The sequence below is a fragment of the Kordiimonas lacus genome, from assembly GCF_001550055.1.
GTDB classification, from domain to species: Bacteria; Pseudomonadota; Alphaproteobacteria; order Sphingomonadales; family Kordiimonadaceae; genus Kordiimonas; species Kordiimonas lacus.
In genome coordinates this window covers 180,515-295,857 of the sequence record NZ_LRUA01000010.1, presented here as the reverse complement: position 1 = coordinate 295,857, position 115,343 = coordinate 180,515, and the positions used below count along the sequence as shown (strand labels likewise).

Below are 115,343 nucleotides of genomic sequence, written 5' to 3'. Positions count from 1 at the left end.
AGGGCAACGCGTTCATCGTGTCAGGCAATGACGGCACGGACACCCTGAAACATATCGACACGCTTGTGTTCGATAATTTCACCTTGCTGATTGACGGCACCAATAACGCACCACTGGTTGAAGACTCCTTCCTGGCGGTTTCCGAGGATGGTTCCGGCAGCGTCGATCTTCTTGCGGGCGCATGGGACTATGAAGGCGAAGCCATTTCGGTTGTCGGTGGGTCCGCGACATTCGAATTCGACGCGGCAGGGTCGTACGACTATCTCTCTGTGGGCGAAACCGAAGTCCTGGTGTTTGATTTCACGGCAACAGATGGCACCAACGAGGTGATGCGTTCGGTCACCGTAACCATTGAGGGCGTAAACGATGCGCCTGACGCCATGGATGACAGTGGCACGGTCAGTGAAGAAGGGCCGCCGATTATCGGGTATGCGCTCGATAATGACAGTGACGTGGACCAAAGCGACACATTGACGGTTACAACTGTTGCCGGCGGTGCAGTGGGGTCCACCATCACGCTTGCGTCTGGCGCTGTTGTCATGATGCACGCCAACGGGACATACAGCTATGATCCAGCCGGTTCATTTGATGATCTCGAAGATGGTGAAACCGCAGCGGACAGCTTTACCTATACGGTTTCTGACGGAAACGGTGGTGAAGATACGGCGACGGTGTCAATCACCATAACCGGTGTTGGCAATGACGAGTTCGAGCTTAGCCAGGCCCCGATAGATCTGGGGGCCGAGGAAATCGTCAATGTCGCCTATCTCTATTACGAAACCTTCTATGGCGATAATGGTGACAATGAAATCGCCTATGATGTCGACTATTATATCTATGGGACCCGGGCATATCTTTATGACGGTGACGATATCGTCCAGTTGCGGTCTTTTGCGGAGGGTACCGAGAATGGCAATCTCTATAATAACTGGCTGTATGGTGATGGCGGTGATGATGCGCTGGGGCTGCAGTCAGGTGGCGGTGCGAATGGTTGGGGTTACTATAACGGCCTGAGCGGCGGTGATGACGATGATTTGCTCGTGCTTCAGATCAATGGCGACTTTCAGGGATACGCCTACAATAGCTATTTCTATGGTGGCCAGGGCAATGATGAAGCCTATCTGCAGGTCAATGGTGACGGGTCCGGCTATGGTTGGGGCAACAGCTTCATCTACGACACGCGCTATTATGCAAATGACGGTGATGACAGTTTCCTGCTGCAGCAGAATGCTACGAACACCGGCGATGCCGGCATCTATAGCAGTTACCTTTATGGCGACGCCGGCAATGACAGCATAACGGTCGAACAGAATGGCGACGGCAACTACTATAGTTACGCCCTTTACCAACATCTGTTTGGCGGCACCGGTGATGACGACCTGACCATTGACGCCTCCGATGTCACCAACGCTGTCTACAATGCCCAGGTTTTCAATAACAGGCTCTATGGACAGGACGGTGACGATACCCTGACGATCTTAGGGTCTGATGAAACCGGCTCACAATATGGCGTACGCTTCAACTATATGTTCGGTGGCAATGGGAACGATTCCATCACCATTGTGACCGAAAGCTCAAGCTCGTACGCTAATCGACTGTATGGTGAAGCTGGCAATGACACGCTGCAGTCCGGCGCAGGCCGTGACTATATGTGGGGTGGGTTGGACGCAGACACTTTCGTTTTCGCTGATGGGTTCGCTGATGACTATGTGTTCGACTATCAGGACGGGACGGACAAGATTGATGTTTCCGGCATGAGTGGTGTGAACAGTTTTGATGACCTCAATATCATCGATGCAGGGTCGATTACCTATATCGACTTTGGTGGCGGCGATATCATTGCCCTTGTCAATGTGAACGCCGGCGATCTCGGTGCCGATGATTTCATCTTCTGACGGTAATGGTCGGGGGCCTGGATGTCGATTGCTCCAGCCCCCCGGCATCTGCCTGCCAGACCCGGATGGCCCCCTACATAGGGGGCTGGAAACAGGGTTAAAAAGAAGAAATTGGGGCGTGCGCAAAAAAATATCTTAAATAGGGCTACAAACTAAAGTTGATAGGTGTGCGCTCGACTGCAATACACAAGGATAAGATAAAAGCGCCAAAGTTGGGGATTTTTTTGCTGTCGGTGACGACAATCTTAAAGTTTTTCTTCAGAAATATGGTTAATAAAATACAACCAAAAGTATTCGAAATGTAAAACAGGCTAAAAATACAACCGAATTTCGGTATCACAACATGAAGAAACGCAATAATTCGTTAAAATTTTATTTAAATTTGAGATACAATGACGCGCTCGATAGTTCGGAGTTCCCAAATTTGCACGGCTGGGGGTAAATGCTGGGAAAGGACACGACAATGCCTAAGGGCGGTAATGGTGGCGTAGATAACGGCACCGATGACGATGATGTCATCGAAGCAACCGAAAACAAAATCAACGGCGGGGACGGCGATGATGTCATTGTGGGGACAGGCAATGCCGACCGCGTAAATGCCGGAGACGGCGATGATACAGTCACCGGTGGAGCAGGTGACGACACACTCTATGGGAATGATGGGTCGAATACGGCCGTCTTCTCAGGCGATGTGCGGGATTATACATTTGAAGATGGCAGGGGGAATGCCTTCATTGTGTCGGGGGACGATGGCACAGACACCCTGAAGCACTTCGACAGGCTTGTTTTCGACAATTTCACAATTGACCTGACCGGCAATAACGCGCCGCTGGTCGATGATCACGCCATGACGGTATCGGAAGATGGCGACGGCAGCCTCGACCTTCTGGCTGGTGCCTGGGACTATGAAGGCGACGAGATGACGGTTACCGGCGCATCCGCCGGCAGCCTTGATGGCAGCAGCCTGACATATGATGCAGCTGGCAGCTTTGACTATCTGGCCGTTGGCGAAACCGCCGAGGTTGTTGTGGACTATACCGTCAGTGACGGCACGGATTCTTCGGCAGGCTCGGTAACGGTCACGGTTGAAGGCGCCAACGACGGCCCTGTGGCCGCTGACGATGCGGGCTCTACTGACGAGAATACCGCGATCACAATGGATGTTCTGGCCAACGATACAGACGTGGACCTGAGCGACACCCACACGGTTGACAGTGTGTCTGTCAGCTCGGGTGGCGGCACGGCGTCTATTGTCGGCAATCAGGTCCAGTGGGACCCGGGCAGCGACTATGACTATCTGGCCGCGGGCGAAAGCGCGGTGGTTGAGCTTTCCTATTCCATGTCGGACAACAATGGCGGCACCAGCGATGCAACCGCCACCATTACGGTGAATGGTGTCAATGACGCGCCTGAGTTTGCAGGTGGCGATTCCGGGTCTGTCACGGCAGTAGCTGTGGAACCCGATGCCGGGGAGGCCGGACCACTGGTGTTCACGGTTGAGCAATATACCGGGTTCCAGTCCAACAATCTGGCAACGTTGCAGAATTATGCGGCCACGCATGCTGCCAACTATGTCGGTGAAACCGAAGTGATCGATTTCACCGATGATCCGGGCGGCTTCGCAGGCGAAATTCCTGGCAGCAACCCTTGGCCTGCTGCGGCAGCTACAGGATCATCCGGGACGGGCGGCATCAATGATGTCTTCTTCGCCCGGATCACCACCGACTTTAGCGTGTCAGAAGCCGACACTTATACCTTCCGGACCTTCAATGATGACGGCGTCTTCCTCATGGTTGACGGCCAGCTGATCATCAGTGACACGGGCTACCATCCGGAAGCACCGTTTGAAGGCAGCATTGCCCTCTCACCTGGCGACCATTCGCTTGAGCTGTTCTTCTTTGAGTATGGCGGCGAAGCATCGCTTGAACTGTCGGTCAGGGATTCATCAGGCAGTTATGAACTGCTGGGTGCTGCGGGCGGCCTTGCTGGCTCTGCCAACGCACTGCTGACGGATTCCGGTACGCTTGATTTCTCCGACGCTGATCTGTCGGACGGTCATTCCGTTTCAGTTGCCGACGGCGGCGCAGGCTATCTGGGCACCTTTGTGGCCACGATCTCCGACCCGTCGCAAGGCGATGGTTCGGGCCAGGTAAGCTGGGACTTCACGGTGGATAACGACGCCCTCGTAGCGCTTGGCGAAGGTGAGAGCCTGACCCAGACCTATGATGTGACGGTATCTGACGGCAATGGCGGCGAAGCGACCGAGACGGTAACCATCACCATGGTGGGCACCAACGAGGCGCCTGTGGTCAGCGGTGTCGGTACGACCGGTGAAGTCACGGAAGACAGCGGCGACGGCCAAGTCGCCACTGGTACCGTGGAAGCGACAGATGCTGACGCATCTGATGACCTGGACTGGAGCGGCGATGCGGTCGGGACCTATGGTACCCTCACTGTCGATGCCGACGGCAATTGGGAATACACGCTGGATAACAGCAACCCGGATGTCCAGGCTCTCGATGGGGATTCTGACCCACTGCAGGATGTGTTCACCCTGACCGTCAGTGACGGCATCAGTGATGCAACCGAAGAAGTCATGATCACGATCAACGGTACGGACGAACCGGAAATTCCGGAAATCTCGGAAGGCAACCTGGAGGCTGGCAGCAGTGCCATTGGCTCTGTAGCCCAGGCTGGCTGGTACAATTCCGCGGATCCGGATCACAGTGACTTCTGGTATGTGGCGCTTGAGGCCGGAACGGTTGTAACCATTCAGGTGGACCGTCTGGAATCTGCGCTTGATCCAGCGCTCTTCATCTTCCAGGGCGTGATCGATGATCCTCTTGCCACTTTCGGCACCAACATCGATTTCAATTCCGAGCCTGGTTATATCGGCTTCGCGGATGACGAAATCTGGCGGTCGGATGGTCCTTTCGGTGATCCGCTGTTTACCTTCACCGTTCAGGAAACCGGCATGTATACCTTCATCGTCACCAACTATCTCAGCGGTGGTGACCATGGCGGGGACTTCCAGTTCGACTATCAGATCAGCGTCGACGTTGACTGATACAGTACTGCTGAAGTCTGGAAACAGGTGGGGAGCGCGATTTCGCGCTCCTCATTTTTTTTGTCGGATGCTTTGAGGGTCGGCTAAAGGTAGGGGCTCAAAAGCCACAGCACGCGGCCCAGCGCGCGTTTGAAGGTAGACCGGTTCTTGAAATCGTCCCGCGTCATGGGGGTGGCGCGGCTCATGCGTTCCCGCACCCAGTCGGTCATGGTGCCGGCGAAGCGGGCATCATAGCATTCCACATTGAATTCGAAGTTCAGCTTCAGCGACCGGGCGTCCCAGTTCGACGATCCGAACAGCACCCAGTCGTCATCCACAATCATCAGTTTGGTATGGTCGAACGGTGGCTCAGACAGATACAGGTTGCAGCCAATCTGCACCAGTTGCCGCGCACCAGATAGCGACGATAGCGCAAACAGTGGCAGGTTGTTCTGGCTGGGCACCAGCATATCCACCTGCACCCCCCGAAGCGCCGCCTGCTTGAGCGCGGCAATCAACCCCGGTTCCGGCAGGAAATAGGGTGTTACCAGTTGCACCCGTTTGCGCGCGCTTGAAAGCGCGCTTTCCATGATCATGGCGGTCTTGTGGTAATATTCGTCTGGCCCGTCGGGGATGGACCGCGCCGTGATATTGGGCGCTTGCGGTTCAGCGGGCGGCATCCATACCGTGTCATCCAGGTCTTCCTTGGTGGAAAAAGCCCAGTCATCGGCGAAAGCTTCCATCATCTGGCTGACAATGGGGCCCTTCAGGCGGAAGTGGGTGTCGCGCACCCGCGGGCTGCCGTCAGTGCGTTCCAGATGATGCTTGCGAATGTTCATGCCGCCGGCGAAGCCCATGTTGCCGTCCACGATCAGGAGCTTCCGGTGGGTGCGCAGGTTGAAGAAGGCCAGCCGCCACGACAGCCGCGCCGGGTTGAACACCGCCACAGGCACCCCGCGCCGCCTGAGAAGGTTCGAGACCGGCTTCAGGCCATAAAGGTTGCCCACTGCATCCACCAGCACCCGCACCTGAACGCCGCGTTCGTGCGCCCGCGCCAGTGCGGCTACGAACCGCCTGCCAGCCTGGTCCGCCTGGAAGATATAGGTGGTCAGCGCGACGGTGCGTTTGGCGCCGTCGATGGCCTGGATCATGGCGTCATAGGCTTCGCGCCCGCCCGTCAGCGGCTCAATGCTGTTACCCAGCGTCAGCGGCAGGTTGGTAACACGGCCGCCAAGGCGCGCGTGGGCCTGCCACCGGTTGGCCGCGTCCGGCACGCCGTCAGTCAAGGCGGGGCCTTCAGGCTCGCGTGCGTGTTCGGGCCTCGGTGCCATGCCCCGGCGTTCCCGCACGCGCCGGGCCCGGCGCCTGATGCGGTTGATGCCGAACAGGATGTAGCTCAGCAGCCCCAGCATGGGGGCGATCCAGACCAGGCCGATCCAGGTGATGGCCGAGCGCACGTCATTCTTGGTGCGCAGAATATGGATGCTGGCAAGCAGCTGGGCCAGGAAAACAAAGCCCACTATCAGCCAGCCGTTAGGCCATATCAGTGCTTCCAGATTCATAAATCCCCATCCGAATGATCTTCTTATCACCATATAGGGGTTTGGCCCCGCCTGTGAAGGCCCAAAGATGATTTGGCAGACCGCCCTAGGCGCCTGAAATTACAGGCTGATTTCTTGCTTGAGCAGGGCGGGGAATGGCGCTAGCGTGCGCTCATGGCCTCACGTTCCACATTCGCGACCGCCCCGAAACCCTTGCGGGCAGACGATCTTGCCTGCTTCCGTGGCGGGCGGATGGTGTTTGAGCGTCTTTCCTTCACCCTTGATCCCGGCGAGCTTCTGTATCTCAGGGGCAAAAACGGCAGCGGCAAATCGACGCTCCTCAGGTTGATCGCGGGCTATCTGCGCATCCACGGTGGCACGCTGATGGTTGGCGATGACGCCTGGTGGCGCGGCGATGCGGCGCTCTCGGAAGCGTTGATTTACGCCGGCCACGACAATGCGCTGAAGCCGGTGCTGACGCTGCGGGAAAACGCTCGCGAGCTGACGCGCCTGATGACCGGGCACGCCGTGGGCGATGTGGCGCTGGCGGACGCCGCCGACGTGTTCGGCCTGACCGGGCTTCTGGACCAGCCGGTGCGATATTTTTCCAGCGGGCAGCGGCACCGGTCGAATCTGATGCGTTTCGCTTACCTGAAGCGCCCGCTGTGGCTGATGGATGAACCCACCGTGGGTTTGGACACTGAAAACCGCGAAGCGCTGGCGGGCCTGATGCGTGCCCACCTGGACGCGGGCGGCATGATCATTGCCGCGACCCACGACCCGATCGGGGTTGAGGGCGCGATGATTGACATGCGCGACTATCAGCCCAAAGTAAGCCTTGAGGAGGCATGGCTATGACCATGGCTCCTCAAAGCACACAGGATACCTCCCTTAGCGGTATTTTCTTTGGCATCGTTAAGCGCGATGTGCGCCTGGCCTGGTCGCAGGGCGGCACGGGCACCATGGCGCTCAGCTTCTTCCTGATTGCCGTCACCCTGTTCCCGTTTGGAGTGGGGCCGGAGCCGCAGATCCTGGCGCGCATCGCGCCGGGCGTCATCTGGGTGGTGGCTTTGCTTGCGTGCCTCATCAGCCTCGACCGGCTTTACCAGGCGGATTTTGAAGACGGCAGCCTGGATGATCTGGCGCTGTCGCCCTTGGGCCTCACCGGTGTGGCGGCGGCCAAGATTTTGGCGCACTGGGTATCGACTGTGCTGCCGCTTGTGGTCATCTCGCCAGTGCTTGGCATGCTGATGAACCTGCCGGACGGTGCCTATGGTACGCTCCTGATCTCGCTTCTTGTCGGCACGCCCGCGCTCAGCCTGATCGGCAGCATGGGCGCGGCGCTGACGGTATCGGTGCGCCGGGGCGGGGTTTTGCTCTCACTTCTGGTGCTGCCCCTTTATGTGCCGACGCTGATTTTCGCCGTGGGCGCGGTGGACGCGACCGCCGGACTGGTGGACCCAACCCAGCCGCTGGCGCTTCTGGGGGCAGCCAGTTTGCTGGCGCTCGTGATCGGCCCGTTTGTCAGCGCCCAGGCGCTTCGCTTGTCGCTTGAATAGTGCTGGGGTTGTCGCTTGAATAACAAGGCTGTGTGAGGCATCACGTCGCACTTGCCGCGCGCGCGGGATCACTATAGGTAAAGGCCATGCATAGATTCGCCAATCCAGCTCAGTTCAACCGCCTGGCAGACAGGATTCTGCCGTGGGCGAAACTTGTGCTGGCGGCATCGCTTGTCTATGGCATCTATCTGGCGTTCCTCGGCAGCCCACCGGACCAGTATCAGGGCGAAAGCGTGCGCATCATGTATGTGCATGTGCCGGCGGCCTGGATGGCCATGTTCTGCTATCTGGTGGTGGCAGGCGCAAGCTTCACCGAATTTGTCTGGCGCCACCCGCTGGCGATTTTGGCGGGCAAGGCCGCCGCGCCCATTGGCGCCACCTTCACGGCACTGGCGCTGATCACCGGCGCGCTGTGGGGAAAGCCAACCTGGGGCACCTACTGGCAGTGGGACGGTCGCATGACATCGGTGCTGGTACTGTTTTTCCTGTATCTGGGTTATATGGCCATCTGGCGCAGCATGGACGAGGAAGACAAGGCAGGCCGCGCGGCGTCCATTTTGGCGCTTGTGGGCGTCATCAACCTACCGATCATCAAATTCTCGGTCGAATGGTGGAACACGCTGCATCAGCCCGCCAGCGTGTTCCGGCTGGACGGGCCGACCATCAGCGCCGACATGCTCTGGCCGTTGTTTATGATGGCCATCGCCTTCAAGGCCTATTTTGTTCTCGTGTTTCTCTATAGGATGAAGCTTGAGATCAACCGCCGCAAGCTCAGTGTCTTGCGCATGAGCAGGGTGACCGGCTGATGACAGACCTTTTTGATATGGGCAGTGTTGGCCCCTTCGTCATTGGCGCCTATGGCGTCACTGCCGTGGCGCTTGTGGCGCTTGCGGTTCTCAGCCTGCGTGCGAACAAGGCGGCGGCGGCAGAGGTCGAGCGCATGCGCCCGAAGCGCCGCAGGAAACCTGACGAGGGAGACAGCTGATGGCGGGCCTTAAGACCAGAAAACGCCAGCGCCTTGTGGTGATGATTGTGGCTGTGGCCGTGCTTGCGCTTGCTGCCTTCCTGATCGTATTCGCCGGGCGCCAAACCGGCAGCTTCAACCTATTTCTGCAGCCCTCTGAGGTGTTCCAGCAGAAGGTGGCCGTGGGCCAGCGTTTCCGCCTGGGCGGCCTGGTGGAAACCGGCTCGGTCGCGCGCAAGGACGACGGCCTGACGTACGAGTTTCGCGTGACAGATTGCGCCGCAGACCTGCCGGTGAGCTATACCGGCATCATGCCCAGCCTGTTCCGTGAAGGTCAGGGTGTGGTCTCCGAAGGCGCGCTGAACGCCGATGGTGTCTTTGTGGCTGACACGGTTCTGGCCAAGCACGACGAAAATTACGCAGCACCCGGCACACTGCCGAAGAATGAAGAAGCCTGCGGCCACCCTGAAGCCCTGACGGCGGGGCAGGACGGCAGATGATCGCAGAGCTGGGCCATTTCGCCACTATTCTGGCGCTTGTGTTGGCGCTTCTTGGCGCTACGGTGCCGCATGTGGGCATCGCCCGCGGCGACAGCCGCCTGATGGCCGTGGCAGACAATGCGGCGATCGGCCAGTTCCTGATGGCGATCATTGCGTTCGGCGCCTTGATGTACAGCTATATCATCTCTGATTTTTCCGTGTATGCCGTGGCCGCCAACTCGCATTCGGCCAAGCCGATGCTCTATAAAATCGCGGGCGTGTGGGGCAACCATGAAGGCAGCCTCCTGCTGTGGATATTGATGCTCACGCTCTTTGCTGCCGCGCTGTCGCTGAAGGGCCGTAAGCTGCCGCAGCGCTTCCGCACGCGGGTGATCGCGGTGCAGAGCGCCCTTGTCGTCGGCTTCCTGCTGTTCATCCTTTTCACCAGCAACCCATTCGTCCGGCTTGACCCGGCGCCTTTTGAAGGCAACGGCCTGAACCCCCTGCTGCAGGACCCGGGCCTCGCCTTCCATCCGCCCATGCTGTACCTCGGGTATGTCGGCCTGTCCGTCGCCTTTTCCTTTGCCGTCGCGGCGCTGATCGAAGGCGAAGTGACGCCCCTGTGGGCGCGCTGGGTGCGGCCCTGGACCTTGGTGGCCTGGATGTTCCTGACCGCCGGCATCATCCTTGGCTCCTGGTGGGCCTATTATGAACTCGGTTGGGGCGGTTGGTGGTTCTGGGACCCGGCTGAAAACGCCAGCTTCATGCCATGGCTTGTGGCGACCGCGCTCCTGCATTCCGCCATTGTGGTGGAAAAACGTGATGCGCTCAAAAGCTGGACGATCCTTTTGTCGATCGTGGCTTTCTCTTTCAGCCTCCTGGGCACGTTCCTGGTGCGCTCAGGCGTGATCACCAGCGTGCATGCCTTCGCCAATGACCCGGCGCGGGGTGTCTTCATCCTGGGCTTCCTGGTGGTGGTGATCGGCGGGGCGCTGACGCTCTATGCCTGGCGTGCACCCAAACTGACGCCGGGTGGCTTGTTCGGGCTGGTGAGCCGCGAAAGCGCGCTTGTGCTCAACAACATCCTGCTGTCGACCTTCGCCGGTGTGGTGCTGGTGGGCACCCTGTATCCGCTTGTGCTGGAAGCCACGGGTTCCGGCCAGATCAGTGTCGGTGCGCCCTTCTTTGACTTCGGCGCGATTGTGTTGATGAGCCCCCTCATTGTGGCGCTGGGCTTCGGCCCCTTGCTGGCCTGGAAACGCGGGCGCCTGCCACGCGCGGCCACGACGCTGTTGCCGGCCCTTGTTGTGGCGCTGGTGGTGGGGCTGTTCACTTATTGGCAAACGGCAGGCGGCGTGGTGATGACCGCCTTTGGCCTGCTGCTGGCCACCTGGCTTCTGGCGTCTGTGGCGATGGAAATCGCGGAGCGTACCCAACTGTTCAAGAACCCGGCCGGTTTCCTGCGCCGGCTGCGCCACCTGCCGCGCGCCAGCTGGGGCATGAGCCTGGCGCATTCTGGCGTTGCGGTGCTTTTGTTTGGCATCACCATTTCTGAGGCCTGGACCGAAGAAAAACTGGTGATCATGCAGCGCGGCGATACGGCTGAGGTGGGCGACTATAGCGTCCGGTTTGATGGTGTGGCGCCGGTGACGGGCCCCAACTATACTGCCATTCAAGGCCATTTTTACGCCAGCCCGAAATCGGGCGGCGCGGACATCATGCTTGAGCCACAGGACCGGCTCTATACAGACCCGGTGATGAACACCACGGAAGCCGCCATCCATTCGATGCTGTCGGGTGACCTGTATGCCGTGATCGGCGAGGCCGCGGGCGGTGGCCGTTGGTCTGTCCGGCTATATTTCAAGCCGTTTGTTGTTGGCCTTTGGCTGGGCGCCGCGATGATGGTTCTGGGCGGCTTGCTGTCGCTCAGCGACCGGCGGCTCAGGGTCGGCGCACCCAAGGCGAAAAAATTGAGCGCGGAGGCCTGATCATGCAGCGGTTTGCTCCCCTTATCATCGTTCTCGCGCTGGCGGGCCTGTTCTTCATGATGATGACGCAGGAAGGCCGCAACCCGAATGAGATCAAGAGCGTGATGATCGGCAAACCGGCACCGGCTTTCTCCATTCCGGGGCTTGAGGCGGACGCACCGGGGCTCACGGACGCAGACCTCAGGACCGGCGAACCGGTGCTGGTGAATTTCTTTGCCAGCTGGTGTGTGCCGTGCCGCGCCGAACATGAAAGCCTGATGGCCCTGGCGCGCGAACACGGCGCAACCGTCATCGGCATCGCCTACAAGGACACGCCGGACCGGTCGCTCGCGTTTCTGGATGAGCTTGGCAACCCCTTTGCAAAAACCGGCGCAGACCTGGATGGCCGTGTGGCCATTGACTGGGGCGTGACTGGCGTGCCGGAAACCTTCCTGGTCGACGGCAGTGGTACCATTGTCTATCGCCATTGGGGCCCGATCGTGGGCGACGGGCTTGAAGCTCAGGTGCTGCCAGCCCTGGAGGCGCTGAAATGATGCGCGCACTCACTGCATTCCTGCTTACCATTGCCCTGACTGTCGCGGCGCTTGCGGTCGCGGTGGATGAAAAGCCGCTCGAAGACCCGGCCAAGGAAGCCATGGCGCGGGAGCTGATGAAAGAGCTGCGCTGCGTGGTATGCCAGAACCAGTCGATCGAGGATTCGAACGCCGATATCGCCCGCGACCTCAGGCAGATTGTGCGCGAACGCATCGCCATGGGCGACACGCCGGATAATGTGAAGGCCTATCTGGTGGACCGCTACGGCGATTATGTGCTGCTGGAGCCACCGTTGAAGCCGACCACCTATTTCCTGTGGGGCTCGCCGTTCATTTTCCTCGGTTTCGTGGTTTATATGGTGCTCCGGTCCCGCAAGAAACCCGTTGCGCCCGCACCCCTCAGCGCTGAAGAACAGGCGGAACTTGATACGATTCTCGGCAAGCGGGAGGACGACGCATGATCTGGCTTTTGCTTGCCCTGACAGCCCTTCTGGTGGCGCTTGTGTTGATCATCGGGCGCGGGCGCGGCCAGACGGTTGATCCGCTGGATCATTACCGCGCGCAGCTTGATGAGATCACGGAAGATGAGGCTCGCGGCGTCGTGGACGCGGAAAGCGCCCGCGCGGCCCGCCTTGAAGTGGAGCGCCGTATCCTCAAGGTGGCCAAACAGAAAACCAGCACCGGTACAGTTGCGGGCGACAAGCGCCTGCCGGTCCTGCTGGCGGCTATCACCCTTGTGGCTGCCTTCACGCTCTATGGCTTTATGGGGCGGCCTGACCTGCCCGCCAAGCCGGGGATGGTGGCAAGCGGCCTCGACCAGCTGGTGGAAGAAGGCGGGCCCACATTTGGCGAGGCCATCAGGTCCATCCAGAAGCACCTGAAGGACGAGCCACAGGACCAGAAAGCCTGGGAAATACTAGCCAAGACCTCGCGGTCGGTGCGTGATTTTTCAACCGCCGCCAATGCCTTCGGCCAGCTTGCCTTGCTGGACCCAACCAATGCCACCTGGCGCGCGCAACAGTTGGAAGCCATGATTGCCATGTCCGGGGGGCAGATTTCGCCCGCTACCCGCCTTGTGCTGGGCAAGCTGATCGAAGAGTTCCCGGATCATGCGGCCGGGCAATATTATCTGGGCATGGCCCGCTTGCAGGCGGGTGATGAGGCGGGTGCAAAGGCCACTTGGACGGCGCTGGCGGACAGGTCCGCCCCCGATGCGCCCTGGATGCCCATGCTCCGGCGACAGCTCTCAAGCCTGGGGGTTGCGCCGCCGAAGCTGACGGACGAGCAAATGGCGTCGGTTGAAAATATGACCGAAGACCAGCGCCAGGCCTTTATCGCCAGCATGATGGCGCGGCTTGAAGCCAAGCTCGAATCGGCGCCTGATGACGCGGAAGGCTGGATGATGCTGGCGCGCTCGCACCTGACGATGGGAGACCGGGAGGCCGCGATTGACGCTCTTGAGCGCGGTTTAAGCCATGTTTCGGGCGAAAAAGCCGCTGGCCTGCAGGGCTTTCTTGACAATTTGACGTCCAATCCCGATCTTTAAGACTCTGGTCAGAATTGCGCTCTATGATGCGCGACAGGAGCCTAGGCCCTTCATGGCTCCCAATGGATACCGGAACACTAATCGGCCCGAAGAATTCGTCTGCCAGATTCCAGCGCTAAAATAGCCTACTCGTGAGATTGAGGTCAAAAGACCATGGTCGACATTAACCCGAACGCCTCTGGGCTTCAGTCCCAGTTGCAGGCTCAGCTTCAGAATGGCCGTGGTGCACGGGCCGCGGCAAACAAACTCGACCTGACGCCCCGCCCGACGGACGTGATCGAGGAGCGCATCAAGGCGCGCCAGAGCGAAGGCAACAGGCAGGCGCCGGCGCAGCAATCTGAAAAATCGAACCGGAACGCAGATCTTTCTTCGACACAGGAACTCGAGGCAGCTCAGAGCCGCGTCAGCGACATTGGCACCAGCCAGCGCGAAGCGCCGATTGGCCGCTTGTCCACGCAGGCCAGCAGCCAGCGCGACGTGCCGCTGGGGCAGATCATCGATATCCGCGTATAGCGTTTTAGGGCTGGACAGCGCGCGTGACCGCCTTAGATTTCTAGTCATGGCGAACACACCAAAAGCACCCAAAAACTTCCACCATACCGTGCCTGAGGGCGACGAACGCGAGCGGCTTGTCTGCCGCGACTGCGGCTTCATCGCCTATGAGAACCCGCGCATTATTGCAGGGTCTGTAGTCGAGCATGACGGCAAGATCCTCTTGTGCAAGCGCGCCATCTTTCCCCAGAAAGGCAAATGGACCATCCCGGCCGGTTTCCTTGAGGTGGGTGAAAGCCCTGACGAAGGTGCTGCCCGCGAGGCCTATGAAGAAGCCATGGCGCATATCGAAATCCGTGATCTGTTGGCGGTTTATTCGGTGCGGCACATCAGCCAGGTGCATATGATGTACCGCGCCACGCTCAAATCGCCGGACTTCGCGCCCGGCATTGAAAGCCAGGAAGTGGGGCTGTTTGCGTGGGACGACATCCCGTGGGACGAACTGGCGTTCCCCAGTGTCCATTGGGTGCTGGGTCACTACCGCGAGGCCCAAGGCAAGTCCGGTTTCGCGCCCTTTACCAACCCTGTATGACGCCTGAGCTGGCCTTTTTGCGGCTACCGGCTTTATTCCCTGCCGCATAGGGTGTATGGGTGAAGGCCCGTAGTTTTCCCCCGTAGTTTTCCAAAGAATGGTGTTCTGCTCCCCATGATATCCCAACTGACCCGCCTCCGTCCTTCGCCCATACGCTGCATTGGCACCTACCACAAGACAGGGACCGTCTGGATGCGGAGAGTTTTCAAGGATGTTGCAGCAGCGATCGGCAGCGATTTTGGTGACCTGCGGGAGGCGGACGCAGCGGCAGTGCCGCAGAAAAACACCATATACCTAGAAGATCATACTCATTTTCCGGCGCCGTTCCTGAAGCGAAAGGTTCGGGGTATCCGTATTGTCCGCGACCCCCGCGACGTGGTGATCTCCGGCGCGCACTATCACGCGAGATCCTCCGAGGCCTGGCTTCACGAAGCCAAGCCTTTTTTTGACGGCAAGACCTACGCTGAAATGATCAATAGCTTCGAGACGATCACGGATCGCTACCGGTTCGAGATGGATAATGCGGCCGCGGACACCATCGCCGCCATGACGGATGCCAAGGGCGACAAGGCCCAGCAGCAGTTCCTGGAGCAGAATTTCCTGACGGTGAAATATGAAGATCTGGTGGAAGACACCGAGCTGACTGAGTTCAGCAAGGTGTGCCAACACCTCAAATTACCGGTCAGAAAGGCCAAGCCAGCGTTCCTCAAACATTCGCTTTTCGCCAACAAGAACGCCGTGGGCCACCACGGGCGCTCAGGCAGGAAGCAGCAGTGGAAAAGCGTGTTTGACCAGAAGCTGGGCCGCGCGTTTGCAGACAGGCACCAGCGCTCCCTCGAAATCCTGGGCTATGAAAAGGACGACAGCTGGGTTGAAAGCCTGAAGCCCTAGGACTTGGTCTCGTCTTCTTCCGGCATGTGTTTCATCAGCATGGGCATGTGCGCCAGGATGAAGATGAAGTTGATGCCCGTGTAGCCGAAGGTCTTGAAATTCACCCAGAATTCGTCGCTCTGCGTGCGCCAGATCAGCTCGTTCACCGCCGCCATCACCAGGAAGAAGATGGCATAGTTGCGCGACAGGACCCGCCACGCGGCATCCGGCAGGTGAAACGCCAGCTCCATGATGGACTTGATATAAAGCCGCCCGGTCGCCAACCCGAACAAAAGGATTGCCGCAAAGATGCCGTTGAGGATGGTCAGTTTCATCTTCACGAAAACGGCGCTCTGCAGGTAAAGCGTCAGCCCGCCCATCACCATGACCACCACAAAGGTGAATTTATGCATGGCGCTGACGTGGCCAAGTTTCACTTTTGAATAGAGGGCAGCAATGACGATGGCGACCATGAAGGGAATGGTTGCGGTGATCACCGCCTGTTCGCCTTCGCCAAAGCGGAAGGCGATGAAAAACACCAGGAGCGGGCCGAAATCCAGCATGAATTTGCGCCAGCCGGTCAGCTGTGGTTTGGCGTCCTGCTGGCCGTCAGTGCCGGTTTCTATTGTGGCTTTTTTGTCATCCATAGTGGTTTCGGTGCCTCATCGCGCATTTGTGATCACATTTGGCGCTTGCCCGGTCATCAAGTGGCTGGCTAGATAGCGCACCACCAAACGCAGGAAAGCAGGCTAGTTATGCTGCAGGTTTTGAAAGATCGCAACTTCCGTATCTTCTGGATCGGCGAATTTATCTCCGTGATCGGGGATCATATCAGCATGCTTGCCTTCCCCTGGCTGGTGCTGCAGCTGACGGGCAGCGAATTCATGATGGGCCTGGTGTTTGCGGCCCAGGGCCTGCCGCGCGCCATCCTGATGCTGATGGGCGGCGCGGTGGTGGACCGTACAAGCCCAAGGAAGGTGATGCTTTATACCAACGTCATCCGCATGGTGCTGATGGCGGTGCTCGCGTATCTTTTGTTCACCGGCGGCGTGACAATCGGGATCGTATTTGCCATTGCGCTGGCGTTCGGGGTTGCGGATGCCTTCTTCTATCCAGCAACCACATCGATTGTCCCCAGCCTGGTGAAGAAAGACCAGCTGAAGCAGGGCAATGCGCTGGTGCAGACCACCATGTGGCTGGGCGTGATCATCGGGCCACTGATCGCCGGTTTCGTGATCGCCGGCGAAGCCAGCCTGGGCACCCATTCCGCGGCGGCCCACACCATCGGGCTGGGGGATGACCAACAGGGGCTCGCACGTGCCTTCGCGCTCGACGGCCTGACCTTCTTCGCCTCCGCGCTCACGCTCCTGTTCGTGCGCACCCGCAGCCTTGAGAAGGAAGACGAGGGCGGCACCTCCATGCTTGAAGAGATCAAGGTGGCGGTCCGGTTTGTCTGGGCTGTGCCAGCGTTCCGCCTGGGGTTCCTCGGCATTGCCGCGCTTGAATTTTTCTTCCAGGCGCCGATTTTTGTCGGCCTGCCCGCGCTTGCCGACCTGCGGTTTGAGGAGGGTGCCTATATCTATGGCCTGCAGATCGCGGCGTATGGTTCGGGTGCCTTCCTGGGCGCATCGTCTGCCGGGATTTTCAAAGCCCCGAAGGACGAGAATATCATCCGCATCATGTTTTCGCTCTTTACCTTCTCGGGTGCGACCATCGCGCTGATTGTGCTTTATCCGCCCTACTGGTGGGGCATGGTGGTGTTTTTCATTGCCGGCTGCGGCGACAGCTGGGTGTGGGTGCATTTCACCACGCTGTTGCAGAAACGGACGCCGGAAAAACTGCTTGGGCGGGTCATGAGCCTCCTCATGTTCATGTCGGTCGGGCTGTTGCCGATTGCCGCCGTCATCATGGGCATGGCGTTTGAGATCAACCTCGAAGGCGCGCTTCTGGTGGCCTCGGGCGCCATCATGCTGGCCTGCGGCATTGGTGCCTTCCACCCCTATGCGACCCGCTTCAGCGTGCCCGCGGGGGTGAAGGAAGAGGTCACGGAGGCGTGACCAACCTGCTGTTCATCTGCAGCCGCAACCAGTGGCGCAGCCCCACGGCGGAAACTGTCTGGCGCAAACAGCCGGGCCTCAATGTCCGATCTGCCGGAACCAGCCCCAAGGCGCGGCGCACGGTGTCTGGTAAAGACATCGAATGGGCCGACGTGATCATGGTGATGGAGGGCAAACACAAAAGCCGGTTGAAGGCCGCCTTTCCGCATGCGGTGCAGCATAAAGCCTTGCACATCCTTGATATCCCGGACGACTATGGGTACATGGATGAGGAACTGGTCACCATCCTCAGGGAAAGCGTGGCGGCAATTTTAGGCTTGGAGTGACAATGCGCGGTTATTTCGGGATCGGGATCGACGGTCCGTCAAAAGAAGGCAATGTGGGCAACCTGGTGCGCACAGCCCATTCCTTCGGCGCGTCCTTCGCCTTTGCCGTCAACCCGATGAAAATCTCCCACACCGGCGAGCTGGTCACCGCCGATTTCGCCGACACCAGTAAAAGCACCACGCAGATCCCTTTCTTTAATTATGAGACGGCGGCTGACGTGCACGTGCCGCAGGGCTGCCAGCTTGTCGGCATCGAATTAACGGACGACGCTGTGGACCTGCCGAGTTTCCGCCATCCGGTGCAGGCGGTGTATGTGCTGGGGGGCGAGCGCACGAGCTTGTCGCGCGCCATGGCAGAGCGCTGTGATCACATGATCAAAATCCCGACAAAGTTCAGCCTTAACGTAGCGACTGCAGGTGCTATAGTCATGTACGACCGCTTGCGCCTGCTGGGTGGTTTTGCTGAAAGGCCGGTGATGCCGGGCGGTAAACCGATAGAGAAGCCAGCGCATGTACACGGCGGGCGCTTCAGCCGGATAGAACGACGGCTGAAAAACGAGAATAAATAAGCCAGGCGCCCATGAGATTGGGGCGTGTGACAATCGGGAAGAGACAAACAGGGACACTATGAGACAGCTTCAGGCATTCACACTCACGGCACTTCTTGTCATCAGCTTCACCGCCGCCGCGTTCGCGCAGGGCACGCCGCGCAAGCTTTCCAGCCATAATGACTGGGACGCCATGGTTGCGGGCTCGGGCTCGAACAAGGTCTGTTATGTCATCTCGGTGCCAAAGAAAACCTGGATCAGCCGCAAGGGTGCGATCCGCGGCGATATTTATATGACCGTCACCCACCGGCCCGCCTTCGGCGTGAAGGATGAGGTGAATGTGGTGGTGGGATACCCGATTCGCCAGGGCAGCGAAGCCCGCATCAATGTGGACGGCCAGAAGAATTACCAGTTCTTCACCGAAGGCAGCGGCGCCTGGGCCTATGACCCGAAGGATGACCGCAGCGTGGTTGCCGCCATGAAGGCCGGCATCAACCTGGAGGTTCGCGCCACCAGCCAGCGCGGCACCAACACCCGCGATACCTTCAGCCTCAGGGGCTTCACCGCGGCCTATAACGCCGCCTCCCGCGCCTGCCGGTAATCTGAAGTTTGGGTTGCCTTCCTCTCCCGCATCCGCTTTGCTGGCTGCGGGAGGGACAGTCATATGACAATCAGGCATCTTAAATCCGTGCTTTGTGCCGTTACGCTGCTGGCCTCAGCGCCTGTGGCGGCAGAAGGCGTGAAGCTGTGCCATATCGCCAACGCGGGCTTTCTGGTGGAAGGCGAAAATACCGCCGTTCTGTTTGATGCCGCGCGGGTAACAGATGAATACGACGGCGAGTATGGCCTGCCGTCCGCCGGTGTGATGCAGGCCCTCACAGCGGGTGACGGCGCGTTCGCCAACGTGAAGTTGGCCTTTGTCAGCCACAAGCATAATGACCATTTTGATGCGCAGGCCACGCTCGCGCACCTGCGCGCGGACGCGGATGTCACCTACCTGATGCCACCTGAGGCATTCGAAATGCTCAAGCAAGCGGGCCTGACGGAAGCCGAGGAAGCGCGCGCCATGGCCGTGCTGCCGCCGTGGGAAGGCGGGCCGCTCAGCTATGACCTTAAAGGCGTCAAGGTGAAGGCTTACCGGGTGGATCATGGTCCGAACCGGCCTCAGAACATCGGCTTTCATGTCACGGTCGACGGCGTCAGCTTCTTCCACACGGGCGATATCAATGCGTCGGGCGAAAGCCTTCGGAAAGCGGGGCTCGGCAACACGCCGGTGGATGTGATGCTGCTGGCTTTCTGGTATGGGCTCAATAACCCCCAGCAATCAAAAACCATCACGGACATGTGGCAGATTGGTACCGTGGTGCCCATGCATCTGGCGCCGGGCGAGCGCGGCTGGATGAACCAATATGGCGGACGTGACCAGTTTCTGGCCTGGATTCACGGCCAATGGCCCGGCAGTGTGCAGCTGACGGACGAGATGGCCTGCCACACGTTCGAGGCTAAATAGCTTGCAGTAAAATGGACAATATGGTCCCCTTCTTTCACTTAAGAGGGGGAATTCATGAAAAGGTTTTTGCTGTCAGCCATGCTGTTGATTGGCCTTGCCGCGCCGGTTCACGCCGCACCGGATTATATCGGCACCTATCATTCGACGCCGGAGGACGAAGCGGCAATCCGTGAGGTGATCGCGCGGTTTGACCGCGGTATCCGCGAAAAAGACGGCGAGCTCTTGAAGTCCACCTTCCTGCATGACGAGATACTCTTTATCTCGCCGCCCTATCAGGCGGTGATCGACGATGTGCGCGAAAGATACGACCCCGATTTCATGAAAGTGGGCCCGATGACGGAGGCGATGAATTTCGTCAATTTCATCACCACCACCGAAAGCACGGTCGCGGAAAACTTCTATAACATCGAGATCACGCAGGACCAGACATACGCGCTTGTCACCTTCGACTATGAATTCGTCGTCGACGACAAGGTGACCAACTATGGCCTTGAGGTCTGGCAGCTGTTCAAGGTTGATGGCCGATGGGGCATCGCCAGTGTCAACTGGTCTGTTACCATGCTGGAATAGCTACAAGGCAACCGTTTTGCCTTGCCAGTCGCCGCCATTGCGGCGGGCGATGACGAGGGCGTCCTCCGTGCCCTCGGCCTGCGCCACAAGCGCGCCGCCGGGCGCCCACACGCTGGACTTGCCCACGGGCGTATAGGGCCCGCTTTTGCTGGCATAGTTTGAAAAGGCCACCGGGATGCCGTGCTCGGTGGCGTAGCCCCTGAGCAAGGGTTCTTCGCGCGTCCAGGCATCGGCGTTAATCAGAGCCCCAACGGCATAGACATCCGCGCCCGCTGCCACCGTGCCCGCCGCGTGGCAGGGTTTGGTGAGGTCCGCACAGATGGCGGCGCCAACGCGCGCGCCCTTGTGCGGCGTGACGCTATAGTCGGTGCCACTTTGGAAATAGATCGCTTCACTGTCATGGACATGGATTTTGGCGTAGGCCGTGGGCGCATCACCGCCCAAAATCACAGCACCCAGATACGGCTTGCCGCCCTTGATATAATCGGGCGCCTTCAGCGGCATGCCAAGATAGGCCAGCATCCCCGCCTCGCGCGCGAGCGCCTGCAGGGGCATGAAGCGGATATCTTCGGCGCTGGTCTGCAGGCTTGCTGCCAGATCCATTTCATAGCCAGTGACGCTAAGCTCCGGGAACACCAGAACGTCCACGCCCTCCATCGCCGCCTGCTCCATCACCTGCCGGTGCAGGGCAAGGTTGGCACTGACGTCCCCCCGGATGCTGGTGATCTGTGCGGCTGCAAATGTGTTGGCCATGACGAATTCCCCTCAATCGTGCGCTTATCCTACGCGTCCGTGCCCGCTTTACAATCGACTTTTTCGGGCGTATAGCAAGGCCCACGGGCTCCAGCCGCCCGCCGCTCGCAGGCAGATGCCACGGTGAAGTGCTGGATTCAGTGACATGAATTTCCATACGGCCTTTCAAGCCGATGGCAATGCGGGCATCCATCCCTGAACTGAGAGGCCAGACAAAGGAAATTTCCGTGTCGAAAGAACTCTCATCCGGCAACCCCTATCTCGCTGGACCACTGGGCGCCGTTTTCATCAAAACCGCGCTTCCGATCATTTTTGTCATGGGCATGAACGGGGCGGTGACGCTCATCGATGCCTTGTTCCTGGGGCTTTATGTGGGCCCGAAGGCGCTAGCGGCCGTGACGCTCATGTTCCCCATCTTCATGCTGCTTGTGGCCTTGTCCACGCTGGTGTCATCCGGCATGGCCAGCCAGGTTGCCCGCTTCATGGGCGGGACCAATCATGAACAGGCGCAGGCGGCGTTTGTTGGCGCCCATGGGCTTGCCTGGTTCATTTGTGCGTTGCTGATATCGGGCTTTGCGCTCTTCGGCGCAGATATGGCGCTGCTGTTTGCGGGCGGGTCTGCCGGGCTTGGCGATATGGGGCATCTCTATATGCGTATCCTGATCTTCTGGTCGCCGCTCATGTTTTCGCTCGCGCTCAACTCCGATGCCATGCGCTGCGAGGGGCATCTGGGGCTGATGGCTGGCGTCAGCCTGATGGTGTCGCTGTTGAACATTGTGTTCAATTATCTGCTGATTGCGCGTCTTGAGATGGGTGTGGCCGGGTCGGCTTACGGCACCATTCTGGCGCAGTGCGTGGCGCTTGCCTGCGTGCTGGCATACCGGACATGGGGCACCACTCAGTTGCGGCTGACGGCCTTCGGGCGGCACGCCTTCACCGGCTTCTGGCGGCCGACGCTTGCACTGGGTTTGCCGCCCAGCCTGAGTTTCCTCGGTGTATCGCTGATCTCGGCGGCCATCCTGACGGCCTTGCAGATGGTCGACAGCCCCACCTATGCTGATACGGTCACAGCCTACGGCATCATCACCCGTGTCAGCACTTTTGTGTTCCTGCCGCTTCTGGGGCTGTCGCACGCCATGCAGGCCGTGGTGGGCAACAATTTTGGCGCCCAGCTGTGGCAGCGGTCGAACCGGGGGCTTGGGCTTGGCATCGCGTCCGCCTTTGCCTATTGCCTTCTGATGCAGGCGGGGCTGACCTTCTTTGCGGGCCCGATTGGTCGCCTGTTCGTGGCAGATGCCGCGGTGATTGGTGAGATTGAGCGCATCATGCCGGTGATGGTGGCGCTGCTTGCCATTGGCGGGCCGCTGATGATGCTGTCGTCCTACTTTCAGGCCATCGGCAAAGCGGCCCAGGCCGCGATCCTGGGTCTGGTGAAGCCCTATCTGTTTGCCATTCCGCTGGTGTTCCTGATGCCTATCGGCTTTGGCGAACCGGGTATCTGGCTGGCGGGGCCGGTGGCGGAACTGTGCCTTCTGGCGCTGACCGCCGCGACGTTGGTTCACACCAGCCAGTGGCAGGGCCTGCGCTGGGGCCTGTTCCGGCAAGCCTAAAGACGTGGCGGCGCCTTCAAACCGGGGGGCGCCGCCTTTACTTTACAATCCCGTGCGTCAGGCGTATAAGGCGCCCGAACAGATAACCCGCAGCCAGGTGGAACGCTTGGCTCGCCCGAAACGCCCTGGACCGGATAGTGATCCGCGAAAGGCAGGAGTTAACACGATGCAGATTACCCCGAACGGCCAAGAGCCGATCGTTTCCCCACGCATTCCAGCCGCTGAAGACAAGCTCAATATCCTCGGTCTCGACCGGGCTGAGCTTAAGGCCGCTATCGCTGAAATCGGCGTGCCTGAAAAGCAAGTGCGCATGCGCACCACACAGGTGTGGCACTGGCTCTATCACCGCGGCGTCAGCTCGTTTGAAGATATGACCAATATCTCCAAGGACGTGCGCGCGAAGCTGGCGGAACATTTCATCATCACGCGGCCCGAGATTGTCGAAGCGCAATATTCAAACGACGGTACGCGAAAATATCTGATCCGCTTTGCCGACGGCAACGAGGCCGAAGCCGTTTATATCCCCGAGGAAGACCGCGGCACGCTGTGTGTGTCCAGCCAGGTTGGCTGCACGCTCAACTGCAAATTCTGCCACACCGGCACGATGAAGCTGGTGCGCAACCTGACGGCGGGCGAGATTGTGGCCCAGATGATGATTGCGCGCGACGATTTGGGCGAGTGGGAAAACCCGACCGAAGGCCGCCGCGTGACCAACATCGTGATGATGGGCATGGGCGAACCGCTCTATAATTTTGATAACGTCAAGAAGGCGCTTGAGATCATCATGGACGAGGAGGGCATCCAGCTTTCCCGCCGCCGGATCACGCTGTCCACCTCCGGCGTGGTGCCGCACATGGAACGCTGCGGCAAGGAAATCGGCGTGAACCTGGCCGTCAGCCTGCACGCGGTTCGGAATGACGTGCGCAGTGATATCATGCCGATCAACAAGAAGTACGGCCTTGATGAAGTCCTCAAGGCTTGCGCCAATTACCCCGGCGCCCACAATGCCCGTCGTATCACGTTCGAGTATGCCATGCTGAAGGGCGTGAACGACAGTGACGAGGATGCACGCGAACTGGTGCGCCTGATCCGCAAATATAAGCTGCCGGCGAAAGTGAACCTGATCCCGTTCAACCCATGGCCGGGCACGGATTATGAGTGCTCTGACTGGGGCCAGATCCAGCGTTTCTCAGACATCGTTTATGAAGGCGGCATCTCTGCGCCGATCCGCACCCCGCGTGGGCGCGATATCATGGCGGCCTGCGGCCAGCTGAAGTCGGCATCAGAGAAGAAATCCAAGGCGCAGCTGGCGCGTGAGGCGGAAGCCGCCGCCGCCGCAACAGCTGCGGGCACCGAGCCGCACCACACCTCAACCGGCCTGACCTGACCGGCTGGACAGGGGGCTGCCGCGACCTGATGGCCCCCGAGGGCTAATGTCGGGCATGCCGATAGGCCGGTGGCTGAGGTAGGTGGGGTAGGCTATTTCCGGCTCCACCGCCATCATGGTGCCGCCGCGTTCCAGCCAACCGGCAATCCAGACAGGTATGTCGGCCGCAGGCATGGGCTTGCCGTACAGGTATCCCTGATGGTTGTGGCAGCCAAGGCTTGCCAGAAGGTCTGCGTGGTCTGTTGTTTCAACACCTTCCGCAACGCACGACAAGGACAGGCTGCGCGCCAGTTGAATGCCGGTTTCCAGGACCGCGCGGGACGGCTGGTGGGAAAGCGATGACCGGACATAGCTTTGGTCGAGCTTAAGCTCGGTGAAGGGGAAATATTGGAGCTGCTTGAGGGTGGAATAGCCGGTGCCAAAATCGTCCACCGACAGGCCAAAGCCCTTGAGGCGCAACCGCGACATAACCTCCAGACATTCCGCCGCCTCTTCCATCAGCTTGGTCTCGGTGATTTCAAGCGTGATCGATGTTGGCCGGACGCCATTTTCCGCCACCAGCCATGCCAGCCGGTCAGGCAGGTTGGTATCTGTCATGCTGTCTGCCGATAGGTTGACCGAGACAGGCATGGGCCATCCCAGTGTCTGCCAGCTGGCGATATCCTTGATGGCATGATTGAGCATCATCTGCGTCAGTGAGGTCATTAACCCCAGCTCCTCCACCATTGGCAGGAAGGCCCCTGGCCCCAGGATCACGCCCTCGGCGGTGCGCCAGCGGGCCAGGCATTCGAAGCCGACAATAGCGGATTCCTGGTGGTGGATTTTGGGTTGGTAGAAGGCGACGAGGGAGCCGTTGGTGATGCCTTGCTCAATGATACTGTGCGACAGCGGCTCCATGGTTGGCCCCTGGCCCGGATCGCCCGGCACTTCGATCACGCTGGGCGTGTCGCAACACCCGTTCAGGAGATCCAGGATATCTTCCGCGATAATCGGCTTCTCAAAGGCGCCCATAACGTTGAAGTTCAACGTTCGGGCCAGCCGGTCAGCTGAATTGAGAATGGAATGACCCTGGCGTGAAACCAGCAGCAGGTCATGCGCGCCACCCGATTCCGCCACATGATGCAGCAGCTGAAAGCCATCAAGTTCAGGAAGGTCCAGGTCTGTGACAAGCAAGCTGCAGGGCGCTTCGGCCATCAGCTCTATGGCTTTGCGACCACTGGCAGCCTCAAGCGTCTCAAAGCCGGCCGTGCGGCAGATGAGACCCAGCAACTGGCGTTGAAAGCTACAACCGTCGACAACCAAAGCCCGAGGCCTGGCATCCTCTTGGGTCGCCTTTTGGCGCATATATACTCCCGTTGATTTGTGCGGAAGCGGGCGATCCTCCCAAGGATCATTTTGACCTGATGGTACACGTATTGGCTTTATTATTAAAGCTTTGACCTGTAATTACCTGCTGTTTCATGGAATTAGCATGGTCAAAGGCCGATTTTAAGCCGCATTACTTCGCCATTAGTGTCCCTTTTGGGGCTTGGGCCTGAAAGAGCAGGGCGAGTCGCACCCCGACAGGCTATATCCCTGCGCTTCATCAGATAAGGCTAGGCTGTCAGGGCGCCCGGTTGGAGCGCCCTTTTCTTATGATTCTGCCGCCGCCTCGGCTGCCTTGATGAAATCCCAGACTTCTTTCGAGAAGGGCGACACCGGACCGTCCTTTGGCCAGTTGTCCATATCGTCATACATGCGCGCGGCGCTGCGCATCAGGCTTGGGTCGACATCATAGATCACCTGGGTCATGGCGTTCCATTCCTTGACGATTGCCTGCGCCTCAGGGGCAGCCGGGTCGGTGCCGACCAACGCCTCGGTGCGGGCAATCAGCGTCGGCCAGTTCCGTTCGCATGCCTTTTGGACATCTTCCGGCACGGCCTCCTTAGCCGCTTTCCAGCGCTCCTGCTCTTCCGCCGTATAATAGGTGTCCCACACCTTCTGCCATTTTTCCTCACTCATCGCGGATTCTCCTTGTTTGATGATGCTGCAGAGTGTGGAAAGGTCGACCGTCTGGCCCTCGCGGACCGCCCGCAACGCGCTGGTGACTGTCTCCAGCATTGCGTCGGTTTCCGCCAGCCTGGCCTGCAGCAGCTCCTGCTGCATGCCAAGAAGACGCGCTGCATCAACGGCTTGTTCGGCCATCATGGTTTTTATCTGGGCAAGGGAAAATCCCGCTTGCTTGAGCATCTGGATCTGCTGAAGCCTGAGAATGTCCCGTGTGCCATAAACCCGCTGTCCTGACTCGGTCCTGAGGGGTGCCAACAGGCCCTGCGTTTCATAATAGCGCAGCGCCCGCACCGTGATGCCGGACCGTTTGGCGAGCTCACCGATTGAATAGGCTGTCATTGCCGGTCTCCTTTCCACGGATACGAGCGCTAAAGGGTGACGTAGCGTCAGGGGCAAGGGCTTTTTTTACCCGTAATGCGATTTTTTCGCCAGCGGCGCAGAAGGGCCGATCAGGCCAGCGGGTCTGTTCCTGTCCGAAGCCAGCCGGTGATGCTGTAGCGCGCCCGGCGCGAGAAGGTGGATACCTGGCTCACTGCATGCGGTTTGGGGATCGAGAAGATATTGAGCGCGTTGAAGCTGGGCGTGAAGCCGCCTTCCACATGCTTTTTCTTGTCGAAAAACTGCAGGAGGCCGCCCCAGTCCGGCTGCCATTCGGGCGTCATGTTCAGCACAAACGCCGCGCGGCGGTCCTTGCCGTAGACATTGTCGTCATGGATGGTCAGGAAGTCGCCGGGCGAGAATTTTGTCAGCTGGGCGTCGGCGAAAGTGATGTCCGCGTGGCCCGTGACGGTGCGCACGAACTCGATAAAGGGTTTGCTGTTGAGAAACTCGAACAGCGCATCGAACGGCTTGGCGCACGCGCCGGCGTGATAGGCATCATAGATCGGGTAATTGTCGTAGATATATTGGAAGCCCTTCTGGGCCCCGGCATAGGCCGCCATGCGCAGGTCATGAAGCTGCTGGTCGGTCATGGCCTTTCGCTGGTCGGGGAAGATGTCATAGAGCTTGTCACCCTGATTGAGGTGCAGCACCCATTCCTTGAAATCGGCGATGGCCTTGAAAAGATCCGCCGCTGACTGGTCCGCCAGCAGGCCAGGAATATGGATACGGCCCGCTTGCTTGTAGGCTGCGGCCAGTTCCCGCGCTTTCAGCGTGTTCGACAGTTCAAGGTTGAGTGAAGACATCTGCGCATTTCCCAATCAGGCCCGTTTCAGACTTAATGCCTCATAGCCTGAATTGGGGAGGTGGTCAAAGCCCGAGAGGCGAATGGCAGGACGGCAAAGGGTCGCACCCCTACCGCCTGCCAAAGAGCGCCAGGATGCTGTTGGGCGCCTGGTTGGCGATATTGAGCGCCAGGATACCCAGTTGTTCCTTAACCTGGGCGGCCTGCAGGTCGGCGGCCGTGCGGGCCAGATCGGCGTCCACCATGCGGCCGATGCCGCGCTCCACCACGTCATGCAGTTTGCTGGCAAACTCGTGCTGGATCTCGAGCCGACGCGACGCCGTGCCGAAATGTCCCATGGCACGGTTGACGTTATCAATGGAGTTGTTGATTTCCTCCATCGAATATTCCTGGTCGTCCGTGAGGGTGATGAGCGCGCCACCGAACGACAGGTCCTGATGGTTGAAATCAAGTGTCTCTGTACCGTCGGAATTGGCGAGGGCGCTGATGATATCATTGCCGCTGTCGATCAGGTTGGTGCCATTAAAGTCAGCACTGGAGATCATCAGCTTGATCTGTTCGCGGTAGGCGTCCAGGTCGCGGGTATAGGCTTCCGCTGCCGCATCATCATTATTCTTCTGCGCGCTCAGGAGCGACGCCATCTTGCCTTTCATCTCAATCAGGATGTCGGAGATGCTTTCGGTTGCCACAAGGGCCACGTCAACGGCGACGGTCGCCCGGTTGATGCTGTCAAGCGACGCGCGAATGCCCGCCAGATCACCGCGCATGCGCTGGGCAATGGTATAGATGGCGGCGTCATCCTTGACGGACGCGACCTTGTATCCTGTTGCAATTCGTTCCTGAAGGGTCTCGAGCCACTTGTGGTTGGCTTCAAGGTTACGCAGCGCAGAAAGCGCGCCAGCGTTCGTGTTGACGCTCAGCATTGCCAGTTTCTCCAGCATTCGGTCCGCCTTTTTGGCAGACCACCCGTAAGGGCACCCATCAACAGAATACACGAAAGAGATGGTTACAGCAATCTGCAGAATCTTTAGTTTCGGTTGACAAAAACTGCAGAATCTGCTGTTTACGCCTGCGCGATTCGATAGATTTTCTGCATTCCCAAAAGAGAAAGCATGAACGTCGAACGATTGACCTGGGGGCGGTTGCCCCCGCATACTCGCGCTGACACTTTTTATCTTTGGAGTTTTTGAATGTCGGACAAGATCAACAAGGTGGTATTGGCCTATTCAGGTGGCCTTGATACCTCGATCATCCTCAAGTGGTTACAGGTGACCTACGACTGTGAAGTGGTAACCTTCACGGCTGACCTGGGTCAGGGCGAAGAGCTTGAGCCGGCACGACGAAAAGCCGAGATGCTGGGCATCAAGGATATCTTCATTGAAGACCTGCGCGAAGAATTTGTGAAAGACTATGTCTTCCCCATGTTCCGCGCCAACACGGTCTATGAAGGCATGTATCTGTTGGGCACATCGATTGCCCGGCCACTGATTTCCAAGCGCCAGATCGAAATCGCAAAGGAAGTGGGCGCGGATGCGGTGTGCCACGGCGCCACCGGCAAGGGCAACGACCAGGTGCGGTTCGAGCTGGGCTATTATGCCCTCAACCCGGACATCAAGGTGATCGCGCCCTGGCGGGAATGGGACCTGCACAGCCGGACGGCGCTGATCAAATTCGCTGAAGAGCACCAGATTCCGGTGCCCAAGGACAAGCGCGGCGAAAGCCCGTTCAGCGTGGACGCGAACCTCTTGCACACCTCATCTGAGGGCAAGGCGCTCGAGGACCCGTGGGACGCGGCGGAAGAATATGTCTACAGCCGCACGGACGATCCGCTGACGGCCCCGAACGAGCCCGAATATATCGAGGTCGAGTTCGAAAAGGGCGACGCAGTGGGCATCAACGGCGTGGCCATGAGCCCCGCGACACTGCTGGAGCAGCTGAACGAATACGGCAAGAAGCACGGCATTGGCCGCTTGGACCTGCTGGAGAACCGCTTTGTCGGCATGAAGTCCCGCGGCATCTATGAGACGCCGGGCGGCACCATCTTGCTTGCGGCGCACCGGGGTATCGAGCAGATCACGCTCGACCGGGGAGCCATGCACCTCAAGGATGAGATCATGCCCAAATATGCCGAGTGCATCTATAACGGCTTCTGGTTCAGCCCTGAACGCGAGATGATGCAGGCGCTGATTGACAAGAGCCAGGAGTTCGTGGCGGGTACTGTGCGGCTGATGCTCTATAAAGGTGCGGCACATGTGGTGGGCCGCAAGAGCCCCTACAGCCTCTACTCGATGGAGCATGTGACATTCGAGGAAGACAGCGTTTATGACCAGCGCGACGCCGAAGGCTTTATCAAGTTGAACGCGCTGCGGCTGCAGCTTCTGAAGCGCCGCGGCAAGGTCACCGAACCGCCCGCCTACGACTAAGCCGATCCTCCTGCGTATGGCAGGGTTGCAGAACCGGGTCTTGACGGATGTCGAGGTCCGGTTTTTCATGATGCGAGTTGAAAGGCTGCCGCTTCGGATCACTTTCAATCAGAAGATCGGAGGGACCCGCGTGGCTGAAATCTTCACCATCATTGCGCCAGTGTTCATCATCATGATGCTTGGCTATGGGCTTGGGAAAACCCGCCTGTTCCCCGATGGCTCCGCCCCCATCCTGATCAGCTTTGTGTGGTATGTGGCGATCCCGGCGCTCCTCTTTCGCTCGCTCGCGCCCAATGAGCTGCCGGACGCGTCAGAACTACTGTTTGTTCTGGCCTATTATGGGTCACTTTATGTGGTCTATGCGCTTGCCATGCTGTCAACCAGGCTGCTGTTTGGGCTGACCACCGCAGAGCAGGCCACATTCGCTTTCGTCACCTGTTTCGGTAACGCTGGCTTCATTGGCATCCCGATTGTTGAAGGCGTGTATGGCGAAGAGGGCGTGCGGCTTCTCCTGATGCTGGTGAGCTTCCATTCGCTGACATTGTTGCCGGTGACCACCGTGATTGTGGAACGCGCCGCAGATGCCACGGAAGGGCCGGGGATTGCCTCCCGTACCTTCGCAAGCGTGCGCCAGAACCCGATTATCATCGCGCTTCTTGTCGGCCTTGGCTGGTCGGCCTTAAGCCTGCCTTACCCGCATTGGCTGGATAAGGTGCTGGAGCTGCCGGCGGTGGCGGCGGCACCGGTAGGGCTGTTCTCGGTCGGCCTGTCGCTCGCCAGTGTCCGGATTGCCGGCAACATCACCCACGCCATGGTGGCTGTGTCGCTCAAGCTGATGATCCTGCCGCTGACGGTGTTTTTAGTGGCGCACTTCCTCATGGGCCTGCCGGATGTCTGGGTGGGTGTGGCAACATTGATGGCAGCGCTGCCGAGCGGTATGATCGCCTACAGTTTTGCCAGCCAGTATGGTATCGGTGCGCGCAGGGCAGCCACAGCGGTGTTGATTTCCACCGGGTTATCAGCCGCCACGCTGTCTGTTGTATTGTTTGGTCTCAAGGCAGGAGGGCTCTCATGAAAATGATCTGGCAGGTCTATTTGTCGGGTGAAATCCACTCAGACTGGCGCGACGAGATCGCGGCGGCTGTCAAGGACGCCGAGCTGCCGGTTGAGCTGATGGCCCCCAATACGAATCACGGCGACTCGGACGACTGCGGCGCGGTGATTATGGGCGAGCCCGGCAATGATTTCTGGCGCGACCATATGGGCGCCAAGGTCAATGCCATCCGCACCCGCACCATGATCGAGAATGCCGACATTGTTGTGGTGCGTTTCGGCGAAAAATATCGCCAGTGGAATGCGGCCTTTGACGCAGGCTATGCGGCGGCCTTGGGCAAAAGCCTGATCGTGCAGCATCCGGCCGAGTTCACCCATGCGCTCAAGGAAGTCGACGGCGCCGCCATGGCGACATGCGAGACTGTCGACCAAGTGATCGAAATCCTGCGCTACGTTACCACCGGTGTTTTGAACCGTTAGGACCATGATGAAACTCTATTATTCAAAAACCTCGCCCTACGCCCGCAAGGTGCTGCTGCTCGCCAAGGCGCTGGGCTTCGGTGACCGGCTTGAGGTGGAGGCCGCGAACCCGCTGGCGAACGAGGACGCGCTGCTGGCCGCCAATCCGCTCAACAAGGTACCAGCGCTGGTGCTCGACGATGGTCGGTGCGTGTTCGACAGCCCGGTGATCATGGAGTTCCTTCTGGATATGGCCGGGCGCCCCCGCGCGGGTGACGAGTATTTCGAAGACCTGCAGATCCAGGCGCTGACTGATGGCATTCTGGATGCCGCGCTTTCGCTGGTGATGGAAAGTCGGCGCGAGGACGCTGAGAAGTCTGTCTATTGGCAGGAACGCTGGCACGGCGCCATCAAGCGCGCGCTTGTTGTGCTCGAGCGCGATTGGCTGGATAAGCTCCACGCCTGGAATAGCGCCACCATCGCCACCGTGTGCATGCTGGATTATCTGCTGTTCCGCTTGCCAGAAATAAGCTGGCGCGAGGCGCACCCCGCGCTCGCCGCCTGGTTTGACGAAGTGAGCCAGAACCCGGACTTCATCGCCTCCAACCCGCGCGACTAGGGATAGCGCGTAAAGATCCAATAGAAAACGCCACCCAGGAATTTCCAGGTGGCGTTTCTGATAGCATGGATGCTGAACCAAGTTCAGCATGACAGTGTGTTTCTTGTCGTCACCCTGAACTTGTTTCAGGGTCCAGACACACCGAACAAATAGCCTTAGTCAGCCTTGCGCTGGGCGTCGCGGGTGGCCTTGAATTCGGTGCCTTCGCGCCAGTTCGGCCAGGCGTCGCTGTCGATCAGGCTGCGGCCGGTGGTGTAGTAAAGCCGCAGGTCCTCAACGGCACCGGTCAGGTCCCAGTCGTCGCGGTATTCGTCAGACGGGGAGTGATAGTGCTTTTCGATATATTCCGCGACGATGGCCTCCACGTAGGCCCGGCCCTTTTCGCGGTGGTCATAGCCCGAGTTGGGGTAGAGCATCGGCACGCCTTTTTTCGACAGCTCGAAATGGTCAGAGCGGTAGAAATAGCCCTTCTCGGGCTCCTGGTCGGCCACCAGAATGCGGTCCTGTGCCTGGGCGGCGGCCTTCAGGGCGTCATCCAGTTCGGAGTTGCCGAGGCCCACAACCGTTACGTCCCGAGTGGGGCCATAGAAATTCAGGCCGTCCATATTGATGCCGCCCACGGTGTCCTTCAGCGGGAACAGCGGATGTTCGGCATAATAGGCAGAGCCCAGAAGGCCCTGTTCTTCGGCCGTCACGGCCAGGAACAGCACAGACCGCTTCGGCTTGGGGCCAGAGGCATATTTGCGCGCCAGTTCAATCAGGCCGCCGGTGCCGGTCGCGTTATCGAGCGCGCCATTATAGATGCCGTCGCCCTCAACGGTCGGGTCGGTGCCGATATGGTCCCAGTGCGCCATATAGACGAACACTTCGTCGGGGCGCTCGCTGCCTTCCACAAAGCCCGCCACATTGCGGCTGTCCATGTGCGCGACGTCGGACCGGAAATGGGTAGAGAACTCAAGGTTCATCGGCACAGCCTTGAAGCCAGGTGTCTTGGCCGCGTCATACATGGCCTGGAGGTCAAGGCCCGCCATGGTGAACAGTTCACCGGCTTTTTCCTTGGTGATCCAGGCTTCTGCCTCCGAAAAACCTGTGCCCTTGTCTTCGCGCACCAGGCCGAACTGGGGGCCGGTCCAACTGCTGTCCACTGTCATCCAGCCGTAAGCGGCAGGTTTGGTGTCGTGGATGATGATGGCGGCGGCGGCACCCTGGCGGGCGGCTTCGTCGAACTTATAGTCCCAGCGGCCATAGTAGGTCATGGTGTTGCCGGCGAACAGGTCCGGGTCCTGCGTAGCATAGCCCGGATCATTCACGAGCATCACCACGGTTTTGCCCTTCACGTCCACGCCGTCATAGTCGTTCCAGCCGCGCTCGGGCGCGTTGATGCCGTAACCCACGAACACCATGTCGCTTTCGTGCACTTCGCTGTCGGTCTGCTCGCGCCGGGTCCAGACAACATGGTCGGCACGGTAGGCCAGCTTCAGCTCGCCGCCTTCGCCCTTGATGGTCATCTCGGGCGCGTCTTTGGTCTCGATCGACACCAGTGGCACGGCCTGGGTGTAGCTGTCACCGTTCGCCGGCTTGAGGCCCGCATCCCGGAAGGCCTTTTCAAGGTAGGCGACTGTCAGCTCCTCGCCCGGTGTGCCGGGCGCACGGCCGCCGAATTCATCGGATGCCAGCGTGGTAACATGGCCCTTCAGGGCCTCTGTATTCATGGTGTAGCTGGTGGCTGTCTCGTCCGGCTTCTGGCTGTCGCCACAGGCCGCGAGCGAGAGCAATAGCGCCCCGGTCAATGCAAAATTCTTCATGGAAAACTCCCCGCTTAAGGTTCGAAGCGGAGAGTGGCGGGTCGCAGCCCTGCTGTCAATGCGACTTCTTGCTTATGCAATGAATGTGTTTTTGATGCCGTCGAGGATAAACTGGCACGACAGGGCGGCCAGGATCACGCCCAGAAGGCGGGTCAACACGGCATTCACGGTGGGGCCAAGCCAGTCCATCACCTTGGAGGCGGCGAAGAAGATAACAAGCGTGATCAGCATGACAACCGCCAGCGCCGCCAGGATCGCGCCCTGGGCCTCAAGGTCGCCTTCATAGTTGGACATGGTCAGCATGATGGTGGCGATGGCGCCAGGACCCGCAAGCAGGGGAATGGCCACGGGAAAAACCGAAATATCCTCGAAATATTCGTCGAACTTTTCAGCCGATTCCTGCTTCCGCTCCGTGCGTTTCTCGAACACCATTTCAAGCGCGATGATCAGCAGCATCAGCCCGCCCGCGACCCTGAGGCCATCCATGGAAATGCCAAGGGCATTCAGGAACGGCTTTCCGACAAGCGCGAAAAACACCAGGATCAATGTGCCCACGATGGTGCCTTTGACGGCCATGGTGCGCTTGTGGCTGGTGTCTGCGCCCTGGGTCAGGCCGGCGAAAACCGGTGCGATGCCGATCGGGTCTACAATCACGAACAGGCCGATAAAGGCGGCGATAAAGGCTTCATACATGACGCATGCTCCTGCATTCAGTCGCGGTTATCAGCCTGTTGAATTTGAGGTCCTAAAGGCTGCCAGTCTTAAAGCGTGTCAGGATCAATATTGTTCTGACGACAGGTCGCTGTCACGGTATTTTTGAGCAAGCAGGCAATTGTCATGGGGCCAACACCGCCTGGAACCGGCGTGATGGCACCGGCACGCTCGGCCGCTGCACCGAATTCCACGTCGCCCACAAGGCGGCTTTTGCCTTCACCACGTTCGGGCGCGTCGATGCGGTTGATGCCCACGTCAATAACGGTTGCGCCTTCCTTGATCCAGTCGCCCTTGACCATCTCTGCCCGGCCAACGGCGGCCACGACAATATCGGCTTCAGCCACTTCGCCCGCCAGGTCCTTCGTGCGGCTGTGGGCGATGGTGACGGTGCAGTTGGCATCCAGCAGAAGCTGCGCCATCGGCTTGCCGACAATGTTCGACCGGCCGACGACGATGGCTTTCTTGCCGCTCATGTCGCCGAGTGTGTCCTGCAGCATCAAAAGGCAGCCAAGTGGCGTGCAGGGCACCATGCCCTTGCCGCCAGTGGCCAGTAGGCCGGAGTTGATCACATGGAAGCCGTCCACATCCTTTTCAGGATTGATGGCGTCGATCACTGCGGCTTCATTGATATGCTTCGGCAGCGGCAGCTGCACCAGGATGCCGTTCACGGCCGGGTCGGCGTTCAGCTCATTCACTTTGGCAAGCAGCACGTCTTCGCTGGTGTCGGCAGGCATTTCAAAGTGGAAGCTGTTCATGCCGGTCTCGGCGGTCTGCTTGACCTTGTTGCGGACATAGACCTGGCTTGCGGGGTCTTCGCCCACAATCACGACGGCAAGGCCGGGGGTGATGCCGTGGTTGGTTTTAAGGGCGGTAACATCCTTGGCGACGCCTTCGCGCACTTTGGCTGAAAAGGCTTTACCATCGATAAGTTTGGCGGTGGGCATGGGTGTCTCCGTGCGGTGGTCGCGATCACTGTTGCCTAACCCATCAGGCCCAGCTCGCGAAGCTTTGCGTCGAGCGCATCAAATAGTTCGTCCGGCACGCCCTCAAAGAGAATCGTCTTATTCCGGTTCTGGTCCCCCGCTATAAGGCGAATGGCCGATTTGGGCAACCTGAGTTTTTTGGAAAGAAGCTTGATGAGCGCGGCATTCGCCTTGCCGTTTTCGGGGATGGCGGTAACGGTTGCGCGCAGGCGCAGCTGGCCCTCGGCGTCTCTGTCGATGCGGTCAAGCTTGTCGGCGGCGGCCTTCGGTGTCAGGCGGATGTGCAGCCTGACGCCTTCAGCCACCCGGATAAGCAGCCTATCCGACATTATAGAGGATGTTGATAATCAGCCGCTGGAGGAACATGATCAGCAGAAACAGGACGATGGGCGATATATCCATGCCACCCATGGTGGGGATAAAGCGCCGGATCGGCTTGAGGGCCGGTTCGGTGACAGCATGCAGGAATCGCCCGACGGTCTGGACAAACGGCTGGTAGGCATTGACGACGCCGAAATGGATCAGCCACCCCAGAATGATGCTGATGATCAACATCCATTTGAAGATGTCGAGCGCGACATAGGAAACTTGCAGCAGTGCATCAATGACGACCATTTTCGATCCTTTTTCCTGTTAACCGATCCTTATCAGGCCTTGGGGTAAACTGTCACAGTTATTGCAAGACATGTAATGTGAGTAGCCGCGAAATGCAATTGAGCGGCAAAAAATACCCTGGGGTTCCGAGTCGAATGGCTCAAAATGATACGCCCCTGGGTAAGAATTGCCTATGGGGCAAAAAATGCCCACCTGGCAGTGGCAGAAAGCTGGTAAGATAGCGCATGGCGTTTTTTGGTGGCACAAGCTTTAGCGGTCTTTTTGGACCCACGCAGCAGCAGACGTTCCGACCACAGATTGTCGGGATTGATACGTCGCTTATTGCCATGTCTGTCGACGCCAAAATGGCACAGCGTTCGCTGTCGACCCTGACCGCTGAGCAGCGTGCCGCCTTTTCCTTGAGTGGCCGCGGCGATGCTGTGATCCCGCCGTGGCAAGTGCCGGAAGAATCCAAAACCCTCAGCCAGCAAATCCGCGAAGTCCGCGAGCTGACCAAATTCATCGACCTGAAGGCAGATGACCTGGACGCCGTGGGTGATGCCGACAAGAAGGCCACATTTGCGCTCTATAAGGCGCTCAATAACCTGCGTGTCCTGGCGGAATATGCATCCCAGGACAGCACATCGACTTCTTCGCTGTCGCGCCTCAATGATCAATTCCAGGCGGGCCTTGATGAAGTCCGTGACTTCCTGTCCACGGCTGACCTTGAAAAGCTCGACCTTTTCCTGGGCGATAAGGAATACAAGACCGAGGCGACGACCCGCCTGGGCAAAAACAGCTCGGAATCGAACGGCAGCCTGATCACCACCGATCCCAACGCGGCGATCGACGGCCTGGTGGGGGATGAGGTCTTCACGATTTCCGTCACAAAGAGCGGCGAAACAGATGATATCCAGGTTGACCTGTCGGGGGTTTCCGGCACGCTGTCACTGAATAACATCAAGGATTATATCAACACGCAGATTGAGGCGCTGACCATTCTTGATAGCAACGGCGACCCGACGCCGAAGCATTTAACGCGTTTTGATGTGCGCCGCGACGGCGATAGCGGCAAATACAGCCTGCAGATTGATGGTACCATCACGGAAGAGGTCACATTGTCCGCTGCCGTGACCACACCAACGCTCTATGTGGCGTCCGCCGTTTCGCAGCTGGATGACGATTTTGCCGTGACCAGCCGGATCACGGAGATCAATGGTCTTGACGGCACGTTGGCGATTGATGATGTGACCTCCTTCTCGGGCATCGACTATGAAGCCAGTGCAGTGAAGGAGCAGGTGGCCGAGCAGGAAGACGACGATCTGGATCCAAAAATCGCCAGCCTGCGCGACAAATTGCTGGCTGAATCCAAAGAGGATGTCACGGGCACATCGAGCGATGATGAAGAGGAAGACTCAGCTGACAATGAATTGTCCATCACCAACGTGAACAGCGACTATCAGGTCAATGCCGATACCACGGCAAGCCGGGTTGCGGTGGACAGCGAAGGTGGCATTTATGTAGTGGGCACGTCCGATGGCAGCTTCGGGCATCAGTTGAATACGGCGTCTGGCGAAGATGTGTTCCTGACCAAATTCGACACCGAAGGCAATGTGGTCTTCTCCCGTTTGCTGGGCGTGGCCGGTGACGCCGATGCCTACGGAATCACGGTTGACAGTGAAGACAATGTCATTGTGGTGGGCAAGACCGACAGCGAGCTGTCCACCAGCGACGTGATCGACAGCACAGACGCCTTTGTCACCAAAATCAGCAAGCGCGGCGATGAAGTGTTCCGTTACCAGCTGGATACCTTTGGCGAATCCGCGGCCTACAGTGTGGCGGTTGACAGCAACAACGACATTTATGTGGGTGGCTATACCAAGTCTGCCATCAGCTCCACCTCCGGCTTTACCGGCGGACAGGATGCCATGATCCTGAAGCTGTCCGGCAGCGACGGCAGCCTGCAGGACTCGAGCGTCTTTGGCACCAGCGGCAATGACGTGATCAAAGGCATTGCCATTGACGGCAATGATGACATTGTCGTGGCGGTGGAAGAGGGCGGCGACGCCGTCGTATACCGGCTGGATGCCACTGACCTCAGCGACACGACCAATTTCCTGAATATGGGCAGCCTGGGTACCGGTGGCTCGATCCAGGGCATCGCCATCGATAACACCAATAGCGATGTTTACATCGCGGGCGTGACCACCAATTCAGCCCTTGATGCCAGCGGCACTGCCACCGTTGTGGGGACCGCGGAAGGTGGCTTTGAAGGATTTGTCAGCGCGCTCAGCCTGAACGGCAAGTCCAACCTGAAGGCTGAAAGCACCACGTACCTGTCAACCAGCGGCACCGACCGCATCAATGATGTGGTAGTGGTTGATCAGGTTGTCTATGTGGCGGGCTCCACGGCTGGGACGCTGTCGGGTGAGACGGCGCGGGGCTCTGTTGACGCCTTTGTGGCGCGGGTCGACGGAAAGACGGGCGCCCTTGAAGACATGGAGCAATATGGCGAAGGTCTGTCCAAATCCGCAGTTGGCGGCCTGGCCTTTACCACGCAGGGCAACTCTGTGCTTGAAACCCTGGGCCTGCCAACCGGCACGGTTAATATTGACGAGACACTGGATATCCAGACACAAACGTCTGCCAAGGAAGGCGATTTCTTCTATATCTCCGTTGATGGAGGCACCAAGAAGAAGATCACCCTGAGCGACGGCGACACCTTTGATGACCTCAAGCGTAAATTGCGCATCGCCGGCTTCGGCAAGATCGATGTGGATGTTGCCAGCACGGCAGAAGGCGACAAGCTCACGATCTCGACGCTGGATGACGGTGTATCGATTGACCTTCTGCCGGGTACCGGCGACCGTGACCTTTTGGAGCGTATCGGCCTTGAGCCTGGCAAATTGCTGCCAAAGAACGAGGTTTTTGGCCTGGGTGACGACGAAGAAGAAGACGGCACTGACCCAGATAATCTGGGTGGTGCGTTCGGGCTCGGCCTCAAGGGCGAGCTGCATATCAAGGACAAGGCGACAGCCAAATATGTGCTGAGCTTGTTTGATGGCGCGATAAGCTCAGTGCAGCGCGCTTTCCGGTCGCTCGAATATAACCCGTTGAAGGCCTTGATCAAAGAAGGTCGGTCAACCCAGGGCACGGTGCCAGCGCACCTGCAGGCCCAGCTTGCCAACTTCCAGACGGGTCTCGCACGCTTGCAGTCCGGCGCGTCCTCACCTTCGCTCAGCCTGTTTGTCTGACGCTTTTTCCAATCCGGTTTAGTCAACTGCCTTAACCAACGGCCTTAACCAACGGCCTTTGGGCCTTGGGTCTGCATGTCTGTATGTGCGGGAGTTTTCAAGGGTTCACATGGAGCGGCTGGATAATAAAAAAGCCGCACGATTGGTGCGGCTCTGGCTGGTCTTTTGGCAGGTACCTCTCTCGGCGGGGTAGGCGGGAACAGGTGCACGATTGGGGGTCGAGTAAATAAATTTACCTATTCCCGCACCCCTGCTCGAGAGGTACTTCTATACAATACAAACTCCGTGCCATTTTTTAGACGACTTTTTATTTTCTTTATTTTCAATAGTTTATGTAATTTTCCATTGATAGGGCTCTGTTTTTCATGAAAAGATAATTGCAAAAAGCAACATATATTGTCTTATTTTGCAATTATGTCGCAAATAGCAACAACAGAAAGTCGCTGAAGTGTGATTGTCATTCAGCCATTATTCACACACTATGGCTTAGAAGGATCAAGCCTGACGAGACAAGGCCTGTTGAATGGGCCCTGACGTCGCCCTGACAAGCAAGGACAGAAGCAGTATGCGCCTTTCGGTTATTTTTTCCATCATGATGGTTCTCCTTTCTGGATTTGGGGCGCAGGATGTGCGCGCCCAGGACGGAGAGGGCGAAGAGATTCAGGACGTCGGCAAGCCCAGGATCGAGATGAAGCCCTTCAATATGGCGCTTCTGGAGCGTGGGCGCGTTCGAGGCCAGGTAACCATGCATCTCGTGTTGGTTATTGAACAGAAGGGCGGGCATGAATTTGTCCGCACCCGCCTGCCGCAGCTCAGGGCCGATTTCAACAGCGCGCTGACAGTGCTTGCGCGTCAGCGCTTCAGTGTTTCCCGCCCGATCGACCCCGATATCGTCAAGGCCTACCTGACGCCCTATGCCGACCAGCGTCTGGGGTCTGGTGTCGTGTCTGTCTATGTCAAGCAGGCGTTGATCGAACCAAGCTGACGCCATACCAGCGTCAGGATGCCTGATTTATGGGCTGTGGTGAAAAAGTAACACCTCTCCAAATCCAATGAATTAATGAAGCGAATTACTTGACCCCTCTGGCAATCGTCCTATCCCATATAAGTGGGAAGGACTAATGAAGTTGTATTAAACATCACGGAGGGGAAACATGCGCCAGAACCGCTTGTTTAAAACGACCGCGCTAACAGCCGGTTGTCTTGCTTTCCTAGCCTCGGGCTCAGTTATGGCCCAGGATGGAAGCGACGAAGAATTTACCATTGAAGAAGTTGTAGTTACCGGTACTTACCTTAAAGGGAAATCCCAGTTCACCAGCCCATCGCCGCTTGCAGTGATCGGCGCAGACAACCTGAATCAGATCGGCGCCAGCAACGTGGCAGACCTGGTCCAGACGCTGACCATCAACAACGGTGCTCAGAATAACCCGGACGCCTTCACCCAGAACGGCACCACGGGGACATCCAACTTTAACCTGCGCGGCCTTGGTGTGGCCTCCACGCTGGTGCTTCTGAACGGTCGCCGTCAGGTGGTTGCAGGTACAGTTACGAACGACGGTATTGCCTTTGTTGATACCAGTTCTCTTGTGCCGCAGATTGCTGTTCGGCGGATTGAGATCGTGAAAGACGGCGCTGCCGCCATTTACGGTACAGATGCCGTTGCCGGTGTGGTGAACTTCATCACAGACGATGATTTCGAAGGCGTGGAAGCGTCTGTTAAATATCAGACACTGACCGATCAGGGCAGCCAGTCTGATGCGCTCTATCAGGCCAAGTTCGGCTGGGGCAACGACACCACCCACGTCATGGGTGCCTTCAGCTACTATGACCGGACGCCTCTGACAACCGAGGAACGTCGTTTGAGCCAGACAGCTGACGACAGCTCGGTGCTGGGTAACCCGGGCGCCTATTATGTGCCGTCCATCATCGCGGCAGTGGGCTCTGTGGTGCCTGTGATCGACCCGACCGGTTGTGAGGAAGTCGGTGGCCAGGCAAATGTCGCAGTGGACATCGGGGTTGCCCGCATCGGTACCTGTGGCTTTGACTTTGGTGACTATTTCAACCTGGTACCGGAAGAAGAGCGCAAGCAGGCGTATGCTGTTGTTACTCAGCAACTGGGCGATAACCACCAGCTGCGTGTTGAAGGCGGCTGGGCAGATACGGAAGCCCGGCGCGGCAACTCGCCAACCTTCCCGTACCTGCAACTGAGCCAGGCCGGCGTACCGGCTTATCACCCGGGTAACCCGTTCGGGCAGGGCGTAACCTTCCTGGGCCGTGCCATTGGTAACGGCGGGGAAGTGTCACCGAACCTGACCACATCGGAAACCTACCGTTTCAACATCGAGCTGACAGGCGACATCAACGACACCTGGAGCTATGACGTTGGCTTCACCATTGCGGACAACAGTTATGTCCTCAATACAGAAGACACGCTGACAGCGAACTTCCAGCGTGCGCTGGCGGGCTTTGGTGGCAACAACTGTGACATTGGGGCCGGCGTGCCGGGTGCCAACGGTTGTCTGTTCTATAACCCGTTCGCCACCAGCTATTCGACACTGCCAAACAGCCCTGAAGTGCTTGACTATATCATTGGCACCCAGGTGATTGACGGTTCGTCAAATACCAAAGTGGTTGATGCTGTCCTGTCCGGCTCTATCGGGTCGACGCCAGCAGGCGATATCGGCATTGCCGTTGGCATGCAGTACCGGAGTGAGTTCTGGGGTCGTGATTATGACGATGTCTCGAACGCAGACGGTTTTGCCTTCCTGATCGGTAACCAGGACTTCTCTGAAGATCGCTCCGCCGTGGGCCTCTTCGCTGAAACCCTGATCCCGATTACCGACCAGATCGATCTGTCGCTGGCGCTTCGTAATGAGAGCTATGGCGGCGATATCGGCAGCACCACAGATCCGAAGATCTCGCTTCTCTATCGTCCGATGGACAGCCTGTCGCTGCGCGGCAGCTATTCTACCAGTTTCCGGGCACCAAGCGTGCTGCAGGTGGCCGGTGGTACCACGGCGCTTGAGCAGGTGTCTGATCCGGTCACGGGCGGTACGGCCTTCGCGGCAGTGCGGTCTGTGGCGCCTGACGGTGGCCGGGACATCCGCCCTGAAACCGGCAAGGCCTGGAACTTTGGTGCCAGCTATTCCGGCAATAGCGGCTTTGAGTTCGACATCGACTACTGGAACTACAAGTTCGAAGACGTAATCATCGCCGAGAACTCGCAGGCTGTTGTGAATGCGTTCCCAACAGATCCATCCCGGGTTTTCCGGTCTGGCGAAAACGGAACGTCGGGCACCATCCTTCTGGTGTTTGTTGACTTCCTGAATGCCTCCAGCGTGGAAACGCAGGGCTTCGATGTCAACGCCCGCTACACCTTCGACACCGACTATGGCACTTTCCAGCCATTCTTCGAGGCAACCCACGTCCTGAAGTATGATCTGGAAGACCCACAGGCCGGTGCAGTGGACGGTGCAGGCAACCGGAACTTCTCGAACTTCGGTAGCCCTACGCCAAGCTGGCGCTTCAACACAGGCATGTCCTGGACCAATGAAGACCATGACTTCCGCTTCTATATCCGTCATATCAGCGGCATGGACGACGACCAGAATGCGGGTAGTCGTGTCGGGGCAATGACCACGGTTGATGCACAATATACCTTCAACCTGGGCGGTTTGTTTGACGGTGGCGATGGCTCCAGCATCCAGCTGGGTGTGATCAACGCCTTCGACAAGGCTCCACCTTATGTTTCGACAAACGGTGGCTATGAATCGCGGACCCACGACCCTCGCGGCCGGATGGTTTATGCGAAGCTAAGCGCATCATTCTAAAATGAAAACACAGAGACCGGGGCGAAATCATTCGCCCCGGTTTTGGTTTAAGGACTGAGTATTCACGAGGGACAAAAAAAGTTGCCGCCAAGGAGCCTTCCGAACGCGGTGAGTATTCGATGCTAAGAGGTCTCAGTTGACGTTACGGAATTAAGGGGATTCGACAAGAAAGCGGCAGGTTTCCGGGGTTTTTTATTGTTGTTTTGACGATACACAATCACTTGAAATCTTGGAGAGCTGGTGTTGAACCGCTTGACGTTAACGTAAATCAAGAGGCACAATTGCACCGAAATCGTTTCTGGCCCAGGAAGGCGCCGACACTGTCGGTTGGGTTGGCCAGGATGGTTTGGCTGTGGGAGGAAGCTGGGAGCATACAGGCGGGTCGGTCGCAGGACCTCCGCTGTTCACTATTTTTCCCCTGGTCACAATGCATTGTGGAGATCTTGGCTTTTGCCATGAAAGTCCCGTTCCAGATAGGCGCAGCGCTGTTGCCAGACAGTTGTTGCAGGAACCCCGGGTTTTCATGTGTCTCAGCAAAAGTCGAAGGGAATGGGAAGGAAACCAATGAGCAAGAACTTAGGGCATAAAACCCGTGCATTTCTGATGACGTCAGCAGCCGCTGCCGCCGTCGTGACAGGAGCCAGCCTCTCTGCCCAGGCGCAGGACAGCAGCTCCGACTTTACTCTCGAAGAAATCTTGGTAACGGCACAGAAGCGGCCTCAAACGCTTCAGGAAACGCCAATCGCTGTATCGGTTACAGATGCCGCGACGATTGAGAAGTCTCACATTCTGGATATCTCCGATATGCAGTCTGTTGTGCCTTCGCTGCGTGTCTGGACGTTGCAGACGTCCTCCAACACCAACTTCGCCATCCGGGGCTTTGGTAACGGTGCCAACAACGCCGGTATCGAACCATCTGTTGGCGTGTTTATCGACGGTGTCTACAGGTCCCGTTCCGCTGCCCAGATCGGCGACCTGCCGCGTCTGCAGCGCGTAGAGGTTCTGCGCGGTCCGCAAAGTACGCTCTTTGGTAAGAACGCATCCGCGGGTGTAATCAGTATCGTGACAGCCGCCCCGTCCTTCGAGCCTGAAGGCGGTATTGAAGCGTCTTACGGCAACTATGATGCCCGTCAGATCAAGGCCTACTACACCACTGGCCTCACTGACACATTCGCGGTCAGCATCTCCGGCGGCGTCAACAAGCGCGACGGCTATATCGAGACCAGCGACCCGAACATTGACGACATCAACAACCGTGACCGCTGGAACATTCGCGGCCAGGCCCTGTGGGAGCCATCCGAGACCGTTTCCGTCCGCATGATTGCCGACTATAACGAACTTGATGAATTGTGCTGTGGTGTGACCAACATCATCAACGGCCCAACAGCAGGCCTGATCCAGCTTCTGGGCGGTACCGTTCTGGACGATAGCGACCCGTTCGCTTACGAGTCGCCGATCAACCAGGTTCCGGTGAACAAGATCAAGGACGGTGGTGTCTCGCTGGAAGCGAACGTCGACTTTGAAGGCTTCACGCTGACGTCCATCTCGTCGTACCGCAGCAACTCCAGCTTCAACGACTCCGAGCCTGACTATACGGGCGCGCACATTCTCGACAGCGCCTACAATGACGCTGACATCGATACCTACACCCAGGAAATCCGCCTGTCCTCGACCGGCGTGAACAAGCTGGACTGGATGGTTGGTGGTTATTTCTTCAAAGAGGATATCACCCAGATCCAGGGCCTGAAATATGGTACGGATACAAGGAACTATATCGATTTCCTGACCGGTACGCCGGGCACGCTTGCGACGCTTGAGCTTCTCTCCGGCATGCCGTCCGGTTCCTTCTTCGCGGCTGACACCACGACGCGGGAAACCTTCACCCAGGACAACACGGCCTTCTCGCTCTTCGCATCGCTTGATTTCCACCTGACCGATCGGCTGACGCTGACCGGTGGCATCAACTATACGAAGGATAAGAAAACCGTGACAGGCAGCACCGTCAATGGTGATGCCTTCTCAAGCATCGATCTGTTTACCGTCAATGGCGGCTTTATCCCGACAGCCCTTTTCGGTCAGGCCTTCCAGGCAAACACCGGCCTCGCGCCAACGCCTGAAAACATCGCCTTCATCGAATCCGTGGCTCCGGGTACGTCTGCCGCGATCAACGCGGGCGTAACCAGCGCGATCCAGGGCCTGCAGGGCCTGCAGTTCCAGCCGCAGTTCCTGGCGTATCCGAACTCGGTTCAGGACGGCAAGACCAACGACGACAAAGTAACCTGGCAGGCACGCGTCGCGTATGAGGTAAGCGACAATATCAATGTTTACCTCAGCGCCGGTACGGGCTTCAAATCCACCAGCTGGAACCTGTCGCGGGACGCGCGTCCGTTTGCTGCCAATCAGGCGGCACTTGAAGCGGCTGGGCTGACACAAGTGAACCAGACGTACGGTACGCTCTATGCGGGCCCGGAAAACTCGACCGTTTACGAGATCGGCATCAAGGCCCGTTACTCGAAAGGGGCGATCAACATCGCGCTCTTTGACCAGACCATCAAGGGCTTCCAGTCTAACATCTTCCAGGGTACAGGCTTTGTACTGGCGAACGCTGGTAAGCAGTCGACCAAAGGCCTTGAGATTGATGCGACATGGGTACCGATCGAAGATCTGGAATTCCGCTTTGCCGGTACCTTCCTCGATCCTGTCTTTGACAGCTTCCCGGGCGCTGCTGGCCCGAACGGTACCGTGGTTGACCTGTCCGGTGAAAAGCCTGCCGGTATCCATGAAACCAGCCTGTCATTCGCCGCCACCTACTTCTTCGAACTGGGTGACAGCATGACCGGTTATGTTCGTGGTGACTGGCAGTATGAAAGCGAAACGCAGGTTGTGGATAACGTCGATGGCGTGTTCCGCCAAGTCAGCCTGTTCAATGCCAGTGCCGGCCTTGAGTGGGAAAATGGCCTGAGCCTCTCTGTCTGGGGCCGGAACCTGTTTAACGACGAGTTCTACCTGAGCGCCTTCCCGGGCGTGATCCAGCCAGGCACAGTGAACGGCTATGCCAACCCACCGCGTATGTACGGTGTATCGGTCGGCTACAAGTTCTAAAAGCCAACCAAATGAATGCGGAAAAGGCGGCCTCTGGGCCGCCTTTTTTTGCCTGCAGCGAAGTGCGACATTTTCATTACATTTTTTTGACAGCCTGATATAAGCGCCCAAAGGGGAAGGCATGGGGCACAGGCGGTCCTTTCCCGCATGACTAACGGGAAAAGGGATTTCCATGGTTGAGAACCATCCGGTCAACAAAGACCTGAAAAAAATACAGGCCTTCCGCGCGGGCATGGAGAAAGAAAATCGGGGCATCGCCAATCTTGGTGTTGCGCTGGTATTTCTGGTGCTTGTGCTGATCTACACGGCCATGACCCAAAGCGACGGGTCCACGGGTATCTTCGTGATCGCGGCTGCCGTGATCGGTGGCTATATGGCCATGAACATCGGCGCCAACGATGTGGCCAACAATATCGGCCCGGCTGTGGGCTCCAAGGCGCTCACCATGGTTGGCGCGCTTCTCATTGCCGCTGTGTTTGAAGCCGCAGGTGCCCTGATCGCGGGGGGCGATGTGGTCTCGACAATCCGCAAGGGAATTATCGACCCCTCTGCCATGGCGGATCAGATGACCTTCATCTGGGCCATGATGTCAGCGCTTCTGGCCGCGGCCTTGTGGCTCAATCTGGCAACCTGGGTTGGCGCGCCGGTGTCCACTACACATTCCATCGTTGGCGGTGTTGTGGGTGCTGGCATTGCAGCTGCTGGTGCCGCCAGCGTGGCATGGCCCAAGATGGGTGCCATTGCAGCAAGCTGGGTGATCTCGCCTCTGCTGGGCGGCCTGATTGCCGCACTGTTCCTGCTTTTTATCAAGAAGATGATTCTGGCCAAGGAAAATAAGTTGGCGGCCGCTGAAACCTGGGTTCCGGTGCTCGTTGGCATCATGGCCGGCGCCTTTTCCATGTATCTGGTGATGAAGGGACTGAAGAAGCTGTGGAAGCCTGACACCGCCATGCTGTGGATGATCGGCTTTGGGTCTTTCGCTGTCGTGTGGGCCGTTACCAAGCCACTGGTGAAGCGGGCGGCTGCAGGCCTTGAAAACCGCCGCAAGTCCGTGGCCAAATTGTTCACAATCCCGCTGATTTGTTCCGCTGCGCTTCTGTCGTTTGCGCACGGTGCCAACGATGTGGCCAATGCCGTTGGCCCGCTGGCGGCTATTGTCAGCGCCGCGCAGTCGGTGGATATGGGTTCTGGCAAGATTGCCTTGCCGATCTGGGTGATGGCGATTGGTGCTATCGGTATCTCAATCGGGCTATTGCTTTATGGCCCCAAGCTGATCCGCAAGGTCGGTGAGAAGATCACCAAGCTCAACCAGATGCGCGCTTTCTGTGTGGCACTTTCCGCTGCCATCACTGTGATTGCGGCCAGCTGGCTTGGCCTGCCTGTATCCTCGACCCACATTGCCGTTGGCGGGGTGTTCGGCGTTGGCTTCCTTCGGGAATATCTGAACAGCCGCGAAAACAAGAAGCGGCGCCTGACGCGTTCAGAAGAGGTCAAGATCGCCCACCGCCGCCTTGTGCGCCGGCGTGAGCTTCTGACCATCGCAGCCGCATGGGTGATCACTGTGCCGGCGTCAGGGCTTCTGTCGGCCGCCCTCTTTTACGCCATGTCGAACGCCTTCTAGGCTTGAGCCAAGAAAGACAGGAAAGGGCGGTCCTGATGGCCGCCTTTTTTATTGCGCCTGTATTTGTTGTGTCTGGCGGGCGGATGACCAGAAGCACAGAAGGCTGAGCGCCGCGCAGGCTGTCATTACCAGACACATCAACAGGGGGCTGGTGGCCTCTGTGATGCCGATGATGCCGCTTGAGACAAACGACAGCGAAAACTGCAGCGAGCCCGCCAGTGCCGATGCGGCACCCGCGCGGTGGCCTTCGTCTGCCAGCGCGCCGGCCATGGTGTTGGGGGCCACCACGCCCAGCACGGCGATGAAGGTGAACAGCGGGATGATGAAAACAGGTAAGGGGGCCTCGGTCAGGGTGGCGGTCAGAAGCCCCAGCGCCGACAAGAGCACCACCGGCAGCGCCACACGCAGGATCTGGTGGAAACTATAGCGCTGCACCAGCCAGCGGTTGACCTGGCTCATGACAATGAAGCCAGCGGCGTTGGCGCCAAAGAAGAAGCCGAAATGCTCGGGCGAGACACCGAAATGGTCCACCAGCACGAATTTGGCGCTGGTGATATAGCCGAACATGCCCGCCAGCGCGGCGCCGCCCGCCAGCGCATAGCCGGTGAAGGTGCGGTTCCTCAGAATATCGCGGTAGGTGGACAGCGCGCGCAGCAGCTGCACACCCGGGTTGGGTTGGTGGGTTTCCTCAAGCAACAGGGTGATCGCCAGCAGCGCCAGGAAGCCGAAACCGCTGATGAAATAGAAGATGGCCTGCCAGCCGAAAGCCAGCGCGACCTGCGCTCCCAGGATTGGTGCCAGGATTGGTGCCACGCCCATCACCAGCATCAGGAGCGAGAAGAAGCGAGCCACTTCCACCGGTTCGAACATGTCGCGCACAATCGCGCGTGAAATCACAGCGCCCGCGCAAATGCCCAGCGCCTGCAGGAAGCGGAGCAGGATAAAGTCGCTGATCGTGGGCACTAGCGCACAGGTGAAGGTCGCCGCGCTGGCCAGCGCGAGGCCAATCACCAGGGGCGGCTTGCGCCCGAACCGATCCGCGAGCGGCCCATACATCAGCTGTCCTAGCGCGAGGCCGATGAAGAACACCGTGAGCGACAGCTCAGCATCCGATTGCCCGGCGCCGAAATGCTCAGCGATCAGCCCGAAGGCCGGCAGATACATGTCGATCGCCAGCGGCGTCAGCGCCGTGACGCTGCCCAGGATCAGCGCAAGGCCGACGGTGTTTTTGCTGCTCAGTTTCATCGGATACCCGTCAGTTGAATGGTACGGGCACGCAGGTGACGCCGCGCGCGGTGCCACAGCCCTAGCATGCATGGTGATATAGCCTCAAGCACGCATCCGGCAACACCATGTCGCGATCAGCGCAACGTCAGTCCGATACAGCGAAGAAATGGTGTAGGATATCATCTTGCAGCGGTCCCCAGTTCTTCCAGTCGTGTCGATGATGAACTTCGCGGTAGATCAAATCGTAACCCTTATCAGCAAGCACCTTGCGCAGCCGGCGCGACGAGGGTTTGCTTGTTTCTTTTTTTCCCACGCTGAAGAAAATCTTGATGGGCTGCAAGGGCGCAGCTTCATATCTCTCCTTCAAATCCGAGAAGGGATAGTAGGCAGGGGATTGCATGGCGATGCCTGCGAATTGGTCTGATGCCATCACACCGAAACAGCCAGCATTCAGGCCGCCCAATGACAGGCCGGCAATCACTCTATCTTCGCGCCTGGTGCTTACCGGAAATTGGCGCTCCACGGCTGGGATTAACTCATCCCTAAAAAAATTCACATAGTCTTGATTGCAGACAAATTCATGAGCGCGGCGGTTATTGTGTTGGTAGTATGGGTCACGCGGGTCGATGAAAACCGCGATGATGGGTTTGATCCGGCCCGCCTTGATTTCATCATCAATCAGGCCGTGCAGTTTGCCATATTCCAGATACAGCTGCCCATCCGCCAGATACAGGGTTGGCAGCTGGTCGGTGGTTTTAACGCCCGAGGGATAATAAACCCAATACTGCAGGTCATACCCAAGGTGTTCGCTGGTGATACGGATATTGGCGGACAGTTGGCCCGCCATGGCTGTGGCGCTGACGCAAACCAGACCAATCAAGAAAAGCAGGAAACGCATATAAGCCCCCTCATAGTGTTAATGTTTAAAACACACTACTGAGGGAGAAAATACACGATATATTATAACATGTCTAGTGGGCTTCCTGCCAGTTCTTGCCGATGCCGCTGTCGACCACCAGCGGAACCGAAAGGTCCAGCACCGGCTGGCAGGCGTTTGCCATCACTTCTTCGATCACGGGAATCGCTTTCTCGTCCCGGCCTTCGGGCGCTTCGAACACCAGTTCATCATGCACCTGCAACAGCATTTTCACGTCCGTCAGGCCCGCATTTTCAAGCGCCGCTGGCATGCGCACCATCGCCCGGCGCAGGATGTCTGCAGCCGTGCCCTGGATCGGCGCGTTGATCGCCGCGCGTTCGCCGAAGCCGCGTTTCATCGGGTTTTTGTCTGTCAGCGCCGTGATGTGGCATTTGCGCCCGAACAGGGTTTCCACATAGCCGTGCTCGCGGGCGAAATCGATGGTGGTGTCCATATAGCGGCGGATGCCCGGAAAGCGTTCGAAATAGGCGTCGATATAGCCCTGCGCGTCACCCCGAGAGATGCCCAGCTGGCGCGCCAGCCCGAAGGCGGAGATGCCGTAGATGATGCCGAAGTTGATGGCCTTGGCTTGCCGGCGGACCATCGGGTCCATGCCTTCAATCGGCACACCGAACACTTCGCTGGCGGTCATGGCGTGGATGTCCGTGCCGTCCTCGAACGCCTGCTTGAGCGCGTCGATATCGGCCATGTGGGCCAGCACCCGAAGTTCGATCTGGCTATAGTCGGCCGCGATCAGGATATTGCCGTTCTCGGGCACGAAGGCCCGGCGGATTTTCCGGCCCTCTTCGGTGCGGATCGGGATATTCTGCAGGTTCGGGTCGTTAGACGACAGCCGCCCGGTGGTGGTGGCCGCCAGATGATAGCTGGTGTGCACCCGGCCCGTGCGCGGGTTCACTTCATTCTGGAGCGAGTCCGTATAGGTGCTCTTCAGTTTCGAGAACTGCCGGTATTCCATGACCTTGGCGGGCATTTCGTGGCCTTCGGCGGCGAGCTTTTCCAGCACATCCACGTTGGTCTGCCAGGCGCCGGTCTTGGATGATTTCTTGCCGCCTTCAAGGCCCATGTCGTCAAACAGTACTTCGCCAAGCTGCTTGGGCGAATTGACGTTGAAGGGCCTGCCGGCCAGGTCCTGAATTTCGCGGTCCAGCCGTTCGATGCCAACGGCGAATTCGTTCGACAGCTTGTTGAGCACGCTGCCGTCAACCTTGATGCCTTCGCGTTCCATGGCCGACAGCACAGCCGCCATCGGGCGCTCGAGCGTCTCGTAAACGGTGGTGACTTTCTCTTTGGCCAGGCGCGGCTTCAGTACGTGCCACAGGCGGAGCGTGATGTCGGCGTCCTCAGCGGCATAGTCGGTGGCTTTATCCAGCGGTACCTTGTCGAAGGTGATCTGGTTCTTGCCGGTGCCCGCCACTTCCTTGAAGGAGATTGGCGTCATGTCCAGATGGATGCCCGCCAGCTCGTCCATGCCGTGGCCATGCTTGCCGGCGTCCAGCGCATAGGACATCAGCATCGTGTCGTCGATGGGGTAGAGGTTGATGCCCTCACGCGCGAGGATCGACATATCATACTTGAGGTTCTGGCCGATCTTGAGGACAGCGAGATCCTCCATGAGGAGCTTAAGGGCCTCAATTACATCAGCCTTGGCAATCTGCTTGGGCATTTCCGAAAGCAGGTCGTCGCTGTTGGCGCCGTGGCCTACCGGGATATAGCAGGCCTTGCCCGGTTCAACCGACAGGCTAATGCCCACCAGGTCAGCTTTCGCCGGGTTGAGGCCGGTGGTTTCGGTATCCACCGCCACATGGCCTATGTCATAGGCCTTCTTGATCCAGGCCTTCAGCGCGTCCATCTCGGTGACGCACTCGTAGGTAGCCTTTTCAACGGTTACGGTTTCGGTCACCACGTCCTCGGGGATATCGCCGTCCCAGGCGCTGATCACCTTGGCCTTGAGGGATCGGAAATCCTGTGCGTCCAGGAACTGCACCAGGGTGGCCGGGTCCGGGTCCTTGACCTCGAAACTGTCCAGCTGGGCCTCGATGGGCACATCGCGCTCCAGCGTCACCAGTTGGCGGCTGACGCGAGCCTGCTCGGCGAATTCGATCAGATTTTCGCGGCGCTTGTTCTGCTTGATCTCGCCTGCGCGAGATAGAAGCGTGTCCAGGTCGCCATATTCGTCAATCAGCTGCGCGGCTGTCTTGACGCCAATCCCGGGCACGCCGGGCACGTTATCGGCGCTGTCGCCCGCCAGCGCCTGAACGTCAACAACCCTGTCTGGCCCGACACCAAATTTCTCTGGCACATCTTCGGCGCGCGTCCGCTTGTTCTTCATGGTGTCGAACATGTCGGTCTCGGCGTCCAGAAGCTGCATCAGGTCCTTGTCGGAGCTGACGATGGTGACCTTCCAGCCCTTTTCGCGCGCTTGCTTGGTATAGGTGGCGATCAGGTCATCGGCCTCATACCCGAGCATCTCGATCGAGGGCAGGCCGAAGGCTTCGGTAGCTTCCCGGATGATCGGGAACTGTGGGATCAGGTCTTCGGGTGCGGGTGGGCGGTGCGCCTTGTATTCCGGGTAAATGTCATTCCGGAAGGTTTTGCCCGACGCGTCGAAAATCACCGCCAGGTGGCTTGGGCGCTCGGCGTCAGACAGATCGCGCAACAGCTTCATGATCATGTTGGAGAAGCCATACACGGCGCCCACGGGCGTGCCGTCCCCACGCGTCAGCGGGCGCTTTGAGTAGGCCATCGCATGATAGGCGCGGAAGATATAGCCCGAACCGTCGATCAGATAGAGATGTTTCTGGTGATCAGTGTCTTCGGGCATAAGGCTTTCCGGTATAAAATTATTTGGTGGTCAGGTTAGAAAAAGGCGGTCAAATCACCTAGATTTGTCTGCCAATTTCTTTTCAGATGGGCCACCTTGCAGGATATAAAGTCGATCACAATATGGGCATTCTACTTTGCCTTCGTCATCCATCGTCAGATATACACGTGGGTGGCCGAGGGCGCCCTCGTCGCCGTCGCAGGCAACTTTCTTGGTGGAGACCAGTTTTGTTTCAGGTGCGTCTACCGTCATGGTGTGTCTCTTTTGGCTTGGGTCTGATTGAATTTATCCCAAAACAGATTGGGATTTAGCCCTATATAGCGGGGGTGGGCCGTGCGAACAAGCGGCAGCGTGGTACAATGTCCGAAAAGACGATAATATCGTCGGGCGCCATTAGTAGCAGCGAGAATAAACAGGATTGTAAGTGTGACAAAAAACGCAATTGAAATCAGGGGACTGAAGAAGGTTTACGGCGGCAAGAAGGGCGGCGGTAAGCTGGCGCTGAAGGGGATTGATCTTGATATCCCGCAGGGGTCGATGTTCGGTCTTCTGGGCCCCAACGGGGCCGGCAAGTCCACCACCATCAATATTCTCGCGGGCCTTGTGAACAAGACCGAGGGCAGCGCCAAAATCTGGGGGTTCGACATTGACGACAACCCCAGGAATGCGCGCGCCAACATCGGTATCGTGCCGCAGGAACTGACATTCGATGCCTTCTTCACCCCCCGTGAGATGCTTGAGGTGCAGGCCGGTATGTACGGCGTCAAGCCGGAGGAGCGCCGCACGGAAGAACTTCTCAAGGCCGTGCATCTGTTCGATAAGGCAGACGCCTATTCCCGCACGCTGTCCGGCGGCATGAAACGCCGGCTTCTGATTGCCAAGGCCATGGTGCATAACCCGCCGATTCTGGTCTTGGATGAGCCGACGGCCGGTGTGGATATTGAGCTTCGCCAGATGCTGTGGGAATATGTCCGCGAGCTGCATGCCCGTGGCACCACCATCGTGCTGACCACCCACTATCTTGAGGAAGCCGAAGAGCTCTGTGACACCATCGCCATCATCAACCATGGGGATGTGGTGGCCTGCGAGCCGACAGAGCAGCTTTTGAAGCGGATCGACGAGAAAGAGATCGTGATTTCGGTTTCCGAGAAACTGACTGAAGTGCCCGACGAACTGAAACCTTTCAGCAGTGATGTGCGCGGCGACCATAAGCTGGCCGTGCAGATCAGCCAGGTCAACGCCAATGTGGGCCAGGTGCTGGCTGCCGTTCAGCAGGCGGGCCTGACGATCACAGATATCTCGACTAATGAGACCGACCTTGAAGATATCTTCCTGCAGCTCACCAGCGACAAGCATAAGGACGCGGCAGAATGAGACGCATCTATGACGTTGTGATTGTCGGGTCGGGCGCCGCTGGATTGACAGCGGCCCTAAAGCTTGCGCCGCACATGCGGGTTGCTGTCCTCTCAAAGGGCGAAATGTCCGGTGGGTCAACGCGCTGGGCGCAGGGCGGTATTGCGGCGGTGCTGGAAGCCACCGACAGTATCCAGAGCCATATCGACGATACGCTCATTGCGGGCGCTGGCCTGTGTGATGAGGAAGCTGTCCGGTACGTGGTGGAACGCGGCCGGGAGGCCATTGAGGGCCTGATCAATCTGGGCGTGGAGTTTGACAAGGCAAACTCGGTTCATGAAGACGGCTATGACTATCACCTGACGCGCGAAGGCGGGCACAGCCACCGGCGGATCATCCACGCGGCTGACGCCACGGGCCAGGCAGTCCAGAAAACCCTGAACCAGCGCGTGCTGGATGAGCCCAATATCGATGTTTACGAGCATCACATCGCGATCGACATCATCACCAACAGGCATCTGAAGAACCCGGGCGACTATAATGACCAGGCGCACGGCGTTTATGTGCTGAACCTCGAGAAAGGCAGGGTTGAAACCTTCTCCGCGCGGGCGACCATCATTGCCTCGGGCGGCGCGAGCCGGGTGTATCTCTATAGCTCCAACCCCGACGCCTCCACGGGTGACGGCATCGCCATGGCCTGGCGGGCGGGTTGCCGGGTGACGAACATGGAGTTCAACCAGTTCCACCCGACGTGCCTGTATCACCCCGACGCCAAGACCTTCCTGATCACGGAAGCGATGCGCGGCGAGGGGGCCGTGTTGAGGCTCAAGGACGGCACGCGTTTCATGCCCGGCTATGACAAACGCAAAGAGCTGGCGCCGCGGGACATTGTCGCCCGCGCGATCGACAGCGAGATGAAGCGCACCGGTGAGGAATGCGTGTGGCTGGATATCACCCACAAGGACGCTGACTTCGTCATCTCCCACTTCCCGACCATCTACCGGCACTGTCTGGCGCTGGGGATCGACATCACCAAGGACTGGATTCCGGTGGTGCCTGCGGCGCACTATACCTGTGGCGGCATCCATGTGGACATGCATGCGCGCACGGGCCTCGACCGCCTGTATGCAGCGGGCGAATGCTCCCACACCGGGCTGCACGGCGCCAACCGCATGGCGTCCAACAGCTTGCTGGAATGCCTGGTTCTGGGCAACGCGGCAGCTGATGACATTCTCGATAAGATCGACGACCTGCCGTCTGCCGCCATGGCGCGCGACTGGGACGAAAGCCAGGTATCAGACAGTGACGAAATGGTAGTCGTGACCCACAACTGGAAAGAGCTCCGGCGCTTCATGTGGGACTATGTCGGCATTGTGCGCACCGACAAACGCCTGGCGCGCGCCAAGCGTCGGGTGGACCTGCTGGCCGCGGAAATCCAGGAATATTACGGCAACTTCCGGGTGACGGCAGACCTCTTGGAACTCAGGAACCTTGTGACTGTGGCTGACCTGATCGTGCGGTCGGCCCAGATGCGCAAGGAATCGCGCGGCCTGCATTTTACGTCGGACTATCCAAAGCTCGCAGATGAACCCCGTGACACCACACTGATCCCGTTCGGCCACGCGGTTTCTGACCGGGTAGCTTGAGGGCCAAGAGTGTGATTTGAGGGGATTGGGTCTTGTCAGGGGCGCTAACCAAAAAAATGCTGGTCCTTGTGGGGCTTTCGCTCATAGCCGCAGGATTATATTTTACCATGCGCCCGCCTGCGCTGGTGCCTGTCTCTCAGGCACCGTCCAATGCCGAACTACAATTGGTGTCGCAGGCTCCCTGCGCCGCGAAAGTGAGGGATCATTCGCGAGGCCGCGTTGACCGGCTGACTGTGTGGTTTGCTCAAATGTCGTGTGAGCCCGAGTTTCAACAGAGGGTCCTTGAGTTGGCCGAAGGCGGGGATCCGCAGGCCCAATTTATCGCATATGTTTCCTACATGAACGGATATGGGGTCGAAGAGGACAAGGACTTGGGCTTTCGGTGGCTTCTTGAGGTAGCAAAAAACGGAGACACGGTTGCCCGTCACAATCTGCGAGCCGGCTGCGGTTCCGACACCGTGCCGGGCGTTTTCTCCGCTGAACAATGCCGCCAGGTGCCAGACGAACTGTTGGCCAGATAAGCCGGACCTGGTTCGAGCGAATAAAAAAGGCCCCACGGGTTACCTATGGGGCCTTGAGCTTGTTTGCCGGAGTGCAGCAGTTATTGCAGCGCCCACTCGAGCGGCAGGACAATCCTCATGTCGGACTGGCCTTCGGGCAGGGCCGGCAGAGGGTTCAGTCTGGCCACGCCGTGCCTGATAGGGTGGCGTGAGCCCGAAAACGGCAATTTATATAGCACCCTGAAGCCAGGTTGACTGGCGAGGGTGGCTGCATTTCCCACGCTGGTGTCGCTCAATATGGCAACGGGATTTTGGTGCGGAAGAGACGAACTGTAAGGCTCTCTTAACCGGAGATCGCTACAGTTGGCAGGTAGGAGGATACCGTGCCATATCTGGGCGTGACATTCCGGTTATGCATCTTTTGTTTTCTGTTTGCATTCGCAGTGCTGACGGAGAACAGTCTGGCGCAGGACAGAGTTCGTACTGGCCATAGTAGCGCCAGTGTTTTTAACGATGTCTGGCAGGCCATCCTCAAGGAAGCCGATATTCAACCGGAGTTTGTCATCACGACAGATGATGAGAAACGGCGGCTCTTTATTGAAGGCGCGCTTGAACTTGATTGTTGTACAATACCGGAATGGCGGAACCGCCCTGAAGAGCGCGCAGTTCAGCTATATACCTCACATTTTTTTTATTCTGCCTTGCATATCGTGCATCGCCCCGACCTACCCATTGTCTACCGGGCGCCAGAGGACCTAGGCGCCTATCGGGTATCGGTGGTTCGGGGACATGACTATGTCCACGGCGAATTTTTCGGATCAACCGTGCTGGCGGGCAGCATCGACGAAGCCTTCCAGATGGTGGCTGACGGGTATGCAGATATGGCGATTGCAAACAAGCAGGAGCTCATGTTTCGCAAGAAAGGCCAGTCCCTCCCATTGGTGCTGGGTCCTGAACTTCATACACTGGCCATGCGCGCGCGGGTGCACAAGTCTCGCCCAGACCTTCTTGATCGGCTGAATGATGCGATTGCCCGAATGAAGGAGCGAGGCGATATCAATATTGCAATCGGGGCCGCCATCAGGCTCGGAAACAAAGGTGTGCCCTTTGCCTTGGTGGGTGATGCGGATACGCTGGCGCTCAGGAGTGTCTGGCGCCTGGTTCTGGCAGAAAGTGGCATACCGCACCGTATTGTGGAAATGCCGGGCGCGCGGAAGCGGCGGATGTTCGTGGAAGGTGGCGTTGTGCTGGATTGTTGTGTGGTGCCAGATTGGCGGAATAATCCGGATGAGATACAGGTCCAGCTATTTTCCGACGTATTATATGAATCCGTTGAACGGTATGTCTTCCATGAAAAGACACCGTTGAATATTTCAGAAGCGACAGATTTGGCCAACTTCAATGTTGCTGTGGTGCGGGGGTTTGACCCACCACTTGCTTATCGGTCAATCATTCCAGGGCGCAACATTGGTGACGTTCTGAATTTGGTCGCCTCGGGTCGGGCACAAGTGGCCATGATCAACATCCATGATTTTCGTATGCAGATGGAGACAAAGCACCGGCCGCTGGTTTTGGGGCCTGTGTCTGAAATTGCACCGCTTCGCGTGCGAGTTCATCGGTCGAGGCAGGAATTAATACCAATAATAAACGCTGCGATTGCTCGGCTTCGAGAGACGGGGACCATTACACTGATGCTGGACGGCTTGCCGCGCTGAAACGAAAAAGGCCCTGCACATGGTGCAGGACCTTTATGCTGTTAAACAGGCAGGCTTACTGCAGCGCCCACTCAAGCGGCAGGACAATCCTCATGTCGGTTTGGCCTTCGGGAAGGGCCGGCAGAGGGTTCAGCTTTGCAACCAGCTTCGGGATCTCGCGGTCAAGCAGATCGTTGCCTGTGGCTTCGATCACTTCGTGCGCCGTGATGGTGCCGTCAGCGGCAACGATCAGGCGAACCTTGGCTTTGCCTTCAATTTCGCGCATCAAGGCAGCGCGAGGGTAGCTCTGGTTTTGTGATACGGCACGCAGCAGCGCCTGTTGCCAGGATTTCATGGTGTCAGCGGCAGTCGCCTGGGAGCTGATGGCGAACAAAGCGGTTGCCGCCACAAGGGCAGATTTCAGGGCAGTAGAAAGTTTCATTTGGATATACTCACAACAGTGCCGGTGGTTTTTGCCAAACCGGTTTGGGGGGGGAGGGATCAGAAAAATGGCTTCCGCAACCGGAAGCCATTCTCTACTCAAAACGATTGGGTGTTTACTCGGAACCAAAATTCCTAGTTCAGTGTCCAGCTCAGGGGCAGGACAAAGGACATTTCCTGCTGGCCGCCTGGCAGGGCAGGCAGTGGGCTCATCTTTTCCACCAGCTTGGGGATTTCGCTGTCCAGAATGCTTTGGCCAGTTTCTTCCAGAATTTCGTGGCTGGTAATGGTACCGTCGGCGGCGACCACCAGGCGAACCTTGGCCTTGCCTTCAATTTCCCGCGCAATTGCGGAACGGGGATAGCGCTGGTTTTTGGCAACCGATTTGACCACCGCAATTTTCCAGCTTTTCATATCGTCTGCTGCATGTGCAGGAGCGGTAGCAAGCGCGAAGCTCATGACCAGTGTAGCGAGCAAGAAAGTGCCAAAATTCTTCAACATGTTTCCATCCATCATTCTAGAATGTTCCGTGCGGCAGTCACGAGTTTGCAAGAAAGCCGCTGTATTTGATCGAGCTTTATAGAGACAGCCCGTTAATCACTGGTAATGAAAAAGATAAAATTTTAAGCAACCCGCGAAAATATCTATAACTAATTGATTTAAAATAATAAAAAACTTATGCAGTTCGCCCTTTTGAGAGCCTGGGTCCTGCCTGCAGGGCTGCTGAATCCATAATTTAATGAGAGTCGTTAAAATGATTCAGCCTGATCCGCTGATTATCCGAATGCAGGATTCGGCGCAGGGAGCAGGGCTGGCGCATTTGGGCTTGCAACGTGTGGGGTGTGAGTGTAGTGTCCGCGCCGACAAAAGCTTGTCCGCGCACCCGTAGCTCAGCTGGATAGAGCGCTGCCCTCCGAAGGCAGAGGCCAGGGGTTCGAATCCCTTCGGGTGCGCCATTTTTCCCTAGATATTCCAATGGTTTTGCGCAACACTCTGATTGTTCAGAGTGGTGTTTCATAGTTTTTGGGACAAATTTGGGACACTGGGAAAGTTATGAAATCATTCCGACAATTTATCGAAGATAGCGAGGCTGAAGCTTTCTTGGATCAAGTGTGCATTCAAGACGAAACACTTGGTGTGATCATCTTGGAAGAGGGAAGGTGGGTATCAGGCCGACTTGATGGCAATATTCGATTAGACCCCCCGCACTATCCTCAAGGGCAAGCACATGCCCATGTGTTTGGAAGAAAAGACACTGAAATCGGCGTAGTGAACCTAGATGGGTCGATCAGCCACAGTGGAAGGAAAAAGACATTCCGATTGCATCAAGCGGATGCCGATGCGTTGCGTCAAAGAGGGTATTCGATTCCCAAAAGCAATATTGTTGAATGGATTTTTGTTGAAGACCTAAAAATGATTTTGTTGGGTTAGGTTATGGCCACTATTCACAAAAGAGGTTCGTGGCAATGGCAGGCGAAGGTCAGGAAGAAAGGCATTCGGGCCAGCAAGACGTTCGAAACGAAAGCTGAGGCCGAGGATTGGGCATCGGTTATCGAATCCGAAATTGTCCGGGGCGTTTATGTTGATCGTTCGATTGCGGAGCGCACAACATTCCGCGAAGTGATTGAACGCTATATCAAGGAAGAAGCGCCGCGCCACAAAGGCGGCCAAAGCGAAACCCTGCGGCTAGAACGTTTCATGCGCGATGAGGTTGCTCTTGTTGATCGCACAATGGCGATGCTGAGGGTGAGCGACTTCGAAAAATATCGCGACAAGCGACTAGAGAAAATCAAGCCGGGTTCCATCAAGCGAGAACTCGGACTTTTGCAGATCGTTATCGAACATGTGCGCCGAGATATGGGGCTACTCGAAAATCCGGTCAAGGACGTGAAGCGTCCACGCGTGAATGACCAACGCGATGTGCGCCTTCAGCCAGGTGAAGAGCAGAAGCTGCTTGAAGCGTTAGACGAGGGCCGTAACCCTTGGGCAAAGACAGCAGTGATATTGGCCATCGAAACCGCTATGCGCCGTGGGGAGCTTCTGGACCTCCGCTGGGAGCATATAAACCTCGAAAAGTCAGTGGCCCATCTCCCCGAAACCAAAAACGGCTTCAAACGCGATGTGCCGCTCTCTCCTCGCGCAAAAGCGCTGCTGAAGGAAATGCCTCACAGCATCGCAGGCCGCGTACTCCCGCTATCTCCAAACGCGCTTAAGAAGTGTTTTGAGCGCGCCCGGACAAAAGCTGGACTGGAACACGTCAATTTCCACGATCTGCGGCACGAGGCTACAAGCCGCCTTTTTGAGGCTGGCTGGAACATTATGGAAGTAGCAGCGGTAACTGGCCACCGAGACCTACAAAGCCTTAAGCGCTATACCCAGCTGCGTGCGGAGGATTTGGCGAAGAAGATGTCGAATGGCCTTTCCGAAAATGCCTAGAGTTCGCCAGATTGAATACCACCATTTGACCTTCAAGGTTCAGAGCTTTGAGCGGTATTATTCCTTTGGTCTTGAATATGAGAAGTACAAGCAGCGACGTTTTAGCGAGCATTTTACGCTCGAACTTCAGGCCAAGTTGCTGTCCGAACATTCCCATCAAGGCGAGGAATTCACTATTACACTCTCCGGTCAAGAGGACGTAAAATCGCCTCGCAAAGAACCTGAAAAGGGCGTTGTTGATTCCGTCGGTTATGTCGACTTTCGCAAGGGGCGCTACTCAGGGTTTGTGACGATACCTGATAGTCGGATGGGTGATATCTGGGCAGCAATGGCTTCGGGTGGTTTGAATTATATGACAATCACCATTCATAACCATGGCCGAAACAGGTGGCTCGCGAAGTCGATTGGCTTCCATGATCAATTGGGTCCAGATGATTGGTAGCTATGCCTTTTGCCTGGCACCATCAAAGCAGTAAAAAGTCAATTAATTTATGGATTCATTTATTTGTCTTCATGTGTATAATGAGGGCGTTAGCCACATAAACGGAGCTATGCTATAGTTACGCGAAGAGTGGAAAATTCGAATTTCTATGCGCTGGATCTCTACTCGGGGTCCGGCGCTGTGACTCTTGGAATGAAAAACGCAGGCTTTATAGTTAAAGCCGCAGTCGATTTTGACCCGAAGGCATGTGAAACATATCGACTAAATCACCCAGAAGTAAATTTGGTTGAGAGTGATATCCGAGATGTTCATTTAAGTACTTTTGATGACCTCAAGAAAAACTTGGATTTGCTTGCGGTTTGTGCACCTTGCCAACCTTTCAGTAGCCGCAACAGAAACAAGATGTCATCAGACGATAGAGTAGCTCTAGTTCTGGAGGCTTGTCGTTTTATTGAGTACCTGCAGCCCAAATTTATTGTCTTCGAGAATGTCCCAGGGCTTGAACGGAATCAGGTTTTTGCTGAATTGGAGAAATTCCTGATAGGACAAGAGTATCATGTTTCTCGACCGGAAAAGTTAGATGCCGCTGAGTTAGGGGTGCCTCAGAGACGAGTAAGAATGATCCTTTTTGCAGCTAAGAGCGCAAAGCTGCTTGAGAGCGCAGCAAACATTCAACCCCAAGCGCGCAAAAGTGTTAGAGATGCTATTGGCGACTTGCCTTCTGCCGTTGAGCGATCGAACAGCCTTGTCGATCAAATGCATTTTAGACGCGCTCATTCCGCATTGAATTTGGAGCGGTTGCGACACATACCTAAAAATGGTGGAAGCAGGCATTCTCTGCCACATCACTTGGTACTTGATTGTCACAGAGGTATTCCTGACCACCATTATCCAGATTGCTATGGCAGAATGCATTGGGAGCAGCCGGCTCCCACGCTAACCACAGGATGTACTGACTTCACAAAAGGGCGCTATGTGCACCCTGAGGATGATCGAGCAATTACACTCCGGGAAGCCGCGAGACTTCAAACTTTCCCGGATGAATATCAATTTGCCGGAAATTCTGGGCAGATAGCAACCCAAATAGGGAATGCGGTTCCTCCTACTATGATGAGTGTGATTGCGGCCTCGATTCGGTCAGCACTAACAAAGGGCATATAGGGCTAACAGCTTTAAATTGCTAATATTTTGAAGTTGACCTAATGCAATCTTTGCGACAGTTTAGTCGCAGACTAAGGGGGAGTTATGGTTAAAATTGGTGTCAGGGCTAGGGCAGTTGATCTGCTAGGGCGTCAACAGATTGCCGGCATCCCCACGGCAATACATGAGCTATTCAAGAACGCTCACGATGCGTATGCTGAGCGTGTCGAAGTGGACTTTTTCAGGAAACAAAAGCTTTTAGTTTTACGAGACGACGGCTATGGCATGACCCGCCAAGATGTCGAAAAACGTTGGCTTACCTTAGGAACTGAAAGTCGAGTTGGCGCAAATAAAGACGAAGATGTTTGGACTGGCCCTAAAGACCTTCCCCGAAGAGCCATTATGGGCGAAAAGGGAATTGGACGGCTTGCAATTGCCGTTATAGCGCCGCTCACGCTGCTGTTGACCCGTGCTGCAAGGCCTGATGGAAAATCACACAACCTTGTTGTTGCGTTGGTTCACTGGGGTATTTTCGAGCAGCCAGGACTAGAGCTCCAGCAAATAGATGTACCGATAAAAGAATTTCCTTCAGGAACTCTACCAACGCGAAATGATGTTAATGAGCTTGTTGTTCAAGTTCGAGAAAATCTGAAAGCCTTGAAGGCTGAAATCTCTGAAGAAGAGTTCAAGAAGCTGAATGAGTCTCTTGATTTGGTTACGGTGAATCCAGATCAGCTTGACCAACTATTGGCATCCCAATCTCAAAGGCGCGGTGCAAGCGATGAAGCTCACCTTAGCTTGCGGCACGACGTTGGAACGCATTTCGTTCTGATGCCTACAGCCCCAGAATTGGTGGATGATATTGATGGGGGAGCGGATCAAGATGCGACTTTCGTTGAAAGAAGCCTGCTAGGTTTTTCGAATACAATGACTGACGCGGAACCACCGATTTCCACCTCCTTTAGAGACCATAGGTTGGATGGAAGTTGCCCCGATCTGATCGGCAGAAGTGAATTTTTCAGCAAAGAAGATCTCGAAAGTCTTGATCAGTACTTCGAAGGCGAAGTGGATGAGTTTGGCCAATTTGTTGGGACTGTCAGGGTATACGGAAACGAACCACAGAAATATGTATGCAACTGGCCACAGGCAAAGGGGCGACGGATTAGGTGTGGAAAATTTCGTCTTCGATTCGGCTATTTGATGGGAAATCCACATGAGTCACTACTAGCTGCAGATAGGCACAGAGAGCTCAAGGCGAGGTGTGACAGATATGGTGGCATGTACATATATCGCGACAACATCAGAATACTGCCATATGGCAATTCAGATTTTGACTTTCTGGATGTGGAAAGAGCGCGAGCCAAGTCTGCCAAGGATGCTTTCTTCTCGTTTCGTAGAATGGCTGGGTATATAGCTCTTTCCCATGAAAACAATTCAAGCTTGAATGAGAAGGCTGGACGCGAAGGTTTTCGGCAAAATCAGGCTTATCGCGAGTTTGTGGCTATACTGAAAAATCTGCTTAAAAGATTAGCCAGCGATTATTTTCGACGGGGTGGAGACGAATCTGAGAGTTTCTGGGAACTGAAGGATAAATTTGACGCTGAGTTCAAAGCCGCACAGAAACAAAAGAAGTCGGCAGATAAAAAGCGTGAAGAGCTACGCGACGAGTTAGAGCGGTATTTTGCTCGTGTTGACGACAGCTATTTTGAGAAGCAAGCAGAATGGATAAAGAACAATTTTGAGAAGTCGCTTTTAGTTCTTGATCCTGAATTGGATCCTGCAGACTTTTCAGTTCAACTAAGCGAAATTAGACGATCGACCTATGGAGAGATTGGTGAACTCGAAGCCCTGAATAGGGTATCTAAACCATCAGCGTTATCAATACGGGGCCGCCTGGCTTCGCTTTGGTCCACCTACAATCGGGTGTCCCTTGAAGTGCGCGATGAGTCTATTGTCCCACTAAAAGAATATGTAGCACACGAACTAAATCGAGCTGGCAAGGCAATAACAGCAGTTTATCGAGCTGAACAGGCGTCGCAAGAACTTGAAACGAAATCTAGCGCAGTCATTAAGAGCGTGGCCAGCGTAAGGAATGAGGCGTATCAGGCGACTGAAGCATTTAAGAACACGTTGCGGCAAACGGTGAAATCGGAGTTTTCTGAGTTCAGGGCCCAACTGATGCAAGGTTTGGAGGAATTTGTTCGCGCCGCCAATTCGGATCCTGAAAACATTGAGAGTGTCTATCAGAAATTCCAGGATCGTATTTCGGAAATTGAGCTTCAACAAGCCGCTCAATTTGCTGCAATTCGGGATCAAATGAAGTCCCTAAGTGAAGATTTGGGAGGTGGGTATACCGCCGACACCCGGGCCTATATCTGGGAGCAACGTGCAGAACGCCTTGAGGAACAATTAGAGTTTTACCAAGACTATGCTCAAATGGGGATGGGCCTGGGTATTCTTCAACACGAGTTTACGCACGTTGCGGCCGATTTTCGGGAAGCCATGCAAGCGATCAAACCTTGGGCGGATAGAACGCCCGGCTTGGACAATGCCTACAGCCAGCTGAGATCAAATTTCGAAAGCCTAGATGGGTATTTGAAAGTGTTGGATCCGCTGGGCCGGCGCCTAAATCGCTCCAAAGTGAAGATTTCTGGCGATAATATATATTTGTTCTTGATGCGATTATTTGGCCCGCGCCTCGAAGAAAACTCAATAGAGCTAATTCCAACAACCGAATTTCGAAAGTTGTCGGTTGAATGCAAATCTTCAACATTACTTACTGCGTTCACCAACATTGTCGATAACGCGATCTATTGGTTGATGGAAGGTGCTACTGGCCAACGTAATATAACGCTGGGGGCGGACGAATCTGGGTTTTTGATTTCCAATAGTGGCCCAGGTATTCCTGCTGCAGATTCAGACCGTATTTTTGAGTTCGGTGAATCAAGAAAAGAAGGCGGAACTGGGCTAGGGCTTTCGATTTCGAAAAACGGGCTTAAAGACGAAAATATGGATCTAATTCTTTTGCGCAATGGAGAAGATACGGGACCAACTTTCAAGATATGTACCGTAGTTGAGGGGGAACTATGAACGAAACTCAGATTGTTGAGGCTTCTAAGAATTGGAACGAACATAATTTGGATGCCGCAAAGTCATTCATTTCCAACGTAGTTTTCATTGATGATCGACCGGTGATCCCAAAATCAAAGCGAGAAATAATTGTTTCTCCCGCGATAAAAGATACCATTGAAGATGAGGTTTTTGGCGTAGATGCGGAAATTGCTGAGGCGGTTCCCTCAGGTGAAGGACATGTTCCGGCCACACAGGCAGAAAGTCTGGAACAAGTAGACGCGAAGGCTGTTGCGGAAAATGCTCCTGGCGAAGTTGATGATCCATTACAACGCAATGACCAGCTTGGAACAAATGACAATGAGCTGAATGAGCATGACTTGCCCGTTCGTCCACTTACATCTGCACTCGCGGCCGAAGGGGTAACTAGCTCATTCTTTTTTCCGGACGCAAGCGATGAGGAAGAGGCTATCGTACTTCAAGCAGAACGGTTAGCGCTTCAGGCTGACGTTGTTGTTCTTGATTGGCACCTTAGAAACTCAAAACCAGATCTGACCATTGAGGTGATCAAACGTATCTTGAGAAAGGATGCGGAGCAAAAAGGTCGTCTAAGGTTGATCTGTATCTATACAGGGGAGCTTATCCAAACCGGTATAGCGGGCATCATCATGAGCGAAGTCAGGGAAGTTCTAGAGCTGGACGCACTTACAGAAAATGTTCTTGCGGCAAATCATGTCCGCATCGCAATTTTCAATAAGTCAGAAGTCCCACCAGAAGTTCTACCGCTAAGCTTGCTGATGGAGTTTGCGGAGTTGACAAAGGGCCTTATGTCCTCATTTGCCCTAAATGCAATCTCGGTGTTGCGAAATAAAACCAAGCAGCTGTTGAAGGTTTTTTCCAGCGACTTAGATTCCGCGATTGTCAGCCATCGATTGCATCTGACAGATTCTGATGATGTAGAAGCATTTGGGCTCGACGTCCTATTGTTTCAAATCAAAAGCCTGCTCTCGACAAGCATGGTGCACCGAAAATGTCTCTCATCTGAGAAATTCAAGCTTTGGGTTGATGCCGAGGTGAGTGAATCCAGGAAATGGGACGTTGAGGGACTCGCAGTAGATAAAAACCTAGCAAAGGAACTAGTAGATAACTCTTTTGAACGGGCTGTCAGTGATGCTGCAGGGAAATTGGACGCCGTCGGTCTTTCCACTTGGAAGTCCCGGGTGCAGGAGCTCCCATTCGCTGGTCAGGAAGAAATGGCAAGAAGTTCGCGCGAGCTGGCACGTTTGTCCAAACTCATACGAGAGAAGTCTGGATTTGCAGAGTTGCCTGAAGACTGGAAGCCAACACTTGGATTGGGTTCAGTTGTGAAGTATGTGCCGGAGAATGGCGGAGCCGCATATTTTTTCTGCGCCCAGCCTCTCTGTGATAGCGTGCGACTTACTGAAAACACAGTATTTCCGTTACTCAAGCTCTCGCAAAAGCCTGTGCCTAAAAAAGGCGCGGATGGGTTACCTGAGTTTATTGAGGATGCCTCTGCTTATTGGATTGTGGTCAAAGATGGAGAGGTTGACCTGACTCTTCAGCTCAAACCCGTACCCAAGCAGGGGAAGTATATTAAATTCAAAGTCTCCAAGACAGAAAAGCGTGTTTTGGGGGAAAAAACGGAAGACGGTGAGTATGAGTTTTCAACTACAGGCGACAAAGGGTGTTTTTACTGGCTTGCAGATGTTGAGCCTCTGCAAGCCCAACGAGCATTGAATTCAATGGCTGCTATGGCCAGTCGAGTTGGAGTGGACGAGTACGAGGTGTTGCGCCGAGGAATGCCCGGAATTTGATGCAGTTTTTATAGATCAGTAGGAATTTGGGGTGAGTGATCTAAAGAAACTACAAGCTGACCTAGATACGAAGAGGTCTATTCTATCAAGTAAGACGTTGAGCTTTGATCCGCAGGTGGCGGTGTTATCTTCCTTCCGTGCAATAGACACGTTTTATGCCTCTAATGGACATTTCTATAATTCGCAACGGAGGAACGATCAAAGCGTCGAGTTTAAACAATATGTTAAGGAAAGTACCTGGTACTTTCAGAGAGGAATATTGGCAACAGTAAGGTCCCTTCTGAAAAGTGCAGGCAAGGGCTTTACAGTCCCCGAACTTGTGCAGACGCACCAACAGATTTCGTTTTGGTATCAGTTAATCCAGGGTTTTGGTCTGATAGAATCGGTGCAGCGGTGTGCGGACCTTGCTGCTAAAGGCTTGGCGGAAGTCACGAGTTCCAAAGAGGGCTATCATATACACCTTCCCAACAGTCAATGGGAAAATTTGGATGGATCGTCGCTGAGTAGTTTGATCAAAGCCATTTCTGTAGATCGAACCATTGAGCATCAAGAAAATGAGGCTAGGTGGCCTTTCATTGAGAAGAAAATGATGAGGCTTGTGCGACCTTGGCGGACGCACTTCATTGCATATGGGGCCGATCCAGAAGTTGATGATTTTTTTCACACAAGGGCAGCAATTGTCTTAGATAGGCTCTTTCAATTTGGCACAGTTGAACCCTCGATGTCTTTTGGAGGTATTCCTTATAAAGATTATACTAGGTTCATAGAGTACAATGTTGCCGCATCTTTAAAGCATATCTCTTTTTGCTACTTGCTTATGAAAAAGCATCCTCACGTTGAGTTGCAAAATGTCATTACTATTTGGCAGAACAAAGCGGAGCAAATCGAGCATTATTCTGAAATTCTAGGTCTGGAAACAGATAAGATCGGCAAGCTTTTTGCCACTACAACGCTGACTGACGATTTTTTTTCCGCCAATACGGAAAATTATGTGCTGCCGTCGCCGCAGAGGATTGAGTTTGGCTTTGGGCACTATTTGCGGCCTATTTACTCTGCCTATGAAAATCCTTTTGGTTTCCTTGATGTAATGCTCAAAGCCAAATTCCCTAGAGACTGGGGCCGAGCGGAACAAACTCGAGAAGGCATTATGCAAGAAATGCTTTCAGGGCTATTTTGTTCAGAACGTTACTATTCCGGTCAGAATGTTAAATTAAAGCAACAAGATCGGTACCTTACGGACATAGACCTATGGATCTATGATCGACAGGCCGCGACGCTGGCCCTAATGCAATTGAAATGGCAAGATCCCCATCAATTTTCAGTTCGGAAAAGAACCAGTCAGAAGCTTAACTTTGAGAAGCGAGCTGGAGAATGGGTTCGGAAAATAGGTGTCTGGGTCGATCAAGTGGATACGTCTGAAATAGGGCGTAGTTTCGGCATGAAATCAGCGACTGCGCAGGGCATTCGACGTATCAGGAAATTTGTGATTTCTAGTCACAATTGCCGGTTCCTTGATGCAAGTTATGATTCTGGGGCTGCATGGTCGAACATCTTTGAGTTTATGGAAGTGTTCAAAGCGGTGAGAGGTGAAGATCCTCTCACCGAAACATATCGAGAGATATCTAATCGAAATGTGGTGCCGCGCAGGGCTGAACTCCAAAGCGCAGAAGTGTCGTTAGATGATATTCAGATCGTGATATCGGGCTCATAGCGAACTCAGCTAATGATAAATGTAGTAGCAAACACTAGTGCCATCTTGCTGTTTCTGCGTATAGCCGCCAATCGCTCTACAGCTCCAGGTTCCAAAATGTGGCCGCCCAGGCAGATACATGGCACCGACGTATGCGCTGATGACCATTAGGAGCAAGGTCGAAATAGTCAGAACAGCTGCAAATTGCCGTATGAAACGCTTGCGAACTGTGATGGTGTTTGCGCCGATCTCTTTTACTCGGTTGACTAATTCCTGACTTACCTGAAGGTTCTGTTGGACCTGGCTCGCCGATTGCTGGAGCGATCGATAGTCATACCTGGCGATCAGTTCGGAAATTGACTGAAGGCGATCTACCCATTCTGCGTTTGACTTAACGTCCTCCATATTCTTGCTGATATGAAGGATTTGCATATTCACGTCTGAAAGAAAATCGATCAGATCTGGTTCTCTGTCCTTCTGTGCATTCATGTCACCACCTCATATCCCTTGTTAGTGCGAGTTCGTGTTCTTGCTGTTGGTGTTGCTGTTCTTTCTCAGGTTCCCTGAACGTCTCGCGGCCAAGCTTGCGGGCTAGATTTAGCGCGCCTGGCTTATCTGTTATCGGGTTCGGTATCCGCCCTATTGCAAGTTGCTGATTAAAGAACTTGATCTGCGATGACACGTTGCTGAGTGCCTGAGTGCGTCCGGCCCAATGAAGCGGTGACCTGCTTGCCTTTGTGGGCCCTTTCTTTTGAAGGCTTTGTGCACGCGCAAGTAATTGAGATGCGCGCTCCGGCGCCCTAGCTTTGTTCGGGTGAACCCGATGTGGCAAACGCTGCCTTTCAAACTCCTGGTTCAAGGTTTGGGCCCATCGTTCCCGGACGGCCTTAACACCTTTTGCGCTATCAAAATCTCTTAGCTTTCGTCGTGCGAACCCCTTCTCATCCAAAGGCCGCATGCTGACCAATATATGAGCGTGTGGATTTCGCTCTCCGTCTGCCGCTTTTGGATCATGGATGGCAAGTGTGGCTCCAAGGCTTTTCTGGGTGAATTCTCGGTCAATAAAGGTTCTTAGGAGATTTTCAGAGGATTTCTGATCCAGTTCCCTCGGTAAGGAAATTATGAACTCCTTAGCAATCCGAGCATCTTGTCGGTTTGAGGCTTTCTCCGCAGCTCGCCAAAATTCACCTTCATTGTGCGCCCACTCTGGAACCCCCGTAGGCATGATGACCTCGCGACGGACAACGTCATCTTTCGACCTATAGTCAAAATGGCGCTGATGGTGCTTGTCGAACTCCTTGGTACCAAAACGATAAGCTTGTTTGCTTACCATGCCACGACCATGGTTTTTGATCTCTATTCTGAAATGAACCATTTTTGTGATCCTTTTGTGCGCTGCTGATGTGGTGCGCATTGGGTGTCATTTGTCGCACGGAGTGCAGAATGCGTAACCGTGCCTTCACAAAAATACTTAGTTTGTCTGGCACTTGTCTCTGGCACGGCCTTTATGGTTTTCCACAGGGTTAGGGTGTTTAATTTATGTATGAATCTGTTTCTAAGTTTCTGAGGGCTGAAACCTTCAGCGGTCCGAGGATTTCTGCGGAGAAACGTAATTTGCGACAGATCGAAAGCACGAAAAGCTGGCCCGAAGGCACGAACGCTGCAGACGTGAACGCCCGAACAGACGCGAGTTGATGGCACGAGAGAATTCACAATTTGCCCCCAGCGATTAATTCTGGGTCTGTCCCGGGCCTGTATGCGCCGCGAATTGGGATCGGTGTCGGTGTCATCTTTTTCCGAAAGACCACGGTCGTATGTTGGCCATCGGAAACGACATCGATGCAGTAATCTGGTAGGAGGTCTGCATCTGCGATCTCGCACACTTTCCTGATGAACCTGGAGAGGCTAGAGCGAATTGCATACCGTTGGTGCAGTGTCCGAGCATGGTATTGCCAGCGTCCAATGGCAGGGTTCACGCTCTTTCTAGCTGTTCTGTATAGCGCTCTTGCAATAGCGGATTTGAGGGAGAAATAGTCTGGATGTACTCGAAGGATGTCTCGTTGAGAGTCTATCATCGAACATACCCAGTGGGGCAGTTCTATGCGCCAAGGCATTGAAGCCCGTACTTTCGTGCTATCGCGTCCCGGTCGATAAGTGGGAATTTCATACCTTTGTACCCAGGAAAAGGGCACTTCTACTCCGAAGTTCTCCGTGATTTTAAGATTCGTCGTGATTGTGGTTGTACGTAGCCGTCGTATGCTGTCGGCCAGTCGTTGGTAGTCTCGCCCGGAAGTGCCGCGACCAATGCCTTTTAGAAGGCGGCAAGGGTGAAAGAGAACCACGTTATTGAGTTTAGCTCCTCGGTTCTTAGCATCGTTCAATTCGCTAACAAGATATATGATGATGTCATGGTCATAGATGGATGCGATATGGCTGTCGGCTGCCGAAACGACCTTTACGTAACCTCTTGCACTTTCCACAAAGATGGGGACAGTGCGGCCTTTCTCTAATGCCATCATTGGAAAATCCATCGTTTCCCGAATGTCTCTTAATGGTGGTTCCAGGCCTGAGATATTGAACTCGGTCATAAGCTAGGCCTGCCTACGCTTCCTGGGGCGACCAGGGCGTTTCTGAGAGCGTGAGCGCTTGCTAGTGACCAATAACGAATCCAGCCAGTCCTCGATTTCAGTAACCAGATAAACAGCGTTTCTGCCGACAATGCGGAACTGGGGTCCCCGTCCTTTGTGGGCGAGCCAGGCGAGGTAGGATTGGCTAAGCGGATAGTGTTGTTCTACCTGCTTGCGAGTTAGATAGTGTTTCATCTGCTTTCCTGAGATTGAATGCTCTTTGCATCAATCTTCAAGAAATGGCGGCGAATTGGGAAATCCCCTTTTGGGGATAAAGTTTGGACAATAATTTCTGCAAATTATTGATATATATAATTAATTTCAGTATTCCAATCTGGATCATCACAGATGGGAGTAGGTTTTCTATGCCATCATTTAGGCCCGAGAATAGAGGTCGTATACATGTGATGTTCGGATCTTTTTGCAGAGCTTGATAATTTCAGGCACGTTGGTGGCAACAAAATTTTCCCAATCAAAATTCTGAGCCTGGGTTTCATGACGCGGCGAGAAAAGCGAAATGAATCCTGGTTGATTGTCTGAAATAGGCAGCCCAACTTGTCCGCAGCAAATAATTGTCTCAGAGAGCAATTGCTTGAAGAGCCGCCTGTCTTGTGCCGCAGAGAGGCTGCAGTCTTGGCGCCGCTCTTTTAGCCAAAGATAAGCAACAACCTCTGCTAGCCATACGCGGCTGTAGCTAGGCATTTTTACAATCTCTACCTGATGAAAGTCTAGTTTGCGCCGTCTGGAAATGGCGCTCAATATTTCTTGCCTCGGGTAGGACATGTCGAATTTCAAGAAGGTCATACTCCTACCTTCAACGCTCAGTTTTCCCAAATCCCGAATTCGCTGATATGGCTCCCGAAAGAACGGGAAGCAGCCCGCGAGACCACCATACTTTTCAATGAACACGTCGTATAGTAAACCCGATTGATCAAGCTGCTGTTCGGCGACGTGCAGCATCAAGCGAGCGTCTTCAACACACTGACGAAAACTTGGAAGTGCCAAAAAATCTCTCTCAAAAGTGAGCAATCTAGCGCTTAGTAGAGCAAGTTGCTCTAGGGCTTGGACACCAAAGTGATTGGTAAAAATAGATCGCTTGTCAAACATCTCAAAAATTGTTGATCCTAGACCGATGTGTTTGCTTTGGAGTTCACAACCTCTTCGAATGTTCTTTTCCTCGGTACCTGACCACCCGGAGCCAAATAGCTCGTCATTAGTCATGAAAAGAAATCTGCCCGATAGGAGAGTAAAGCGGTCCAGGATCCCCAGTTTTCTCAGTGCAACAACGTGATTTTCGAAAGTGTATTCTGTTGAAGGCAATTTCTCTCGAGCGCGATGGCGATCAAACAGTTCAAGAATTGGCGGAGGGGTATACTCAGCGTAATAATCCGGGAAAAGAAGTTCGTTGGGTAACACGATGATAGATAGCCCTTTGATGATCAGGCTAAATGCTATTGAAGTTTAGGGGAAATACAAGCCCACTTGAATTTTCGCGCGGCTGCCAACTAGTGTCCCATGGGACAAATTTGGGACACCTAAGCGCTAATCCTAGCAAAAATGAACTAATGCAAAAAAACACTAAACAATTGTTTTATAAATATAAAACATAAAAATTCTCATTTCTATATTGGCTTAATAACGCCCTCCGAAGGCAGAGGCCAGAGGTTCGAATCCTCTCGGGTGCGCCATTATCTTCAGATATTCTCCGTTTACCAGGTCTACCTACCCGATGTCATGTCGCTGGTGCAGCCGTTTGGGTTGACGCCTGTCTCATGGCTGTACGGGCTACAAATAGTTGCCCGGTGGTGATGCCGCGTTGGTGGCGCGATTAGTCCGGGCTGTATCTGCCATAAAAAAGGGACGCTTCGGTTGATACCGAAAGCGCCCCAGGCCCCAATTACTTGGATGGGAAATCTTGTCTTAGGGGGGAAAGGCCCGCCGCTCAGGTAAGCAGCGGGCCAAATACTCGGCACTTTAGAAGTCGTAGCCGATGCTGAATTTCACCGAACGGCCCAGGATGGGGCGACCGTTTGGCGCAGCCGGGTTACGCGGGTCACCTTCCGTGATGCCATGGCTGTTATTCAGGTTATCAGCATGGACCTGGAAAAAGAGCCCGGACGGCGTGTTCACAAGAACGCCAAGGTCGATCTTCTCATAGCCAGCCAGCTCAACGCTGTTGCCATTGTCGCCAAATCGTTTGCCGACAAACTGGACCGCGCCATAAAGCGTTGCCGTCATATCGCCCACCTCAAACTCATAGCTTGGGCTCAGGCGCAGCTGGAACTTCGGCTGGCGCAGCACCCGGTTGCCGATGTCGCTCGCTGTGGTGGATTCGGTGATTTCCGCGTCCTGCAGTGTAGCGATAAAGGCCATGTTGAAAGCTTCATAGGTGACAAAGCCGTCAAGCTCGACACCGATCGACCGGGTCTTGAAGGCGCTTGCTCCCAGGGTGCCACCTACCACAGAGGAGAAGCTGTCGTTCTTGTTATAGAAGGCGGTGGCAAACAGGCCGAAATAGTCGTTCGAATATTTCACGCCACCTTCAAGTTGCTTGATGCCGTTCACATTGAGGTTGTTTTCGCGCACATCATCAAAGTGCGGGAACAGCGAGCCTTTGGAATACCGCGCAAAGACACCCAGGTCTTCATTGACGTCATAGTTGACAGCCGCGGTATAGGAGAAGGCGTCTTCCTTCAGGTTGACCGACATATCGCGCGTGCCGTCCGGGTAGCCTGGGCCGCTATCCAGCACATAGTCGATATCGATCCACTCGTTGCGGATGCCGAAGTCAAACCGGAAATCAGGCGTGACCTGCCAGCTGTCAGCGAGATAAAGCGCGTCAGCTGATGCGTCGCCCGCGGAGTTGATGCCGTATGCCCAGCAACCGGAGCCAGAACCCGCAGCCTGCAAATCTGTGCAGGCAATGCTGTCCTCAAGGAAATCGCCATTTGCGACGTTATGGACAGGCGTGAAGTTGCCGAGTGTCCAGAAATCGTCTGACGACCAGGTTGCTTTATAGTAGCCAACTGTCAGCTCATGATCGCCAACTTCCTTGGCAAGGCTGAGGTCGTTTGTGAAGGATTCGAGGTCTTTCTGCACGACCCAGTGGCCATAGTTCTGGACATAGTCGCTGTCAGTCAGTTCCTCACCACCAAGCGTGGATACAGATGCCAGCCCGAGAGCGGCCACCTGAATTGGGCTGCCGTCAGGCACGAAGCCATAGGTGTCGGCGTTGCCCTTGGTGTAGGACGTGTTGTTGCGCACTGTGAAGCCGTCGCCCAGGTCGAAGTCGACATTCAGGCCGGAAACCGACCCGTCCCATCCACGACCATCAGCGAAATCGAAATCTTCTGTATCGCCATTGCCGTTCACCTGGAGCGTACGGAAGCGCGTGGCGTTACCGAGCTGAGAAAACTCACCCAGATCGTTGCCGGAATTCAGCGCCATTGGCAGATACCACTGGCCGTGATCGTCGGTCACACGGGTCCAGGCGTTGATTTCGCCGTTATCGAGAACCTTGGTCAGTTGCAGGGTAACCTGCTTGCCTTTTTCCGAATTGAACTCGGCGTCGCGCACACCGGGGGATGATTTGATATAGCCGCCGACCATATAATAGAGCTCGTTACCGAGCGGGCCGGACAGCACTGCGTCAACGCGCTGCAGGTCATAGTCTGATGTTGTGTATTTCACCCGGCCTTCGGTCTCGTCGCCGCCTTTCTTCAGGTTGAAGTTCAGCGTTACGCCCGGCTCGCCATTTGAGAATACAGCGTTCGGCCCACCCCGGAGTGCTTCAGCGCTGGCGATGGTTTCATCGATCCGGAAAATGGAACTCTGTTCAAAGAAGGACAGCATCTCGGTGCCATAGATGGGCGCACCGTTGATGGACATGGTCACAAACGGTGCGTCGCCGCCGCCTGGCAGGCCGCGCACATCGATGTTCGCGCCGGCGACACCGCCCGAGCTTTCAGCCCAGACGCCAGGGACAAGCGTGAACAGCTCTGCGGTGCTTTTGGTGCCCGCGAGGCCGATGGCCTCTTCGTTCATGGTGGTGATGGCGAAGCTGGCGTCCTGTTTGCGAACGCCCGCGCCGCCTGGTGTACCTAGAACGACGATCTCTTCAAAGGCGACAGAATCGTCAGTGTCGGCGGCAGTGTCCTGCGCCGAAGCGGTTGTGCCCGCAACGGCAATAAGCGCCGCCAAGGCGGTGCTGGATTTAAGGTGACTGAGTGTAAAACGCATGTGTTTGGCCCTCCCACGCCTTACCATTATGTATACTTTCCATGCTGTGCTCAACAGACCGGCTTCCACTCCGGTTGTGTGGCGAAGGGGGTCGCACACACGTGTCGGCACTCGCATCAAAGCGGTGAATGGACCCATATCTACGCCTCTTTGCAATCGATTGCAATATAAAATTACAATCGATTGCATTGATTTGTAATATATCTCGACAAAACCATGGTCTGGCATGTAGTAAAACCATATGGAAAAAAGCAAAAACCTGACGATGGCGGATATCGCCAAGCTGGCTGGCGTGTCTGAAGCCACGGTGTCGCGTGCGCTTAAAGACAGTCCTTTGATCAACAAGGAAACGCGGGCGCGGGTGCAGCGAATCGCACGCGAAAATAATTATGAGATCAATGCAGCAGCGCGGAATTTCCGCACCAAGAAGACCCATACGCTGGCCGTTGTGTTGTTGGTGGACCGCCGCTGGGGGCACGAGGTTTCAGACGCGTTCCTGATGGTGCTGCTGGGTAGCATCGCAGACGAGGCTGGGCAGCAGGGCTATGACCTGCTGCTGTCGACCAACCAGAGTGATGTTGCTGACCTGAACGCCTATTTCCTCGAATCCAAACGTGCTGACGGCTTGATCATCATTGGCCAGGGCCGTAATGACCCGCGGCTTGACCGGTTGGCCGAAGCCAAAGCGCCCTTCATCGTGTGGGGCGCAGAAATGGCGGACCATAATTATTACACCGTGGGCAGCGACAATCGCCGTGGCGGATATGATGCCACCAGCCTTTTGGCGCGCAACGGTCGCCGACGGATTGCTTTCATGGGGGATGTGCGTCACCCGGAAATGGAACATCGGTGGGAAGGCTATCAGAAGGCCCTCGCTGACGCTGGCTTGGCCTATGACGACGGCCTGGTCATCCCGACCGATTTTTCGCAATCGGATGGCTACAAGAAAGCGGACCTGTTGGCCCAGGGCGGCAAACCAACGTGTGACGCGGTCTTCTGTGTCAGCGACAATATCGCGCTTGGGCTTCTGAAGCGGTTTGCGGAGCTGGGCATCCGCGTGCCGGATGACGTGGCAGTTGTCGGCTTTGACGACAACCCACCGGCGCTGTTCAGCACCCCGGGGCTGACATCCATCAAACAGGATGTTCAGGAAGGGGGGCGGCTTCTGGTGCAGAATCTGATCAAGGTATTGAACGGTCAGACAATCGACCATGTGGCGATGCCGACCGAACTGGTGATCCGCGATTCGTGCGGGCAGGGCTAGAAGGGCTTCAGCACCTTCTCAACCAGTCCTTCAGGGCTGGGCAGAACAATATCCGCCTGCGCGAGTATATCCGCGTCCCCGATGCCGGCCGCGAACATATCAGCGGCCTTGATGGCGGCAACGCCTGATGCGGCATCTTCAACCCCGAGGCACTGGCTGCTTGGCAGACCGAAAGCCCGTGCCACATCCAGGAAAATATCCGGGGCTGGCTTGCCTTTCGGGATCGCGCCCGCGTCAGCGACATAGTCGAAGGCGCCGGTGATTTCCAGACTGGCCAGCACTTGGGGTGCATTGCGGCTCGCCGAGGCCAGCCCAATCCGCCAGTTGTTGGCTTTCAGCCAATCCAGGGCCTCAACAATTCCGGGAAGTATATCTGCAGGCGTAATGCCACCGATCAGTGTCTTATAGTCTTCGTTCTTCTGTTGGGCGAGGGCCAGCCGTTCATCCATGCTGTAGGCCGTGGTGCCTTTGGCCAGGATATAGTCCAGCGATTCCATGCGGCCAACACCCTTCAGGCGGTGGTTGTCATCCTCGTCAAAGGGCAGGCCCAGGGAATGGGCCAATCGCTGCCACGCCAGGAAATGATAGTGGGCGGTATCGGTGATCACGCCGTCCAAATCGAAGATGCAGGCTTTCTGTACCATCGGTTACTCCATACAAAAGTTACTGGTTCGGCAGGGAAATTTGCTCTTTCGGCTTCAGAGCGACACGGTGGCCATAGTGATGGAAAATCACAGGGTCCGGTCCGTCATATTGATAGTCTGTGCTGTCTGCTGATACGGACAGCTTCAGCAGACCCGCCCCCAAGCGGAGCTTGAAGCTGTAGGACCGCCAGCCGTCAGGCAGCGCGGGCTTGAGCGCAGGCAATGCCCCTTCAAGACGCAGGCCACCGAAGCCATAGACCAAGGCCATCCAGGACCCGGCCATACAGGCCATATGGTTGCCATAATGGGTGTTGGCGTGCCGGTTCTCCAGATCCATGCGGTAGGTTTCCTCGAAGAACTCATAGGCCTTTGCCGGGTCGCCGCTCTCAAGGTTGGCGACCGCGTGAATGCAGGCCGAAAGCGTACTGTCGTGCGTGGTGCGCGGCTCATAATAGGCCAGATTCCGGGCCTTCTCATCGGCCGTGAAGCGGGCGGGGAGCAGGATCTGGGCCAGCACCACATCAGGCTGCTTCAGCACCTGATGGCGGTAGATCACCAAGGGGTGATAGTGCAGCAACAGCGGATAATTTTCTGCCGGCGTGCCGTCAAAATCCCACTCAGGCTTGTCCAGGAAACCATCGCACTGGGCGTGGATACCCAGGTTTTCATCGAATGGAACATACATGCAGTCTGCCGCTTTCTGCCATGCGGCGACTTCATCCTGTGACAAGTCGATTTTGGCGGCAATCGCATCAAAGTCTTGTTTTGAATAGCTTTTTGCGAGTGCCGCAGCTTCGGCAAGATGCTGCTGGGCCATCAGGTTGGTATAGAGGTTATTGTCGACCATGGCGGTATATTCGTCCGGGCCGGTCACTTCATGGATGCAGAAGGCGCCGCCTTTTTGGGCGTTAAAGTGCCCAAGGTCCATCCAGATGCGGGCGGTTTCGAACAGCATTTCCGCACCACCACCCGCCAGTAACTCCTTGTCACCACTGATGTTTACATATTGGATCAGCGCATAGGCGATGGCCGCATTGATGTGATATTGGGCCGTGCCCGCCGGGAAGAAACTGGAGCATTCTTCGCCGCCGATGGTGCGCCAGGGGAAAAGGGCACCTTTGGTGTGCCCCATTTCGCGCGCGCGGGCACGGGCGGCATCAAGCGTGCTGATGCGGTACTCAATGAGCGACCGGGCCACTTCAGGTGCGTTGAACAGGAAGAAGGGCACGGCATAAATCTCTGTGTCCCAGAAATAGTGGCCGTCATAGCCTGGGCCGCTCAATCCCTTGGCAGCCAATGCGCGGCCGCCGTCCTTGCCCGCGCTCTGGAACAGATGAAAGGCGCCGAAGCGGATGCCCTGTTCGACCGGATCGTCGCTGTCGACCGTAACATCCGCCGTATCCCAGAAGGCATCCCAAACGGCCTTGTGGTCTTTATAAAGCGCGTCAAAACCCTTTTGGGCCATAGTGCCCAAATTCTCGCCAAGCGCCGACCATCGTGCCCTTTGTGTGCCCTTTTCAAAATCGGCGTAGGCGACATATTTCCGAACGGTGATTTCCTGCCCAGGCGCGAGCGCGGCATCAAGCCGGGTGGCCCACAGGCCATCTTCGCGAATATCCTGTGCGCCTATGTCTGTGTCGCCGGAATAATCAACCCGGTACCCCGCCAGCACCAGGTGCCCACTGTGACGGACACGGTGGGCAATCAGGGTCGCGCCGTCACGGTCAGCTGCTTCAGGCTTCTCAAGGCAGGCCGCCACCGAAAGCTCGCCCGCGCGCGGGTCGAAACCTTCATGGCCGCCGCCATAGCGGGTGTTGAGGCCGGTGGTCAGGCTGACGGGGCCAGTGTAATCAACCGACGCCAGGGTATAATCGATCACCATCAGGCCGGGCGCGGCCATGGAGACAAAGCGGCGGCTGTTGATTTCAAGTGTGCCGCCCGTGCGCGTCTGCCAGCGGCTGGTACGGCTGAGCATGCCGTCGCGCATGTCCAGCACACGCGATTGGCCGTCAAGCTTGCTCGCGCCCTGGATGAAGCGTTCATCACCGGCCGTCAGGTCAAACGCCTTGCCGTCGGGCACCAGGATCATCTTGTTATTATGGCTGGCGAAGCCGAAAGCGGCCTCGTCATAATGGATCGGGTCGCGCAGGTAGACGCCGTTCAGGTAGGTGCCCTCGGTGGAGCGGATACCATCTGCCACGCCTTCTTCGAACGTGCCGCGGGTGCCAAGATAGCCGTTTGCCTGCGCCATCAGTGTTTCCGACACGGCCTGCGTGTCCGGCGTGAAGCCATTCTCCACCAGCCGCCAGTCGTCCGGCAGGAACGCTGGTGCCTTTCTTTTCTGGTCGCCCGTTTTACTCACGTAACTGTCTTCCCTAACCTGAACCCCACTTGCCAGCCTGTGCTGGAATCGGGTTCTATAATATCTTCTTTGCAATCGATTGCAATACTGTTATTGTGGACATTCGATGTCACCCGGGATCAGGTGAGGGACTGTTTGGGAGGTCACCCCGGGTTAGCTGTTTGATTGGGAGGAAGCCTGTGAGCGGGTTCATGCACAACTGGCGCATCAAGTTTGCGCTGTTTTTGGTCTATTTCGTTTTCGCCATCCTCTTGAACAGCGTTGGCACTGTGATTTCGCTGGTGGACGACACTTTCGGCGTAACGAAACTGCAGGCGTCGATGCTGGAAGGTTTCAAGGATCTGCCGATCGCGATCGTCTCCTTCCTGGTGGCATCCTTCCTGCCGCGGTTCGGTTTCCGCAACGCGATGATGACAGGCCTGGGTGTCGTCACCCTTGGGTGCCTGGCCATGCCGCTGGTGCCGGCCTTCCTGACCACAAAAATCCTGTTCCTCAGCGTAGGTGTGTCCTTTGCGCTGGTGAAAGTGTCGGTCTATTCAAGCGTGGGCCTGATCACGGACGACAAAAAGGAACATGCCAGTTTCATGAATACGCTCGAGGGTATGTTCATGGTCGGCGTTCTCGCCGGATACGGGCTTTTCAGTTATTTCGTTGACGACGCCCAGCCGGGGTCGCCCGTGTGGCTGGATGTCTATTGGCTGCTGGCGTTGCTGACAGCAGGCAGCACCCTGTTTATCTATTTCACCCCCTTTGATGAAAGCGCGGCCCACCATGAAGGCAGCAGCCTTGCAGAGGACTTCATGGACATGCTGCGGCTGGTGATCCGGCCCATTGGGTATATCTTTGTACTGTCAGCTTTCCTTTATGTGTTGATCGAGCAGGGCATTGGCACCTGGCTTCCCACTTTCAACAGTGAAGTGTTGCACCTGCCGCCCAGCATGAGCATTCAGGCCACCAGCATTTTTGCCGCCAGCCTGGCGCTTGGCCGTTTCTCGGCAGGCGCCATCATGGCGCGGTTTGACTGGTATCCGGTCCTGAATGTCTGTGTTCTGGCGGTGGCCGGGCTGGTGATGGTCAGCCTGCCGATGGCGGATGGCGTGGTGCCGAACGCGGATGTCACCTGGTTTGACGCCCCGGCGGCCACCTATATTTTCCCGCTGATCGGCCTGTTCCTGGCGCCCATCTATCCGGCGATCAATTCGGCCGTTCTGACCGCCTTGCCCACCTACCAGCACTCAGAAATGACGGGGCTGATCGTGATCTTCTCAGCGCTCGGGGGCACGACGGGGTCGATGATCACCGGCGCGGTGTTTGAAGACTTCGGCGGCAGCACCGCCTTTTACCTCTCATTGGTGCCCCTCGCGCTCATTCTGCTGACGCTGTTTTTGTTCAAGCGTGAAACGGTCAAAGCCACGGCCTAGAGAATAAAGGAGCTTGCCATTGTCTTCCAGCCTACCTAATCTCGCCTTCTGAAACGTGAAAAATACACGAAGGCGGTCCTTGGTCTGCGTTCGGTGTCATAGGGGGAAGACATGAAACAGGTCAAACTGGACGATGTGAGAGAAACGGGTGCTGTGGACCAGCAAGTGCATCAAAGTGGGGAAATATTGGGCGTCGGGACAATATTGTCTCAGAGCTTTGCCACATTTTTCAGGAATTGGCTGCCGTTCACTGTAATTGCGCTGATCGTCTATTTGCCGCTTTATGCCGGGCTGGTTGCCATCATTGGCGTTGACCCCAGCAATATCCAGATTGACCCCAGCAACACGGTGTCTTTCGTGACATTCGTTCTTGGTGCTGCCGGGCTTAGCATGCTGTCATATGCCGTCATGATGGCGACGATCAGCTACGGTGCTATTGAAGATCAGGCGGACCGGAAAGCTTCGCTGGGTGAGATGTTGACTGTTGGCATAAAAGCCTTTTTCCCGGTGGTCGTGGCGATGGTGCTGACCGGTATCCTTTATATGATTGGCCTTGTGCTCCTGGTGATTCCCGGCATCATCGTGCTGTTGATGCTGTCTGTCACGACGCCCGTGATTGCTGCGGAAGGCATGGGCCCCATTGCCGCTATGAGACGCAGCCGCGAGCTGACCGATGGCTATAAATGGACCATTCTGGGCGCTTTCATCGTAATTTCGATCATTGTTGGAATTGCTGGCGCGGTTATCAGCATACCGCTTAGCTTCCTGATGGTCGGTTCTTCAGAAGGTGGAACGATCTTCTCTGTCTCCATGATTGTATCGGGTGCCTTGGAAGCAGTGAAATATGCCATCTTGGCAACTTGTGGCGCGTCAATATATACGGGCCTCCGGAGGGCGAAAGAAGGCGTGTCGTCAGAGGAAATTGCCAAGGTGTTTGCCTGATCCGCTACCACGACCCTGCCGAGATACGTTCCTTTGGTGGCGCCCCGGACCGGTGGCGCCATCATGCATATTGGGCCTGTGATGGCGAGAATTCGGGGGCCTATTTGGTCCCGGGCGGCTTCTGGCCGGTATCGAACTTGTCGGTCTTGCGCGTGCCCATCAACAGTTTGCCTTCAAGGTGTTTCCTGAGGGCATGATAGTAAGCGGACAGAAAAGCTTCCATCTGGTGCGGCAGAACCGGGTCTTCCCAGCCGATTTTCTTGATGATGGTCTCACCCGCGGTCCGGAGCTTATCGGCGGCGTCCTTGCCTTGTTGCCGAAGAAGCTCCTCGAGTGTCTGCAGCTCATAGATGCCGTAGGCATTCAGCTGCGCGGTGGTGAAGCCGTAGGCGTCAAGCGCCCCCGCGGCAGCCCCGTTGGCTTCCAGCATATCGGTGGCCAGCAACACCTTGGGTTCGCGCACCACAAGCGTGCCTGCGATCAGGTCACCCGCGCGCAGATTGTCCTTGTTCATCATGGGCAGGAACACCAGCAGCATGGCCCAGATAAAGGCAAACAGCTGCATCAGGCCCGATACACCGGCTGATCCCGAAGAAAAGACAATGCCCATGGGCACGAAAATCTCAATCTCGCGCATCATGTTGCGGGCGAAAATGGCCTCGGACGACAGCGGCCTGCCGAACCGGTCGATCACCTTGATGCCAAGGCGCCGCTTGCCCGGTGTCTGGCCCTGCCACTTCAGCTCGAAAAACATGAAGTAGAAATTCCTGAGCGCAAAGATAAGCAGCAGAATCACAATCAGGCCGAAGTGGCCGATATTGGCCCAGCCGGTTGTAATGGCAATGGCGATGGACCCCAGAATCATGATGCCGAACAGGATCAGCAGGTCGATGATCACGGCACCGGCCCTGTCCCCGCGCTCGGCCAGCTCCACCTCAAGGGCCACGCCTTCGGGTGTCAGGATACGCCGGGTTTCTTTTGCCGGGCGCCTATTGCGCTGCTTGCGGCTCATAGCTCGTCCTCCCCGGCGTCATCGGGCCTGTTGTGGCCCATACCCAGGAAATAGATCGCCCACATGACAAGGAAGCCGAGACCGATGGCATAGCGGCTGGCATCGGATGTGACCAGCTGACGGGCGAAGCCTTCAAGAAGACCGGCAACCAGGAACATCAGGATGCAGCCAAAGGCGACCAGGGCGGCCTTCTTGCCGTATGTGGCCAGCGCTTCCATCCGGCTCAGCTTGCCGGGGAATACATAGTGCCGGGCGATTGTCAGTCCTGCGGCACCACACAGGATGATGGCCAGAATTTCGGTGGAGCCATGGATGATCAACCAGCCACCCAACTCACCCAGCAGATCTTTTTCATAGTGGAGCGCAAGAAAGGCACCCAGCATGGTGCCGTTCGTGAACAACAGCCAAATTGTAGGCAGCCCAAGGGCAAACCCAAGGGCAAAGGCCAGCAACCCGACTTGCGAATTGTGGGTAAAGAGCTGGGTGGCGAATATATTCAGGCCTTCTATCTCGTTCTTGTCCGGGTACAGCACGGCCCTGAGGTCCTCGGCCGAAGCGCCGGGTACCCGCCCGCCGGCCAGCGACCGGTCCACAAAGGTGTAGAACCATTCCGGGTTCTCCAGCACCAGGAAGAAGCCGGCCATCACGCCCAGCAGGGTCACGATCAGAGCCACCAGGAATTCCTGGCGGATCGACCGCACAGCATCGGGGATGGAGAACTGCATAAGCCGCGCGAAGGCCCTGCCAGCAGGACGCTGGTGGCCATACAGCAGGAAGTAGGCGCGGGTGGTCAGATTCTCCAGATAGTCGACAACATTCTTGTCGAGCGAGATCGATCGCGCGACGCTGAGGCTCGAAAGCGCGCCTTTATAAAGGTGCGGCAACTCGAACACGTCGGTTGCGCTCAGGGACCGGATGCCTTTCTTCTCGGCCTGCAGCACCAGTTGTTCCAGCTGTTGCCAGCCTTCTTCGCGCTCCTGCCGGAACTGGAAGCTTTTGGTTCCCACTGACGCCATCAGACCAGCTCCTGATTGATGATGGTGCGATACTGGTTAATCACATGACCCACCAGGTGTGCCGATTCAGGCTCCAGGCACAGTATGCCTTGCCGCCTGAGGTTCGAGAACAGAAGCTGCCGTTCCTTGAGCAATTCAGCCGCTGTGGCCGCGCGTGAGATATCTTTGACATCCTCGACCGGCTGGTTGGCTGTGCGCTCCAGATACGGGTCCTTGAGCGCGACGAACACGACAAAATGGTGCACCGCCAGGTGGCTCAGGTTCTCGCGCATCAGTTCAGCCGTTGTGGTGTCGACAAAGTCGGTGAACAGGACCACCAGCGTACGCCGGGTCAGCTGTTCCGCCAGCCGTGTCATCGCCAGCGTATAGTTGGTTTCGCTGACATCGCACTGCATGGCCGCCATATAGTGCTGCAGGTGGCTGAAGGATGTGATGCCCGACAGCGGCTTCACATAGGACCGCACCTGGCTGTCGAACGAGAACAGCCCGACCCTGTCACCGCCCTTCAGTGCCGCATGGGCAAGCACCAGTCCGGCATTCACCATATGGTCAAGGCGTGTCAGGCCGCCCAGCCGTTCGGCCATCAGGTGGCCGGTATCGAACGCCAGGATGATCTGGTGATTGCGCTCGGCTTCGAATTCCTTGACGAGGAGGCCGCGGTAGCGCGCCGAGCGTTTCCAGTCCACCGTGCGCGGGTCCATGCCCGGGACATATTCCCGAAGCGAGGAAAATTCGCTGCCGTCACCCCGGCGTATGTCCGGCCGTGGGCCGAACTCTTCCGACGCCGCGCCCATGAGGTCTTGGGCACTTCGGGCGGCAAGCTGGAAGTTCGGCAGGACCGGGATTTTCAGGTCCGGCGTTTCTTCAATCTGCCGTTCGGCCAGCCCCAGGGGCCCACGCCAGCGGAACCAGACGGTCGGGATGGTGGCTGTGCCGCGGCTCAGCGGTGTCAGCGCAACCTCCGTCCAGCCGCCACCGGGCGCGATGGTCACCGGTGTCTGGGCGTCCTGGTCCAGGATGTCATTGACCTCAATGGCCACCTGCACGGCGGGCAAGGCGATACCGTCTGCGCGTTCGGCACTGACCACCAGCGGCTGGCTTTCGCCGATATAGATCTGGGCTGGTTCTTCAATCAGGAAGCTGATTTTCGGTGCCCGTGGGCAGGACAGCCAGTCGATCAGCAGCAGGAACATCACAAGCGCCAGATAATACCCCGTCAGGCTCACAAGCGTGGGCGAGATCGCAAGCAGGATCACCGCCAGCGGGACGGCTGCCAGGATCAGCCAGAATGTCCTGAGGGTTGGGCGCATCAGCGGGGGGCCTTCACCTGTTCAAGAAGTTGCTGGACCACGTCACCCGCGCGGATGCCTTCGATTTCCGCAGCCGGGCTGAGGACCAGACGGTGCCTGAGCGCGGGCAGGGCAATGCGTTTGATATCGTCAGGGATGACATAGTCGCGACCATCAAGGGCGGCACAGGCACGCGACGCGCGCGCGATCATGGTGCCGCAGCGCGGTGAGGCACCAACGCGCACGGACGGATGCTCCCGTGTGCCGCGCACCAGGTCGACGATATAGTCCAGAAGCTCCTCCGCAACCTGCAGGCCCGCGATGGTCTGGCGCATGGCGCGCAGGCTATCCAGATTCAGAATCGGGCGGATATTCATCTCCGACACCGATGGCATGGTGGCGCGGTGGCCGTGCAGGCCGAGGATGCGGCGCTCTTCTTCGCGGCTTGGATAGTCCAGGATGTGCTGGAACAGGAAGCGGTCCAGCTGGGCTTCCGGCAGCGGGTAGGTGCCCTGCTGTTCGATCGGGTTCTGGGTTGCAATCACCATGAAGCCGTCGCCCAGGCTGTGGGCGGTGCCGTCGATGGTAACCTCACGTTCGTGCATGGCCTGCAACAGCGCCGCCTGTGTCTTGGGCGGTGTCCGGTTCACTTCGTCTGCCAAGAGGAGATCCGTGAAGATCGGGCCTTTGGTCAGCACGAATTCGCTGGTCTCGAACCGGTAGATGTTGGTCCCGAGCACATCGCCCGGCATCAGGTCCGGCGTGAACTGGATGCGGCCGAACTTGAGGTCGAGGCTGGCGGAGAAGGCTTGCGCCAGCAGCGTTTTGGCAACGCCGGGGACGCCCTCGAACAATATATGGCCTTCGGAAAGCAGGCTGATCAGCAACAGGTCGACCGCGTCGTCCTGGCCGACGATGACCTTTTTCACATTATAGCGCAGGCTGTCGCCGGCGGATTTGATGTCACTTGGTGTCATTCATGATCTCCTGTTTCCAGGTATAAAATTGATTGGCAAGGGTAAGAAGGCGGCTTCTTTTTGTGCTGTCGTCATCACGCACGCGAAGGATTCGCCGTTTGATCGTAGTGAAGCCGGGCTTAAGTCCCCGCTTGGCAGATTGTTCGTCCAGCCAGCTGTCCAGCCGGTTGCGCTCCAGGTCGCTGGGCACATTCAGATGGCGCGCAACAGTCAGGGACTGATCGTCCACAAGGCGGATCAGGGCTTCCTGTTCCTTTTCCGCCATATGCAGGATGCGGGCGGCATTCTCAATGAAGACTGCTTTGGAATCGTCTGCCGTGGCCACATTGCGCCAGGGTGCCCCGAAGCGGCGCGTCAGGGCCAGCAGGAAGATGATCACAGCCAAGAGGGCCGCAACAGTGGCATAGACAAACGGATGGCTGAACATGGCGCGCGCCATGCTGGGGTCGCGCTTGAACCCGTGGATGATTTCATCAACCACAAGGGTTTCGCGGCCCTGAGAAACTGTTTCCAGCACGTTCAGCGCCAGGGCGGCGTTCCAGCCGCGGGCCAGGCCGTGGGTCGCGATCAGGTCGGGGTCGGACAGAATCCAGACCGGTTCTTCTTCATAGTCACGGTTGAGGCGCCCGAACAGGATGCCCTGATCGTTCCAGATGAGGGGGGTCACCTGTTCGGATTTTATCAGCTGAAGGCTATCGATGTCCGGTATGGCGCGCGGATCGAAACCATGCTGCCAGGGGCCAGCTGAAGCATCGGTCGGGCGCAGCACCTCAAGGTCTTCCCCAAGATTGCCTGCCACCGCCTTTACCTGGGCGATGTTTTTCACGAAAGCCGCGCCGATCCAGTCGGCCTTGAAGCCATGCGGGATGCCCTGGCGTTTGGGCAGCACGACAAGCATCGGCGCCCAGTCGATCAATTGTTCTATGCGGTCACTGCTGGCTTTGCCCCTGGGTGGTTCCAGCAGAAGCAGGGTGGAACCGGGCCCGAGCTTGCCGGTGGTATTGTGCTGGCTTTGCAGCACCTGCCAGCCAGACCTTTCGGCAATGTCCATGAAGGCGGCATGGCCAATCGCCGATTTGGAAAAGCTGTTTGCCCCGTTCGAGATTTCATATTTGCCGTCACCCTTGAAGGCGGACGTCACGGCCAAGCCAAGGGTGGCCAGTATCCCGAGGAAAATAATCCAGAACAGGGCCTTTGTGGAAAAAGGCGCGGAATGGTTTGTGCCTGTCGCCATCACACTGTCCCTTTCCCGGCCTGAACCAGCAATTGATAGCGCTGGAAACAGGCTTTGTAGGTTTGTTCGGTGATGACATGGCCGGCAAAAGCGTAGGCTTCCACGGTGGCAACAAGAAACCCGAGCGCATCGGCTGGCGATGGGGCCAGCTTGGCATCCCTGACAATCTCGCGGCCGGTCATCCAGGGGCGCAGGCGTACAAGTTCTTGCCTGGCGAGGCCAATCAGGGCCGTCGCCAGCAACAGGCGAACAGCTTCGCCAAAATTCCCGGCCTTTGCCGCCTTTTCCGCGTCATCAAGGGAGGCGGGTTGGGCCAAAGCATGGGTGCCGGCAGGCGCCGCGCCTTTTCGTACCGTTGACCGGCGTGGCTTCCTGGTGCGGATTTTTGGGCTGGTGCTACCGGTCACCAGCACCCAGATCATCACGGCAATGGCAAAGAGACCCAGCCCCACCAGGGCATAGACGATCAGGTCACCAAGCCACCGTGGCAAGGGATTGGATTTGCGAGTGGGCTTGGGTTTTTCCAGCTCGGGCAGGCTGCGTTGATAGCCGCCTCCTTCCAGCATAGTGTCGACCTGGCGGCCTAACTCTGTATCGGGCAGAGGGGCCTTCAGCTGCACGGAGTCAGCAGCTACATCGTCACTGGTCTCGCCGTCTTTGCCCCGTTCAGTATCCCACCAGTAGGCCAGGCCAAGCAGGCCGATCGAGACAGCGGCCAATATGGCCAGCTGCCGCCAGTTCTTGCTGATACCTTTTTTGAAGCCCCCCGTCATGGCGATACTCTAGAAAGACCGAATTCCCAGGTAAAGACGGAAAATCACTGAAAGTGTTTTTTATACAAGTGTCCCGAACGTAACCTAGCGTTCGTCGCCAATCTGTTTCAGTTGATCCTGAATTCTACAGGCCATCGGTTGGGAAAAGGCCCCAACCCAGTCTTCAAGCGGTTTGCCGGTGCAAAAGTCACGACCTTCAAAGCCAAAGGCGGCCTCTTCCAGGTCATCCATGTCTTCAGGTGTCAGGTCATACAGGTCGGCGCCCGGGAAGATATCCTTGATGTCTTCAACAATGACATTGCCGAACTGCCGGAAACGACCACCATCGCGGTCCTTGATGCGGCCCTCGATTATGTTGTTGGCGATGGTGGCAAAACTGCCGTTGAAACGGACGTCAATACCGGCCGTGTTGATGATCGTGTTATTGATGATTTCGGTACTGGCGGCGTTATTGAGGTAGATGCCCACATCGTTGGGGCAATTCATGATGATATTACCGCGGATGATCCCTTTGTAATGTTCGATCTTGCAGGACCGCCCCTGGCAATAATTGGGGTTTGTGACGCCGCCGCCACCGAAAGACAGGCCAAGCCGTGCGCCGCCCTTGTGGCGCCATTCACAGATGATCAGGTTGCGTTCAAACAGGCCATGGTCTGAGTTGCCCTTGAGGAATGCTGCATAGCTGATTTTGTTGCCTGCGCCTTTTGCGAAGTCTGCAATGAAATTCTCGCGAATCACCCAGTTACGGCCTCCCACGACGTCAATTGGGGTTACCGGGTTGCCTGTGTTCCGGGGCGTGTTGTTGTAGATGACATTGTCTTCGATCAGAACATTGTCCGGGAAATATTGACGGCCGTCGATGATCTCGCCATTGCCTTTGATGGCAGCATTGAAATCGACAAACTTGACCTTTCGGACTGTGGTGTTATCGGCTTTTCCTGCGATCTGCAGGGCATGTTCGCATCTGCTGTGATTGTCGCAGATGCCGACAAATTCGATGTTTTCGAAAACCCAGTTGGCGCCCCTGATTTTGAAGGCAACAGGGCTGTCGACTTCAATGATCACTTTGCCATTGCCGGACGGTTGCACGAATATTGGCAAGTCTTTGGTGCCGCTGGCTTCCAGCACAACCTGCTTTTTGATGCGGTAGCGACCGGGATAGATGGAAAAAATGTCCCCAGGCCGTGCCTGGTTAAAGTATTTGGCGAAATTATCGTCGGCGATGAGAACGCTATCCGCCCGGGACGGTTGGCTGAACGCCAAGAAAAGAAGGGCAGAAAAGAGGCAGATTGCGCGGTTCACCGAGATCTCCATCACACTGTTAGCCATAAGCAACCGCTACCATAGCCTTGTCATTCGCGCATGACAACGCATGTGCAGCACCCGATCATTATTCCAGGTGTTGATGAAGCCGCGGTGAACGGTACTGGCTTTACCCGATGTGCGGTTTGCCCATCAGTCGCAGGCGGCTGATGCCCCCGTCCGGGAAAATATTGATGCGCACATGGCTGACGGGCCCCAGGTCTGCAGTGGGTTTCATGGGGTGTTCGTCATCCGCGCGCAGGTCCTGTTTGGACAGCAGTTCCGGCCAAAACTGGCTTTCAACCGTCAGGCTTTCATCCGTGCCGCCGGTTACCAGGGCTGCCTGCAATGAAATATGGCTGGGGAAGTTGCCTTTGAAGAAGGCCGTGTCCACCAGGATATCCTCGATGGTGCCAGCGTGCCCCAGCTCAATGATCGCCCAGTCGTTGCCGGGTTCGCGGCGGCGTCGGGTTTCCCAGCCGTCTCCCATATTGATGCCCTTGCCGGGCGCCATGATGTTGGCCAGCACGCCGAAATGCTCATTGTTGGCCACGACAGGACGGCCGCCGTTCTCCAGTGCCGCCAGATCGATGGTCATGCCCGCGTCCGCCTTGCCCCAAACTTTATGCATGATGCCGTATACGCGCAGGCGCGCCACGCCACCGTCGGGGAAGATGTTTAGGCGGAGGTGGGTCCAGGGCTGGTCACTTTCGACCGCAATCAGATGATGGCTGTCGCCATTGAGGTTGGTGGCGGGCACGATTTCCGTCCAGGCAGCATCCTCGCCCGGCACGTCGCCTTCTGCCACGCAGGCGTCAAGGGAAGCCGCGGGCGGGAAGTTGCCGGTGAAGTGGCTGGTGTCGATGTCCACACCGCGGATGATGCCTGCCTGCCCAAGCCGGATGATGGCATGGTCGTGGCCCATGCCGCGCTTGCGGCGGCTTTCCCAGCCGTCCATCCATTTGCCGTTGTCGTCATATTTGCCAGGAATGAACACGGCATCCTCCGGCGAAATGAGGCGGGCTTTGTCGGCAAAGAAATCATCGGTCGCGAAAGTAACCTTGGCGCCGAGACGCGGCTGGGCCAGATTGACGAGTTTGGTGAAATCGGTGCGTGTCATGGGGATACCTTCGAAACTATGTCAGGTCAGCCAGGCGTAGCCGGGCGATCTTGTGAATTTGGTCAAGTGCGGTATCGAACTCCTGCGCCCGGTCGTGGTTCAGGCGGGAACGGAAGGCGGCCAGAATGTCGTAGCGGTCCAGCCCCTTCACCGCGATGATGAAAGGGAAGCCGAATTTAACCTTGTAAGCGCTATTGAGCTGGTTGAATTCATCAAGCTCGTCGGCGCTGCACTGGTCCAGGCCCGCGCCAGCCTGTTCGGACCGGGACTCGGCCGTCAGCTCATCCCTGAGCGCGGCTTTGCCTGCAAGGTCCGGGTGGGCGCAGATCAGCTTCATCTTGGCGGCTTCATCCGCTGCATCAACCACTTTGGCCATGGCGGCGGATAATTCCTCGAGCGTATCAAGGTCACTATGGTCGCAGTTTTTCCATGCGCCTTCAGCCACCCAGGGGCTGTGTTCATAAATGTGCCCATAGGCTGCCATGAAGGTGGCCTTGTCTGCGCGGCTGGCTTTCAGCTTCATGTCAGTCATGTGCCTGTGCCCTCAAACGGGTGCACCTTGCGCCAGTGGCGGGCGATGTCGATCCGGCGGGTGAACCACACATGTTCAAAGCCTTTGGCATATTCAATGAAGCGCTTCAGCGCCTGAAAGCGCCCGGGGCGCCCAACAAGGCGGCAATGCAGCCCCACGGACATCATCTTCGGATGGGTTTCGCCTTCTGCATAAAGCGTGTCGAACGTGTCCTTCAGGTAGGTGAAAAACTGGTCGCCGCAGTTGAAGCCTTGGGCGCTGGCGAAGCGCATATCGTTGGCGTCCAGCGTGTAGGGGATGATCAGTTGCGGTTCGCCCGCTACCTCTTTCCAGAAGGGCAGGTCGTCGGAATAATCGTCGGAATCATACAGGAACCCGCCATATTCGCCCACAAGGCGCGTGGTGTTGGGGCCGGTGCGGCCTGTGTACCAACCATACGGCCGCTCGCCGGTCAGCTCAGCCAAAATCTCGACCGCTTTGGCGATATGCTCGCGCTCGACGTCTTCTGGTACGTCCTGGTAATTGATCCATTTATATCCGTGGCTGCACACTTCGTGCCCGGCGGCAACAATGGCGCGGGCCACGTCCGGATGACGCTTGAGCGCGGTGGCCACGGCAAACACAGTGACCGGGATGTCATAATCGTCAAACAGCTTCAGTAGCCGCCAGACGCCCGCGCGACTGCCGTATTCATAGAGCGATTCCATGCTCATGTGGCGGGCGCCTTCAATGCCTGGTGCGTTGATGATTTCCGACAGGAAAGTCTCTGCGCCCTTGTCGCCGTGCAGGATGCTGTTTTCGCCGCCTTCCTCATAGTTCATCACCATCTGGACGGCGATGCGTGCGCCGCCGGGCCAGGAAGCCTGCGGCACATTCTGACCGTATCCAATAAGGTCACGCGGGTAATCACTCGTGGTCATCTTGCGTCCTCAATCGTTCGCGGTGGCGAAAATCGTGTGCAGGTCCTGCTCGCCCGAGCGGGCCTCAAACACCAGCTGGCTTTCAATCGATGCCAGGTGGTGGATCAGGATATCGCCGGCCTCAGTGGCGTTGCCGCGCTCCATCGCATCCACCAGGCGCTCATGGTCGCCGCCCTTGCAGTTGGGGGCCGCGCCCGTGCGGCCATAAAGCGCGATGATCAGGCTGGTCTGGAACACAAGCTGCTCCAGGAAATTGCACATCAGGTCATTCTTCGAAAGCTGCGACAAAAGAATGTGGAATTTGCCGGTCAGGCGGATCCAGCGGGCGATGTCTGCCGCCTTCAGCGCTTGCTCCTCGTCCGCCAGATGGGCACGCAGCCGCTTGAGGTCATCAGCGGTCGCATTTTCAGTCGCCTTTTCCAGCATGGCGCGCTCCAGCACCATGCGGGCCTCGAATACCTGCCGCGCGTCCTCTGGGCTGGGTGTTGCCACAACCGCGCCCTTGTTCTTCTGAAGCTCGATAATGTTATCGCGCGTCAGCAACAGGAAAGCACGGCGAATGGTGGTGCGGCCCACGCCGAAGATGGAACAAAGCGAATCTTCCGTCAGCTTGGTGCCCGGCGCTAGGCGCTGTTCCAGCACCCGGTCACGAATGGCTTTGCAAACATCCTCTTCGGTAAAGGCTGTGCTCTTTGACATAATTTTGTGATCCATTGTCGGCATAATGGGAACCTGATCAGCCCCAAATTCCCAAGGATTGTCGCGCATTTGGCTAGATTGTCAACAATTTCGTCTTAAAAATGTCGATGATCTACTTTACAAATCCTGATTCTTCGGTCAGGGTTGAGCATGACGAATTTCAACTGAATTTGTGAGGGCATTATGGGACGGCTTACCACCCATGTTCTGGACACCGCGAACGGGTGTCCCGGCGAAGGCATTCATATCAAGCTCTATGCGGTCACAGGCGACAGCATGACGCTTCTTGGGGACGCTGTCACCAATAATGATGGCCGGGTGGACGCGCCGCTTCTGGACGGTGCCGATTTCAAGGCAGGGCAGTATCTGCTAGAATTTAAAGCGGGCGACTATTTCCGCGCGCGCGGCACCGCGCTCAGCGATCCGGCGTTCCTTGACATCGTGCCGATCCGCTTTGGTGTGGCGGACGCCGGTGCGCACTATCATGTGCCGCTCCTGATTTCGCCCTTCGGCTACAGCACCTATCGCGGCAGTTAGGGAGTTTTTGGCCTGATGTATGGAACTGTAAGATTTCTTCTCGACGGTGAGCTGTATGAGCTCGTGAACCCTGATCCCACGGAAACGGTTTTGGGTTTCCTGCGCTATAAGCTGGCGCGGACCGGCACCAAGGAAGGCTGCGCGGAAGGTGACTGCGGCGCCTGCACGGTGGTGATCGGCGAGGTGGTTGATGAGGAAATGCGCTACCGGGCGGTGAACGCCTGCATTCTGTTCCTGCCCACGCTCGACGGCAAGGAACTGATCACGGTTGAAAGCCTGAAGGCGAAGGACGGCACGCTCCATCCGGTGCAGCAGGCGATTGTGGATACCCACGGCTCCCAGTGCGGCTTCTGCACGCCGGGGTTCGTGATGAGCCTTTATGCCATGTATGAAGACGGCGGCCCGGCCACGCGGGAGCGGCTCAATGACACGCTCGCCGGCAACCTGTGCCGCTGTACGGGCTATGGCCCGCTGGTGGAAGCCGGGATGCGGGCGCAGGAAGCGCGCGTGCCGGTGGACCATATGGCGCTCAAGGACAAGATCGAAAGCCTCATTGCCCTCAAGCGCCACGAAACGCTGGAACTGACAGCCAAGGACCCGGTCTCAGGGGGTGAGAAGAAATATTTCGCACCCGTAACGATGGATGCGCTGGCCGACTTGGTGGAGGCCTATCCCGACGCCACGATCCTGGCAGGCGGCACGGATGTCGGCCTGTGGGTCACCAAGATGCATAAGGAACTTTCCGTCGTGATCTATACCGGCGCGGTGGCCGCGCTGAAAGAGACTCGCGAGTCTGGCGAGTCGGTTGAGATCGGCGCGGGCGTCAGCGTGTCTGACGGCATGGCGCTGCTGGGGAAATACTATCCGGACATGGGGGAGCTGTATCGCCGCTTCGCCAGCGTCCAGATCAGGAACAGCGGCACCATCGGTGGCAATATCGCAAACGGCTCGCCGATCGGCGACAGCCCGCCGGCGCTGATCGCAGTGGGCGCCCAACTCGTGCTCAGGAAAGGCGCTGCCGAGCGCACCATGCCGCTTGAGGACTATTTCATCGAGTACGGCAAACAGGACCGCGCACCGGGCGAATTTGTAGCCCGGATCATTGTGCCGAAACCGGTAGAGAATCAGCGATTCAGGACCTACAAGATTTCAAAGCGGTTCGATCAGGACATCTCCGCGGTGTGCGGGGCCTTTGGCCTGACCATTGTGGACGGTATTGTTGAGGATGCGCGTATCGCCTTTGGCGGCATGGCCGCGACCCCGAAGCGTGCAACGGCAGCGGAAACCGCGCTTGTGGGCAAGGAATGGACGGCTGAGGCCGTTGAGGCCGCGATGGAGGCGATGACGCAGGACTATGCGCCGATCTCCGATATGCGGGCGAGCGCGGACTACCGCATGCAGGTGGCGCAGAACCTGTTGATGAAAGCCTTTGTGGAGACGACTGAGCAAACCGATACCCGGCTTGTTGGTGATAAGGAGCTGGCTCATGTCTGATCAGCTCTCTGAAATCAAGGGCGCGGTGCATAAGGAACTTCGGCACGACAGCGCGCACAAGCATGTTTCGGGCGAAGCCATCTATATCGATGACCTGCCCGAGCCGAAGGACCTGCTGCATCTCTATGTGGCGATGTCTGAGAAAGCCCATGCGCGCATCATGGCGATGGATCTGGACAAAGTGCGGGCGGCCAAGGGTGTTGTGTGCGTGTTAACGGCCCAGGATATTCCTGGCCATAATGACGTCAGCCCGTTCGCGGGCGACGATCCGCTGTTCGCCGAGGGGCTTGTCGAATATATCGGCCAGCCGATTTTTGCGGTGGCGGCCACCAGTGTCGAGCTTGCCCGCGCGGCGGCCAAGCTGGCGGACGTAACCTATGAAGAACTGCCCGCCTACACGACCATTGACGAGGCACTTGAAGCCGAAAGCGCCATTGAACCCATGCAGACCATGGGGCAGGGCGACGCGGCATCGGCGCTCGCGTCCGCGCCCAAGCGCCTGCAGGGCAGCTTCCGGATCGGCGGGCAGGACCATTTCTATCTTGAAGGCCAGATTGCTTTCGCCACACCCCTTGAGGACGGCGATGTGCATGTCTATTCCAGTACCCAGCACCCGTCGGAGGTACAGCATCTGGTGGCGCACGTGCTGGGGCGGCCAACCAATGCGGTTACGGTTGAGGTGCGGCGCATGGGCGGCGGCTTCGGCGGCAAGGAAACCCACCCGGCCATGTTTGCGGCGATGGCGTCACTGGTGGCTGTGAAGACCGGGCGGCCCGCGAAACTGAGGCTCGACCGCGACGACGATATGATCATGACCGGCAAGCGCCATGATTTCAAATATGACTATGACGTCGGCTTTGACGACGACGGCAACATCCTGGGCATCGAGATCACCATGGCGTCGCGCTGCGGCCGGTCGACCGACCTGTCGCCCGCCATCAACGACCGCGCCATGTTCCATGCCGACAATTGCTATTTCCTGGGCGACAGCACCATCAAGTCACACCGCTGCAAGACCCATACGGTCTCCAACACCGCCTTCCGGGGCTTTGGTGGGCCGCAGGGCATGATCGGGGTCGAGTATGTCATCGACGACATCGCTCGCACGCTGGGCAAGGACCCGAACGAGGTGCGGCAGGCGAACCTTTACGGCGAAGGCCGGGACACCACGCCTTACGGCATGACGGTGGAGGATAATATCGCCGCTGAGCTGATCACAAAGCTTGAGGACAGCGCCAACTATCAGGCGCGCCGCGCTGCGATCCGGGATTTCAACGCCAAAAGCCCGGTGCTCAGAAAAGGCATCGCGCTGACGCCGGTGAAGTTCGGCATCAGCTTTACCACCACCCACCTCAACCAGGCGGGCGCGCTGGTGCATGTCTATGCCGACGGCAGTGTGCATCTGAACCATGGCGGTACGGAGATGGGCCAGGGCCTGTTCGTCAAGGTTGCCCAGGTGGTGGCCGAAGAATTCCAGATCGATGTGGACAAGATCAAGATCACCGCCACAACGACGGCGAAGGTCCCGAACACGTCTGCGACGGCGGCCTCAAGTGGGTCTGACCTCAACGGCATGGCGGCCTTGGATGCCGCGCGCAAGATCAAGGCGCGCTTGATCGATTTCGCGGCTGAAAAATACGGCTGCCCGACCGACCGTGTCAGCTTCCGCAATAACAAGGTGTATGTAGAAAACAATGAGCTGGCGTTTGAGGAGTTGACGAAAGAGGCCTACCTGAACCGGGTGTCGCTTTCGGCCACCGGTTTCTACAAGACACCCAAGATCCATTATGACCGCGCCACGCACAAGGGCCGGCCCTTCTTCTATTTCTGCTATGGCGCCGCGGTATCCGAGGTGACCATCGACACGCTCACCGGCGAATATAAGGTCGATAGGGTCGACATCCTTCATGACACGGGGCGGTCGCTCAATCCCGCCATCGACAAGGGCCAGATTGAAGGCGGCTTCATCCAGGGCATGGGCTGGCTGACGACAGAGGAACTGGTATTTGACGGGCAAGGCAACCTGAAGACCCACGCGCCCAGTACCTACAAGATCCCGGCCTGCAGCGACCGGCCCGAGGTGATGAATATTGACCTCTATGCCGAAGGCCGCAATGTCGAGGCCACGATCCACCGGTCCAAGGCGGTGGGCGAGCCGCCGTTTATGCTGGCGAACAGCGTGTTCCTGGCGATCCGCGATGCGGTGGCCTCTGTGGCGGACAATAAGGTTTCGCCCCAACTGAATGCGCCGGCCACACCGGAAGAGGTGCTGAAGGCCATTGGGCAGATGCGGGGGTAAGCTGGTGTCTGGTGAGTTTGGCGTCCTGATTTTGATTGAAGAGACCAAAGGGTCGGCCCCGCGTGAAGCGGGGACCACCATGTGGGTGGATGCGCGCGGCATCCAGGGCACCATTGGGGGCGGCAATCTGGAATATCTGGCAATCGAGCAGGCGCACAAGCTGCTGGCTGATGACACCCTCACGGAAGTGACCCAAAATTACGCGCTCGGGCCGCTCCTGGAGCAGTGCTGCGGCGGCAGCGTTGTCCTGAAGCTTAGCAAGAAGCCGCTCGCGGAGCGCATGGCCTTGATGGCCGACCACCGGACGCTCGCGCCGCTTTACATGTTCGGGGCCGGGCATGTGGGCAAGGCCGTGATGGCGGCCATTCACAAGCTGCCCTTTCGAGTCACATGGGTGGACGCACGCGCGCACGAGTTCCCAAGCTTTGTCCCAAAGCACGCTGAGACGGTGACAGACCGCGACCCGCTAGAAGTGGTGGAAAGCGCGCCTGCGGGCAGCCTGTTCCTCATCTTCACCCACAGCCACCAGCTGGATTATGCCATCACGGCGGCGGTGCTGAAGCGCGGTGATGCGCGCTACTGTGGGCTGATCGGCTCCAAGACCAAACGCGCGCGGTTTGAAAACCGTATGCTGAAGGAGCGGGTGATCACGGAAGCGGATCTGCCGAAACTGACCTGCCCCATCGGGGTTGAGGGCGTCACCGGCAAGGAACCCGAAATCATCGCCGTCGCCGTCGCCGCGCAGCTGTTGCAGCAGCTTTAGGCAAAGGCCCCCTTGGGCGGTGCCTGCCCGAACCTTCCGTCCGCCTTCATGGCTTCATCGAGGAAATCGATGAAGGCGCGCACGCGCGGGGGCACGTATTTCTCATAGGGGTACAGGGCGGCGATATAGGCGTCCTGCGGCATATGATCGGCCAGCACGATCTTCAGCCTGCCGGCTTTCACCTCGTCTGCCACCTCGAAATAGGTCTTGAACACCAGCCCCGCGCCCTGTAGCGCCCATTCCTTCAGCGCCTCGCCATTGTTGCTATCGAGCGTGCCTTCCACGCCTACGTCATAATCTTCGCCCTTCCCGTCCTTGAAGCGCCAGCGGAACTGGCGGGAGCCGGGAAAGCGCAAGAGGAGGCAGTTATGGTCCACCAGGTCCCGCGGGGTTTCGGGGACGCCGCGGCGCGCCAGATAGTCGGGAGACGCGAAGATATAGCGCGGGCAGGGGCTTAAGATGCGCGCCTTGAGGCTGCTGTCCTTGAGGGGCCCGATGCGGACGCTCACGTCCATGCCGTCCCCGAACACATCCACAAGCGCGTCGGTCATGCGGTACTGCAGGCTGACATCCGGATAGCGGCTCGAAAACGCGGGGATCATGGGTGCCAGGAACTGGCGCCCGAAGCTGGTGGAGCTGGTGAGCCGGAGGATGCCCGAGGGCATCGTGTCATGCTCACTCACCCGCGCTTCGGCGTCTGCCACCCGCCTGCGGATATCCAGGCAGTCGTCATAGTACCGCCGCCCGGCTTCGGTGACGGTGACCTTTCGCGTGGTGCGATTGAACAGCCTGACACCCAGGTGCGACTCGAGTCGGGCGATTCGGCTGGACACCAGCGCCGGCGACATTCGAAGCGTCCGCCCGGCACCCGAGAAGCTGCCCTGTTCCACCACGCGGATGAAAACCGCCATATCATCAAACACGCTCATACTAGGCCACAAACCCACAAAGAGCATCGGCATCGTTGGAGCAGAAAAGTACCGAATTCGAGGGAAAGAGCGCAGGTGATGCAGGGACATCAGCGAGCATCTTGATCGAAGAAGTCGGCCTTTTCTGCCCACCCCTACGGGCCGCACACAGCTTCCCGTCAGACCGCGTCGAAAACTCTTGAAATAACCCATTATTCTGCATCGTTTTCTCCTAACTGACGGAAAGCTGTATGCGGCGCTGCTCGATTCTATTTGTAGGTTGTGGCCTATAATTATCAAAATATTTTTGAAAATCCTACAGAAATTACGTGATTATTCAGGATGATCAGGTGGTGTATGATGCGCGCTGCCAGATTGGCGTTTCATTCTGATTTGGCGAACCCCCAAGTGCGCGAGGAGGCAGGACATGCAGCATGCAGACATCACCGTTACGGCGACTGTTTCCCCCGACTTTGCGGATATACTGGGCTCCGATGCCCTCAGCTTTGTCGCTGAAGTAGAGCGTAAGTTCGGCGCGCGGCGACGGGAGCTGATGGCGGCTCGAGAGGCGGTCCAGAAAAAGCTCGACGGTGGAGACCTCCCCCTTTTCCTCCCCGAGACAGCTGATATCCGTCGCCAAAATTGGAAAGTCCGTCCTGCCCCCTCGCCACTCCTGAAGCGCGCCGTTGAGATCACGGGCCCCGTTGACCGCAAGATGGTGATCAACGCCCTGAATTCTGGCGCCGACTGTTTTATGGCTGATTTCGAGGACAGCTCCACCCCCACCTGGGAGAATATGATCCAGGGGCAGGTCAACCTGCGGGATGCCGCCCATGGCACCATTTCCTATGTGAACCCGGCAAACGGCAAAGCCTATGCGCTGAACGCGGACCATGCGGTCCTTTTGGTGCGCCCACGCGGCCTGCATATGGTGGAAAAGCATGTGCTGGTGGGTGGCAGGCCGGTATCTGCCGGTTTCTTCGATTTTGCGCTGTTCCTTTGGCACAACGCCGAGGCGCTGTTGAAAAAAGGCGACGGGCCATACTTCTATCTGCCCAAGATGGAACACTATCTTGAGGCCCGCCTGTGGGAAGAGGTGATTGCCTTTGCCGAGGACCATATGGGTCTGAAGCGCGGTACCGTGCGCGTGACGGTGCTGATTGAAACCATCACTGCCGCTTTCCAGATGGACGAGATCCTCTATGAACTCAGGGACCATATCGTGGGCCTGAATTGCGGGCGCTGGGACTATATCTTCAATTTCATCAAACGCTTCGCCCGGCGGCCTGACTTCGTGCTGCCGGACCGGGGCGCGGTGGGCATGGACCAGCATTTCCTAAAGTCCTACAGCCAGCTTCTGATCCAGACCTGCCACAAGCGCGGGGCACACGCCATGGGCGGTATGGCGGCGCAGATCCCGATCAAAACGGACGAGGCTTTGAACGCCGCCGCTGTCGCCAAAGTGCGCACTGATAAGGAGCGGGAGGCGTTGAGCGGCCATGACGGCACCTGGGTGGCGCACCCGGGGCTGATCCCGGTCGCGCGCGAGGTGTTTGACGCGGTCATGCCGGGCCAGAACCAGCTTTCGAACCTGCGCGAGGATGTATCCGTGACGGCGGAAGACCTGCTGACGCTGCCCAAGGGCGCCATCACCGAAGCGGGCGTGCGCAGCAATATCAATGTGGGCTTGCTCTATATCGCGGCGTGGCTTTCGGGCATGGGTTGCGTGCCGATCCATAACCTGATGGAAGATGCTGCGACGGCGGAGATTTCCCGCACCCAACTGTGGCAGTGGCGCACGCATGGTGCCAAGCTGTCTGATGGCCGCACCATTGATGACGCGCTCCTCGGTGCCATGATCGATGAGGAAGTCACCAAGCTTGAAGGCGAGACGTTCATCGGCAGGGATTATCTGGCAGACGCGGTGGCGCTGTTTACCTGCCTTGTGATGGATGACGAGCTTGAAGAGTTTCTGACCCGCCCGGCCTATGAGCTGGTGATGGATTATGAATTTGCAGACGCGGCATAAGACTTAGAAGGACCGGATGATGGAATTCGATTTTACCCCCTGGCTTAATCTGGCCATTCGCTGGCTGCATTTCATCACCGGGATCGCCTGGATTGGCTCCAGCTTCTATTTCGTCTGGCTTGATAACCATCTGGAAAAACCGAAAGAGCCCAAGAAGGGTATGTCGGGCGAGCTGTGGTCCGTGCACGGCGGCGGCTTCTATCACAAGCAGAAATATGCCGTGGCGCCGGAACAGATGCCCGAAAACCTGCACTGGTTCAAATGGGAAGCCTATTTCACCTGGATGTCCGGCTTCGCGCTGCTGGCCGTGATCTATTATCTGGGCGCCGACCTGTTCCTGATCGACAAGTCGAAGATGGCGCTGTCGCAGGCGGAGGCCATCGGCATCAGCCTGGCGTTCCTCGTTGGCGGCTGGGTGTTTTATGACGGCCTGTGCCGGTCGCCGATCGGGCAGAACAACAAGCTCACCGGCATCATCTGGTTCGCGAGCCTCGTGGCGGCAGCCTATGCGCTGACGCAGATATTTTCGGACCGGGCGGCCTTCATCCATATCGGTGCCATCGTGGGGACCGCCATGGCGGCCAACGTGTTCATGGTAATCATCCCCAATCAGAAGAAGGTGGTCGCGGCCCTGACGGCAGGCGAGACGCCAGACCCGAAACTGGGCCAGATCGGCAAGCAGCGGTCGCTTCATAACAACTATATGACCCTGCCGGTGCTGTTCCTGATGATCTCGAACCACTATCCAATGACCTTCTCGAACCCTTATAACTGGGTGATCGTAGCGGCCATCGGCCTGGTGGGTGTGCTGGTGCGGCATTTCTTCAACCTCCGGCACAAGGGCAAGACCAGCCCGGCGCTCGTGGTGGCCGCCGTGGCGCTGTTCCTCGCCATCGCATTCTTTGCCGCGGAGGCCGAGAAGGCGGGCCGAGTTGAGGTGGCGGATGACCAGGTGACGTTCGAGAAAGTCCAGGCGGTTATTGGCAAGCACTGTGTCATGTGCCATTCGGCGACGCCGACCCACGAGTTCTTTGAGGAGGCCCCTGCTGGCGCGATGTTCGACACGGCTGACCAACTGGTGCAGTATGCCCCGACGATCATGGAACAGGCCGTCAAATCCGATATCATGCCGCTTGGGAACGAGACTGGCATGACGGACGAGGAACGCGCCCTTCTTGGCAAGTGGATTGAAGACGGGATGAAACGCTAGGCCATGCGCACGCTCAAAGCCGAACCGCTGACACCAGACGCTTTCGCCCCTTTCGGCGATGTCATTGAGGCGTCAGCGGACGCGCGGCAGATTTCCATCAATTACGGCAATACCACGCGGTTCCATGATCTGGCGCAACTGGCGCTCACCGCGGATGGCGGCAAAGCCGGTGTCAGCATCTTCCGGTCTAGCCCGCTTGACGGGCCGATCACCGTGAAGGTGATGGAATATCACCCCAAATCATCACAGGCCTTTGTGCCGTTATCCGGTCGCCCCTATCTGGTGGTGGTGGCACCCAAAGGGCCGTTTGATGCCTCAAAAATGCGCGCCTTTCTGGCGGGCCCCGGTCAGGGCGTGAACTATCACGCCGGCACCTGGCATCATTTTTCCCTCGCGCTTGAGGACGTCAGCGATTTTCTGGTGATCGACCGCATTGCCGATGATGACAATTGCGTTGAGCATGAGTTGAGCGCGGATGAGCAGCGAGTCGTCAGCTTCTAGTCCCCTGCAGGCTCGCCCAAAACCCGGGCCTTGAAGGTGGCCATGCCGTCGTTGATTTCCTGCAGTTTCTGCACGATGACCGTGTCTGTTGTCAGGCTGCATCCCATGCTGGAAATCGCGGTGCCCAGTTTCAATACAGGGATGGGTTCAGGTAGCCCTGCTTTTTTTGACAGATGTTTCGCCTCCAGCTCGCCGGTCAGCAGCAGATCAACCCGCCCCCGATAGAGCAGCCGCAACGCATCGATGCTGGTTTGTGTCATCAGGATATCCTGATGGCCCTGTGCCATGAGTTCACGGGTAGACGCATAATCAAACGTGGCTGAAACCCGGTAAGGCGTGATGTCCGCCAGCGACATGATCTCAATATCGGAATCCGGTCGTCGGTGAAGATACCAGCCGCTTTCGAAGATCGGCGACACCCATTGGAACAGGGCTTCCCGTTCTTTGGTTCGGTCGACGCTGTAGAGACAGGCGTTGGATGTTTCCTGCGCGGTCTGGAAGGCTCGCTTCCAGGGCAGAAGCTCGACCTGATAGCTGAACCCGGCCCGGCGCATCATCTCCGTGACAACGGCGTGCACTGTCCCCTCAATCTTGCCGGTGTTTTCCGAGAAGAAATTGAAGGGCGGGTTTTCTTCAGTGTAAAGCGTCAGCCGCACCGCGTCGGGTGCGGGTTCCACAGCGACTATCATCGCGGCAGTGGCGAAGGCAGCGAACACGCGGTGCTCCGGCTATTGTTGACCCATCCACCGGAGAGTGTACATGAAAATCAGAGCAATACCAGCAACTTACGGTTTGCTGTACCGGCACGCGCCTGCAATATAGGTATGGCAGATGACGCGGTCATCCCCCAGCATCGATAGCACGAAAAGCGTTTCGTCGATCGACGTGCAATTCTCCAGCCGCCGCTTCAGAAGCGGGGTCGCAGCCAGATCGAGCACCAGGAAATCTGCCTCTTTGCCAGCTTCAAAACTGCCGACCTTGTCCCCCATGTTGAGGGCCCGCGCACCGCCAAGGGTCGCCAGATAGAATGACTTGTAGGGATCGAGCTTATGCCCCTTCAGGTGACACACCTTGTAGGCTTCATTCAGGGTCTGCAGGAGCGAAAAGCTGGTGCCTGCGCCCACGTCTGTGCCCATGCCCACCTTCACACCGTGCGCTTCGGCTTTTTTCAGGTCAAAAAGGCCGCTGCCGAGGAACAGGTTCGAGGTCGGGCAATAGCTGATGGCCGCACCATTCTTTGCCATGCGCTGGAATTCATCGTCGCCCAGGTGAATACAGTGGGCGAACACGCTGCGGTCGGTCAGCAGGCCGAACTTGGCATAGACATCCAGATAATCCTTGGCATCTGGGTACAGCTCCTTCACCCAGTCAATCTCGCCCGTGTTTTCCGACATGTGCGTGTGCATCAGAAGGTCCGGGATTTCGGCCAGCAATTTGCCGGCGCGGGTCATCTGGTCGTCTGAGCAGGCGGGGGCGAAACGCGGTGTCACCGCATACCCAAGACGGCCTTTGCCGTGCCACTTTTCAATCAGCTCGCGGCTGTCGCGGTCGCCGCTTTCGGCCGTGTCACGCACGGCTTCGGGTACGTTGCGGTCCATCAGCGCCTTGCCGGCAACGATTCGCATGCCGCGGTCGAATGCGGCTTTGAAAAGCGCGTCGGCCGATTCTTTGTGAACGGTGCCGTAAACCAGTGCGCTGGTGGTGCCGTTCCTCAAAAGCTCATCAAGGAAGAAATCAGCGCATTCTTCCGCGTGGGCTGGGTCTTTGAATTTGGCTTCTTCCGGGAAGGTATAGCGCTCCAGCCAGTCCAGCAGCTGTTCGCCGAATGAGGCGATCATGTCCAGTTGCGGGAAATGGATGTGGGTGTCGATAAAGCCGGGGATGATCAGGCTGCCGCTATGGTCGACAATATAGGTGCCTTTCGGCAGGGTGGGTTCCAGATCAGCGCGCGCGCCACAGGCCAGCACATGGCCGTTTTCCAGCACCAGCAAACCGTCCGGGAAATAGGCTGCCGCGGCCTCGGTGCCAACCACAGCCGGGTCGTCCACAAGATGAAAAATCGCGCCTTTGATCGCTTTAACTGTCACACCCGATCCTTGTCTTGACCCCGGAATTGTCCGGTGGCCCACATAAAAACCCCTGCCCGCGGGCAGGGTTACATTCTGTCACAATTTGGAGGTTGGCGCTCCTTCAAACGAGCAATCCTGACTCCTTGGTCAGTTAATCACTTTTTTGGCGGAATTCCAAGCGTTTTCACGCATTTTTAGGCTAGAAAAGGCGGCTGTTGCGCCGGGACACCACATCCACGGCGACAAGGATTTTCTCAATCTCGCCAGCGTCGTCATACAGCGGCAAATAGAGCGCGAAAGCTTCCAGATATTCGCGGTCCGGCGAGATGGCTGGCGTGATGCACAGTTGCGGTACATTCTCAGAGAGCACAAGCGCACTTGTGTGGTAGATGCGGTTGGCTGCGATCTGGTTCGTCATCTCCCGGATGTCCTTGCCGGAGATCTCACCGTAGAAGTTGGCCACATGGGTGCCGATCAGCCGTACATGCAGGCCGAACGGTTCGTGGTCACGGGTTACATCCATGATCACCAGATGATCCAGATGCTTGCGGATTTCGGTGGGCCGGACATCTGCCCGGCACGGAAGCTTGTCGCCCGTGTGCTTGGACAACCAATAGTCATAGAAGAAATCCATAATCGGATTTTTGCCGACCACATCCTTGCCGCCGTGAATGACAAATTCACCGAACTCGGTGCCGGGTGGCAGGATGCTATGCTCCAGATTCAGCAAAACTGATTATCCGATTCCATTGCTCGACCCCAACTCGAGACTGGAATCTATCATACCTGAATTCAAGGAATGGTAAACAAGCTTGGCTTCAGGCCTCGCTCGTGCGGGTGCGGCTGAAGCCATACAGGCAGCGGCAAGGAGGCCAGCGCGAAGACTATAAGGCCCGGTCAGCGGGCACACCAAACCCGATGTCGATATAGCCGATATGATCGACGCGGTGATGTTCTGCCGCTGCCAGATGGGGCTCTGTATCGACATACTCACTGTCGGAAAACTGGTAGACCGCCAGGAAATAGCGGATCGTGCCTTCCTTATCGGTCAGCGGCAGTTTCAAAGTGGTAGCTCGGGCCTTTTTGCCCTGACTGAGCATCAGCACCTCGGAAATATAAAAGCCACATGGTTGATTGATCACATGGTCATACACCGATTTGACCCGACGCCGCTGTGGTTCGGGCACCAGAGACAGGGGGTCAAGCCCCGTCAGTTTTCGGTCCAGCCAGGCTTCCACATCGGTACCGACAAGCCGTAGGGTATAATCACCGCTTTCCAGCCGTTCAAAGATGATCAGATTGGGCAAAATCGCCGCCAGCTTCGGCATGCTCAGGTCAGATTTGGCAGGGATCGCTTTTCCGTCCTTGAGCAAATCACGCCACAGCACCGGCCAGAGCTTCAGCTTGTCCGTGAGGGTCGATTCGTCGATTTCATCCAGCTTCAGGTCAACCCTTGGCGGAACATGAGGGAAATCGAACGGCTTCTTCTGATATGGCTCTTTCATATGGCGTATCCTGCTGTCGCCTTGTTTTTTCAACAATACCATAGAGATGGTCAGATCAATACGGCTGAAATCGGTCCTTGGATCAGGTTTGGTGATTTGCCGTAACGCCCACTCAGCAGGGGTTGCAGACTTTTCTTGTTGACGGGGATTTTTCCAGTTGATACTAATACTAAGAATTGTTCGCAATTGTAGAAGGTTGTTTGCACCATGTATGTGTGTCTTTGCAATGGATATACTGACCGGGAAATCCGTGCCGCTGTGCGCGAAGGCGGCGTAAGCAACGCTGAAGAAGCCTATCTGTCACTTGGCAATGGCTTCTGCTGTGGTGCCTGCCATGACTGTGCAAATGATCTGGTGCAGGAGGAACTGCCGAACCGGCGGGTCCTTGCAGCGGAATAATCTACTTCCGGGCGCTGGCCCGGGCACGTAGGGGAAAAAAGACCGCCGGGCCAAATGCCCAGGCGGTCTTTTTGTGTCTTAAGCAGGTGCGGTGCGCGCGCAGCCGTTAGTCTTCGGCGGCCGGCGTCTGCAGCTGCACGTAATTCTGGTAGCCCATCTTGTCCAGAAGGCCTAGCTGGGTTTCCAGCCAGTCGATGTGCTCTTCTTCAGATTCGAGGATGCTTTCCAGCAGTTCACGGCTGACATAGTCGCGGATGCTTTCGCAATATTCGATCGCGTCCTTGAGGTCCTTGTGGGCCGTGTGCTCCATCTTCAGGTCGCATTCGAGGATTTCCTTCACATCCTCGCCGATCATCAGCTTGCCCAGATCCTGCAGGTTTGGCAGGCCTTCCAGGAACAGGATGCGTTCGATCAGCTCATCGGCGTGCTTCATCTCGTCGATGGACTCTTCATATTCCTTGTCCGCCAGCTTTTTCATGCCCCAGTCCTTGAGCATGCGCGAATGCAGGAAATACTGGTTGATGGCGGTCAGCTCGTTCTTGAGAATCACGTTAAGATGCTGAATGACCTTTTTGTCGCCTTTCATGACGAGCCTCCTCGGTTCGGGTATTGTCGCTATCGATGATTGATCCAGACTATAGCGGCACCATAGCAGAAAACCAATCGCTTTTCACAGTTGCTAACTCTTCTTAATTGCATGGAAACAAAAGGTTTTTCCCTGAAATAAGCACAAGATAGTCTGGCTAAAATTCGTCCAGTTTCTTCAAGGGTTTGGGTGCTTCATGCCGCGTGCTGGTTGCATGCGGGGCCGCGATTTTACAAAAGCGTCATGGCCCTGTATAAGGCGCCCAGTTTTGGTCCCGGCTTTACGCGTCGGTCCTCTGAAATGAATGGAACAACTATGTCGAATTATCTTGTGGCTGCGCTTTATAAGTTCGCGGCCTTCCCTGACTTTAAGGGTTGGCAGCATCCGATCACCGATGTGTGCCTCAAGGGCGACGTGAAGGGCACGCTCCTTCTTGCGAACGAAGGCATCAATGGCACCATCGCCGGCCCTGAGGCAGGCGTGCGTAAAGTGCTGGATTTCCTGCATGCCATCGCGCCGCTTTCGGGCTTTACCCACAAGGAAAGCTGGGCGTCGGATGAGCCTTTCCTGCGCATGAAAGTGCGGCTGAAGAAGGAAATCGTCACGCTGGGTGTGGAAGGGGTGGACCCCAACAAGGTGGTTGGCACCTATGTGAAGCCACAGGACTGGAACGCCCTGATCTCCGACCCGGATACGGTGGTAGTGGATACCCGCAATGACTATGAAGTGGCCATTGGCACCTTCAAGGGCGCGGTGGACCCCAAGACCAAATCCTTCCGCGAGTTCCCCCAGTGGGCCGAAGAAAACAAAGACCTCCTGATGAAGCCCAAGCTGGCGATGTTCTGCACTGGTGGCATCCGCTGTGAAAAATCCACGGCCTATATGAAAGAGCAGGGATACGAGGAGGTCTATCACCTTGAGGGCGGCATCCTGAAGTATCTCGAGGAAGTGCCGGAAGAGGACAGCCTGTGGGAAGGCGACTGTTTCGTCTTTGACGACCGGGTATCCGTGCGCCACGGCCTCGCGGAGGGTGATTATACCATGTGCCGCGCTTGCCGTCGGCCTGTATCCCCAGACGCCAAGCTGCTGCCGGAATATGAGGAAGGCGTCAGCTGCCCGCTGTGCATTGACGAGACAACAGCTGACCAGAAAGAGCGCTTCAAGGAACGCCAGAAGCAGATTGAGCTGGCGCAAAAACGCGGCGAACGCCACGTGGGAATCACCAAGCCACCCCGTGGCAAATCGGGCGGCGCAGCGGAAAGCGCCGAGGCCGACTAGTGGCTGACGCGCATCCCATTCTCTATAGCTTCCGCCGCTGCCCGTATGCCATGCGGGCGCGGCTTGCCATCGCCAATGCTGGCGTGGGTGTGAAGCTCCGGGAGGTGGTGCTCAGGGACAAGCCGGCCCACATGCTGGAGATCTCGCCCAAGGGCACGGTGCCTGTGCTGCAGCTGGCGGACGGCACCGTGATCGATGAAAGCCTGGACGTGATGCGCTGGGCGCTTGAGCAGCATGACCCGGACGGCTGGTTGACACCGGAAGCTGGCACGCTCGCTGATACGCTCGCGCTGATCGCGGGCTGTGACGGTGACTTCAAACATCATCTGGACCGCTACAAATATGCCGCCCGGTATGAGGACGTGGACCCCATAGAGCACCGCAAAGCAGCGGAGGTGTTCCTTGCCAAGCTCGAGGCTCGCCTGAACGACGGCGCTTGGCTGTTTGGCAGTCGCGCCTGCCTGGCTGACTATGCCGTCCTGCCTTTCATTCGCCAGTTCGCCAGCGTTGATCGCGCCTGGTTCGACAGCGCGCCCTATCCGGCGCTGCACGCATGGCTGAAGGCCTTTATGGACGGCGACTTTTTCAAATCGGTGATGAATAAATACCCGCAGTGGCAACCTGGTGATGCGGAAGCCGATTTCCCGGGCTAGGGCTTAGATGCTGTTAGCTGTGCTGACGTGGCGCGCCATTTCCAGATACCGCATGAAGGTGACGAGGCTCTGGGCCGACATCTGCCGTGGCTTGAATGTGCCGTCTGTCGCGAATTTCTTGACGATATCCTGTTCGTCCTTCGACGCGTGATAATAGGCCATCGACCAGTCCGAGAAGATGCGTTCCGGCGCGGGCTCGAAAAAGACCAGTTCGAATTTGTGGTGGCTGTTTGAGCGCATGATGCGCGCCAGCACGGCGGTGAGCGCAACCCGGTCACCTTCCAGCATCTGCACGAAGGTGGTGCCGTCAAACCATAGGGCGCCGGTGATATGATGCTCTTTGTTATAGTCTCTGGAACTTTGGACAATCGCATCCATGTCGAGGGGCGCGTCACCCTTCAGTTCGCTGATATAAAGTAGATGATAGAGCACGGCATCTGGCCTCCACCGTTAACCATAACCAAGTGTATGATTTCAGGGCTAAAGATTGCGTTAACGGGAATTTGCGCCGAACAGTCGTTGCCGGTTGGGGGCGGCTTGGTTTAAAAGCAGCTAACGCAACGTTTCAAACCTTATCGGGAGCATCAGCATGGCAGCAAAAAAGGCACGGGTGAAATGGGCCGGTGACATGACCTTCATTGGCGAGTCGCCTTCCGGCCACGCGGTGGTGATGGATTCGGGTTCCGGCGATGGTGGCCTTGATCACGGCATTCGTCCGATGGAAATGCTGCTGCTCGGGATGGGCGGTTGTTCCAGTATCGATGTGATGCTGATGCTCAAGAAATCCCGCCAGAAGGTGACTGACTGCTGGGTGGAGCTGGATAGCGAGCGGGCCGAAGAACCGCCTCGGGTGTTCACCAAGATCCACGCACATTTCGTGATTACGGGGCACGGGGTTGACCCCCGCGCGGTCGAGCGGGCTATTCAGCTGTCGAAGGATAAATATTGTTCGGCGTCGGTGCAGCTGGGCGCCATGGCCGACATCACGACTGACTTCGAAGTCCGCGAAGCCGACTGAAGAGGGATGGTTTGGCGTCTGGCTGGATCGCCAGCGCCTGCTCGACGCTCACGAGCGTCAGCGTCCCGCCATACACGCAGCCCGTATCGATAAACAGCGCGCTCCCAAGTTTCTTGGGGGCGTCGATGGGTGTGTGGCCATGCACCGTCAGCGCGGCCGTGCGGTCGCTCTGTGGCTTGCCCTTCGTGAGCACCCGCCGGCCCCACAGCATGGCCTGAACCTGATAAAGGTCGAACACCGTGTCACCCACTTGGCCCCAGTCTTCGCCCGGCCATTCGGCGTGGCAGACACCGATGGTGCGTCCGTCCTTCAGCTCAAGCGTGATCGCGAGCGGCATCTGCTGCGCCAGCGTCGTGCAATCGTCTTTCTGCTCTTCCGTCAGCTGTAGGAACCACTCGCCGCCATTGGCCATCCACATGGCCACGGCGCCGTCGAACTGGGCATCCAGAAGCATGGTTTCGTGGTTGCCGCGGGTGGCATAGAACCAGGGCTTGTGCAAAAGCATCATGCAGTCATAGGAGCTAGGTCCCCGGTCCACCAGATCCCCCACGGAAATGACGCGGTCTTTTGCCGGGTCGAAATTCACCCGCGTCATGGCCTCGACGAAATGGTCATATTCGCCGTGCAGGTCCCCAAGCAGAAAGTCCCGCCCGGCCGTGTTGGCCGGTAGCCTGATGTGGCGCGGGGCTGTCTGATGCGATGTATTCATGTTTGGTCCTGGATAGTCCGTTAAGCGGCGCGCCCGATTGGCGCGGTTGCTTCTTTAAGCCACTGGCGGGTGTCTGGGTCAACCAGTTCCGCTATCTTATCATACACCTGTGCGTGATAGCCATTGAGCCACTCAAGCTCAGTATCCGTCATGATTTTGGTATCAACAAGGCGGCGGTCAATGGGCGCCCAGGTGAGGTTTTCAAACTCGAACATCTCACGTTCGGTGTCCTCATTAACTGGCTTCACCAGGATCAGGTTCTCGATCCGGATACCGAACTCGCCTTCCTTATAGTAGGCGGGTTCGTTCGACAGGATCATGCCTGCCTGTAGCGGAACGGACGTACCGCCTTTGGCAATCCGTTGCGGGCCTTCATGCACGCCGAGGAACGCGCCGACACCGTGGCCGGTACCGTGGTCATAATCCAGCCCAGCTTCCCAGATCGGACGGCGCGCGATGGCGTCCAGCGCCATACCGCTGGTGCCTTTGGGGAACCGCGTGGTGGCCAGCGCAATGTGGCCCTTCAGCACGCGGGTGAAGCGGTCGCGCATCTCATCCGTCGGTTCGCCGATCGGCACGGTGCGGGTGATGTCGGTGGTGCCGTCCAGATACTGGCCGCCGCTGTCCACCAGATACAGCTCACCAGCCTTGAGCGGGCGGTTGGACGCTTCATTTACCCTATAGTGCGGCAGGGCGCCGTTGGGGCCGCTGCCGGAGATGGTGTCGAAGCTTTTGTCGCGCAAAAGATCCCGCTTCTTGCGGAAGGCCCACAGGCGGTCCACAGCGGTCAGCTCATCAATGCCGCCCTTGGGTGCTTCGGTTTCAATCCAGTGCAGGAATTCCGAAATGGCCGCGCCGTCCCGGATATGGGCATCGCGGCTGCCTTGCTGCTCGGCCTCATTCTTGATGGCTTTCGGCAGGATGCAAGGGTCCTGGCCTTCAATCAGCGTGGCGCCGCTGACCTCAAGCGTGTTGAACACCTTGGCGTTGTTGGTGTTGCGGTCCACCAGGATTTTCCGGCCAGCGCCACCAAGCGCCGCCAGCGCCATATAGAAGGTGTTGCGCGGCTCAATCTGAACCTGGTTGCCCAGGTGCACGCGCAGCTCGTCGGTGATTTTCTCTGGCGCGATATAAAGGTTGGCGCTGCCATCAGCGTGCAGGATGCCCCAAGCGTGGGTCACAGGCGTGTTGGAAACGTCCGTGCCGCGAATGTTGAAGGCCCAGGCAATGCTGTCCAGCATGGTAATAACGGCGGCGTCGGCGCCTTCTTCCCGCAGTTGGGCAGCAATCTCGGCGCGTTTTTCCTCGGCCGACTTGCCGGCATATTCAGCTGTATGCACCAGTGCGGGCGCCAGCGGCTCTGCAGGGCGGTCTTCCCAAATAGCGTCAATGACGTTGGTGCTGACGGCCTCAAGCTTCAGGCCCTTTTTCTTGAACAGGGCTTCGGCTTCCTCAACCCAGGCGATGGTCGTCAGCTCCGGGTCATAGCCAATTACGGCGCCCTCATCCGAATGGTCGGCCACCCACTTCAAAAGCGGGTATTCATCAAACAGGTGATGTTCATAAAGCGCCGGGTCCAGCTCGGCTGCTGCCTGAATTGTGTAGCGCCCATCAATAAACAGGCTGGCCTTGTCCATTAGCACCGCCGCGTTGCCCGCAGACCCGGTGAAGTTTGTCAGCCACGGCAGACGCTGGGCGTAGCTGCCTACATATTCGCTCATGTGTTCATCGGTCAGCGGCACGATATAGCCGTCAAGGCCACGCTCCTTCATCTCAGTTCTGAGGGCGGTCAATCGGGCAGCATGATCGGACATGGGCGGCTTCTCCTAAGGTTTCAACTGAAAACAAGTTGGGCTTTACATGGCAGGGCAGGGGCCATTTTGCAAGGAAAGTTGGTATTTCCGGGCTTGCCTGCGCGAAGGGCTTTACAGCGTCTGTTGCCCGTCCTACCTATGGAAAAACACCTTTGTACAGTCAGGATCACACCATGCTCAAAGCCCCCGCGTCCCTCGCGCCGCCAAAGGCCACGACAAAGCCCTATCAGGCCAGCCATCATGGCATCACGTTTGAGGACCCATACTTCTGGCTGAAGGACCCGGGCTACCCTGAAGTAACGGACGAAGAAATCCTTGGGTATCTGAGGCAGGAAAATGATTATTTCGAATCCGTAATGAAAGATCAGGCAGATCTGACCGACGCGCTTTTCGAGGAAATCAAGGGCCGCATCAAGGAAGACGACGAAAGCGTGCCGTGGGCGGATGGCGATCATGAGTATCGCTGGGCTTTTGCCAAGGGGGCTGAATATCGTGCCTGGTACCGCCGGCCAAAAGGCGCTTCGGACTGGGACGTGCTCTTGGACGAAAACCTTGAGGCCGAAGGGCATGAGTTTTTCAAGCTGGGCGGCATGGCCGTCAGCCCCTGCGGGCGCTATCTGGCTTACTCATCCGACACCAATGGGTCTGAACGCTTCACCGCCCGCGTCCGCGACCTAAAGACCGGCGACATGCTGGCCGATGAGATTGTCGAAACCTCAGGCGAGATTGTCTGGGCTTTGGACAGCAGCGGCTTTTATTATGTGAAGGTCTCCAAGGAATGGCGGCCCTATCTGGTGAATTTCCACACGCTGGGGGGTGAGGCCCGCAAGGTCTATGAAGAAAGCGATACCAGCTTCTTCGTTCATATCCGCCGCACCAGCAGCCGGTCGCATCTGGTGATCAGAAGCGCTGACCATGTGACCGCCGAAAATCTGGTGGTGCCGCTTGATGATGCGTCTGCCGTTCCGGCGCTTGTTCGGGCGCGGGAGACGGGCCACGACTATACAGTCGATCATGACGGCGCCGGGCATTTCTATATCCGCTCCAACGGGAGCCAGAAAAACTTCAGCATCTATAAGGCGCCCGTGGGCGCGCCCGCTGACTGGACACCAATCCTGGAAGGCAGTGCGTCCCTGTACCTTACTGGCATGCAGGCGTTCGAAGGCTTTCTGGCGGTCGAGGAAAAGCTGGACGGGCTCGACCAGATCCGCCTGCTGTTCCCGGACGGTACCAGCCGTCATATCGATATGCCGGAACCTGTTTATGAAGTGGGGCTGGGCACGAATGCGGAGTTCAGCCAGAAGCATGTGCGGCTGGGGTACTCGAGCCTCGTGACACCGCCAAGCGTGTTCGATTATGACTTGGGTACCGACAAGATGACGCTCAGGAAAGAGCAGGAAATCCCGTCGGGCTATGACAAAACGGGGTACGCGTCCGAACGCCTGATGGTCAAAGTCCGCGATGGCGTCGAGGTGCCTGTCAGCCTTGTCTATGGGAAAGACTGGAAGAAGGGCGCGCCTGTCCATCTGTATGGCTACGGTGCCTACGGCCTTGGCATGAGCCCCAGCTTTTCCGCTACGCGCCTGAGCCTGCTGGATCGCGGGTTCGCCTACGCCATCGCGCACATTCGGGGCGGGGACGAACTGGGGTACGGCTGGTACGAGGACGGCAAACTCGAGAAACGCACCAACACCTTCAATGACTTTGTCGATGTGGCGCGACATCTGGAAAGTGAAGGCTATGCATCCAAAGGCGGCATCAGCATATCGGGCGGCAGCGCGGGGGGCGAGCTGATGGGCGCGGTGGTCAATCAGGCGCCTGAATTATTCAAGGGCGTGGTGCTGCATGTGCCGTTTGTGGATGTGCTCAACACCATGCTGGACGCTGACCTGCCGCTGACGCCGATCGAATGGCCAGAATGGGGCAACCCGATCAAGGACAAGGCGGCGTTTGAAACCATCAAAAGCTATTGCCCCTACAGCAATATTGAGGCCAAGGACTATCCGCCCATG

Annotated in this window: 102 protein-coding genes and 1 tRNA gene (2 of these 103 running past the window's edge); 58 read left to right on the top strand and 45 right to left on the bottom strand. The window is 57.0% G+C overall.

All coding sequences use genetic code 11. From position 1 onward, the window contains the following. Together KORLAC_RS16230 and KORLAC_RS16225 are read left to right on the top strand one after the other, a co-directional pair. Positions 1-1,895: the 3' portion of an Ig-like domain-containing protein gene (locus KORLAC_RS16230; RefSeq protein ID WP_068308479.1), read on the top strand. The gene continues 256 nt to the left of window position 1, outside the view; only the last 1,895 of its 2,151 coding nucleotides appear in the window; its start codon lies off the left edge, out of view; the stop codon is at positions 1,893-1,895. A 463-nt stretch (positions 1,896-2,358) separates the two neighbouring features. Next, positions 2,359-4,962, top strand: coding sequence for a VCBS domain-containing protein (locus KORLAC_RS16225; RefSeq protein ID WP_068308477.1), 2,604 nt, complete (start codon positions 2,359-2,361; stop codon positions 4,960-4,962). An 83-nt stretch (positions 4,963-5,045) separates the two neighbouring features. Here the strand turns inward: KORLAC_RS16225 and KORLAC_RS16220 are convergent, their stop codons facing one another. Beyond that, the gene (locus KORLAC_RS16220) at positions 5,046-6,503 is read right to left on the bottom strand and encodes a phospholipase D-like domain-containing protein (protein WP_068308473.1); all 1,458 of its coding nucleotides are present in this window, start codon (positions 6,501-6,503) and stop codon (positions 5,046-5,048) included. Between the two features lie 153 nt (positions 6,504-6,656). Here KORLAC_RS16220 and ccmA point away from each other — a divergent pair, with 153 nt between their 5' ends. The 12 genes from ccmA (at position 6,657) to KORLAC_RS16160 (ending at position 15,526) form a co-directional block, all read left to right on the top strand. Next, positions 6,657-7,340 carry a heme ABC exporter ATP-binding protein CcmA gene (gene ccmA, locus KORLAC_RS16215; protein WP_068308472.1) on the top strand — a complete coding sequence of 228 codons (684 nt, stop codon included), beginning with the start codon at positions 6,657-6,659 and terminating at the stop codon, positions 7,338-7,340. A gap of 2 nt (positions 7,341-7,342) precedes the next feature. Continuing rightward, positions 7,343-8,041, top strand: coding sequence for a heme exporter protein CcmB (gene ccmB, locus KORLAC_RS16210; protein WP_068309363.1), 699 nt, complete (start codon positions 7,343-7,345; stop codon positions 8,039-8,041). An 86-nt stretch (positions 8,042-8,127) separates the two neighbouring features. Beyond that, positions 8,128-8,847 carry a heme ABC transporter permease gene (locus KORLAC_RS16205; protein WP_068308471.1) on the top strand — a complete coding sequence of 240 codons (720 nt, stop codon included), beginning with the start codon at positions 8,128-8,130 and terminating at the stop codon, positions 8,845-8,847. Next, positions 8,847-9,026, top strand: a complete 180-nt coding sequence (ccmD, locus tag KORLAC_RS16200) for a heme exporter protein CcmD (RefSeq protein WP_068308470.1) — start codon at positions 8,847-8,849, stop codon at positions 9,024-9,026. Before KORLAC_RS16205 ends, ccmD begins: the two co-directional genes overlap by 1 nt. Beyond that, positions 9,026-9,505: a cytochrome c maturation protein CcmE gene (gene ccmE, locus KORLAC_RS16195; protein WP_068308468.1), complete on the top strand. Its 480-nt coding sequence runs from the start codon at positions 9,026-9,028 to the stop codon at positions 9,503-9,505. The genes ccmD and ccmE overlap by 1 nt, the downstream gene beginning before the upstream one ends. Continuing rightward, positions 9,502-11,472 (top strand): heme lyase CcmF/NrfE family subunit, encoded by a 1,971-nt coding sequence (locus KORLAC_RS16190; RefSeq protein ID WP_068308467.1) that lies wholly within the window; start codon positions 9,502-9,504, stop codon positions 11,470-11,472. Before ccmE ends, KORLAC_RS16190 begins: the two co-directional genes overlap by 4 nt. 2 nt (positions 11,473-11,474) lie before the next feature. Next, positions 11,475-12,005: a DsbE family thiol:disulfide interchange protein gene (locus tag KORLAC_RS16185; protein ID WP_068308466.1), complete on the top strand. Its 531-nt coding sequence runs from the start codon at positions 11,475-11,477 to the stop codon at positions 12,003-12,005. Next, a complete protein-coding gene (locus KORLAC_RS16180; protein WP_068308465.1) occupies positions 12,002-12,466 on the top strand; it encodes a cytochrome c-type biogenesis protein in 465 nt (154 codons plus the stop codon). Before KORLAC_RS16185 ends, KORLAC_RS16180 begins: the two co-directional genes overlap by 4 nt. Next, positions 12,463-13,551, top strand: a complete 1,089-nt coding sequence (gene ccmI, locus KORLAC_RS16175; protein WP_068308463.1) for a c-type cytochrome biogenesis protein CcmI — start codon at positions 12,463-12,465, stop codon at positions 13,549-13,551. Before KORLAC_RS16180 ends, ccmI begins: the two co-directional genes overlap by 4 nt. Positions 13,552-13,704: 153 nt before the next feature. Beyond that, positions 13,705-14,064, top strand: a complete 360-nt coding sequence (locus tag KORLAC_RS16170) for a hypothetical protein (protein WP_068308461.1) — start codon at positions 13,705-13,707, stop codon at positions 14,062-14,064. A gap of 46 nt (positions 14,065-14,110) precedes the next feature. After that, positions 14,111-14,635, top strand: a complete 525-nt coding sequence (locus tag KORLAC_RS16165; RefSeq protein ID WP_068308459.1) for an NUDIX hydrolase — start codon at positions 14,111-14,113, stop codon at positions 14,633-14,635. A gap of 192 nt (positions 14,636-14,827) precedes the next feature. After that, the gene (locus KORLAC_RS16160) at positions 14,828-15,526 is read left to right on the top strand and encodes a sulfotransferase domain-containing protein (RefSeq protein WP_068308457.1); all 699 of its coding nucleotides are present in this window, start codon (positions 14,828-14,830) and stop codon (positions 15,524-15,526) included. On the opposite strand, the gene ispZ is transcribed toward KORLAC_RS16160, so the two are convergent. Then, entirely contained in the window at positions 15,523-16,152 is a 630-nt protein-coding gene (gene ispZ / locus KORLAC_RS16155; RefSeq protein WP_074519252.1) for a septation protein IspZ, read from the bottom strand. The two genes, KORLAC_RS16160 and ispZ, sit on opposite strands and share 4 nt — an antisense overlap. 108 nt (positions 16,153-16,260) lie before the next feature. Between ispZ and KORLAC_RS16150 the strand changes: the two genes are divergently transcribed. The 6 genes from KORLAC_RS16150 to KORLAC_RS16125 all read left to right on the top strand — a co-directional run bounded on the left by KORLAC_RS16150 (position 16,261) and on the right by KORLAC_RS16125 (position 20,516). Beyond that, positions 16,261-17,562: an MFS transporter gene (locus KORLAC_RS16150; RefSeq protein WP_068308455.1), complete on the top strand. Its 1,302-nt coding sequence runs from the start codon at positions 16,261-16,263 to the stop codon at positions 17,560-17,562. Continuing rightward, positions 17,559-17,888, top strand: coding sequence for a low molecular weight protein tyrosine phosphatase family protein (locus KORLAC_RS16145; RefSeq protein WP_068308453.1), 330 nt, complete (start codon positions 17,559-17,561; stop codon positions 17,886-17,888). Before KORLAC_RS16150 ends, KORLAC_RS16145 begins: the two co-directional genes overlap by 4 nt. A gap of 2 nt (positions 17,889-17,890) precedes the next feature. Next, a complete protein-coding gene (locus tag KORLAC_RS16140; RefSeq protein ID WP_068308451.1) occupies positions 17,891-18,457 on the top strand; it encodes an RNA methyltransferase in 567 nt (188 codons plus the stop codon). A 58-nt stretch (positions 18,458-18,515) separates the two neighbouring features. After that, on the top strand, positions 18,516-19,037 hold the full coding sequence (locus KORLAC_RS16135; protein ID WP_068308450.1) for an invasion associated locus B family protein: 522 nt from the start codon (positions 18,516-18,518) through the stop codon (positions 19,035-19,037). A 63-nt stretch (positions 19,038-19,100) separates the two neighbouring features. Next, positions 19,101-19,946: an MBL fold metallo-hydrolase gene (locus KORLAC_RS16130; RefSeq protein ID WP_068308449.1), complete on the top strand. Its 846-nt coding sequence runs from the start codon at positions 19,101-19,103 to the stop codon at positions 19,944-19,946. Positions 19,947-20,000: 54 nt separating this feature from the next. After that, positions 20,001-20,516 carry a Cif family virulence factor gene (locus tag KORLAC_RS16125; protein ID WP_068308448.1) on the top strand — a complete coding sequence of 172 codons (516 nt, stop codon included), beginning with the start codon at positions 20,001-20,003 and terminating at the stop codon, positions 20,514-20,516. Here the strand turns inward: KORLAC_RS16125 and KORLAC_RS16120 are convergent, their stop codons facing one another. Then, positions 20,517-21,269: a carbon-nitrogen hydrolase family protein gene (locus KORLAC_RS16120; protein WP_068308446.1), complete on the bottom strand. Its 753-nt coding sequence runs from the start codon at positions 21,267-21,269 to the stop codon at positions 20,517-20,519. A gap of 227 nt (positions 21,270-21,496) precedes the next feature. Between KORLAC_RS16120 and KORLAC_RS16115 the strand changes: the two genes are divergently transcribed. Beyond that, complete coding sequence (locus KORLAC_RS16115; protein WP_068309357.1) at positions 21,497-22,879, top strand: MATE family efflux transporter; 1,383 nt, start codon at positions 21,497-21,499, stop codon at positions 22,877-22,879. 166 nt (positions 22,880-23,045) lie between these two features. Continuing rightward, the gene (rlmN, locus tag KORLAC_RS16110; RefSeq protein WP_068308444.1) at positions 23,046-24,266 is read left to right on the top strand and encodes a dual-specificity RNA methyltransferase RlmN; all 1,221 of its coding nucleotides are present in this window, start codon (positions 23,046-23,048) and stop codon (positions 24,264-24,266) included. On the opposite strand, the gene KORLAC_RS16105 is transcribed toward rlmN, so the two are convergent. The 4 genes from KORLAC_RS16105 to KORLAC_RS16090 form a co-directional block, all read right to left on the bottom strand. Beyond that, positions 24,249-25,610, bottom strand: coding sequence for an EAL domain-containing response regulator (locus tag KORLAC_RS16105; RefSeq protein ID WP_068308442.1), 1,362 nt, complete (start codon positions 25,608-25,610; stop codon positions 24,249-24,251). The genes rlmN and KORLAC_RS16105 overlap by 18 nt on opposite strands. Before the next feature lie 288 nt (positions 25,611-25,898). Further along, entirely contained in the window at positions 25,899-26,654 is a 756-nt protein-coding gene (locus tag KORLAC_RS16100) for a MerR family transcriptional regulator (RefSeq protein ID WP_068308440.1), read from the bottom strand. 110 nt (positions 26,655-26,764) lie between these two features. Next, the gene (locus KORLAC_RS16095; protein ID WP_068308438.1) at positions 26,765-27,499 is read right to left on the bottom strand and encodes a 2OG-Fe(II) oxygenase; all 735 of its coding nucleotides are present in this window, start codon (positions 27,497-27,499) and stop codon (positions 26,765-26,767) included. Positions 27,500-27,608: 109 nt separating this feature from the next. Next, entirely contained in the window at positions 27,609-28,439 is an 831-nt protein-coding gene (locus KORLAC_RS16090; protein WP_068308436.1) for a flagellin, read from the bottom strand. Between the two features lie 249 nt (positions 28,440-28,688). Here KORLAC_RS16090 and KORLAC_RS16085 point away from each other — a divergent pair, with 249 nt between their 5' ends. The 4 genes from KORLAC_RS16085 (at position 28,689) to KORLAC_RS16070 (ending at position 32,052) form a co-directional block, all read left to right on the top strand. Further along, positions 28,689-29,921 carry an argininosuccinate synthase gene (locus tag KORLAC_RS16085; RefSeq protein ID WP_068308434.1) on the top strand — a complete coding sequence of 411 codons (1,233 nt, stop codon included), beginning with the start codon at positions 28,689-28,691 and terminating at the stop codon, positions 29,919-29,921. A gap of 130 nt (positions 29,922-30,051) precedes the next feature. Continuing rightward, positions 30,052-30,996, top strand: a complete 945-nt coding sequence (locus tag KORLAC_RS16080; protein ID WP_160328655.1) for an AEC family transporter — start codon at positions 30,052-30,054, stop codon at positions 30,994-30,996. Continuing rightward, a complete protein-coding gene (locus KORLAC_RS16075; protein WP_068308430.1) occupies positions 30,993-31,454 on the top strand; it encodes a YtoQ family protein in 462 nt (153 codons plus the stop codon). Before KORLAC_RS16080 ends, KORLAC_RS16075 begins: the two co-directional genes overlap by 4 nt. Before the next feature lie 4 nt (positions 31,455-31,458). Then, positions 31,459-32,052 (top strand): glutathione S-transferase N-terminal domain-containing protein, encoded by a 594-nt coding sequence (locus KORLAC_RS16070; RefSeq protein ID WP_082714739.1) that lies wholly within the window; start codon positions 31,459-31,461, stop codon positions 32,050-32,052. Positions 32,053-32,207: 155 nt separating this feature from the next. On the opposite strand, the gene KORLAC_RS16065 is transcribed toward KORLAC_RS16070, so the two are convergent. From KORLAC_RS16065 to KORLAC_RS16045, 5 genes are all read right to left on the bottom strand, one after another. Then, positions 32,208-33,857, bottom strand: a complete 1,650-nt coding sequence (locus tag KORLAC_RS16065) for a M28 family metallopeptidase (protein WP_068308426.1) — start codon at positions 33,855-33,857, stop codon at positions 32,208-32,210. 72 nt (positions 33,858-33,929) lie between these two features. Continuing rightward, positions 33,930-34,550, bottom strand: coding sequence for a MarC family protein (locus KORLAC_RS16060; RefSeq protein WP_068308424.1), 621 nt, complete (start codon positions 34,548-34,550; stop codon positions 33,930-33,932). A 68-nt stretch (positions 34,551-34,618) separates the two neighbouring features. Further along, complete coding sequence (gene folD / locus KORLAC_RS16055) at positions 34,619-35,515, bottom strand: bifunctional methylenetetrahydrofolate dehydrogenase/methenyltetrahydrofolate cyclohydrolase FolD (RefSeq protein ID WP_068308422.1); 897 nt, start codon at positions 35,513-35,515, stop codon at positions 34,619-34,621. A 35-nt stretch (positions 35,516-35,550) separates the two neighbouring features. Then, positions 35,551-35,883, bottom strand: a complete 333-nt coding sequence (locus tag KORLAC_RS16050) for a DUF167 family protein (RefSeq protein ID WP_068308420.1) — start codon at positions 35,881-35,883, stop codon at positions 35,551-35,553. Then, complete coding sequence (locus tag KORLAC_RS16045; protein ID WP_068309355.1) at positions 35,873-36,160, bottom strand: YggT family protein; 288 nt, start codon at positions 36,158-36,160, stop codon at positions 35,873-35,875. The genes KORLAC_RS16050 and KORLAC_RS16045 overlap by 11 nt, the downstream gene beginning before the upstream one ends. A 233-nt stretch (positions 36,161-36,393) precedes the next feature. Here KORLAC_RS16045 and KORLAC_RS16040 point away from each other — a divergent pair, with 233 nt between their 5' ends. From KORLAC_RS16040 to KORLAC_RS16020, 5 genes are all read left to right on the top strand, one after another. Next, a complete protein-coding gene (locus tag KORLAC_RS16040; RefSeq protein ID WP_068308418.1) occupies positions 36,394-39,402 on the top strand; it encodes an SBBP repeat-containing protein in 3,009 nt (1,002 codons plus the stop codon). A 565-nt stretch (positions 39,403-39,967) separates the two neighbouring features. Then, on the top strand, positions 39,968-40,387 hold the full coding sequence (locus tag KORLAC_RS16035; RefSeq protein WP_139167398.1) for a hypothetical protein: 420 nt from the start codon (positions 39,968-39,970) through the stop codon (positions 40,385-40,387). A 244-nt stretch (positions 40,388-40,631) separates the two neighbouring features. Continuing rightward, positions 40,632-43,232 (top strand): TonB-dependent receptor plug domain-containing protein, encoded by a 2,601-nt coding sequence (locus KORLAC_RS16030; protein WP_068308414.1) that lies wholly within the window; start codon positions 40,632-40,634, stop codon positions 43,230-43,232. 564 nt (positions 43,233-43,796) lie between these two features. Beyond that, positions 43,797-46,334, top strand: a complete 2,538-nt coding sequence (locus KORLAC_RS16025; protein ID WP_068308412.1) for a TonB-dependent receptor — start codon at positions 43,797-43,799, stop codon at positions 46,332-46,334. Positions 46,335-46,506: 172 nt separating this feature from the next. Continuing rightward, positions 46,507-47,955, top strand: coding sequence for an inorganic phosphate transporter (locus KORLAC_RS16020; protein ID WP_068308410.1), 1,449 nt, complete (start codon positions 46,507-46,509; stop codon positions 47,953-47,955). 48 nt (positions 47,956-48,003) lie between these two features. Here the strand turns inward: KORLAC_RS16020 and KORLAC_RS16015 are convergent, their stop codons facing one another. The 4 genes from KORLAC_RS16015 to KORLAC_RS16000 form a co-directional block, all read right to left on the bottom strand. After that, positions 48,004-49,200, bottom strand: coding sequence for a Bcr/CflA family multidrug efflux MFS transporter (locus KORLAC_RS16015; RefSeq protein ID WP_068308408.1), 1,197 nt, complete (start codon positions 49,198-49,200; stop codon positions 48,004-48,006). A 127-nt stretch (positions 49,201-49,327) separates the two neighbouring features. Beyond that, complete coding sequence (locus tag KORLAC_RS16010; RefSeq protein WP_068308406.1) at positions 49,328-50,080, bottom strand: alpha/beta hydrolase; 753 nt, start codon at positions 50,078-50,080, stop codon at positions 49,328-49,330. A 73-nt stretch (positions 50,081-50,153) separates the two neighbouring features. Further along, positions 50,154-52,940 carry a DNA polymerase I gene (gene polA / locus KORLAC_RS16005; protein ID WP_068308404.1) on the bottom strand — a complete coding sequence of 929 codons (2,787 nt, stop codon included), beginning with the start codon at positions 52,938-52,940 and terminating at the stop codon, positions 50,154-50,156. Positions 52,941-52,994: 54 nt separating this feature from the next. Next, positions 52,995-53,192: a zinc-finger domain-containing protein gene (locus KORLAC_RS16000; RefSeq protein ID WP_068308402.1), complete on the bottom strand. Its 198-nt coding sequence runs from the start codon at positions 53,190-53,192 to the stop codon at positions 52,995-52,997. Between the two features lie 174 nt (positions 53,193-53,366). Here KORLAC_RS16000 and KORLAC_RS15995 point away from each other — a divergent pair, with 174 nt between their 5' ends. The 4 genes from KORLAC_RS15995 (at position 53,367) to KORLAC_RS15980 (ending at position 58,154) form a co-directional block, all read left to right on the top strand. Beyond that, on the top strand, positions 53,367-54,314 hold the full coding sequence (locus tag KORLAC_RS15995) for an ABC transporter ATP-binding protein (protein ID WP_068308400.1): 948 nt from the start codon (positions 53,367-53,369) through the stop codon (positions 54,312-54,314). Then, on the top strand, positions 54,311-55,939 hold the full coding sequence (gene nadB, locus KORLAC_RS15990; RefSeq protein ID WP_068308398.1) for an L-aspartate oxidase: 1,629 nt from the start codon (positions 54,311-54,313) through the stop codon (positions 55,937-55,939). The genes KORLAC_RS15995 and nadB overlap by 4 nt, the downstream gene beginning before the upstream one ends. Before the next feature lie 32 nt (positions 55,940-55,971). Then, positions 55,972-56,460, top strand: a complete 489-nt coding sequence (locus KORLAC_RS15985) for a sel1 repeat family protein (RefSeq protein ID WP_074519255.1) — start codon at positions 55,972-55,974, stop codon at positions 56,458-56,460. A gap of 362 nt (positions 56,461-56,822) precedes the next feature. Next, complete coding sequence (locus tag KORLAC_RS15980; protein WP_068308394.1) at positions 56,823-58,154, top strand: substrate-binding periplasmic protein; 1,332 nt, start codon at positions 56,823-56,825, stop codon at positions 58,152-58,154. A gap of 55 nt (positions 58,155-58,209) precedes the next feature. On the opposite strand, the gene KORLAC_RS15975 is transcribed toward KORLAC_RS15980, so the two are convergent. Together KORLAC_RS15975 and KORLAC_RS15970 are read right to left on the bottom strand one after the other, a co-directional pair. Then, complete coding sequence (locus tag KORLAC_RS15975) at positions 58,210-58,575, bottom strand: energy transducer TonB (protein ID WP_068308392.1); 366 nt, start codon at positions 58,573-58,575, stop codon at positions 58,210-58,212. A gap of 134 nt (positions 58,576-58,709) precedes the next feature. After that, on the bottom strand, positions 58,710-59,075 hold the full coding sequence (locus KORLAC_RS15970; protein ID WP_068308390.1) for an energy transducer TonB: 366 nt from the start codon (positions 59,073-59,075) through the stop codon (positions 58,710-58,712). A 378-nt stretch (positions 59,076-59,453) separates the two neighbouring features. Here KORLAC_RS15970 and KORLAC_RS15965 point away from each other — a divergent pair. From KORLAC_RS15965 to KORLAC_RS15935, 8 genes are all read left to right on the top strand, one after another. Then, positions 59,454-59,530: transfer RNA gene (locus KORLAC_RS15965), tRNA-Arg, on the top strand. A 97-nt stretch (positions 59,531-59,627) separates the two neighbouring features. Continuing rightward, on the top strand, positions 59,628-60,005 hold the full coding sequence (locus KORLAC_RS15960) for a hypothetical protein (RefSeq protein WP_068308387.1): 378 nt from the start codon (positions 59,628-59,630) through the stop codon (positions 60,003-60,005). Between the two features lie 3 nt (positions 60,006-60,008). Further along, positions 60,009-61,010: a site-specific integrase gene (locus tag KORLAC_RS15955; RefSeq protein WP_068308384.1), complete on the top strand. Its 1,002-nt coding sequence runs from the start codon at positions 60,009-60,011 to the stop codon at positions 61,008-61,010. After that, entirely contained in the window at positions 60,988-61,452 is a 465-nt protein-coding gene (locus KORLAC_RS15950; protein WP_068308381.1) for a hypothetical protein, read from the top strand. The genes KORLAC_RS15955 and KORLAC_RS15950 overlap by 23 nt, the downstream gene beginning before the upstream one ends. A 129-nt stretch (positions 61,453-61,581) precedes the next feature. Continuing rightward, positions 61,582-62,613 (top strand): DNA cytosine methyltransferase, encoded by a 1,032-nt coding sequence (locus KORLAC_RS18720; protein ID WP_277620383.1) that lies wholly within the window; start codon positions 61,582-61,584, stop codon positions 62,611-62,613. 84 nt (positions 62,614-62,697) lie between these two features. Beyond that, complete coding sequence (locus tag KORLAC_RS15945; RefSeq protein WP_068308377.1) at positions 62,698-65,682, top strand: ATP-binding protein; 2,985 nt, start codon at positions 62,698-62,700, stop codon at positions 65,680-65,682. Further along, a complete protein-coding gene (locus tag KORLAC_RS15940; protein WP_068308374.1) occupies positions 65,679-67,496 on the top strand; it encodes a response regulator receiver domain in 1,818 nt (605 codons plus the stop codon). The genes KORLAC_RS15945 and KORLAC_RS15940 overlap by 4 nt, the downstream gene beginning before the upstream one ends. Positions 67,497-67,527: 31 nt before the next feature. After that, positions 67,528-69,207 (top strand): hypothetical protein, encoded by a 1,680-nt coding sequence (locus tag KORLAC_RS15935; RefSeq protein WP_068308371.1) that lies wholly within the window; start codon positions 67,528-67,530, stop codon positions 69,205-69,207. Between the two features lie 9 nt (positions 69,208-69,216). Here the strand turns inward: KORLAC_RS15935 and KORLAC_RS15930 are convergent, their stop codons facing one another. From KORLAC_RS15930 to KORLAC_RS15900, 5 genes are all read right to left on the bottom strand, one after another. Beyond that, positions 69,217-69,675: a hypothetical protein gene (locus KORLAC_RS15930; protein WP_068308367.1), complete on the bottom strand. Its 459-nt coding sequence runs from the start codon at positions 69,673-69,675 to the stop codon at positions 69,217-69,219. 1 nt (position 69,676) lies between these two features. After that, positions 69,677-70,600 (bottom strand): MobA/MobL family protein, encoded by a 924-nt coding sequence (locus tag KORLAC_RS15925; RefSeq protein ID WP_082714737.1) that lies wholly within the window; start codon positions 70,598-70,600, stop codon positions 69,677-69,679. A gap of 295 nt (positions 70,601-70,895) precedes the next feature. Beyond that, entirely contained in the window at positions 70,896-71,774 is an 879-nt protein-coding gene (locus KORLAC_RS19295; protein ID WP_068308361.1) for a replication initiator protein A, read from the bottom strand. Positions 71,775-72,188: 414 nt separating this feature from the next. Further along, positions 72,189-73,229: a hypothetical protein gene (locus tag KORLAC_RS15910; RefSeq protein ID WP_068308353.1), complete on the bottom strand. Its 1,041-nt coding sequence runs from the start codon at positions 73,227-73,229 to the stop codon at positions 72,189-72,191. Between the two features lie 558 nt (positions 73,230-73,787). After that, complete coding sequence (locus KORLAC_RS15900) at positions 73,788-76,052, bottom strand: TonB-dependent siderophore receptor (protein WP_068308351.1); 2,265 nt, start codon at positions 76,050-76,052, stop codon at positions 73,788-73,790. A gap of 241 nt (positions 76,053-76,293) precedes the next feature. Here KORLAC_RS15900 and KORLAC_RS15895 point away from each other — a divergent pair, with 241 nt between their 5' ends. Beyond that, positions 76,294-77,316 carry a LacI family DNA-binding transcriptional regulator gene (locus KORLAC_RS15895; protein WP_068308348.1) on the top strand — a complete coding sequence of 341 codons (1,023 nt, stop codon included), beginning with the start codon at positions 76,294-76,296 and terminating at the stop codon, positions 77,314-77,316. On the opposite strand, the gene pgmB is transcribed toward KORLAC_RS15895, so the two are convergent. Then, a complete protein-coding gene (gene pgmB / locus KORLAC_RS15890) occupies positions 77,313-77,960 on the bottom strand; it encodes a beta-phosphoglucomutase (RefSeq protein WP_068308344.1) in 648 nt (215 codons plus the stop codon). The two genes, KORLAC_RS15895 and pgmB, sit on opposite strands and share 4 nt — an antisense overlap. A gap of 19 nt (positions 77,961-77,979) precedes the next feature. Then, positions 77,980-80,322 carry a glycoside hydrolase family 65 protein gene (locus KORLAC_RS15885; RefSeq protein WP_068308341.1) on the bottom strand — a complete coding sequence of 781 codons (2,343 nt, stop codon included), beginning with the start codon at positions 80,320-80,322 and terminating at the stop codon, positions 77,980-77,982. Positions 80,323-80,513: 191 nt separating this feature from the next. On the opposite strand from KORLAC_RS15885, the gene KORLAC_RS15880 reads away from it, so the two are divergent. Next, positions 80,514-81,743: an MFS transporter gene (locus KORLAC_RS15880; RefSeq protein ID WP_068309353.1), complete on the top strand. Its 1,230-nt coding sequence runs from the start codon at positions 80,514-80,516 to the stop codon at positions 81,741-81,743. 111 nt (positions 81,744-81,854) lie between these two features. Beyond that, positions 81,855-82,685 carry a YciC family protein gene (locus KORLAC_RS15875; RefSeq protein WP_068308338.1) on the top strand — a complete coding sequence of 277 codons (831 nt, stop codon included), beginning with the start codon at positions 81,855-81,857 and terminating at the stop codon, positions 82,683-82,685. A gap of 100 nt (positions 82,686-82,785) precedes the next feature. Here the strand turns inward: KORLAC_RS15875 and KORLAC_RS15870 are convergent, their stop codons facing one another. The 11 genes from KORLAC_RS15870 to KORLAC_RS15820 form a co-directional block, all read right to left on the bottom strand. Continuing rightward, a complete protein-coding gene (locus KORLAC_RS15870; RefSeq protein WP_068308334.1) occupies positions 82,786-83,697 on the bottom strand; it encodes an RDD family protein in 912 nt (303 codons plus the stop codon). Beyond that, on the bottom strand, positions 83,694-84,713 hold the full coding sequence (locus KORLAC_RS15865; protein WP_068308331.1) for a stage II sporulation protein M: 1,020 nt from the start codon (positions 84,711-84,713) through the stop codon (positions 83,694-83,696). Before KORLAC_RS15865 ends, KORLAC_RS15870 begins: the two co-directional genes overlap by 4 nt. Next, positions 84,713-86,023, bottom strand: a complete 1,311-nt coding sequence (locus KORLAC_RS15860) for a DUF58 domain-containing protein (RefSeq protein ID WP_068308328.1) — start codon at positions 86,021-86,023, stop codon at positions 84,713-84,715. The genes KORLAC_RS15865 and KORLAC_RS15860 overlap by 1 nt, the downstream gene beginning before the upstream one ends. Then, positions 86,023-86,979 (bottom strand): AAA family ATPase, encoded by a 957-nt coding sequence (locus tag KORLAC_RS15855; protein WP_068308325.1) that lies wholly within the window; start codon positions 86,977-86,979, stop codon positions 86,023-86,025. The genes KORLAC_RS15860 and KORLAC_RS15855 overlap by 1 nt, the downstream gene beginning before the upstream one ends. After that, positions 86,966-88,213 carry a DUF4350 domain-containing protein gene (locus tag KORLAC_RS15850; protein WP_068308322.1) on the bottom strand — a complete coding sequence of 416 codons (1,248 nt, stop codon included), beginning with the start codon at positions 88,211-88,213 and terminating at the stop codon, positions 86,966-86,968. Before KORLAC_RS15850 ends, KORLAC_RS15855 begins: the two co-directional genes overlap by 14 nt. Beyond that, complete coding sequence (locus KORLAC_RS15845) at positions 88,213-88,986, bottom strand: DUF4129 domain-containing protein (protein ID WP_068308319.1); 774 nt, start codon at positions 88,984-88,986, stop codon at positions 88,213-88,215. Before KORLAC_RS15845 ends, KORLAC_RS15850 begins: the two co-directional genes overlap by 1 nt. A gap of 84 nt (positions 88,987-89,070) precedes the next feature. Continuing rightward, positions 89,071-90,315: a right-handed parallel beta-helix repeat-containing protein gene (locus tag KORLAC_RS15840; protein WP_139167399.1), complete on the bottom strand. Its 1,245-nt coding sequence runs from the start codon at positions 90,313-90,315 to the stop codon at positions 89,071-89,073. A 103-nt stretch (positions 90,316-90,418) separates the two neighbouring features. After that, positions 90,419-91,408 (bottom strand): allantoicase, encoded by a 990-nt coding sequence (gene alc / locus KORLAC_RS15835; protein ID WP_068308313.1) that lies wholly within the window; start codon positions 91,406-91,408, stop codon positions 90,419-90,421. Between the two features lie 16 nt (positions 91,409-91,424). Next, entirely contained in the window at positions 91,425-91,940 is a 516-nt protein-coding gene (uraD, locus tag KORLAC_RS15830) for a 2-oxo-4-hydroxy-4-carboxy-5-ureidoimidazoline decarboxylase (RefSeq protein WP_068308310.1), read from the bottom strand. Next, on the bottom strand, positions 91,937-92,860 hold the full coding sequence (gene puuE, locus KORLAC_RS15825) for an allantoinase PuuE (protein WP_068308307.1): 924 nt from the start codon (positions 92,858-92,860) through the stop codon (positions 91,937-91,939). The genes uraD and puuE overlap by 4 nt, the downstream gene beginning before the upstream one ends. Positions 92,861-92,869: 9 nt before the next feature. Continuing rightward, a complete protein-coding gene (locus KORLAC_RS15820; RefSeq protein WP_160328654.1) occupies positions 92,870-93,559 on the bottom strand; it encodes a GntR family transcriptional regulator in 690 nt (229 codons plus the stop codon). 183 nt (positions 93,560-93,742) lie between these two features. On the opposite strand from KORLAC_RS15820, the gene uraH reads away from it, so the two are divergent. From uraH to xdhC, 4 genes are read left to right on the top strand one after another with little or no spacing between them, the layout of a single operon-like run. Continuing rightward, positions 93,743-94,096 carry a hydroxyisourate hydrolase gene (uraH, locus tag KORLAC_RS15815; RefSeq protein WP_068308301.1) on the top strand — a complete coding sequence of 118 codons (354 nt, stop codon included), beginning with the start codon at positions 93,743-93,745 and terminating at the stop codon, positions 94,094-94,096. 15 nt (positions 94,097-94,111) lie between these two features. Further along, the gene (gene xdhA / locus KORLAC_RS15810) at positions 94,112-95,590 is read left to right on the top strand and encodes a xanthine dehydrogenase small subunit (RefSeq protein ID WP_068308299.1); all 1,479 of its coding nucleotides are present in this window, start codon (positions 94,112-94,114) and stop codon (positions 95,588-95,590) included. Beyond that, positions 95,583-97,889, top strand: coding sequence for a xanthine dehydrogenase molybdopterin binding subunit (gene xdhB, locus KORLAC_RS15805; RefSeq protein WP_068308296.1), 2,307 nt, complete (start codon positions 95,583-95,585; stop codon positions 97,887-97,889). Before xdhA ends, xdhB begins: the two co-directional genes overlap by 8 nt. 4 nt (positions 97,890-97,893) lie before the next feature. After that, positions 97,894-98,652: a xanthine dehydrogenase accessory protein XdhC gene (xdhC, locus tag KORLAC_RS15800; protein WP_206594991.1), complete on the top strand. Its 759-nt coding sequence runs from the start codon at positions 97,894-97,896 to the stop codon at positions 98,650-98,652. On the opposite strand, the gene KORLAC_RS15795 is transcribed toward xdhC, so the two are convergent. Next, positions 98,649-99,581: a LysR family transcriptional regulator gene (locus KORLAC_RS15795; protein ID WP_068308290.1), complete on the bottom strand. Its 933-nt coding sequence runs from the start codon at positions 99,579-99,581 to the stop codon at positions 98,649-98,651. The two genes, xdhC and KORLAC_RS15795, sit on opposite strands and share 4 nt — an antisense overlap. 406 nt (positions 99,582-99,987) lie before the next feature. On the opposite strand from KORLAC_RS15795, the gene aceB reads away from it, so the two are divergent. Genes aceB through KORLAC_RS15780 form a run of 3 tightly spaced genes read left to right on the top strand, consistent with a single transcriptional unit; the run spans position 99,988 to position 103,300 of the window. Then, the gene (aceB, locus tag KORLAC_RS15790) at positions 99,988-101,589 is read left to right on the top strand and encodes a malate synthase A (RefSeq protein ID WP_068308287.1); all 1,602 of its coding nucleotides are present in this window, start codon (positions 99,988-99,990) and stop codon (positions 101,587-101,589) included. 19 nt (positions 101,590-101,608) lie between these two features. Further along, positions 101,609-102,799 carry a urate hydroxylase PuuD gene (locus KORLAC_RS15785; protein ID WP_068308284.1) on the top strand — a complete coding sequence of 397 codons (1,191 nt, stop codon included), beginning with the start codon at positions 101,609-101,611 and terminating at the stop codon, positions 102,797-102,799. A 3-nt stretch (positions 102,800-102,802) separates the two neighbouring features. After that, positions 102,803-103,300, top strand: a complete 498-nt coding sequence (locus tag KORLAC_RS15780; protein ID WP_068308281.1) for an ureidoglycolate lyase — start codon at positions 102,803-102,805, stop codon at positions 103,298-103,300. Here KORLAC_RS15780 and KORLAC_RS15775 read toward each other — a convergent pair. From KORLAC_RS15775 to KORLAC_RS15760, 4 genes are all read right to left on the bottom strand, one after another. Then, the gene (locus tag KORLAC_RS15775) at positions 103,297-104,016 is read right to left on the bottom strand and encodes a substrate-binding periplasmic protein (protein ID WP_068308278.1); all 720 of its coding nucleotides are present in this window, start codon (positions 104,014-104,016) and stop codon (positions 103,297-103,299) included. The two genes, KORLAC_RS15780 and KORLAC_RS15775, sit on opposite strands and share 4 nt — an antisense overlap. Positions 104,017-104,085: 69 nt before the next feature. Further along, positions 104,086-105,387: a guanine deaminase gene (guaD, locus tag KORLAC_RS15770; RefSeq protein WP_068308275.1), complete on the bottom strand. Its 1,302-nt coding sequence runs from the start codon at positions 105,385-105,387 to the stop codon at positions 104,086-104,088. 181 nt (positions 105,388-105,568) lie between these two features. Further along, the gene (locus KORLAC_RS15765; protein ID WP_068308272.1) at positions 105,569-106,099 is read right to left on the bottom strand and encodes a PAS domain-containing protein; all 531 of its coding nucleotides are present in this window, start codon (positions 106,097-106,099) and stop codon (positions 105,569-105,571) included. Between the two features lie 154 nt (positions 106,100-106,253). Beyond that, positions 106,254-106,874, bottom strand: coding sequence for a PAS domain-containing protein (locus tag KORLAC_RS15760; RefSeq protein ID WP_068308269.1), 621 nt, complete (start codon positions 106,872-106,874; stop codon positions 106,254-106,256). Positions 106,875-107,081: 207 nt separating this feature from the next. On the opposite strand from KORLAC_RS15760, the gene KORLAC_RS15755 reads away from it, so the two are divergent. Further along, entirely contained in the window at positions 107,082-107,273 is a 192-nt protein-coding gene (locus KORLAC_RS15755) for a (2Fe-2S)-binding protein (RefSeq protein ID WP_068308266.1), read from the top strand. Between the two features lie 106 nt (positions 107,274-107,379). Here KORLAC_RS15755 and bfr read toward each other — a convergent pair whose 3' ends face one another. Next, a complete protein-coding gene (bfr, locus tag KORLAC_RS15750; RefSeq protein WP_068308263.1) occupies positions 107,380-107,859 on the bottom strand; it encodes a bacterioferritin in 480 nt (159 codons plus the stop codon). A 300-nt stretch (positions 107,860-108,159) separates the two neighbouring features. Between bfr and trhO the strand changes: the two genes are divergently transcribed. Then, positions 108,160-109,137 (top strand): oxygen-dependent tRNA uridine(34) hydroxylase TrhO, encoded by a 978-nt coding sequence (gene trhO, locus KORLAC_RS15745; protein ID WP_068309351.1) that lies wholly within the window; start codon positions 108,160-108,162, stop codon positions 109,135-109,137. Further along, the gene (locus KORLAC_RS15740; RefSeq protein ID WP_074519257.1) at positions 109,137-109,790 is read left to right on the top strand and encodes a glutathione S-transferase; all 654 of its coding nucleotides are present in this window, start codon (positions 109,137-109,139) and stop codon (positions 109,788-109,790) included. Before trhO ends, KORLAC_RS15740 begins: the two co-directional genes overlap by 1 nt. Positions 109,791-109,793: 3 nt before the next feature. Here the strand turns inward: KORLAC_RS15740 and KORLAC_RS15735 are convergent, their stop codons facing one another. Next, positions 109,794-110,222 carry a BLUF domain-containing protein gene (locus KORLAC_RS15735; RefSeq protein ID WP_068308261.1) on the bottom strand — a complete coding sequence of 143 codons (429 nt, stop codon included), beginning with the start codon at positions 110,220-110,222 and terminating at the stop codon, positions 109,794-109,796. Positions 110,223-110,379: 157 nt separating this feature from the next. Between KORLAC_RS15735 and KORLAC_RS15730 the strand changes: the two genes are divergently transcribed. Next, on the top strand, positions 110,380-110,808 hold the full coding sequence (locus KORLAC_RS15730) for an OsmC family protein (protein ID WP_068308258.1): 429 nt from the start codon (positions 110,380-110,382) through the stop codon (positions 110,806-110,808). Here the strand turns inward: KORLAC_RS15730 and KORLAC_RS15725 are convergent. Together KORLAC_RS15725 and KORLAC_RS15720 are read right to left on the bottom strand one after the other, a co-directional pair. Continuing rightward, positions 110,774-111,517, bottom strand: a complete 744-nt coding sequence (locus KORLAC_RS15725; RefSeq protein ID WP_068308255.1) for a metallophosphoesterase — start codon at positions 111,515-111,517, stop codon at positions 110,774-110,776. The two genes, KORLAC_RS15730 and KORLAC_RS15725, sit on opposite strands and share 35 nt — an antisense overlap. A 20-nt stretch (positions 111,518-111,537) precedes the next feature. Next, positions 111,538-113,331, bottom strand: a complete 1,794-nt coding sequence (locus KORLAC_RS15720) for an aminopeptidase P family protein (protein WP_068308252.1) — start codon at positions 113,329-113,331, stop codon at positions 111,538-111,540. Positions 113,332-113,504: 173 nt separating this feature from the next. Between KORLAC_RS15720 and KORLAC_RS15715 the strand changes: the two genes are divergently transcribed. Further along, positions 113,505-115,343, top strand: the 5' portion of a protein-coding gene (locus KORLAC_RS15715) for a S9 family peptidase (protein ID WP_068308249.1). It continues 213 nt past the right edge of the window; only the first 1,839 of its 2,052 coding nucleotides appear in the window; it begins with the start codon at positions 113,505-113,507; the stop codon falls past the right edge of the window.

Excerpts from the sequence above, each read along its gene's own strand:
- KORLAC_RS16185 (WP_068308466.1), top strand. The coding sequence starts at position 11,475 with ATGCAGCGGTTTGCTCCCCTTATCATCGTTCTCGCGCTGGCGGGCCTG.
- ccmE (WP_068308468.1), top strand. The coding sequence starts at position 9,026 with ATGGCGGGCCTTAAGACCAGAAAACGCCAGCGCCTTGTGGTGATGATT.
- KORLAC_RS16150 (WP_068308455.1), top strand. The coding sequence starts at position 16,261 with ATGCTGCAGGTTTTGAAAGATCGCAACTTCCGTATCTTCTGGATCGGC.
- KORLAC_RS16035 (WP_139167398.1), top strand. The coding sequence starts at position 39,968 with ATGCGCCTTTCGGTTATTTTTTCCATCATGATGGTTCTCCTTTCTGGA.
- KORLAC_RS16075 (WP_068308430.1), top strand. The coding sequence starts at position 30,993 with ATGAAAATGATCTGGCAGGTCTATTTGTCGGGTGAAATCCACTCAGAC.
- KORLAC_RS15950 (WP_068308381.1), top strand. The coding sequence starts at position 60,988 with ATGGCCTTTCCGAAAATGCCTAGAGTTCGCCAGATTGAATACCACCAT.
- KORLAC_RS16030 (WP_068308414.1), top strand. The coding sequence starts at position 40,632 with ATGGCCCAGGATGGAAGCGACGAAGAATTTACCATTGAAGAAGTTGTA.
- KORLAC_RS16205 (WP_068308471.1), top strand. The coding sequence starts at position 8,128 with ATGCATAGATTCGCCAATCCAGCTCAGTTCAACCGCCTGGCAGACAGG.
- KORLAC_RS15975 (WP_068308392.1), bottom strand. The coding sequence starts at position 58,575 with ATGAAACTTTCTACTGCCCTGAAATCTGCCCTTGTGGCGGCAACCGCT.
- KORLAC_RS15865 (WP_068308331.1), bottom strand. The coding sequence starts at position 84,713 with ATGGCGTCAGTGGGAACCAAAAGCTTCCAGTTCCGGCAGGAGCGCGAA.
- alc (WP_068308313.1), bottom strand. The coding sequence starts at position 91,408 with ATGACACGCACCGATTTCACCAAACTCGTCAATCTGGCCCAGCCGCGT.
- xdhB (WP_068308296.1), top strand. The coding sequence starts at position 95,583 with ATGTCTGATCAGCTCTCTGAAATCAAGGGCGCGGTGCATAAGGAACTT.
- KORLAC_RS15730 (WP_068308258.1), top strand. The coding sequence starts at position 110,380 with ATGGCAGCAAAAAAGGCACGGGTGAAATGGGCCGGTGACATGACCTTC.
- KORLAC_RS15945 (WP_068308377.1), top strand. The coding sequence starts at position 62,698 with ATGGTTAAAATTGGTGTCAGGGCTAGGGCAGTTGATCTGCTAGGGCGT.
- KORLAC_RS15840 (WP_139167399.1), bottom strand. The coding sequence starts at position 90,315 with ATGGCTAACAGTGTGATGGAGATCTCGGTGAACCGCGCAATCTGCCTC.
- KORLAC_RS15785 (WP_068308284.1), top strand. The coding sequence starts at position 101,609 with ATGGAATTCGATTTTACCCCCTGGCTTAATCTGGCCATTCGCTGGCTG.
- ccmA (WP_068308472.1), top strand. The coding sequence starts at position 6,657 with ATGGCCTCACGTTCCACATTCGCGACCGCCCCGAAACCCTTGCGGGCA.
- KORLAC_RS16015 (WP_068308408.1), bottom strand. The coding sequence starts at position 49,200 with ATGAAACTGAGCAGCAAAAACACCGTCGGCCTTGCGCTGATCCTGGGC.
- uraD (WP_068308310.1), bottom strand. The coding sequence starts at position 91,940 with ATGACTGACATGAAGCTGAAAGCCAGCCGCGCAGACAAGGCCACCTTC.
- KORLAC_RS16170 (WP_068308461.1), top strand. The coding sequence starts at position 13,705 with ATGGTCGACATTAACCCGAACGCCTCTGGGCTTCAGTCCCAGTTGCAG.
- ccmD (WP_068308470.1), top strand. The coding sequence starts at position 8,847 with ATGACAGACCTTTTTGATATGGGCAGTGTTGGCCCCTTCGTCATTGGC.
- xdhA (WP_068308299.1), top strand. The coding sequence starts at position 94,112 with ATGTATGGAACTGTAAGATTTCTTCTCGACGGTGAGCTGTATGAGCTC.
- KORLAC_RS15860 (WP_068308328.1), bottom strand. The coding sequence starts at position 86,023 with ATGCGCCCAACCCTCAGGACATTCTGGCTGATCCTGGCAGCCGTCCCG.
- KORLAC_RS16180 (WP_068308465.1), top strand. The coding sequence starts at position 12,002 with ATGATGCGCGCACTCACTGCATTCCTGCTTACCATTGCCCTGACTGTC.
- KORLAC_RS15720 (WP_068308252.1), bottom strand. The coding sequence starts at position 113,331 with ATGTCCGATCATGCTGCCCGATTGACCGCCCTCAGAACTGAGATGAAG.
- ccmB (WP_068309363.1), top strand. The coding sequence starts at position 7,343 with ATGGCTCCTCAAAGCACACAGGATACCTCCCTTAGCGGTATTTTCTTT.
- KORLAC_RS15760 (WP_068308269.1), bottom strand. The coding sequence starts at position 106,874 with ATGAAAGAGCCATATCAGAAGAAGCCGTTCGATTTCCCTCATGTTCCG.
- KORLAC_RS16130 (WP_068308449.1), top strand. The coding sequence starts at position 19,101 with ATGACAATCAGGCATCTTAAATCCGTGCTTTGTGCCGTTACGCTGCTG.
- KORLAC_RS15850 (WP_068308322.1), bottom strand. The coding sequence starts at position 88,213 with ATGGCGACAGGCACAAACCATTCCGCGCCTTTTTCCACAAAGGCCCTG.
- KORLAC_RS16000 (WP_068308402.1), bottom strand. The coding sequence starts at position 53,192 with ATGACGGTAGACGCACCTGAAACAAAACTGGTCTCCACCAAGAAAGTT.
- uraH (WP_068308301.1), top strand. The coding sequence starts at position 93,743 with ATGGGACGGCTTACCACCCATGTTCTGGACACCGCGAACGGGTGTCCC.
- KORLAC_RS16090 (WP_068308436.1), bottom strand. The coding sequence starts at position 28,439 with ATGCTGGAGAAACTGGCAATGCTGAGCGTCAACACGAACGCTGGCGCG.
- KORLAC_RS16040 (WP_068308418.1), top strand. The coding sequence starts at position 36,394 with ATGGCGTTTTTTGGTGGCACAAGCTTTAGCGGTCTTTTTGGACCCACG.
- KORLAC_RS16165 (WP_068308459.1), top strand. The coding sequence starts at position 14,111 with ATGGCGAACACACCAAAAGCACCCAAAAACTTCCACCATACCGTGCCT.
- KORLAC_RS16070 (WP_082714739.1), top strand. The coding sequence starts at position 31,459 with ATGATGAAACTCTATTATTCAAAAACCTCGCCCTACGCCCGCAAGGTG.
- KORLAC_RS16220 (WP_068308473.1), bottom strand. The coding sequence starts at position 6,503 with ATGAATCTGGAAGCACTGATATGGCCTAACGGCTGGCTGATAGTGGGC.
- KORLAC_RS15970 (WP_068308390.1), bottom strand. The coding sequence starts at position 59,075 with ATGTTGAAGAATTTTGGCACTTTCTTGCTCGCTACACTGGTCATGAGC.
- KORLAC_RS15895 (WP_068308348.1), top strand. The coding sequence starts at position 76,294 with ATGGAAAAAAGCAAAAACCTGACGATGGCGGATATCGCCAAGCTGGCT.
- aceB (WP_068308287.1), top strand. The coding sequence starts at position 99,988 with ATGCAGCATGCAGACATCACCGTTACGGCGACTGTTTCCCCCGACTTT.
- KORLAC_RS15795 (WP_068308290.1), bottom strand. The coding sequence starts at position 99,581 with ATGAGCGTGTTTGATGATATGGCGGTTTTCATCCGCGTGGTGGAACAG.
- KORLAC_RS15870 (WP_068308334.1), bottom strand. The coding sequence starts at position 83,697 with ATGAGCCGCAAGCAGCGCAATAGGCGCCCGGCAAAAGAAACCCGGCGT.
- KORLAC_RS16050 (WP_068308420.1), bottom strand. The coding sequence starts at position 35,883 with ATGTCGGATAGGCTGCTTATCCGGGTGGCTGAAGGCGTCAGGCTGCAC.
- KORLAC_RS15925 (WP_082714737.1), bottom strand. The coding sequence starts at position 70,600 with ATGCGCACCACATCAGCAGCGCACAAAAGGATCACAAAAATGGTTCAT.
- KORLAC_RS15725 (WP_068308255.1), bottom strand. The coding sequence starts at position 111,517 with ATGAATACATCGCATCAGACAGCCCCGCGCCACATCAGGCTACCGGCC.
- KORLAC_RS15845 (WP_068308319.1), bottom strand. The coding sequence starts at position 88,986 with ATGACGGGGGGCTTCAAAAAAGGTATCAGCAAGAACTGGCGGCAGCTG.
- trhO (WP_068309351.1), top strand. The coding sequence starts at position 108,160 with ATGAATGGAACAACTATGTCGAATTATCTTGTGGCTGCGCTTTATAAG.
- KORLAC_RS15930 (WP_068308367.1), bottom strand. The coding sequence starts at position 69,675 with ATGAATGCACAGAAGGACAGAGAACCAGATCTGATCGATTTTCTTTCA.
- folD (WP_068308422.1), bottom strand. The coding sequence starts at position 35,515 with ATGCCCACCGCCAAACTTATCGATGGTAAAGCCTTTTCAGCCAAAGTG.
- KORLAC_RS15820 (WP_160328654.1), bottom strand. The coding sequence starts at position 93,559 with ATGTCAAAGAGCACAGCCTTTACCGAAGAGGATGTTTGCAAAGCCATT.
- KORLAC_RS19295 (WP_068308361.1), bottom strand. The coding sequence starts at position 71,774 with ATGACCGAGTTCAATATCTCAGGCCTGGAACCACCATTAAGAGACATT.
- KORLAC_RS15755 (WP_068308266.1), top strand. The coding sequence starts at position 107,082 with ATGTATGTGTGTCTTTGCAATGGATATACTGACCGGGAAATCCGTGCC.
- KORLAC_RS15875 (WP_068308338.1), top strand. The coding sequence starts at position 81,855 with ATGAAACAGGTCAAACTGGACGATGTGAGAGAAACGGGTGCTGTGGAC.
- KORLAC_RS16135 (WP_068308450.1), top strand. The coding sequence starts at position 18,516 with ATGAGACAGCTTCAGGCATTCACACTCACGGCACTTCTTGTCATCAGC.
- KORLAC_RS16085 (WP_068308434.1), top strand. The coding sequence starts at position 28,689 with ATGTCGGACAAGATCAACAAGGTGGTATTGGCCTATTCAGGTGGCCTT.
- ccmI (WP_068308463.1), top strand. The coding sequence starts at position 12,463 with ATGATCTGGCTTTTGCTTGCCCTGACAGCCCTTCTGGTGGCGCTTGTG.
- ispZ (WP_074519252.1), bottom strand. The coding sequence starts at position 16,152 with ATGGATGACAAAAAAGCCACAATAGAAACCGGCACTGACGGCCAGCAG.
- KORLAC_RS16025 (WP_068308412.1), top strand. The coding sequence starts at position 43,797 with ATGAGCAAGAACTTAGGGCATAAAACCCGTGCATTTCTGATGACGTCA.
- KORLAC_RS16095 (WP_068308438.1), bottom strand. The coding sequence starts at position 27,499 with ATGTCTTCACTCAACCTTGAACTGTCGAACACGCTGAAAGCGCGGGAA.
- KORLAC_RS15940 (WP_068308374.1), top strand. The coding sequence starts at position 65,679 with ATGAACGAAACTCAGATTGTTGAGGCTTCTAAGAATTGGAACGAACAT.
- KORLAC_RS15900 (WP_068308351.1), bottom strand. The coding sequence starts at position 76,052 with ATGCGTTTTACACTCAGTCACCTTAAATCCAGCACCGCCTTGGCGGCG.
- KORLAC_RS15960 (WP_068308387.1), top strand. The coding sequence starts at position 59,628 with ATGAAATCATTCCGACAATTTATCGAAGATAGCGAGGCTGAAGCTTTC.
- KORLAC_RS15855 (WP_068308325.1), bottom strand. The coding sequence starts at position 86,979 with ATGACACCAAGTGACATCAAATCCGCCGGCGACAGCCTGCGCTATAAT.
- KORLAC_RS16190 (WP_068308467.1), top strand. The coding sequence starts at position 9,502 with ATGATCGCAGAGCTGGGCCATTTCGCCACTATTCTGGCGCTTGTGTTG.
- pgmB (WP_068308344.1), bottom strand. The coding sequence starts at position 77,960 with ATGGTACAGAAAGCCTGCATCTTCGATTTGGACGGCGTGATCACCGAT.
- KORLAC_RS16120 (WP_068308446.1), bottom strand. The coding sequence starts at position 21,269 with ATGGCCAACACATTTGCAGCCGCACAGATCACCAGCATCCGGGGGGAC.
- KORLAC_RS16140 (WP_068308451.1), top strand. The coding sequence starts at position 17,891 with ATGCGCGGTTATTTCGGGATCGGGATCGACGGTCCGTCAAAAGAAGGC.
- KORLAC_RS16105 (WP_068308442.1), bottom strand. The coding sequence starts at position 25,610 with ATGCGCCAAAAGGCGACCCAAGAGGATGCCAGGCCTCGGGCTTTGGTT.
- nadB (WP_068308398.1), top strand. The coding sequence starts at position 54,311 with ATGAGACGCATCTATGACGTTGTGATTGTCGGGTCGGGCGCCGCTGGA.
- KORLAC_RS16160 (WP_068308457.1), top strand. The coding sequence starts at position 14,828 with ATGCGGAGAGTTTTCAAGGATGTTGCAGCAGCGATCGGCAGCGATTTT.
- KORLAC_RS16010 (WP_068308406.1), bottom strand. The coding sequence starts at position 50,080 with ATGCGTTTCCTGCTTTTCTTGATTGGTCTGGTTTGCGTCAGCGCCACA.
- bfr (WP_068308263.1), bottom strand. The coding sequence starts at position 107,859 with ATGAAAGGCGACAAAAAGGTCATTCAGCATCTTAACGTGATTCTCAAG.
- polA (WP_068308404.1), bottom strand. The coding sequence starts at position 52,940 with ATGCCCGAAGACACTGATCACCAGAAACATCTCTATCTGATCGACGGT.
- KORLAC_RS15880 (WP_068309353.1), top strand. The coding sequence starts at position 80,514 with ATGCACAACTGGCGCATCAAGTTTGCGCTGTTTTTGGTCTATTTCGTT.
- KORLAC_RS16060 (WP_068308424.1), bottom strand. The coding sequence starts at position 34,550 with ATGTATGAAGCCTTTATCGCCGCCTTTATCGGCCTGTTCGTGATTGTA.
- KORLAC_RS15955 (WP_068308384.1), top strand. The coding sequence starts at position 60,009 with ATGGCCACTATTCACAAAAGAGGTTCGTGGCAATGGCAGGCGAAGGTC.
- KORLAC_RS16100 (WP_068308440.1), bottom strand. The coding sequence starts at position 26,654 with ATGACAGCCTATTCAATCGGTGAGCTCGCCAAACGGTCCGGCATCACG.
- KORLAC_RS16225 (WP_068308477.1), top strand. The coding sequence starts at position 2,359 with ATGCCTAAGGGCGGTAATGGTGGCGTAGATAACGGCACCGATGACGAT.
- KORLAC_RS15780 (WP_068308281.1), top strand. The coding sequence starts at position 102,803 with ATGCGCACGCTCAAAGCCGAACCGCTGACACCAGACGCTTTCGCCCCT.
- KORLAC_RS16065 (WP_068308426.1), bottom strand. The coding sequence starts at position 33,857 with ATGAAGAATTTTGCATTGACCGGGGCGCTATTGCTCTCGCTCGCGGCC.
- puuE (WP_068308307.1), bottom strand. The coding sequence starts at position 92,860 with ATGACCACGAGTGATTACCCGCGTGACCTTATTGGATACGGTCAGAAT.
- rlmN (WP_068308444.1), top strand. The coding sequence starts at position 23,046 with ATGCAGATTACCCCGAACGGCCAAGAGCCGATCGTTTCCCCACGCATT.
- KORLAC_RS16020 (WP_068308410.1), top strand. The coding sequence starts at position 46,507 with ATGGTTGAGAACCATCCGGTCAACAAAGACCTGAAAAAAATACAGGCC.
- KORLAC_RS16125 (WP_068308448.1), top strand. The coding sequence starts at position 20,001 with ATGAAAAGGTTTTTGCTGTCAGCCATGCTGTTGATTGGCCTTGCCGCG.